Raw genomic sequence first — 112566 nt, forward strand, 5'->3', positions numbered from 1 at the left:
TGCGGTGTCCGGTGCGTGCGATCGCAAGGCGGAGGGTCGCTCCGATACTGGATGTATCGGGGTGACCCCGACAACGCGGCGAGCGTGCGTGCCGGACACCGCACGGCAGGCGGCAGTTTGAAGACAGGTCCTAGCCCCACCTACTCCAACGCGAACGCCAGTGCCGGCTACATCCAGAAGACCATCGACCTGTCCGCCTACAAGGGGCAGACGGTGAAGCTGGAGTTCGCCGGCACCGAGGACGCCTACCTGTCCACCATCTTCCTGCTCGACGACATCGCGATCGGCTGACCGCTCCGGCCCACCACCCGAACTCCCGCGGCCGAAGCCCCTGCTGAGGTGCTCCGGCCGCGGGAGCCGCCGCATGCCGTGGGGAGCAGGGGTTCAGTGGCCGGTGGTCCGGGCTCGGCTGGTGAGGAAGGAGTCGAGAAGGGTGAAGACCGTCTCGGGCTTCTCGCGGATGGGCAGGTGTCCCGCGCCGGGGATGAGTTCGAATCGCGCGTGGGGGAACGCCGCGGTGTAGGCACGGCCGAAGTCGGGGGTGACGACTGCGTCGTCGGCGCCCCAGATCACCAGGACCGGGCAGGTGACGGTGGAAAGGCGGGGCAGCATGCCGACGTCTGCCATGGTCGGCCCGGCGTAGGCGCGCATGGCGGCCATCGCCTGTGCGAGCGGTCCGCCCTGCGGCGCCGCAGCCGGTGGACCGGCGGGCACGGTGATCTGCTGGCCGGGTATGACGGGGCCGATGGCGTCCATGAGGACGAGCCGGGAGATCCGGTCCTCGCGGTCGTCCAGGACGGCCTGGGCGGCGACCCAGCCGCCGAAGGACGTACCGATCACCGTCACGTTGTCCAGCCCGAGGTGGCCGAGCAGATCCAGGTAGGCAGCGGCGAGTGCGGGCACGGAGTCCAGGTTGTCGGGCCGCGGGGTGGCGTTCCAGCCCGGGTGGGTGGGCGCCACCACCCTGTGATCCGAGGCGAGGTGGTCGATCAGGGGCGCGACGCTGGAGGGGCCGGAGCCGCCGTGCAGGACGAGGACCGGGCTGCTGCCCGTGCCGGCCTCGCGCACTTCGAGGTCCAGGCCGGGCCGTAGCGGGATGGTGCGCGGATCGTGTGACGTCATTGTTCTTCCCGGATTGGCTGAGGCGGGTGGGTTCGGTGACTTGAGGGGGTGGTGGCCGTCGGGGCGGGCCTTACCGGGCTGCCGTGCCGGAGGTGAAGAACGCGACCATCTGCTCCAGGCCCCGCTCGCCGAACATCGTGTCCAGGTTGGCGGCGGACTCGGCGGCGCTCGCCTCGCTGCGCGGGAAGAGGGCCTCCTCGTACGCGGTCAGGGCGGCTTCGGTGTCGCCGGGGTGGGCGGCGACGGCCAGGGCGAGTTCGGCGCCGTCGAACATGGCGAGGTTGGCGCCCTCCCCGGCGAAGGGGGACATCACGTGGGCGGCGTCACCGAGCAGCGTCACGCCCGGGACGCGGTCCCAGCGGTGCCCCACGGGCAGGGCGTGGATACGGCGCGGGGTGATCGTCTCCGCGTCGGCGACCAGGCCGCGCAGGTCCTCGTCCCAGCCCTCGAAGTGGGCGAGGACCGCCGCCTTGGCGGCTGCGTGGTCGTTGAAGTCGACCGTGTCCAGCCAGCCCTCGTCGGCCTTGAGTGCCGTGTAGACGTGGAGGCTGCCGTCACTTTCCCGGTGCGCGAGGACGCCGCGTTCTCCCCCCAGGGCGATGAAGAACCCGCCGCCGATCACCGCGGCACTGCGCGGGTGGCGGGTGTCGGCGTCGAACAGGTCGGTCTCGACGAAGGAGATGCCGGTGTAGACGGGCGAGGCGTTCGAGACCAGCGGACGGATCCGGGACCAGGCGCCGTCCGCGCCGATCAGGAGATCGGTGGTGATGGCCGAGCCGTCGGCCAACGTCACCTCGTGACGCCCGTCGCCCAGCGCCCGGGCCCCGGTGACTTTCCGTCCCCAGTGGATGGTGCCATCGGGCAGGGAGCCCAGCAGCAGGTCCCGCAGGTCGCCGCGGTCCACCTCTGGCCGGCCGCCGGTGCCGTCGTCCTCCGCTGCCACGTGCACCGTGCCGTCGGAGCCGAGCAGGCGCATGGCCTGACCGCCCTCGTGGACGATCTTGAGGAAGTCGTTGTGGAGGTCGGCGGCGTGCAGGGCCTTCTGCCCGTTGTTCTCGTGGATGTCGAGCATCCCGCCCTGCGTACGGGCCGCCGCCGACGCCTCCAGCTCGAAGATCGCCGACTCGATGCCGTTGACGTGCAGGACACGGGCGGCCATCAGGCCGCCAAGGCCCGCGCCGACGATTGCGATCGGGAAGTGGCTGGTGCTCATGGGGCCTCCGAAAGCAGTAGGGAACACCTCTGTCCGCCGAGCTGGTCCCGCCGACGCCGCCCAGCTCTGGAGAAAGCCGGCGTACGCGTGATCGGCGGGCAATGACCCGGCCACACAGAAACCGTACCGAACATGTTCGTTACGAACAAGTTCGGTACGGCCATGCCGGGAGGCGGCGAGAAGACTGCGTCCAACCAAGTCAGCCGTCGGCAGGGCGAGCTAACCCGCCCGGAACTCAGCCCTCTGCGCCCGGAACAGGCGTGTGCACGATGCCGTTGATGAGGACGTCGAAGCTCCAGCGGATCCTGTCCGGCACCGAGCCGCCGATCAGAGCGGGCATGTGTGCCGCGATCGCCGGACGCTCGGCGCCGTCCACGGCGTGCAGCGCACGCACCGTAGCGTTCCAGTCGTCCTCAGAGGCGGGATCATGCTCCCGCGTCGAGTGCTCGGCAGCAGTGGCCGTCGCGTCCTGGAGCAGTTTGTCCATCCCCCAGGCGACCTGCTCGCGACCGGCGCCGCTTTGCGAGAGGAGACCGAGGATGCGCTCCACCAGGCGCAGGTAGTTCTCGCCGCTCGGGCGGGCGACGAGCGCCGCCCGCGCCAGCTGCGGGTACTCGAACAGCACCCGGGTGTACGACGTCATGACGGCACGGAGCTGCTCACGCCAGCTCTCACCGCCGTCCCGCCCGGTCAGGTCGACCTCGCCGAGGAGAGAGTCCAGAACGGCCGCGTGCAGCTCGGCGGTGTTGGCGATGTAGACGTACAGAGACGCCGGGCCGGTATCCAGCTCCTGCGCCAGACGGCGCATCGTGACCTTCCCCAGCCCCTCCGCCCGCATGATCCGCACGGCGGTGTCCACAATCCAGCGCCGGGACAGGGAGGGCTTCGCCGGACGCTCCCGGCGGCTGGTCGGCTCTCTTCTCGCAGTCATAAACCTGATCGTAACGAACGTGTTCGTACTACGGACCGGTCTGGCCTGCCGCTCGGCCCGGGCGACCAGGCCGAGGGCGATGATCCGCGCGTACGTCGCCCCGGGACGGCTCGCCGCTGCGGTCGCGTACCGGTCGGTGGCGTTGGGGCGATCGCCGAAGGTCTCGAAGGCCTTCGCCGTGCGGGAGTGGACCGTGGCCACCGGCGGGCCCCACACCGCGCCCAGAGCGGAACGTCGTCCCCAGAGCCCCGGCCCCGGCCGCCAGGGCGGCCTCGGCGAGCCGGGTGGGTACGCGCGTGCCCGGACGGGAACTCCCGTCCGGGCACGTGGTGTTGATGGCGCGGTGGCCGCTTCGTCAGTCGGTGATCTCGATGGGGGTCTCGGCGGCCGGGGCAGGGGCCTGGGCCGGGGTCCCGGGCTTCTTGCCGGACTTGGACTGGAGGTTCTGGAGCAGGGCGCCGAGGTCGACTCCCGTGGTGGAGCTGAGGAGTTCCATGCCCTGGGCGACGTTGTCGGTGACCGTGCGGGACAGCTGGCTCGCGCCGTCCGTGGAGATCACGGTCATCTTGTCGACCGCGCTGAGCGGCTCGGACGCCTTGGCGACGACCTGCGGCAGCACCTCGACGAGCATCTGGAGCACGGCCGCGTCGCCGTACCGCTCGAAGGCGTCGGCCTTCTTGTGCATGGCCTCGGCCTCGGCGGAACCCCTCGCCGCGATGGCCGCGGCCTCCGCCTCGCCCTCGATGCGGACGGCGTCGGCCAGCGCCGAACGGTGCAGCTTCTCACCCTGACCGGTCAGCCGGGCGCGCTCCGCGTCCGCCTCGGCCTCCTTGACCTGGGCGATCCGGCGGGCCTCGGCCTCCTGCTCGGCCTGGTAGCGGGCGGCGTCGGCGGGCTTGCGGATCTTGGTGTCGAGTTCGCGGTCGGTCAGGGCGGCCTGGCGCTCGGCGACCTTCTCCTGCTCCGCGAGGATGTCCTGCTGGCGGGCGGCCTCGGCGAGCGGGCCCGCCGCGTTCGCCTGGGCGGCGGCGGCTTCCGTCTCGGCCTTGATCTCGGCCTGCTTGAGGTAGAAGGTCCGCTCGGCGATGGCGATCTCCTCGGCCGCCTTCAGCCGGGCCTGCTCGGAGGCGCGCTTGGCGATCGCCTCGGCGATGTCGGCCTCCTGCTTGGCGCGGGCGGCCTCCGGGCGGCCGAGGTCCTCCAGGTAGGAGCCCTCGGTGGTGATGTCCTGGATCTGGAAGGCGTCCAGGATCAGGCCCTGGCCGGAGAGGCTGGCCTCGGCCTCCTCCGCGACCTGTCCGGCGAAGGCGGCGCGGTCCCGGATGATGTCCTCGACCGACATCCGGCCGACGATGGCGCGCAGCGCGCCGGAGAGCACTTCCTGGGTGAAGCCGACGATGCCGTCCTGCTGCTGGAGGAAGCGCTGGGCGGCGGCGCGGATCGCTTCCTCGCTGCCACCGACCTTGACGATCGCGACGCCTTCCAGGTTGGACTTGACCCCGCGCAGGGTGACGGCGCCGCGCACCGCGATCGGGATGTGCCGGCTGGAGAGGTCCAGGGTGAACTTCTGCTGGACGAACGGGACGACGAAGACTCCGCCGCCGACCACGACCTTCTGGCCGCTGTTGTCGATGCTGGTCCGGCCGGTCACCGGATCGGTCGACTTCTTGCCCCGGCGGCCGGTGATGATGAACGCCTCGCTGGGCCCGGCGACCTTGTAGCGGGTGATGACGACGAGTGCGAGCAGCACCAGGAGTACGACGACTCCGGCGACCGCGGTCACGACTGGGCTCATGAGGTGTCCCCCCTGTCGCCTCTCGGGGCGGCAGCTAGGTTCGGGCAGTGCGCCGCGCGCGGGCGAGGGTGCGTGCTCGGGCGCGGTGGGTGGTCGGTGCGGTGGCGGTCAGTGTTCGACGGGGCGGACGGCGACCGAGGTGGTCGACAGCGCGGCCTCCACCCAGATCTCGGTGCCCCGGGCGATCGGCGTCGGGCTCTTCGCCGCCAGCTTCACGGGCTGGCCGGCGAGGCTCAGCAGGACCTCTCCGTACCCCTCGGCCGGGATGGCCGTGACGACCGAGCCCGAGGTGCCGACGAGGTCGTCGCCGCGCGGGGTGACGCTGGTCTGGTCGCGCATCAGGGCCCGGCTCAGCTTCCAGGTCAGCCAGGCCGCCACCAGCCCGGCCAGCACTCCGGCGGCGGTCGCCACGACCGTACCGGCGCCGGTGGTACCGAGCACGATCGCGCCCCCGAAGCCGAGCATCGAGAGGAACCCGGCGATGACCGGGAGCGAGAGGAGCCCGTCGAACAGGCCGTCCAGAACACCCCCGAGGAGACCTTCGAGTATCCCGTCGAAGATCAGGGACAGGACGAGCAACACGATCCCGGCAATGCCGAGACCCAGGAACACGTTCATGCGACCATCACCCTCCCCGATCCCCCGGTCGGAATCCATCGAGTGCCGGACATCGGACGCCGGACATCGGAGCCGGACGCCGGACATCGAAACAATTCCGTCGAACTGGCTGGATGGTCCCATACGTACACCCGGCCGTCACTGCCGGGTTCCGGCAATCTTTTACGCGCCCTTTATGCCGGGGTTGCGCGGCCGGAGCACGGCCGGAGCACGGCCGAGCGCACCTCCGGAACACACTGTCCACAGGCTGTGGACAACGCCCGGCCGTGGTGCGCGGGCGGAGGAACGGGCGCACGCTGGTAACGAGGTGAGCGTCATGGTGATGACAACCGTCGGATGGCATGTGGAGCTGGAGTTCGAGGAGGACACCCACCGCACCCGCGCGGCCGCCCTCGTACGACTCCCGGACGGGTCCGAGGTGCGGGCCCATGGTTACGCCAGCCGCCATCCCTCCGACCAGTCCCAGCCACGGGTGGGCGAGGAGATCGCGGGGGCCAGGGCCCTCAACGAGCTGGCGATGAAGATGCTGACGAAGGCGCACGACGAGATCGACGAGGCGTCCGGCCGGACCTCGCACCCGCTGACCTGAACCGGGCAGACGACCCGCACCGGGCCGACGCGGACGACGACCGCCCCGCACCACTCGAACTGGAGGCGCTGGCGGCGCTGCTCGACGGCACCCCGGCGGGGGTGGCCGTCCTGGACGACCAGTTGCGCTACCGCTACGTCAACCCGGCACTCGAACGGATCAACGGCATCCCCGCCTCCGAGCACCTGGGCCGCACCATCGACGAGGCGCTGCCCCGGCTCGACGCGCGCGAGGACCTGATCCGGGCGGTGCTGGCGGACGGGAAGCCCCGGGAGGTCACCGTCAGCGGGTTCACCGCCCGCGACACGCGCGTACGGCGGTACTGGCAGGGGGCGTTCCACCGTCTGGAGTCCCACGGGCGGGTCATCGGCGTGGCCGCGATCGTGCTGGAGGTGATGGCCGCCGACCGCCGCCAGCGGGAGCTGGAGCAGGCCCGGCGCCATCTGGACCTGCTGGACATCGCGACCACCCGGATCGGCACCACCCTCGACATGGACACCACCTGCGCCGAGCTGGCCGGGCTGGTCGTGCCGGGGCTGGCGGACGTCGCGATCGTCGAAGTCTTCCCGCCGGACGTCGCCGCGCCCGTGCGGCGCGCGCCCCCGGGGGTGCTGCGGCTGCGGCGCGCGGCGCTGCAGGCCGGGCCGGAGCTGATGGAGGATCTGGAGAGCTTCGGCTTCGGGATGGCCGGTGAGTACATCGACTACCAGGAGAGCGCGGCCGTCCCGCGCTGCCTGGCGTCCGGCCGGCCGGTGGTGGAGAACTACACCACCGACGCGCAGCTGCTGCGCTCCGCGCCCGGCCCCGAGCGGCTCGCCTCCTACCGGGCCCTGGAACTGCACTCGGCGCTCATCGTGCCCGTCGCGGTGCGGTCCGGTCCGCTCGGCGTCCTCGGGCTGATCCGGTCGGGGGACTCGCCGGTCTTCACCGACGAGGACGTGGTGATAGCCCGGGAGCTGGCCGCGCGGGCCGCCGTCGACATGGACCACGCCCGCCGGTACGCGCACGAGCACACCATCGCCCTGGAACTCCAGCGCTCCCTGCTCTCCGAGCCGCGTCCGCCGCATCCGCACATCGAGATCGCCACCCGCTATCTGCCGGCCGACCGGAGCGTCATGGTGGGCGGCGACTGGTTCGACGTCATCCCGCTGCGGGACGGGCGCCATCTGAAGGCTATGGGCGATGTGATGGGGCACGGGGTGGAGGCGGCGGTGGCCATGAGCCACTACCGCTCCCTGCTGCGGATGTTCGCCGACGACGAGCTGGAGCCGCACCAGATCCTGGAGCAGCTGGACCGGATGGTCGAACGGTCCGGGCTGGACCGGGCCGCGACCTGTCTGCTGGCCGTCGTCGACCGGTACGGCGCGGCCTGCGAGGTGTCGAGCGCCGGGCATCTGCCGCCGGTGCTGATCGACCCGCTCGCGGGGACCCGGGTGTGCGAGGAGATCGCGGTGGGGCCGCCGCTCGGGGCCGGGTTCGGGGGCTACCGGACGACCCGGCTGGAATTCGATCCCCGAACGGTGCTCTTCCTGTACACGGACGGGCTGGTGGAGCGGCGGGGCGAGGACATCGACACCTCGGTCCGCCGGCTGCGGGAGCTGACCATGCCGTCCGACGGCAGCCTCGACGACCTGCTGGACGGGGTCCTGGACCGGTTCGGTCCGGGCGCCGAGGACGACATAGCCGTACTCGCCTCCCGGACCCGGTCCCGGGATCCGGTCCCGCCCCGGCCGGAGACGTACGACGCGACCTGAGCCGGGCCGGTCCGTGCGGCCGGGCCCGGCCCAGGGCCGGTTCAGCCGAGTTCCAGGCTGGTGACGCCGAAGAGGCCGGAGCGGTCGAACTCCGGCACCGGTCCGGTGTACATCCGGGCGGTCTCGAACGACGGGCTCAGGCCCAGCTCCTCGGCGAGCCGCACCGCCGCCGGGTTGACGTCGGGCACGTCGACCGCGACCGGCACCCCGGGATCGGCCGCCGCCAGCGCGCCGACCAGCGCCCCGGCCACCTCCGGCGACTCCGCGTACACCGGGCCGATGCGGGAGGCGGCCCGGCAGGGGCGCGTCACGGCCAGTCCACACAGCTCGCCGTCGCGGACGGCGGCGAGCGAGACCCGGGTGGGGTGGGCGATCCACGGGGCCAGGAAACTGTCGCGCTCGGCCGGGAAGAAGCGGCGGTCGTACGCGGCGAGCCGGTCGAAGGCGACCGCCCGCCCGTCGACCAGCTGCACCCCGTCCGGGACCGGCCGGGCGGGCGGCAGCCCCTCGCAACGCATCGTCGTCCAGGCCGAACGGAAGCCGGACTTGCGGTAGTTGGCCTGCTGGTCCACCACCCCGTCCAGGCCCACGTTGCGGCCCGCCAGCCGCTCCATCCCGGCCCGCCAGGTCCGGATCCCGTACCCCTGTCCGCGCAGGTGCGGCCGGACGAGGTAGAAGCCGAGGAACCCGAAGTCGGGGCCGTAGCGGACGACGGAGACGCAGGAGACGGGCTCGCCGTCCAGCCGTCCGATCAGGAAGCCGCGGGGGTCGGCGGCGTGGAAGGCGTGACGGTCGGTCAGCCCGGGGTTCCAGCTCTCCTCGTGGGCCCACTCGGTGAGCAGGGCGAGGTCGTCGGCGCTGGCGATGGTGATCTCGAAGTTCGGCACGGGGCAAGCCGTACCCCACGGGCCGACCGTTCAGCGGCGGGTTTCGGCCGAGCGGAGGATCCGGGCGGGCCGGAGCCTCGGGCTCCTCCGCCTCATCCGCCTCCTCCGCCTCCTTGGCCTCGGGCTCGGGCTCGGCCTCAGCCGAAGAGGAGCGCGGTCGCGGTGGTGGCCCCCAGCGACGCACCGGCGATCACCTGCGCGACCGTGTGGTACCGGAGCGCCACGCGCGACCAGCAGACCGCGACCGTCATCGTGTAGCCGAGCAGCCACCACGGCGAATGGACCGCGGCGAGCAGCGCGACGACGGCCGAGGCCACCGCCGCGTCCACCGAGATCTTCCACACCGTGTTGACGGCCAGCAGGACCACGGTCATCGCCCACAGGGCCAGCATCGCCAGCAGGATGCCGGTCGGCGCGTGGCCGAGGACCATCACGACCGAACCGGTGCCGATGGAGCCGAGGATGACGAAGAAGATCGGGGCCCGTTTCGTCCGGTCGACGACATGGCGGTCGCCCCAGGTGCCGCGGCCGCGCTCCCACTCGATGTACCCGGCGGGCACCAGTCCCGCGCAGAGGGCCCCGAGGAAGCCCCAGAGCAGTCCGGTCCAGTGGCCGGCGGCGGCCAGCCCGATGCCGAGCATGCCCACGAGCAGGACGTTGCGGGGCTGGAAGACGTCGGTGACGGTGCGGGCGGTGCCGGTGGTGTCGGTGGTGTCTGTGGTGTCGGTGGTGTCTGCAGCGGCTGCGGTGTCCGTGGGTTCTGTGAGTCCCGTGGGTTCCGTGGTGCCGTCGGTGGTGGTCATGCGGTCTCCTCGATGGCGGAAGGGGCGGCGGTGGCGTCCGCCAGTACCCGCGCCGCACGGTCCTGGTCGACGGTCCGGTAGGCGGTGGCCACCCGGACCAGCCAGGCCACCTCGCCCTCCTGGTCGGTGGCGTGCTGGGTCTCCACGGCCGCCGCGGTGGTGGCGGGGGCGCCGTCGTTGCGGGCGGTGAGCGCCGCCTTGATCCAGTACGCCTCGGTGAGCGGGCCCGCCCGGTCCGGGGCGGTGACGCCGTCCGCCGCGGCGGCGGCCTTCGCGGCGGGCAGCAGGGCGTCGGGCACGTAGTGGCGCAGCTTCTCCACCGCGTCCGCGATGTCGGCCGCCCAACGGTCCACGCGCAGGTCGGCGGGGGTGCCGAAGCGGGTGATGTCGCGGACCAGCGAGGCCGGCGGGTCGAAGGGCTGCTCGGGGAAGGCGGTCATCAACTCGCGCCAGAGGCCGTGCAGCCGGACCTGGGCCCGCCAGAGCCTCGCGCGCCGCCGCACCTTGCTGAGGGCCGGGATCGAGGCGCCCACGGCGAAGAAGGCGAACAGCACCAGTTGGGCGGCCTCGGTGATCTCGTCGAAGCGGAGCGCGAAGGACTCGCTCGGGGTGTCGACGACACTGACCCACAGGAACAGGGTCCGGCTGACGGTGTAGCCGACACCGATGACCATCGCGAACGTCATCATCCCCAGGCCGACGCGGAGATGGCGCGTCCCGGCCCCGGCGGTGGCCAGCGCCCACTGGTACGCGCAGACGGCCGACGCGGCGCCGAGGTAGAGGTAGAAGACGCTCATGTACAGCGTGGCGCCCCACTGCCCGGCGTGGTCGGAGACGAAGCGGTCGGAGGGCACGGAGCGGTCGACGACGGTGAAGAACAGCACCGTGAGCAGGATCAGCGTGGCGATCGACGCCTTGGCCGCCACGTGCTGGATGGCGCGGGCGAAGCGCACATGGCGCGGCACGGTCCCGCCGTCCGGGTAGCGGCCGTAGATCGCCACGATGTAGCTGAGGATCGCCAGGATCGCGATCGTCGCCGTGTAGTGCTTGATCAGTACGGCGAGGTCGGTGACGGCGCTGTCGTTGAGCGCGATGCGCACGGCCCGGGTCTTGGTCCACAGGGCGGCGGCGAAGCCCGCGTAGCAGCCCCACAGGGCCCGGCGGCGCTTGTCCTCCTCGTCGCCCCACAGGGCCGAGGGCATGCGCCACAGGGCGACGGCCGTCATCAGGGCGGCTATGAGGTAGCCGGCGAGGTCGAGCGGGGTCACGGCGGGGTCCTTGGGGGTGGGGGACGGGGCGGCGGGGTCAGTCTCGGCGGAACAGGCCGCGGCGGCGGTTGGCGACCGGGCGGGAGAGGGAGTTGGCCAGCCGCCCCACCATGTCGTCGCTCGTCACGTCCAGGGCCATGCGGGGGATGAGCGAGGCGCCGAGCTCGGCCATCCGCTCGTCGTGGGTGTCGTACTGCGCGCGGGCCTGCACGGTGCCGTCCCCCGACCGGATCGCGTCGGCGAGGTCGGTCACCGCGGGCGGGGGCGGGGCGGACGGCGCGGAGGCGGACGGTGCGGGGGCGGTCGCGGGGCCGGTGCCCAGCACCCTGCTGATCAGCGAGGTGTCGAAGACCGGAAGCAGACGGCGCAGCTGCTCCGGGTCGAGCGAGGTGCCGTGGTCGAACCACTCGTGGCACAGCTCGTGCAGGATCACGTGCTGGGTCTGGTACGCGGTCGGCCTGCGGCGGTAGAGCACGAAGCTCGTCCCGCCGGTCTTCAGGCGCAGCCCGCAGGCGGCGTTGACCCGGGCCAGCCGGTCGGGCATCTCGTGCAGCACGATGGTGCGGCCGCGGGCCGCCTCCATGTTCGCCACCAGCGCGCCGATGGAGAAGGGCGCGGGTATCGGCAGGTCGGCCAGCCCGGCCTCGCACTCCTTCCGCAGCTGACGCAAGGACATGGAGGGCTACTTCCCCGACCCGCCGGGGGTGGCCGTACCCGGCGCCCCCGGCAGGTCCTTGCTCTGGCCCGTGGACTCCCGCAGCAGGGAGAGCGCGAACTGCAGCAGCTCCGGCGGGAGTCCGTCCTCGTCGAGACCGCGCCCCGCCACCCCGCTGATCTCCCCGGTGCGGCGCAGCGCGAGGAACTGGAGCCCGGCCACGACGTCGTCGACGACCTCCGACTCCTCCTTGAAGAACCGCCAGTCCACGCCGAAGCCCAGGCCGAGCGCCTTGAGGATGTCCTCGGAGGGCTGAGTGACCTTGCCCGCGAGGATGTTGGAGAAATAGCTGTGCGAGAGCGAGCCGCCGCGCTCCTTGACGAGGTCGGCGAAGAAGCGGCCCGAGATCTTCTGCCCCGGAAAAGTCTTCTCCACCATGTACTCGACCTTCTGCTGCAAGGTCCGCAGTTCCGGTGCGCGTTCCTCGGCGCTGTCCATCGGGCCCCCCACGTATCCGCCGCTTCCGTTCGATCGGTGCTCACGGTCATCGATTCGGTCAACGGGCTCGTACTGTAACGAACGCTGACGCGGCGTACCCGAAGTGGTGGCTGGCACGGGAACGGACTTGCGTAAACACGCTACGTCACTGTTAACTCGAAAAAACACGGGCAGGGGACCACGAGGGGAGTCCCCTGCCCGTGAAAGAACATGGTGCGCGCGAATTCACCCCGGACAAAAAGTGCATTGTGCACGCATCGGCCGGGCGGCCGGCCCCGGAGCATGGGTGTAGCCCTTCACGACGGGGGATGCATGAAGGGCTACACCCGCATTATGGCCGCCGACCAGGCCGATCATCAACCACCCTCCGGCGTGGCGCACCGGGTCGGGCGCACCGGCGCGCGACGGGGGCGGGCGACCGGAGCCGCACGCCGGGGCAGGAAATCGATTCCCCGGACCCAGCCAAAAGCCTTTCACCCTCCCTCCACGGCCTCCGAAAGCGCATTTGCGCATCTTCCCCCTTCATGCGTAATTCGACAGGCAAATGCCGTTAATGGCGAAATTTCGCCATGCTATTATTCGGGGTCGAGTAGCGGTTTGCCGTGAGATACGAGGCCGGTCGGCCGGGACCGGAGGGCTCCGGACGGTCCGCCCGAGCCGCCCCGACAATGTCAGGAAGGGTTCCTCGTCATGGACCGCGACCACGATCACGACCGCATCCCGCATTCGGACCGCGCCGACGGTGCCAATTCCGCCGGTGCTGATTCGACCGGTGCCGATTCGGTCGGCGCCGATTCCGCGAGCGCCGATTCCGGTACCGGGTTCGCCGAAATGGCGTTGCCCGCCGCGCTGTTGCCGGTGCTCGCCGCCGAGGGCGTCACCACCCCGTTCCCGATCCAGGCGGCCACGTTGCCGAGCGCCCTGGCGGGGCGCGACGTCCTGGGGCGGGGCCGGACGGGCTCGGGCAAGACGCTCGCCTTCGGGCTCGCCGTGCTGGCGCGTACCGCGGGCAGCCGGGCCGAGTCCCGCCGGCCGCTGGCCCTGGTCCTGGTGCCCACCCGCGAGCTGGCCCAGCAGGTCACCGAGGCGCTCACCCCGTACGCGCGGGCGCTGCGGCTGCGGATGGCCACGCTGTACGGCGGGGTGCCCGTGGCGCCGCAGGCCGCCGTGTTGCGCGAGGGCGCCGAGGTGGTCGTCGCCACGCCGGGCCGGCTCCGGGATCTCGTCGAGCGCCGGAGCTGCCGGCTGGACCGGGTGGCCGTCACGGTCCTGGACGAGGCCGACCGGATGGCCGACATGGGCTTTTTGCCGCAGGTCACCGACGTACTCGACCTGGTGCGGCCGCAGGGCCAGCGGCTGCTGTTCTCCGCGACCCTGGACGGCGACGTCGACCAGCTCGTCGCCCGCTACCTCCACGACCCGGTGGTCCACGCGGCCGACCCGGTGGCCGGTGCGGTGGCGACGATGGAGCACCATCTGCTCCTGGTCCGGCCCGCCGACAAGTTCGCCGTCGCGACCCGGATCGCGGCCCGGGACGGCCGGGTCATCATGTTCCTGCACACCAAGCACGCCGCGGACCGGTTCACCGCCCATCTGCTCGGCAGCGGCGTACGGGCCGCGGCGCTGCACGGCGGCCGGTCCCAGCAGGAGCGCACCCGCACGCTGGACCGGTTCCGGGCCGGGCAGGTCACGGTGCTGGTCGCCACGGACGTCGCGGCGCGCGGCATCCACGTCGACGAGCTGGACCTGGTCGTCAACGTCGATCCGCCGGGCGACCACAAGGACTATCTGCACCGCGGCGGCCGCACCGCCCGCGCCGGGGCCTCCGGCACCGTCGTCACGCTGGCGCTCCCGGCCGAACGCCGGGAGACGGCACGGCTGATGGCCGAGGCGGGCATCACCCCGCGGACCACCAAGGTCCGCCCCGGGGACGACGAGCTGGGCCGGATCACCGGGGCGCGCGAGCCCTCCGGCGTGCCGGTCGACGGCGCGGCCCCCTCCCGCGAACGGACCGGCAGCGGCGGCAGCGGGGCTGGTGCCGGCGGGGGCGGTGCGCACTTCCGGGGGCTGGGCAGCCGTCCCGCGAAGCCGGGCCGCTCGCGCCGCCCGGACCTGCCCACGGCCCAGGCGCGCGCCGCCGCCAAGCAGCGGCGCGCCAACAAGGGCGGCTGAGCGGGCCGGGCGTTCGCGGGGCCGCCGGGACGGGCCCCGGCGGCCCACGGCCGGGGGCGCGGCGTCCCCGGGCCGCCCCTGGTCCGCCGGAGGTCCTGCCGCTACCGCCCGCCCGAGACCCGCAGCACCGCGCCGGTCACGTACGACGCCTCGGTGGACAGCAGCCAGCTGATCGCGGCGGCGATCTCCGGGGCCGCGCCGATCCGGCCGAGCGGGATGCCGGGGACGGCCGCCACCGCCCGGTCCGGGTCGCCGGCCATGGCGTGCATCTCGGTGTCGATCATCCCCGGGGCGACGGCGTTGACCCGGATGCCGTCGGGGCCCAGCTCCTTGGCGAGGCCCACCGTCAGCGCGTCCGTCGCCGCCTTCGTGGCCGCGTAGTGGACGAAGTCCCCCGGGCTGCCCAGGGTGGCGGCGGCCGACGACAGGTTGACGATGGCGCCGCCGCCGTTCGCGGCCAGGTCCTTGGCGGCCCGGCGGCAGCAGAGCAGATAGCCGAGGAGGTTCACGTCGACGACCCGGCGCAGGGTCTCGGCGGAGGTGTCGGCGAGCCGCCCGAGCGGGCCGGTCACCCCCGCGTTGTTGACCAGGCCGGTGAGCGGGCCGAGCTGCTCGGCGGCGGTGTCGAAGAGCCGTTCCACGTCGGCCTCCTCGGCGGTGTCCGCCCGTACGGTGACACAGCGCGCCCCGGCGGCCCGTACCGCCGCCGCGGTCCGCTCGGCGGCCTCCGCGTCGCGCACATAGCCCAGCGCGAGGTCGTGGCCGTCCGAGGCGAGGCGGACGCAGGTCGCGGCGCCGATGCCCCGGCTGCCGCCGGTGACGAGGGTGACGGGGCGCGGGGTCCCGGGGGCGGGGCGGTCCGGCACGGAAGGTCCTTTCGGTCGACGGACGGAAGGTGTCTGACGTGGCGTCAGGACGCGTTCAGGTAGGCGAGTACGGCGCGGACCCGGCGGTGGGTGTCGTCGTCGTCCACGATGCCGAGCTTGCCGAACAGGGAGGTGGTGTACTTGCCGATCGTGCTCTCGCTGAGGAAGAGTTGACGGCCGATCGCCTGGTTGGACAGCCCCTCGGCCATCAGCGCCAGTACGGAGCGCTCCCGGTCGGTGAGCCGCTCCAGCCGCCCGCCCGGCGCGGTGGAGGCCAGCAGTCTCGCGATGACGGCCGGGTCCATGGCGGTCCCGCCGCCCGCGACCCGCTCCAGGGCGTCGATGAACTGGTCCGCCTCGAAGACGCTCTCCTTGAGGAGGTAGCCGACGCCCCCGGAGCCGTCGGCCAGCAACTCCCGTGCGTAGAGCTGCTCGACGTGCTGGGAGAGGATCAGGACCGGGAGCCCGGGTGTCTCGGCGCGGGCCGCGAGAGCCGCCCGCAGCCCCTCGTCCGACTGGGTGGGCGGCATGCGGACGTCGACGACGGACACGTCCGGGCGCCAGGTCCGCAGCGCGTCGAGCGTCTCGGGCCCGGTCGCCGTGGTCGCCACCACCTCGTGGCCGTACGCCTCGATCAGCCGGACCATGCCGTCGCGCAGCAGGTAGAGATCCTCGGCTACGACGATTCGCACGGCACCGCCATCCTCACTCGGGTCGGGCCCCCCGGCGGGCCGTCGGCCTCCAGTGTGCCGTCGAAGACCGCCAGCCGTCGGCGCAGCCCGTCGAGTCCGCCGCCGGGCCGTTCGTCGAGGCCGCCCCGGCCGTCGTCCGCCACCTCGACGACGACCCCCGGGCGGCCCTCCCCCCTCGGGAGGAAACGGACCCGCGCCCGGGTCGCGCGGGCGTGCTTGACGGTGTTGGCCAGCAGCTCGGCGACGCCGAAGTAGAGGGCGGACTCGATCGGCGGATCCAGGCGCAGCGGGGCGTCGGCGGTGACGGTCACATCGAGGGGGACGTCCAGGGCGAGGGCGCGGACGGCGTCGACCAGGCCCCGCTCGGTCAGAACCGGCGGGCTGATCCCCCGGACCAGTTCACGCAGCTCCGCCAGCGAGGCGGCGGCCCCGCCCCTGGCCTCCCGCAGCAGCGCCCTGGCCTGCTCGGGGCGGCTCTCCAGCAGCTTCTCCGCGGTCGCCAGGGAGAGGCCGAGCGAGACCAGCCGGGCCTGCGCGCCGTCGTGCAGGTCCCGTTCGATCCGGCGGATCTCGGCGGCCTGGGCGAGCGTGGTGTCGGCGCGCTGGGCGGTCAGCTCCGCCACCCGCTCCGCCAGCGCCATCGCGGCCGAGGGCCGCAGGAAGCGCACGGCCACCGGTACGAGGGGCCGCCAGGCGTACGGGGCCGAGCCCCCGGCCACGGCCGCCCCGAACGTCCCGAGGAGCCACCCGGCCGCCCCGGGCCGGCCGAGCCCGTACACCGCCGCCGCCACCCCGGCCGCCGGAACGGCCGCGACGACGCCCGCCGTGAACGGGAGCACCAGGACGAACCGCAGATCGCGCCGGACGGCCGGGTCGCCCCACCGGACCCGCCACCGCTGGTCCATCAGCGCGTCGCGGCGGGTGCGCTCGTAGCCGAAGCCGTTCCACCAGTGGCCGGTGGACAGTTGCGTCACGGGACCGGCCCGCCGGTACCCGGCCGGGATCACCGTCCCCGTCCAGCGCGCGACGAGCAGTCGGACGGTCCGGCACACCGGCCGGGACAGCCCGAGCGTGCCCGCGCACACCAGCACCAGGGGGGCGAGCCAGGACCACGGGTTCCCCGCCCCCCACCGGATGCCCAGCGCCACCGCCGCCGCCCACACGGCCGGCACCGCCAGCGCGACGGCCGCCACGGCGCACGCCCGCGCGAACCCCGCGCCGACCCGCACCGGCCACGCGTCCGGATCCAGCCTCATGTCCCCTCCTCCGTCCGCCGCCAGGGCCTTCGTCCGGATCATGCCGGGCCCGCGCGCCGCCGGGGAGTGGGGCCGGCCCCACTCTTCCGTGGGGCCGGCCCCGTACCGGGGCAATCGTGCGCTCCCTAGCGTCAGGGGCATGGAAACCGACACCTGCTCCACGCCCCGCACCACCCCCGGACTCCGGCACGCCGCCGCCCGGGTGACCGGCTGTGTCACCGCGTACGGCGTGCTCGGCGCCGTCGCGCTGGTGGCCGTCGCGGCGGTGGCGGCCGGCGGCCACCCGGTCAACACGTTCATGTGGGTCCGGGCGGCGCTGCTGCCGCTGGTCGCCGTGGTGATGCACCGGCTGGCCGTCGCCGCGTTCCGGGACGGCCCAGGCGGGCCGGGCGGCCCGGGCTCCCGGCGGGCCTTCGAACGGCTGCGCACCCTGGCCGGGATCATGCCGGTCGCGATCGTCGGCGTCGACCTCGTCCCGGGCGTCTGCCCGCTCTGGTACGCGGCGGTGCAGACCGTCTGCGTCCTGCCCGTCGTCCGGATCGCGTTCCTGGCCCGGGGCGCCGCGGTGCGCACCACGTTCCCCCGGGGACACTGACCGCCGTTGGGGTGGCGCGCGGCCGGGGCGCGGCGTGGTGACGGGGCCGGGGCGCGCGCGGTTGCCTAGCGTCGGCGCCTGACGGACCGCTCCGGCGCGCACCACGGGTTGAATCGCCCGGCGCCCGGTGACGGCTCCTCCCCAACGGCGTTCCCCTGCCACCGCCTCGCATCGCGGTGGCAGGGGACGCCGGCCGCGCTCAGGCCCAGAGGGCGTGGGCCAGCTCCACCCCGGCGAACGCCGCGCCCAGCCCGGCCACCACGCTCCCCGCGACATTGGCCACCGCGTACGACCGGGCCCCGTCCTCCGCCAGCCGCAGCGTCTCGTAGCTGAACGTCGAGTACGTGGTGAGCGCCCCGCACAGTCCCGTGCCGATCAGCAGTTGGACGTGCGAGGAGGCGGCACCGGCCGCCACCGCGCCGGTCAGCAGGCCCAGGATCAGCGACCCGGCCACATTGACCGTGAACGTGCCCCAGGGGAAGACGCTGTCGTGGCGGGACTGCACCGCCCGGTCGGTGAGATAGCGCAGCGGGGCGCCGACCGAGGCCCCGACGATCACCAGCAGCCAGTTCACCGGCCCCGCTCCCCCTCACCGCTACCGCTCTCGCTGCCGTCGCCGTCGCCGTCGCCGTCGCCGTCGAAGCGGACGATCTCGCACGCGTCCAGGACGACCAGTCCGCCGGTCGCCACCAGTTCCCCGATCTGCGGCAGGAACGCGCGGATCCGGTCCTCCCGGTCGACGATCACGACCGCCACCGGCAGGTCCTCGCTCAGCGAGAGCAGCCGTTGGGTGTGGATCATCGAGGAGCCGCCGAACCCCTCGATCCCCCGGAACACACTGGCGCCCCCAAGCCCCGCCCGGTGGGCCCGGTGCACGATCTCGGTGAAGACCGGCCGGTGGTGCCATCCGTCGGACTCGCCGACGAGGACGGTCAGGCGCAGGGCCCGTTCCGTCCGTGGTGTGGTCGTCATGGCCGCCTCCAGGCCAGTACGCGTCGAGTCGCCCACACCGCGCCCGACACCGCGGTGAGCGCCGCGAGCAGGGTGAGCCCCAGATACCCCAGTGCGGCACGGACCCGGCCGCCGTCGACGAGACGCTGGATGTCCACCGCGTACGTGGAGAAGGTGGTGAACCCGCCGAGCACACCCGTGCCGAAGAACGGCCTGACCAGCCGGTGCGCCGACCATGCCTCGCTGATCACCACCATGAACGCGCCGATCACCGCGCATCCGATCACGTTCACGACCAGCGTCGTCCACGGGAAACCGGTGGCGGCGGTGGGCCAGAGCAGCGACGCCCCGTACCGGGCGCAGGCGCCGGTCGCACCGCCGAGCGCGACCACCGCGACGACGGGACCCTGCCGGTTCGGGGCTGTTCCCATGGACACGAGATCTCCTGCCTGCTCCTCCCACCAGGCTATCGCCGCCGTACGCGGCCGTGCGCCGGGGACGGCCGGTACCGTCCCGTCCCCGGCGCGCGGCCCCGGGCCTACACCGCCGGGGCCGGCGGCCGGAAGTTGACGCGTTCGCGGACGACGGGGAAGCCGGCCCGGGCGAAGTTCGCGGCCATCGGGAAGTTGCCCCGGTCCGTCGCCCCGCTGATGAACTCCGCGCCCCGCTCCACGAGGAAGTGGGTGCACTCGGCGAGGAGGTCGTAGGCGTAGCCGCGGCCGCGCTGCCCCGGTACGACGCCGATGAAGCCGATGGTCGGGCCGGACGGGTTGTGCGCGGGGATGTGGATCCCGGCCAGCTCGCCCTCCGGCGTGTACGCGGTCTGCCACCACTCCCTCGGCGAGGGGCACCAGTGGAAGAAGTCGAGCTCCTCCCGGGCCGCCTGGTCGAGGCCGCCCTCCGCGACGGCCTGGAGCGCGTGGGCGTCCAGGGTGGCGGAGTGGATGTCGCGCAGCGCGTCGAAGAACACGGCGTCGTCGGGTTCGGCCCTGAAGCTCAGCCGTCCGGGCCGCTCGGGCAGGCCGTGGTCCGGGGTCCAGCGGTACAGGAAGCGCTCCGCCAGGAGCTCGTACCCGGCGGCCCGGGCCGCGGTGAAGCGGGTGTCGGCGGCGGCGCGCAGGCCGGGATCGTCCTGCCAGCCGCCCGGCAGGTTGAACTCCAGCTCGACCTGCCGGGGAGCGGAGCGCAGGAGCTCGGCGCCCGCCGCCTCCTCGCCCTCGGCCACGTCGAACCAGTTGATGTTGACGGGCTCCTGGTCGTCGGGGCCGCCCCACCACGCACCGCGTGCGACGACCTCGCCGCCGCGCAGGGCGACGCGCATCCACTCGGTGCGGAACCGGGTGCGCCGATGGCTCTCACGGGCGCCGAGCGGGTCGGGGAGTGCGTCGAAAAGATGGGCATCGCTCGTGGAGAGCGTGCGAATGACCGTGTCGGTCATGGATTCCTCCGGGAATAGGGCTGCTCGGAGCGCTCCCGGCCGGAATTCGGAACTCGTCAGAATTCGCGGACCACGCGGGGACAACGGAAAAGGGAGCGCGGGAAAGACGTGAACTGCACGGCACTCGCCTCCTTCCGTCCGTCTCAGGGCGTGGAGCCACAGAGTAGGTGATCAACCCCGGTTCCGTCCAAGGTTTTTCGCGTCCCGCCCCACCCCTGGGACGAGGCACGTCCCCCGCCACCCGTCACCTCCGCGAGCACACCCCCCTGCCCTCCGGGGGACAGCCCCACCAGTCTCCGTCCGGGCTGCCGGATGGGCCGGAGGGCCGCACCCCACCAGGCTGTGGGGCATGAGGAGTCACCGAAAATCCGCCGCGCTCGTCGCCCTGTCCGCCACCGCCGCCGTCACCCTGCTCACCGGGGCCGCGCCCCCGGAGGCCGCCGCCTCCGCCGACTCCGTGCCCGCGCTCTCCTGGCGGCCCTGCGCCCGGGCGGACGGACCGGCCGGGCAGGAGTGCGCCGAGCTGCCCGTACCCCTGGACTACCGGGACCCGGACGGGCCGCTGCTCTCCCTCGCCGTGACCCGGGTCCGCAGCGACCGGCCCGCCGAACGGCGCGGGACACTGCTGGTGATCCCGGGCGGGCCGGGCGGCTCCGGGGTGCGGGAGGTGACGGAGACGGGGGCGGCGTTACGGCGGGAGACCGGGGGGCGGTACGACGTCGTGAGCCTCGACCCGCGCGGGACCGGCGGCAGCACGAAGGCGGGCTGCGGGCTCGGACCGGAGGACCGGGAGCTGGTGAACATCCGGTCCTGGCCCGGCCCCGACGGTTCGATCGACGAGAACGTGGTCCGGGCCCGGCGCACCGCCGAGACCTGCGCCCGCAACGGCGGCGCCCTGTTGCGGAGCCTCACCACGGCCAACGAGGTCCGGGACATCGACCGCTTCCGGCAGGCGCTCGGCGAGGAGCGGCTCTCGGCCTGGGGCGTGTCGTACGGCACCTACGTGGGGGCGGTGTACGCGCAGAAGTACCCGCAGCACACGGACCGTTGGGTCCTGGACAGCAACGACGACCCGGACCCGGCGCTGGTCGAGCAGGGCTGGATGGCCCGTGGGGCGGTGGGGGTCGACGACCGCTTCCCCGACTTCGCGCGCTGGGCCGCCGACCCGGCCCGGGACGCGGCGGGGCTGCGGCTCGCACGGCGGGCCGAGGACGTGCGGCCGCTGGTGCTGGCGCTGGCGGCGCGGCTGGACCGGGAGCCGGTGGAGACCACTACTCCGGGCGTTCCGCTGACCGGCAACCGGCTGCGCCAGGCGCTCCAACTGGCGCTGGCCTCCGACGACTCCTTCACCGGGTTCGCGGAACTGGTCCGGGCGGCCGGGGACGGGAACGGCGGGGACGGGGACAGCGGGAACGGGGACAGCGGGGACGGCGCGGCGAAGCCGGTGCTGCCCGCCGCGCTGAGCGGGCCGCTGCCGGACGCGGACGCGACGGTCGCGATGGGCGTGGTCTGCAACGACGTGCGCTGGCGGGGCACCGTCACCGAGTACCGGCGGGCCGTCGCCGCCGACCGGGTGGCCCATCCGCTGACCGCCGGGGCACCGGCGAACATCAATGCGTGCGCCTTCTGGAAGGACGCCCCCGCCGAGAAGCCGGTCGCGGTCACCGACCGGGGCCCGTCCAACATCCTGATGATCCAGGGCCTGCGCGACCCGTACTCCCCCTACTCCGGCGCCCTGCGGCTGCGCACCGCCCTCGGCGGACGGGCCCGCATGGTCGCCGTCGACCGGGGCGGCCACGGCATGTACCTGGCCAACGGGAACGCCTGCGGCGACCGCGCCGTCACCACCTTCCTGACGACGGGGAAGCGGCCGGAGCGGGACATCCTCTGCACGGGCTGACACACGCCCCGCGGGGCGGTCAGTCGCAGCCCGGTGTGGGGTGGCCGCCGCTGCGGGCGCGGGCCAGGAGGGAGAGCACGTCCTCGTCGGGGGTCTGCGAGAAGTCCCGGTACCACTCGCCGACCGCGTGGAACAGCCGGGGCGCCGACAGGCACACCACCCGGTCCGCGATCCGGCGCAGCCGTTCGAGCGCCTCCGGGGCCGCCACCGGTACGGCCGCCACCAGCAGGGCCGGCCGCTGGGCGCGCACCACCCGGCAGGCGGCCTCGGCGGTGGCGCCGGTCGCGATGCCGTCGTCCACGACGACGACCGTCCGGCCGGCGAGCGGCACCCGGGCCCGGCCCGCCCGGTACACCCGGGCCCGGCGGGCCAGCTCGGCCTGCTCGACGCGTTCGACCGCCGCGAGGTCCGGCCGGCCGGCCCGCAGCGGACCGGCGACGTCCTCGTTGACGACGCGTACCCCGTCCTCGCCGATGGCGCCGAACGCCACCTCCTCGTGGTGCGGCACCCCGAGCTTGCGGACGACGATCACGTCCAGCTCGGCGCCGAGGGTCTGCGCCACCTCGAAGGCCACCGGGACGCCGCCGCGCGGGAGGCCCAGCACGACCGGGTTCTCCCGCTCCAGGTCGCGCAGCTCCTCGGCCAGCTGCTGTCCCGCGTCGGCGCGGTCGACGAACAGCACGGCGGTCAGGAGACCGGGGCGGTCTCGGGCACGGCACCCTCGGTCGTCTCCACGTCGATGAGGGAGAACGCGGCGCCCTGCGGGTCGGTCAGCGCGGCGAACCGGCCGAACGGCATGGTCTGCGGGCCGTGGCGGAGGACGGCGCCGCGCTCGGTGGCCTTCGCGACGGCCGCGTCGCAGTCGGCGACGGCGAAGTAGACGTTCACGTACGACGGGACCTCGGGCGGGGAATCCTCGCCCAACCCCATCCGGCCCATGACGGTCTCGTCACCGAGGTTGAAGAGCCGGAAGTCGATGTGCTCGTCCCGCATCTCGCGCAGGGTGTACGGGAAGACGGCGGGGAAGAAGGCGTCGGCCTTCGCGGGCTCCCGGGTGAAGATCTCCGCCCAGCAGAACGCGCCGGGCACCCCGCGCGCCCCGAAGCCCTCGTGGCTGCCCGCCTGCCACACACCGAAGGCCACGCCGCCGGGGTCGCGGGCCATCAGCATCGTGCCGAAGTCGCCGACCCGCATCGGGTCCATCAGCGTCTCGCCGCCGTTCGCGCGGATCTTCTCGGCGGTGGCGTCGGCGTCGGGCGAGGCCAGATAGAGGCACCAGGCCGACGGGGCGTCCTGCCCGGGCATCGGCGGCATCAGGGCGGCGACGGCCTTCCCGTCGGCGTACGCCTGGGTGTAATGGCCGAACTCCGCCGACGACTCACCGAACGTCCAGCCCAGCACATCCCCGTAGAAGCGCTTCGCGGCCTCCAGGTCGACGAACATCGCGTCGGCCCAGCAGGGAGTGCCCTCCGGCAGTGCGGCCATGGCCTGACTCCTTCCCGATCGGGTGGATGGTCCGGCTCCTCACGCCGAGGGCTGTCCCGCAGACCCCTGGCGGGCGCGCGACGACAGCTCCGGCACCTCGCCGCATTGTCGGAACATCCACATATGTCCAGTATGCGAATACTCCTCCACCTTGCGATGCACCGCATCTGACGCCGCGCGTGCCGGGGCGCTACCCCCGGTCCTGCGGCGGGTCGACCCGGACCAGGCCCGACTGGTAGGCCATGGCGACGAGCTGGGCCCGGTGCCGGGCGCCCAGCTTCGCCATCGCGCGGCCGATGTGCGTCCGCACGGTCAACGGGCTGACGTGCGTCAGCGCGGCGATCTCGTCGTTCGACAGCCCCTCGGCGGCCTGCGCCATCATCTCGCGCTCCCGGGCCGTCAGGACGTCCAGCGACGCCGGGGCGGCGGTCCGGCCCTCCGGGCGGGCGAGGTAGCGGGTGATCAGGGACCGGGTCGCGGTGGGCGACAGCAGCATGTCGCCCGCGGCCACCGTCCGGATGGCGTCCAGCAGCTCCTCGGGGCCGACGTCCTTGCCGAGGAAGCCGCTGGCGCCCGCCCGCAGGGCCCGGGTCACGTACTCGTCGATCTCGAAGGTGGTGAGGATGAGGATGCGGGTGCTCCGCAGCGTCTCGTCGCGGCAGATCTCCTCGGTGGCGGCGAGACCGTCCGTACCCGGCATGCGGATGTCCATGACGACCACGTCCGGGACGGTGGTCCGGGCCAGCTCCGCCGCCTCGCGGCCGTCCGCCGCGACGCCGACGACCTCCATGTCGTCATTCGACTCGATCAGCAGCCGAAACGTTCCGGCCAGCAGCGCCTGGTCGTCGGCCAGCAGCACCCGGATGGTCACGGCGCCGTCCTCCCGTCGTCGTCCCCTTCCCCGGACTCTCCGGGGAGGGCCCCGCCCGGCTCCGCCAGCGGAAGCTCGGTGGACACCTCGAAGCCACCGCCCGGCCGGTGTCCGGCGGCCAGCCGGCCGCCCGCCGAGCGGGCCCGTTCGCGCATGCCGATGAGACCGTAACCCGGGGTTCCGGCGGCCGGTCGCGCGTGACCGTCGTCGACGACGGTCAGGGTGAGCACCCGGTGCCCGTAGACGAGCCGGACCGAGGCGTTCGCGCCGCCCGCGTGCTTGGTGACGTTGGTCAGCGCCTCCTGCACGACCCGGTACGCGGTCAGATCGGCGCCCGGCGGCAGCGGGCGGACCTCGCCCTCCACCCGGACCGACACCGCCAGACCCGCCTGCTCGAACGAGGCGATCAGCTCCGGCAGCCGGGCCAGTCCGGGCGCGGGCTCCAGCGGGGCCTCCGGATCGCCGTCGCTGCGCAGCAGCCCCACGGCCGCCTTCAGCTCGCGCAGCGCGGAGGAGGTGGTGCCCGCCAGTTGGTCGAGGGTCCGCTGCGCCTGGTCCGGCTTGCTGCGCAGCAGGTACGCGGCGGTCGCCGCCTGGGCGTGGGCGAGGGTGATGTGGTGGGCGACGATGTCGTGGAGCTCGCGGGCGATCCGGGTCCGCTCCTCGCCGACCCGGCGCCGGGCCTCCTCCTCGCGGGTGCGTTCGGCCAGTTCGGCGCGGGCCTCCACGGCCGCCAGATGGTCGCGCCGGCTCCGTACCAGCTCACCGAGGGCCCCTGCCAGCAGGACCGAGGAGACCAGGCCGAGCTGGTCGCCCCTGAGCAGCGCCGGTCGGCCCCAGCCGGTGGAGAAAACCAGCAGGGCGAGGGCCGTACCGACGGTGTAGACCGCGGCCGTACGCGGGGTCGTGCGCTGCGCCAGCAGGTAGAGGGCGACCAGGGCGGCGCCCACCACGCTCGTGTTGGGGTCGAAGGACGTCCCGGAGCCGGGGTTGCCCATCAGCCCCAGGGCGCCACCGGTCACGGTGGTCGCCACCACCGTGAGGCGCGGGCAGCGGCGGTGGCCCAGCACCAGGACGGCGGAGGGCACCAGGGCGGCCAGCACGAACCCGGGCGCCGGTGCCCGGACGATCCGGCCCTCGGCCAGGGTGCCGGCGAAGACCGCGAGACCCCACAGCACCACCGCCGCCAGCAGGTCCGCGGTGCGCGGGTGGCGGTGGAGCCACCGGCGCCCTTCGGTGAACACGCGCGCCCTCTCCCTCCTCCCGTACATGCCGGTTCCTCCGTATTCTCCCGGTCCGTCCGGCCGGGCCGCGTACCGGGAGCCCCGGCCGGACGGCGGGCTCATACGGCCACGGGCTCGGTCGCGGGCGTCGCCCCGGGGGCGGTGCGGTTCAGCGCCTCGCCCTCGACGTCCACCTCGGGCAGGATCCTCGCCAGCCACCCGGGCAGCGACCACGCCCGGTCGCCCAGCAGGGCGAGCACGGCCGGGACGAGCGTCATCCGGACCACGAAGGCGTCGAAGAGGACGGCCGCGGCGAGCCCCACCCCCACCATCTTGATCATCGGGTCGGTCATCCCGACGAACCCGGCGAACACCGCGATCATGATGACCGCCGCCGCGCCGACCACCCGGGCGCTGTGCCGGAAGCCGGTGACGACCGCCGCGCCGGGGCGTTCCCCGTGCACGTACGCCTCCCGTATCCGGGTCACAAGGAAGACCTCGTAGTCCATGGCCAGGCCGAAGACCACCCCGATCAGGAAGATCGGCATCAGGCTCACCACGGGGCCGGTCCGCTCGATGCCGAGGAGGTCGGCGCACCAGCCCCACTGGAAGACCGCGACGATCGTGCCGAAGGCCGCCGCCACCGACAGCAGGAAGCCGAGCGCGGCCTTGAGCGGGACCAGCAGCGAGCGGAAGACGATCATCAGGAGCAGGAAGGCCAGGCCGACGACGAGCGCCAGATAGGTGGGCAGGGCGTCGTTCACCTTCTGCGCCAGGTCGATGTTGACGGCGGTGGTGCCGGTGACGAGCATCGTCGCGCCGGTGTCGGCGGCCAGGCCGCGCGCCGTGCGGCGGAGGTCGTGGACCAGTTCGGCGGTGGCCCCGGAGCTGGGCCCGGTGGTGGGCACGACGGTGAGGACCGCGGTGTCACCGGCCCCGTTGAAGGCGGCGGGGGTCACGGCGGCGACGCCCCCGGTGGCGGCGATCCGCTTCCCGGCCCGGTCCGCGGCGCCCTTGGGGTCCGCGGCGTCCTTCGCGTCGACGACGACGGTGAGCGGCCCGTTGAAGCCGGGGCCGAAGCCGTCCGCCAGGGCGTCGTAGGCGCGGCGCTGGGTGGTGGAGGCGGGCTGCGCCTCGTCGCCCGGCATGCCGAGCCGCAGGTCGAGCGCCGGTACGGAGATCAGCCCGAGGCCGAGCACGGCGAGGACCAGGACGGCGAGCGGGCGCCGGACCACCGCACGGGCCCAGCGGACGCCCAGCGCGGGGCGGTCGCCGCGCGGCCGCCTCCGGCCCGGCCGGTCCCCGCGTCCGGCGCGTGCCAGCACGGCCCTCGGGAAGAAGCCGAGCAGCGCGGGCAGCAGGGTCAGCGCGACCAGGACGGCGACCACGACGGTGCTCGCGGCGGCGATCCCCATCTTCGTGAGGATCGGGATGCCGACCACTGACAGGCCGGCCAGGGCGATGACGACGGTGAGCCCGGCGAAGACGACGGCGGAGCCCGCCGTGCCGGTGGCGCGGGCGGCGGCCTCCTCGGCTCCGTGGCCCTCGGCGCGCTCGGTCCGGTAGCGGGAGACGATGAACAGGGCGTAGTCGATGCCGACCGCGATCCCCAGCATCAGGGCGAGGGTGGTCGTCGTGGTGGACATCCCGACGGCCACGATCGAGGCGGCGCCGATGCCGACGCCGACGACCGCGGTGAGCAGCGGGAGTCCCGCCGCGACGAGCGAGCCGAAGGTGACGAGCAGGACGACCGCGGCGGCGGCCAGCCCGACGACCTCGGTGGCGCCGCCCAGCTCGCTCTCCGGGGCCAGGGCGGTGCCGCCCGTCTCCACGGTCAGCCCGGCCCGCCGCCCGGCCGCCGCGGCGTCGTGCAGGGCGTCGGTGGCGGCGTCGGTGAGTTCGGCGGGGACCGCGGTGAAGGCGACGGTGGCGTACGCGGTCGTGCCGTCCGCGCTGACCGCCCCGGCCGACGTGAAGGGGTCGAGGACGGTCCGGACCTGCGGGCCGTCCGCCACGTCGGCGACGACGCGTTCGACGGCGGCCCGGTTCGGGCCCGCGGTGATCTTCCGCCCCTCGGGGGCGACGAAGACGATCCGGGCGTCGGCGGCGTCCGCGTTGCCGCCCGGGAAGCGCCGGTCCAGCAGGTCGAACGCCTTCTGCGACTCGGTCCCGGGCATCGAGAACGCGTCGTCGGGCGCGGTCGGCGCCTTGGCCGCGGCCAGGGCGCAGGCGGCCAGGAGCACGGCCCAGAGCAGGGCGACGAGCCGGCGCCTTCGGAAGGACAGCCGGCCCAGCCGGTGGAGGAAGGTGGCCACGAAGGGGCGCTCCGGTTTCTCTGGATCGGACGGAGGGGCTGCGGCGGGTGCCGCCCTCCGGCCGTGCCGGGACCGCGCCGGGGCGCTGCGGGGCCGGAGGGATGCCTCGATCCTTCGCGAGAACGGATGCCGTGTCGTCGTGCGCCCGCAGGCAGTACGGGCTACGGCCGGTGCAGGCCGCCTCTACGGCCGGTGCAGTACACCCGGACCGGCCCGTACGCCATCCGGCCCGCCCGCGCGCGGTGCGCGATCCGGCCGGCGCGGGCCGGTCCGTACGTACCCGGCGGCGCGGCTCCCGGACGGCGGTGGTGTGCCGTGTCCGGAGCCGCGCGGGCGGCCGGGCATGGACTACCGGCGCCGGGTCGCCGCCGCGACGGTGGCCATGAGCTCCGCGTCCAGCACCGCCGGATCGGCCAGCCGGGTCGGGGCCGCGTACGAGTTGAGCAGGGCCTTCGTGACCCGGAGGGCGGCCTCGGGGCGGCGCACGATGGGCTTGGTCCAGGCGGCGACCGCCGCGTCCAGCCCGTCCTCGGGCACGATCCGCTGGAGGACGGAGAGCTCGTGCGCCTCGGCGGCGTCGAAGGCGCGCCCGGTGAGGATCAGCTCGCGGGCGCGGGCGGCGCCGACCTCGTGGATGAGCCGGGGCAGTACGCCGCCCCAGGCGGTGGGCAGCCCGAGCGCCAGCTCCGGCAGCCGGAAGCCGGAGGTGTCGGCGCCCACCCGCAGGTCGCAGGCGAGGGCCAGGGCGAGCCCGGCGCCGATCGCCCGGCCCTGGATCCGGGCGATGGTGACGGCGTGGCTGGTGGAGATCGCCTCGCAGACCCGGCGGGCCTTCTCACCGGCGATGCGGATGCCCCGGCCGGTCGGGTCCGCGTCCAGCCAGTCGGCGAACTCGCCCCGGTCACCGCCCAGGCAGAAGTCGTCCCCCGCACCGCTGAGCACCAGCACCCGGACGTCCGGATCGGGCACGGCCAGCACCGTCAGCAGGTCGTCCAGCATCGCCTCGGTCACCGCGTTGCCGGTCTCCGGGGAGTCCAGCTCCACCCGGAGCACGGCGCCGTCCCGCTCGGCCCGCAGGGTGCTCGGCCGCGGTGGCGCGGGGGCGTACGCCGGGGGCGGGGGTACGTACGGCGGGGGCGGGAGCGTCATGCCGCCACGCCCAGCGAGACGATCCGGCGGAAGACCAGCCGGGAGGCGTAGTCGGCGGGGGCGACGGTACGCAGGGTGGGGAATCGTTTCAGCAGCTCGGTCAGGAGGGTGCGGGCCTCCAGCCGGGCGAGGGCGGCGCCCAGGCAGTAGTGCACCCCGCCGCCGAAGGTCAGATGCGTGCCGCGACGCCGGATGTCGAAGGCGTCCGGGTCCGGGTTGCGCCGGGGGTCGTGGTTGGCGGCCCCGTACATCACGTGGACCATGCTGTCCTTGGCGATCGGCACGCCCGCCAGCACGGTGTCCTCGGCCGCCACCCGGGTGTTGATGTGGATCGGCGGGTCGTAGCGGAGCACCTCGTCGACGGCGGCGTCGATGTGCCCCGGGTTGGCCGCCAGCCACTCCCAGCGGCTCGGCTCCCTCAGCAGCAGGTCCACCATGGCCGACAGCAGGGTCGCGGTGGTCTCCAGGGAGGCGATGGTGACGAACATGGTGAGCCGGTAGAGGATCTCGTCGGCCGTCGCGCGGTCCGGCTCGCGGGCGTCCCAGTGGTGGATCCAGCCGGTCAGGATGTCGTTGCCGGGGTGGGCGCGGCGGTGTGCGACCAGTTCGGTGAAGTAGGCGCGCAGCTGGAGGGTGGCCTCGGCGGAGACGGCGAGCTGGCTCCTGGTGGGCAGCAGCTCCTGGGCGTGCACCTGGTTGTGGGTGATCTCCAGGATGTGGGCGTGGTCCTCGGGCGGGATGCCCAGCCAGGAGCCGATGGTGCTGATCGGGAGCTGTTCGCTGACGATGCTGACGAAGTCGGCCTCGCCCCAGCGGAGCTTGTCGGCCAGGTCGTCCAGGAGGCGGGTGGCGTGCTCCTCGACCAGGGGGGTCAGCCGCTCGATCGTCGACCGGTCGAAGAGGTTGCCGAGGCTGCGGCGCTGGCAGGTGTGTTCGGGGGCGTTGAGCCGGGAGAGCGTCTTGGTCATCTCCTGCGTGGCGGCGGCCTGCCAGCGCTCGGGGTCCGGCTGCCGCTCCTGCCAGGCGAAGTCGGGGGCCAGCCAGTTCCGGCCCCGCAGCACTTCGCTGCAGGTGTCGTAACCCGTCACGAAGTACGCGTCCCAGGGGGCGCGCACGACATCGCCCATGGCCCGGAGCCGGGCCAGTAGAGGGTAGGGATCAGCCTGCCCCTCGGGCGATTTGAGACGTCTGAGGAGGGAGATGAGGGCACGCCGGTCTTCAGGGTGACTGTCGGTGCCACGTATAGCGCTCACGCAGAGTTCCTTGACCTGGGCTCATGGTTACCGGCAGAACCTACCCCTCCGCATATGCCGCCCAAGCGTGCTTCGCTGTTGGCCGTATCACAACGAAAGTGCCACCCGGCCCCTTGTCAATCACTCACACGGGTACCAACTACCCCTTGCGTCACTCCAGTTACATCAATCATGGGCCGTCATGTACAGACAAGGCCGGTTTACGACTAATTGCGCGTAGCGCGGAATCAGCCAGCCCCAAGGTGACCGATTCCGCGCACTCCATGACCGGTTCCCGGCCGTTCACGCCCGTCTCCGTGTCATCGACGGCCGGTCGCCCCGACCGTCGGTGACAGACCGTCACACCCGGAAGACGTCCAGGAACGAGCTCCACCAGCCCTTGGCCTTCTTCGGCTCCTCGGCCGACCGGTCGTACGGGGCCGACGCGGCCGGATCCGGCGCGGCCTCCCGGAGAGGCACGGCGGCCGACGGCGCCGACGGCACCGCGGCCGAGCGGCGGGGGGCCGGGGTGAAGCGGACCGGGAGCGAGACCAGGGCCCGGTGGAAGGGGCCCGGCCGCCACTCGACCGCGTGCGGCTCCACGGCGAGCGCCAGGTCGGGCACCGAGTTGAGGACCTTCTCGATCGCGGTGAGCGCGATGAGCTGCGCCGGGGACTTCGCCGGGCAGACGTGCGGCCCCGCGCCCCAGGCCAGGTGGGCGCCCTTGCTCAGGGTCTGGCGGGCGTCGGTGAGCGCCGGGTCGCTGTTGGCCGCGGCGAAGCTGATCAGGACCGGGGAGTCGGCCCGCAGCGTCACCCCGCCCAGGTCGATGTCCTGGACCGGGTAGTGCGCCGCGTAGTTGGCGATCGGCGGGTTGTTCCACAGCACGTCGTCGAGGGCGTCCTCGACCAGCATGCCGGTGCCGCGCCGCTGCGGGGCGCCGGTCTCGCGGGACAGCATCAGCAGCAGCGCGTTGGCGATCAGGTTGCGCTCCGGCTCGACGCCCGCGCCCATCAGCATGACGAGCTGGTCCTTCAGCTCCTCGTCCCGCAGCCCGGCCGGGTGCTGGATCAGCCAGGAGGTGATGTCCTCGCCGGGCTGGCGCCGCTTGAGCGCGACCAGCTCCATCAGGCACTCGGTCAGCTCGGTGTTGGCCCGGAGCACGTCCACACCGTCGAAGATCGCGGACATGGAGCGGGTGAGCCGGTCGCCGATGTCGCCGGGGCAGCCGAAGAGCTGGTTGAACAGCAGCAGCGGCAGCAGCTTGGCGTAGTCGCCGAGCAGGTCCGCGCTGCCGCGCTCGACGAACTGGTCGATGAGGTAGTCGGCGATCCGCTCCACGTCCCGGCTGAGCCGGGTGGTGTTGAGCCGGGCCAGGCTCTCGGTGACCGCCTTGCGCAGCCGCAGATGCTCGGTGCCGTCCGTGAACAGGCAGTTGGGCCGGTACATCATCATCGGCAGCACCGGGCTGTCCATCGGCACCCGGCCCTCCCGCAGCGCGGCCCAGCGCCGCGAGTCGCGGGCGAAGTACGACGGGTTCTGCAGCACCCGCAGCGCGGCCTCGTGCTGCACCACGAGGGTGGCCTCCACGCCGGGGGCCAGCTCGATCGGGGCGGCGAGCCCGTGCGCCCGGAACGTGTCGTACACGCGCTGCGGATCGGCGGCGAACTCCGGCCCGTAGAGCGAGGTCTGCCGCCCACCGCCCATCGGGCACCCGCTGGGGGCGCTGTCGGCGGCGCGGTACGGGGTGGATCCCGGCGACGAGTCCATGTGTGATTCCTCGGTGTGAACGCGGGCCGGGGGCGGCCCGTACGGTGGAAGGAGAACGGGCCGGCGGCCCCGGGGGCCCGGTCGGCCGGGGCGGTCCGGGCCCCGGCGCCCGGGCCGGAGGCTGTCGGGGAACCTCCGACCGGGCGGTCGCAGGTCACCCGACAGGCACTCAGGCCACGCGGGTCAGAAGATGCTGGACCAGGGTGATCAGGGCCTGCGCGGACGACTTCTCGTCCCGGGCGTCGCAGTACACCACCGGGGTGTCCGGCAGCAGGTCGAGCGCCTCGCGCAGCTCCGCCTCGCCGTGCCGGCTGTCCGGGTCGAAGCTGTTGACCGCGACCGCGTACTCCAGCCCGTACGTCTCGACCAGGTCGATCACCGGGAAGGTGTCGGCGAGCCGGGCCGGGTCGACCAGGAGCAGGGCGCCCAGCGAACCGCGCGCCATGTCCTCCCACAGCTCGACGAACCGCTGCTGGCCCGGCGTACCGAAGAGGTACAGCACCAGTTCGTCGCTGAGGGTCAGCCGGCCGAAGTCCAGCGCCACGGTCGTGGTCACCTTGTCCGGCGCGCCCCGCAGGTCGTCGACGTGCGCCCCGGCCTGGGTCATCCGCTCCTCGGTACGGAGCGGAGTGATCTCGGAGAGGGTGCCGATGAGCGTGGTCTTGCCCACCGCGAAGTGCCCGACGACCAGGATCTTCGCCGCCCGGCGCACCGCGTCCGACACATAGATGCTGTCAGCCGAACCGGACGTGGAGTCCATGCAACACCTCTTCGAGGATCTTCCTGTCAACGAGCTGGGCCGGCGGGGGCGCCTTCCGGCGCATCAGGTGACCTTGTTCCGCTAAATCGTTCAGCAGCAGCCGCGCCACCCCGACCGGCTGGCCCAGATGGCCCGCCACCTCGGCCACCGACAGATAGCCGCCCGAGCACAGCTCCCAGATCGCCCGGACCTCCGGGCTCGGGTTCGGCGGCGGCTGCCGGTCGGGCGCGATGGTCACCAGGGTGACCAGCGACAGCACCTCCGCGTCGGGCAGACTGCGCCCGCCGGTGACGACGTACGAGCGGACGAAGCCGCTGCTGACCGCCTGCTCGTCGCCCGGCGTCGTCATATGCCGGATCCCGGTGCGCCGACCCCCGCGTCCTGCCGGGGCGGGGTCGTCATCGCCTTCCCCAACGCGGTGACCTGCTGCTGCATCCGGAAGGACATCGCCTCCATGTCCACGTCGGCGGCGGCCGCCGCGGCGAGATAGGCGCCGGTTCCGGCCGCGATCAGGAAGATCCAGCCGTGGTCGTACTCCAGCAGCGTCTGCCGCCAGCGGCCCGGGGCGGCCTGGGCCCCGATGAAGGGCGCCACGGCCCGGCTCAGCGACTGCATGGAGCTCATCGCCGCCGCCACCGTCTCCGCGTCGTCCCGGCCGATCTCACTGGAGTTGGCCAGCAGCAGACCGTCGGCGGAGACCAGGATCGCGTGGCGCGCGCCGGGTACCTGGAGCAGATCGTTGAGTACCCAGGACAGATCGGGGTTCACTGGAACTCGGGTCCTTCCGTCGTCGTCGTGTCTCGCCCGGACCGCGTTCCGCGCTGGAACGCGCCCAGACGGGAAGCGGTCTCCTCATTGCTGCGCACCGGCCCGGTCTCGGCCGGCGGTACCACCGACACCGGGCTCTTGCGACGACGCTTGGGCAGGCCGCCGGCGGTGGTGGCGGACCCGAAGGGCTGCGGTGCGGACCCGAAGGGCTGCGCGGCGGCACCGGAGTGCGCGACCGGAGGGAACAGCGGGGTCGGGGACGGCGGCAGCGGCGCGGGCTCCGGGGCCGGTACGGGGGCGGGCGCCTGGCGCCGGGGCAGCGCCGCGATCTCCGCGTCGGGCCGCTCGACGGCGACCGGGGCGGGCACGGCGGCCGGGGCCGGCAGGTCGTTGGTCAGCAGCTCGTCGGGGAGCAGTACCACCGCGCGCACACCTCCGTACGGGGACACCGAGTCCACCGAGACCTTGAAGCCGTACCGGGCGGCCAGAACCCCGGAGACGGCGAAACCGAACTGCGGGGGGATGCCCAGGCTGGAGACGCTGATCGCGGCCTGCGGGGCGAGCAGGGCCGCCGCGCGGTCCTTCTCCTCCTGGCCCATGCCGAGGCCGGCGTCGTCGACGATCAGGCAGACCCCCGTCGGCACCGCCTGGATGTTGACCTCCACGGGCGTGCCGGGGGCCGAGTAGTTGGTGGCGTTGGCCAGCAGCTCGGCGAGGACCACCGCGACGGGCTCCACGGCCCGGCTGACGACCGAGAAGTTCACCTGGCCGTTGACCCGGACCCGGTCGAAGTGGCGGATGCGGCCCTGGGCGCTGCGGGCCACGTCGTACACGGACGCGACGGTCTCGCGCCGCCCGAGCCAGCCGCCGCAGAGCACCGCGATGCCCTGCGCCCGGCGCCCGAACTGGCTGTTGGCGTGGTCGACGGCCATCAGGTCGGCGAGGATCGCCGGGTCGTCGCCGTACTTGCGCTGGGCGTTCTCGATGACGAGCTGCTGCTCGTCCGCGAGGCTCTGCAGCGTACGGACGGCGGCCTTGAGGACCGCCTTGGTCTCCTCCTCGGCGTCCCTGCGGACCTCGGTCAGCTCGGCGGAGTGCTGGTGCGTCAGGCCGGTGTGAGCGACGTGGAGTTCGTCCCGCTGTCTCTGGAGGAGGTCGCGCTGCTGGTGCAGTTCGGCGTTCTGTCTGCGCAGGCGGATGTTGGTCGTACGAGCCCGCAGAACGGCACCCACGGCGGCCAACGCGACGACGACCAGCGCCCAGAAGAGCAGGCCCTGTGCAAATGTCATGAGACTCACTTCAAGTGCCACGGCTAGGGATACGGCTTGACGATCCTTCGGGTACCACACCTGCCGGGCCGGTCCAGCCACGACCTGCGCCACCCGAGGAAGGCCCCTCCGGGTGTGGAGCCGAGGAATTCATCCCTCCCGGAATGCCCCCATATGCCATCAGCCCACTGGAAGTAAGATGATCTTAACATCGGCCGCTCTGGCAATTGTCAAGACCGACACGCCAGTTGCGATCCGATGCCGAATGTTCACAAGCGCCTCACGAGGCCCGTGCGGCACGGCCCCTCCGGGTTCACGACGCGCGCCGGAGGCTCAGCCCTGGTCCCGGGCACCGGAGTCCGGATCCACGGGCCGCTCGAAGAAGGTCTCCAGGACGACCGTGGCCCTGGTCCCGTTGACCCCCTCGATCGCGTGGATCCGCCGCAGCACGTCCTGCAACCGCTCGGTGGTCGCGGTCCTGACCTTCACCAGCACCGAGGCGTTCCCGGCGATGACGTGCGCCTCCTGGATCTCCGGAATCGCGGCGAAGCGCTCCGCCGAGTCCCCCATCCACGAGGTGGAGTCGACCGTCACGTACGCCAGCACGCCGTACCCCACGGCCGCCGGATCGACCTCCACCGTCGTCCGCCGGATCACCCCGCGCTCCCGCAGCTTGCGCACCCGCTCGTGCGTGGCGCCGGCGGAGAGCCCCACCGCCCGGCCCAGCGCGGCGTACGACTGGGCGGCGTCCCGCTGGAGTTCCGCCAGCAGTTGACGGTCTATGTGATCCACGACTCTCCGTTCGGCAGATTCTTGTCACGGCCATACGACATCTTGCATTCTCTGTCATGCACAGGAAACCATTCGGTCCTGCTGAGAGGGACGAGCGCCATGACCCAGGAACGCCCCGCACTGTACGAGGCCCTCGACGACCGGTTCCGCACCGGGCGGTGCATGTACGGTGACGCGGCCCTCGAAGTCCTGTACACCGGCTGCCGATGGGCCGAGGGGCCGGTCTACGTCCCCGCCTGGCGGCAGGTGGTCTGGAGCGACATCCCCAACGACCGGATGCTGCGCTGGGACGAGGAGACCGGCGCCGTGGGCGTCTTCCGCCGCGCGGCGGGCCACACCAACGGCAACACCCTCGACCGCGAGGGCCGCCTGGTCACCTGCGAGCAGGGGAACCGCCGGGTGACCCGCACCGAGCACGACGGCTCGGTGACGGTGCTGGCCTCCCACTGGCGGGGCAGGCGGCTGAACAGCCCGAACGACGCGGCGGTGCGGTCCGACGGCTCGATCTGGTTCTCCGACCCGGACTTCGGCATCACCAGCGACTACGAGGGCCACCGCGCGGAGAGCGAGATCGGCGGCAACCACGTCTACCGCGTCGACCCCGTCACCGGCGAGGTGCGCCTGGTCGCCGACGGCTTCCGGGCCCCCAACGGCCTGGTCTTCTCGGCGGACGAGCGGCGGCTGTTCGTCTCCGACACCGGGGCGGGCCTCATCCGCGTCCTCGACGTACGGGAGGACGGCACCCTGACGGACGGGGAGGTCTTCGCCGAGGCCGGCGCCCGCGCGGCGGCCCGCTTCGACAACCTCCGCCTCGACGCCGACGGCCGGCTCTGGGCCGCCGCGATGGGCGACGGGGTGCACTGCTACGACCCGGACGGCACCCTGATCGGACGGCTGAACGTGCCCGAGGCGGTGGCCAACATCGCCTGGGGCGGCCCCAAGCGCAACCGCCTCTTCCTCACCGCCGAGACCAGCCTCTACTCGGTGGTCATGAGCGTCACGGGCACCCACCCGACGGGGCCGGGCCCCCGGCCTTGGACGGCCGGCGCGTAGGCCCCGCGCCGTCACGGGGTACGGCGGGCAGGGGCGGCGCCACGGCCACACGGACGGAGAGGGCACGCCCCGCCGCACGCCGTCACCCGGCCTCCCGCGCCCCGTCCTCCGGAGCCGTGAAGACGCGGTCCAGGTGGTGGCGGAGGACGGAGGCGGCCGACTCCGCGGTGCGCTGGCCGACCAGGACGCTGGTCCCCATCCCCGCCGCCATCGCGAGCAGGCCGACCGCCTCCGTACGCGCGTCCGCGCCCGGGTCGGCCGCCCCGGCGTCCTGCGCCTGCCGGATCAGCCCGGCCAGGACGTCCTCGGCGGCGTCCGGCCGGTCGGTGAACGGCTGGGCGGCCAGCGCCTCGTCGGTCACCGACAGCACCGCGTACGAGGTGTAGAGCAGATGGAAGGTGCGGCTCTCCGGATCGGTCGGGAGCGAGGTCAGCAGCAGCGCCTCGGCCGTCGCGCGCGGACCCGGGCCGAGTCCCTGGGCCCGCAGCCGCTCGCCGACCCGGGCGGAGAACCGGTCGGTGAGGTGGCGCAGCCCGTAGAGCAGCAGCTTCTCCTTGGTGCCGAAGTAGTACTGCACCAGCCGCAGCGACACCCCCGCCTCGGCCGCGACGTCGCGCATGCCGACCGCGTGCAGCCCGCGCCGCCCGGCGACCCGGACGAGCGCCTCGGCGATCAGGGCCCGCCGCTCCTCGTGGTCCACGCGCTTCGGCATGCTCCCCGGCCTCCACCTCATCGCTCGCACCGCGCGCCCGGCCGCTGCCCGGACCTCTTCATGGTACCGCCGTACCAACATAATGGTACGGTCGTATCACTACCGGGAGGGGTCGATTCCCCTTCCCGGTGACGTCCCGACCAGCCTCACCGGAGGTGCGCTGTGCCCGAGACCACCGACCGAGCCCGCCGCGACATCGGCCGCTACGTCAACGAGAAGCTGCGCGACCGCTACTTCGCCGCCTGCGACGCCCTGTACGCGCTGGGCGCCCCGGCCCGCGCCGAGACCGACGTCGAGACCAGCTTCGGCACCACGCACGTGTACCGGTACGGCCCCGACGACCCGGCCGCCGCCTCCCGCACCCCGGTCGTCCTGATCCACGGCTCGGGCGGCTGCTCCGCCATGTGGTACCCCAACACCCGGGCGCTCGCCGCCGAACGGCCCGTCTACGCCCTCGACACCCCCGGCGACCCCGGCCGCAGCGTGCACCGCGCGCCCATGTGGCAGCCCGAGCACGCCGCCCAGTGGATGGACGAGGCCCTGGAGGCGCTGGGCCTGGACCGGGTCCACCTCGTCGGCTCCTCCTACGGTGGCTGGCTCGTCATCAACCAGGCCCACCTCCGACCCGGCCGGCTCGCCTCGGTGACCCCGCTGGACCCGGGCGGGCTGGAGAAGGTGGGGCTGCGCTTCTTCGTCTGGATCTTCGCCAGCCTCTTCGCCACCTTCGCCCCGAAGGCGCTGCGCCCCCGGCTGGCCGCCTGGCTGGAACAGCCGGTGCTCGTGGTGCCCGAGCTGCGGGCGATGGTCCGGGCCGGCGTACGGGCGTTCCGGATCCGGCGGCCCGCGCCCCTTCCGCTGACCGACGCTCAGCTCTCCACCATCCGTACGCCGTTCTACCTGGTCATGGGCCGTCGCAGCCTGCTGGTCCACCCCCGGCGCCAGCTGGAGCGGGTGCCCCGGCTGATCCCCGGGGCCCGCGCCGAGATCATCGCCGGGACCGGCCACGGCCCCCAGATCGACCACCCCGACCTGGTCAACGCGGCCATGCTCGCCTTCTTCCGCGCCACGGAGGAGAAGGAGCGGACGGAGAAGACCACCGTTCAATAAGCGCAGGGAAAAGTCTTGGCCAACGCCGTAGGCTCCCGGTGGTCGATCAAGAACTTCACAGGGGGGTTCCATGCGTCACACGAACAGAGCCGGGAACATCGGCGGAGCCGGGCGGGTCGCCCTGATCGGCGCCGGTCTCGCGCTGGCCGCCACCGGCATCGGCACCACCGCCGCCCAGGCCGCGGACGGCGGCTCGGGCGACATCAGGATCGACAAGGTCGTCGTCAACGGCGGCAAGCCGGTCGTGGTCGGGACCACCAACAAGGTGTCCTTCAAGGTCTCGGTGACCGCGTCCGACAACTCGGGCATCGCGAAGACCACGTACTTCAGCGCCTTCGGCCCCAACCCGAACTACGCGCAGATCTGGGACGACGAGATCACCTGCGTCAAGGCGAACGCCACCACGTCGACGTGCTCCGGCACGCTGACGTTCGATCCGACGGCGTCGACCGGCTTCGTCAACAACAAGGCGGCGGCCACCTGGGACCTCGGCGTCCTGGTCTCCGCCAACGACCTCAACTACATCCACCGGGACGCGGCCGCCCGGTTCAAGGTGCAGCGCTACTCGAAGCTGACGGTCAACGCCGCGCCCGAGCCGGTGAAGAAGGGCAAGACCCTCACCATCACCGGCAAGCTCTCCCGGGCCAACTGGGAGGACAACAAGTACCACGGCTACGCGGGCCAGCCGGTGAAGCTCCAGTTCCGCAAGAAGAACAGCAGCACCTACACCACCGTCAAGACCATCAAGACCAGCAGCACCGGCACGCTGAAGACCACGGCCAAGGCCTCGGTCGACGGCTACTGGCGCTACAGCTTCGCCGGCACGTCCACCACCCCGGCCGTCAGCGCCGCCGGTGACTTCGTCGACGTGAAGTAACGCGTGGAGCAACGCGCGAAGCGACTCCTGAAGCAGCCGGCGAAACCGCAGGTGAAGTAGCGGATTCTCCGGTTCCGAGGTCCGGTACGGGCTCCGACTGTCGCCGATCCCCTGCGGAATCGTCCGCGATCGGTAACAGCGGGGCCCGTACGGGCGTTCGTATGGCTTCATTGATGCAGGGCAGCACGGCGGAGACGAAATCAAAAGGGGCGGGGCGGCATGGCGAAGCACAAGGGACGGGGATGGCACGGCCGACTTTTCGGGGCCGCCCTCGGAGTGACGGCGCTGGCCGCCGGCGCCTCGGTGTGGACCGCGCAGGCCGACCCCGCCGGTGCGAGCAAGCCGGAGGCGAGCGTCTCCTCGCCGGCCCATGACGAGGGCAAGGCCGCCAAGGTCGCGGTGGACATCGCGCACGCCTCCGACAAGGGGGCCAAGGGCGTCAACATCACCATCGACGACGGCCCGGACCCCAACTGGACCCCGCAGGTTCTCCAGTTGCTCAAGGAGAACGACGTGAAGGCCACGTTCTGCATGGTCGGCACGCAGGCGCAGGCCTACCCGGACCTGGTCAAGCGGGTCGTGGCGGAAGGCCACCGGCTCTGCAACCACACCGTCTCGCACGACACCTCGATGGACCGCAAGTCCGAGGCGTACCAGTCGCAGCAGATCCTGGACGCCGAGCGCATGATCACCAAGGCGTCCGGCGGTGTCCGCCCGCAGTACTACCGCGCCCCGGGCGGCGCCTTCACCCCGTTCAGCCGCCAGCTCGCCGCCTCGCACGGTATGCGTCCGCTCGGCTGGAACGTCGACACCAAGGACTTCGAGCGCCCCGGCGCGGACGTCATGGTCGCCACCGTCAAGCGCGAGATAGCCAACGGCCCGACGGTCCTCTTCCACGACGCCGGCGGCGACCGCTCCCAGACCCTCACCGCCCTCCGCGAGGTCCTCCCCTGGCTCCGGGAGCAGGGCTACCTCTACGGCTTCCCGGTCCGCTGACCCGGGGCGGTCCCGGGCCGGGCGTTCCCCCGCGCCGCCGCCTCAGCGCCGGGTGATCGAATCGACGGCGCCGAGGTCCTGGCGCATCACCGCCCGGAGCTCCGCCAGCGCCCGGTCGAGCCGGTCCTCCAGCCCACGGTAGGCGGGGCTGCCGGCGACCGGACCGTCCGCGTCCGCCGCCCCCGCCACCAACAGGTCCCGGGTGTCCCGCAGGACCAGGAACGCTGAGCGGGCCGCGTCCACGATCTCCCGCGGCGCGACGATGGCGAGCTGGTGACGGATCTCGTAGGCCCCGGGCGCCAGGAACACCTCACGCACCCGCTGCCGGCGCTCCTCCCCGTGGCCCTCCTCCCGCGCGCACTCGTCGAGCGCCGTCCGCGTCCGGGAGAGCGCGGCGGTGTACTCGGCGTAGAGCTGCCGCCGGACGTCGAGGCTCTGCCCGGCCCGCTCCCTGCGCCATCTGAGCCGGTCGGTGACCAGCGTGGAGCCGATCCCGATCACCGCACCGAGCGCCGTGCTGACCGGCGATATCCACTCCATACCGCCCGAGGGTAGGGGTCGTGCCGCCCGGTGTCAGTGGTGCCAGGGCAGCCGGGCCGGGGTTTCCGGGACCCGCCCGGCCACGAGTCCGGCCACCAGTCCGGCCAGGCCGAAGGGATACACCGTCTCCTCGGTGGCCGCCAGCTCCGCGAGCGTCCACCAGCGGTAACCGGCGTGGTACCTGCGTTCGTCGTCCGCCAGCCCGGAATCGTCGATGCGGCCGCCCGTGACCCGGGTGTGGAAGAACATGTCCCGGAAGACCCCCTCGGCCCATCCGAGATCCGCGTACCCGGAGGTCTCCGCGACCATCGCGCCCAGCGCCTCCGGCCCGATCGACAGCCCGGTCTCCTCCCGGAGTTCGCGGGACGCCGCCTCCGCCGGGCTCTCCCCGTCCTCGACGCCACCGCCCGGGGCGCACCATCCGTGACCGCTCCCGGGGTCGTCCAGGTCGGTCCGGAACCTCAGCAGGAGCAGACGGTCCCGCTCGTCGGTCAGAAGGACGCGGGCGGACTCTCGGCGAAAGCCTTCCGGGGCGGACATCCCGGCAGCGTATCCAGCGGGGCGACGGCCCGGAAGGGCGCGGGAGCCCGCTCCGGCCCGTACCGAGCGGGAGCCCGCTCCGGGCCGTCCCGCACCCCCGCGCAACCCCCCGTACACCGGTCCGTGCGGTCCACGCCCCAAGGCCGGTGGAACCCTCCGGATAAGGTAATGACCGGATAAAGAGATCACCAAGTGCGTCGGAGTCGGCGCACACCCTCTCGGGAGGAAGCCATGGGAACCCACCGCACCACGCTGCCCGGAGTCGGTGTGCAGTACGACTACACGACCGAGTCGGGCCAGCACATCTCCGTCGTCGTCCACCACGACGGGCGCCGGTTCATCGGCTTCTACGACCAGGACGACCCTGATTCGTGCCGACTCTCGGTACCGCTGACGCCCCAGGAGGCCACCGGCCTCGCGCACCTCATCGACGCGGCACCCATCGACGCCGTCCGGACCGAGGGCATCGACCTGGTCACCGAGCACATCCCGCTCGGCACCCGCTCCCCGTACGGCGGGCGGCTGCTCGGGGACACCAAGGCGCGCACCAGGACGGGGGCGTCGATCGTCGCCGTGCTGAGGACCCACAGCGCGCACCCGTCCCCCGGGCCGGACTTCCGGCTGGCCATCGGGGACACGCTTGTCGTCGTAGGAACACGTGAGGGCGTGGACACGCTCTCCGAGATCATCGCGGAGGGCTGACCGTGCACGACACGACCGCACTGCTGGTGGAGCTGGGCTCCGTCATTCTGGGGCTCGGACTGATCGGGAGGTTCGCCGGCCGCATCGGCCTCTCCCCGATCCCGCTCTACCTGCTGGCCGGACTCGCCTTCGGACAGGGCGGGCTCCTGCCGCTGGGGGCCAGTGAGGAATTCACCGCCGTAGGCGCCGAGATCGGCGTCATCCTGCTGCTCCTCCTGCTCGGACTGGAGTACAGCGCGTCGGAACTGGTCACCAGCCTCAAGACCCAGTACCCCTCCGGGGCCGTGGACTTCGTACTCAACGCGACCCCGGGAGCCGTGGCGGCGCTGCTGCTCGGCTGGGGTCCGGTGGGGGCGGTCGCCCTGGCCGGGGTCACCTGGATCTCGTCGTCCGGGGTCATCGCCAAGGTGCTCACCGACCTCGGACGGCTCGGCAACCGGGAGACGCCCGTCATCCTCGGCGTCCTCGTCATCGAGGACCTCTCGATGGCCGTCTACCTGCCGCTGCTCACCGCGATGGTGGCGGGCGTCGGCCTCGCCGGCGGCAGCGTCGCGCTGCTCATCGCGCTCGGCACGGTCGGGCTGGTGCTCTACCTGGCGCTGCGGCACGGCCGGCTGATCAGCCGGGCCGTCTCCTCCGACAACCCGGAGATGCTGCTGCTGGTGGTCCTCGGGCTGACCGTGCTGGTCGCCGGGGTCGCGCAGGAGCTGAAGGTGTCCGCCGCCGTCGGCGCCTTCCTGGTCGGCATCGCGCTCTCCGGGGAGGTCGCCGAGGGCGCCCGCAAGCTGCTGACGCCGCTCCGGGACCTGTTCGCCGCCGTCTTCTTCGTCTTCTTCGGGCTCTCCACCAACCCGGCCGAGATCCCGCCGGTGCTGATCCCCGCCGCGCTGCTCGCGATCACCACCGTCTTCACCAAGATAGCCACCGGCTGGTACGCCGCCCGGCGGGCCGGGATCGGCTCGCGCGGCCGCTGGCGGGCCGGCGGCACACTCGTCGCGCGCGGTGAGTTCTCCATCGTGATCGCCGGTCTCGCGGTGGCCACCGAGCCCCGGATCGGGCCCATCGCCACCGCCTACGTCCTCATCCTGGTCATCGTCGGCCCGCTCACCGCCCGCTGGACCCAGCCGGTCGCGGCCCGGATCGGCGCCTGGCGCGCCGGTAAGGGAACGGACGCCGGGGGTTCCGCCGGCGCCGCCACCCCGGCCGGTGCCGGAGCCGGAGCCGGTACGAAGCGCGAGGACGCACGCACCGAACCCGTCGCCGCGCAGCAGGAGTTCGCGCCCGCCGCCGACCAGCCCTGACGCACCCGCAGCACCCTCGCACCACCCCCGCGACCCCGCCGCGAACCGTCCGCTCCCGTACGGTTCAGAGCGGGGTCGCCGCGTGCAGGATGCCCACCAGCGTCACCGCCGCGCTCAGCGAGGAGAGCGCCGAGGCCGCCGTACCCACCGTCGCGACCAGCGCGGCGAGGGCGACATGGGCGGAGGACGGCGGCCACAGCCGCACCGGCTCCACCGGGGCGAGCAGCGCCTCGACCCGCCGCGGCACCGGGCCCGCCGGGGCCGCGAAGGCGGCGAACCCGGCGGAGACGTCCGGCCCCCGGTGCGTGTACAGCGCCGCCTTGCCCACCGCGATCGCCACCACCCGCCGGTCGCCGACCGCGCGGGCGGCCTCCTCGTCCGCCCACCGCTCGGTGCTGTACGAGACCGCGGTGCGCAGCGGCCGCAGGAACGGGTTGGCGCGGGCCGCGAGGTGGACGGCCAGCAGATAGCGGTGGTGCCGGGCCGCGAGGTGGGCCCGCTCGTGGGCGATCAGGGCGCGCCGCTCCCCGGCGTCCAGGCAGTCGGCCATCGCGGTCGAGACGACGACCCGGCCCGGAGCGCCCGGCAGCGCGTAGGCGTACGGCTCCGGGTCCGGGAGCACCGCGACCCCGTCCTCGACGACCGAGGGCGCGGCGGCCAGCGCCCGGTTCGCCCGTACCCGCAGCCGCACATGGCGCAGCACCGTCCGCCCGCAGGCCGCCAGCACCGCGGCCAGCGCCCCGATCGCGACGATGCCCGCCTTCTCGTCGTACGGCACCGCCTCCCGCACCTCCGGGTCCGCCCAGCTGTCCGGGAGCGGGTTGCCGGGCAGTTGGGCGGTGCCGACCACCATCAGCAGGCCCAGGCAGAGCGTGCTGCACAGGGCGAGCAGCGCGCCGACGACGGCCAGGAGCCGGGTCGCGATGCGCGGGTGCAGATGCTGTTCGGCCAGACGCGCGATCGGCAGCGCGGTCAACGGCAGGATCAGCGGCAGCCAGACGAAGACACCCATCGGCGGGCTACTGGCCTTCCGTCTCGCGGGGGCCGGGGTCCCGGGGCCCGGACCCCGGGGCGTCGGCCTCCTGGGGTCCGGGCGGGTCGTCCGGGGCGGAGGCGTCGGCGAGCAGGGCGCGCAGGCGTTCCTCGTCGCCGGGCGAGAGGGCCGAGACGAAACGGGCGAGGACGGCTCCCCGGTCCCGCTCGCCGTCCAGCACCCGGCGCATCCGCAGGGCCGCGAGCCCGGCCTCGTCGGCGGCGGACGTCCAGGTGTAGGAGCGGCCCTCGCGGGTGCGGGTCACGGCCTTCTTCACGTGGAGACGGGAGAGGATCGTGATGACGGTGGTGTAGGCGAGGTCGCCGTCCAGGCGTTCCTGGACCCAACCGGCCGTCGCGGGGCCGCTCGCGGACCGCAGTACGGCGAGGACCTGGGCCTCCAGTTCGCCCTGGCCGCGCCGGGGCGGCCTGGCCTCCGCGGGGGGCGGACACGCCTCGCCGGGAAGCCGGTGCGGGGTGCCGGGCACTCGGCCGGATCGTGGTTCGTTGTCCTGGGGGTGGCCGGGCCTGGCCGAGTCCATCGGGGGTCCGCCCTTCTGCGCTGCCGCGTCCGCCGCGGTGTCGCAGCATCCTACTGACCGCCGGTCAGGGAGCGCGGCGGGTACTCCTGCTGCTAACTTCTACACGTCTGTAGAGTTGAACTCCCGTCCGGCACCGCGCCGCAAGGCGAGCCGCAACGCAACGTATGGAGACGACATGGCACTGTGGGACCGGATCAAGGAATCCGCTTCGTCGATGCAGTCGCAGCTGGAAGCCAAGAAGAACGACCTGAAGAGCGGGGCGTTCCGTGACGCGAGCATGGCCATGTGTGCCCTTGTCGCCGCGGCCGACGGCTCCGTCGACCCCTCCGAGCGCCAGCGCGTCGCCGCTCTGATCGCGAGCAACGAGGTTCTGCAGAACTTCCCGGCCGACGACCTCCAGCGCCGCTTCAACGAGTACGTCAACAAGCTCACCGCCGACTTCGCCTTCGGCAAGGTCAGCATCCTCCAGGAGATCGGCAAGGCGAAGAAGAAGCCGGCCGAGGCCCGCGCCGTCATCCAGATCGGCATCGTCATCGGCGGCGCCGACGGCGACTTCGACAAGACGGAGCAGGCCGTCGTGCGCGAGGCGTGCTTCGCGCTGGACCTCCCGCCGCACGAGTTCGACCTGTAGTCCCTGGGACTACTCCCTCGTCCTCCGTCCGCCGGAGCGGTCTTCGCCGCTCCGGCCCCGGATCGCCGGACACAGCACGGCCGACTGACCATCGGCGGTGCCCGGCAGGCCGGGGGCGCGCGACTCCCCCCTGCGCGTCCCCGGCCACTTCTCGTTCCGCTTCCCGCGCCGCTTCTTCCGCTTCCCGTTCCGCCGGGGTGCGGGTCAGAGCTCGTTGGCGGGCCAGTCCAGCAGCCGGGCGCCGATGACCGCCGTCTGCAGGGTGTAGCGGTGCATCGGGTCGGACGGGTCGGAGCCGGTCAACTGGTGGATGCGCTCCAGCCGGTACGTCAGCGCCCGCACGCTCAGCGAGAGCCGGCGGGCCGTCTCGGCGGCCACACAGCCCGCCTCGAAGTAGACGTTGAGCGTCCTCAGCAGCGGTTCGGCGCCGCCCCGGGCCTGCTGGAGCGGGCCCAGCTCGCTGCGGACCAGGTCCGCCATCGCCTGCCGGTCGCGGGTCAGCACGGGGTAGACCAGCAGGTCCGCCGCGTAGAGCACCGGGTCGTCCAGGTCCATCCGCTCCGCGAGGTCCAGCGCCTCCAGCGCCTCGTCGTAGGAGTGGACCACCCCGCCGGGGCCGTGGTGCGGGCGGCCCACCGCGACCCGGCCGCCGTCCGTCGCCGCGTGCGACTGCTTGGCGAAGAACCGCAGCACATCGGGCTGGCTGCCCGGCGCGATGCAGACCAGCCGCCCGTCCTTCGTCGTCAGCAGGATCTTGCGGCCGCTGAACCGGGTGAGCATCGCCGTCTCGACCGTGCGCGGCACCGAGTCGGTCTCCGTGTACGCCTCCGGCCCGGTCGCCACCGCGACGGCGTGGGCGCGCGAGAGCCGCAGCCCGAACCGGGTGGCCCGCTCGGCGAGCCGCCCCAGGTCGCTCCGCCCGTACAGCAGGTCGTCGATGAACTCGCGGCGGGCCGCCTCCTCGCGGCGCACCGTCATCCGCTGGGCCCGCTCGAACCCCTCCGCGAAGGCGTCCACCGCCTGCTCGACCGCCGCCAGCACCGAGTCCGTGGACGCGGCGTCCGCGCCGGGGCCGAGCGGCCAGACGGCGCGCGTCTCCACCAGGTGACGGGAGACCAGGGCGCGGAGCTGGAAACCGTCCTCGGCCGCGCTCTTGCCCAGCAGCCGACGGTCCTCCAACTCGTCCCGCGTCAGCCGGCGGCCGGTGGCCGCCACATCGGCCAGGATGCGGGCATAGTCACCCAGGACTCCATCAGGGATCTCCGGCTCCGGCACGCACTCTCCTCCAACCCTGACGGGATATGGACACACTTGTGACGTGGTGATGACACGCCTGTCCCCCGCATATTCGCCGGTGCCGGTACCCGGCATCAAGGCGGGGTGAACATTGCCGGGTTCCGGCAGTGTTTCTCTTCCGCCCCCATGACACGATGCCGTCAGCACCAACGGGGGAAAACACGGGGGAAACGGGGGGAGATCCGGCTGCTGCGGCGCTGTTTCAGGCCGCGCCGCAGCAGCCGGGTCTGCGCCGCCCCAGTCGGCCACAGAGGGGGCGGAGAGATGCGAGAGTTCCTGAACGCGGCAACTTCCTTTCCTGCCGTCCTGTTCGGCGCCGCACTCGCCGTCGTCGTCTTCTTCTGGCTCCTGGTCCTGATCGGCGCGGCCGACCACCATTCCTTCGACGGCGACCTCGACACCGACCTGGCCGGGGCCGGCGGGGTGCCGGTCACCGTCTCGGTCTCCGTGATCACGGTCGTCGGCTGGTTCGCCGCGCTCAGCGGCACCGTCCTGCTGCACCGCTCCACCGTCTCGGGCCTCACCCGGGCCGGGCTGGCCGGCGGGGTGCTCGTCGGGGCGCTGCTGATCGGGCTGATCGTCCTGCGGGTGCTGGTGCGCCTCTTCCGCAGCCGCTTCCCGGACGAGCCCCCACCGTCGCGCCAGGACTTCCTGGGGCGGGTCTGCACCGTACGCACCGGCACGGTCGGTGCCGACTTCGGGCAGGCCGAGGTCACCGCGGACGACGGCTCCACCGCGATCGTCCAGGTCAGGCTGCTCGCCCCGGCGGATCCCGCGGCCCTGACGTCGGGCAGCGCCGGACTGCTGTACGCGTACGACGAGGCCGGCGAGTTCTTCTGGATCTCGCCCTACGACAAGGCGCTGGACCCGGGTCCGCCGTCACCGGCCCGACCACGCGGGGCGAAGCGCCGCACCGGCTGACCGTCCGCGCCACCGCGCGCACCGGACCGGTCCGGGCCGACGACGCTCGCCGCACCGCCACCGCCGTCACCGCCGCACGGGCAGCAGGCCGCTGCCGTCGCCGCCGGGGGCCGTCGCGCCCCTCACCAGTTTCTTCTTCACCAGCCGTCAAGGACTGTCATGGATGCCATCACCCTGGGCTTCGGTGTGCTCGTCGCCGTCGTCCTGCTCATCGCCGTAGCGCTGCTGCTCGTCATCACCCGGCTCTTCCGCAAGGTCGAACAGGGCAAGGCGCTGATCATCTCCAAGACCAAGAAGGTCGACGTCACCTTCACCGGTGCCATCGTCCTGCCGGTGCTGCACAAGGCCGAGACCATGGACATCTCGGTGAAGACCATCGAGATCCGGCGCACCGGGCGCGAGGGGCTGATCTGCCAGGACAACATCCGCGCCGACATCCACATCACGTTCTTCGTCCGGGTCAACAAGACCGTCGAGGACGTCATCAAGGTCGCCCAGTCCATCGGTACGGGCCGGGCCAGCAACGAGGCGGCGATCCAGGAGTTCTTCGGCGCGAAGTTCGCCGAGGCGCTCAAGACGGTCGGCAAGCAGCTCGACTTCGTCGACCTGTACACCAAGCGCGAGGAGTTCCGGGACCGGATCATCCGGGTCATCGGCACCGACCTGAACGGCTACCACCTCGACGACGCGGCGATCGACTTCCTGGAGCAGACGCCGCTGACGCAGCTCGACGGCGCCAACATCCTGGACGCCCAGGGCATCCGCAAGATCACCGAGCTGACCGCGATCGAGCACGTCCGCACCAACGAGTTCCAGCGCACCGAGCAGAAGGAGATCACCCGGCAGGACGTCGACGCCCGGGAGACCATCCTGGAGCTGGAGCGCCGGCAGGCCGAGGCCGAGATCAAGCAGCGCCGCGAGGTCGAGACGCTGCGGGCCCGTGAGGAGGCCGCCACCGCCAAGGTCCAGGAGGAGGAGCGGCTCGGCGCCCAGGCCGCGTTCATCCGCACCGAGGAGCAGCTCGGCATCCAGCGGGAGAACCAGGCCCGGGAGATCGCGGTCGCGCAGAAGAACCGCGAGCGGGTCATCGCCGTGGAGAACGAGCGGATCGAGAAGGACCGGCTGATCGAGGTCATCGGGCGCGAGCGCCAGACCGAGCTGGACCGGATCGCCGCGACCAAGGAGGTCGAGGCCGAGCGCCGCGAGGTCGCCGACGTGATCCGGGAGCGGATCGCGGTCGACCGCACGGTCGCCGAGCAGGAGGAGTCCATCAAGACGCTGCGGGCCGTCGAGGAGTCCGAGCGCACCCGCCGCTCGGTCATCATCGCCGCCGAGGCGGAGGCCCAGGAGAAGCTGGTCAAGGACATCAAGGCGGCCGAGGCCGCCGAGGCCGCCGCCACCCACCTGGCCGCCGAGCAGCTGACGCTCGCCGAGGCCCGGCTGAAGACCGCGGACCTGGACGCGCAGGCCAAGCTGCGCCTCGCCGAGGGCATCCAGGCCGAGTCCGCCGCCCCCGGTCTCGCCGAGGTGCAGGTGCGCGACGCGCAGGCCGACGTCATCGAGAAGCAGGGTCTCGCCGAGGCCGAGGCCACGTCCGCCCGGCTCAAGGCCGAGGCGGAGGGGGCCAGGCTCAAGGCGCTCGCCGAGGCCGAGGGCACCCAGGCACAGGCCACCGCCGACGCGGCGATGATCGGCGAGAAGCTGAAGGCCGAGGCGGCCGGGCTCACCGAGAAGGCGGCCGCGATGGCGGCGCTGGACGACGCCTCGCGCGGTCACGAGGAGTACCGGCTGCGGCTCGCCGCGGAGAAGGAGATCCGGCTGGCCGGGCTCGACGTGCAGCGGCAGGTGGCCGAGGCGCAGGCGACGGTGCTGGCCACCGGCCTGGAGAACGCCGACATCGACATCGTCGGCGGGGAGTCGGTCTTCTTCGACCGGCTGGTCTCCGCGGTCTCGATGGGCAAGAGCTTCGACGGGTTCATGGCGAACTCGGACACCGCGAAGGCCCTCGCCGGGCCGTGGCTGGACGGCTCCTCGTCGTTCACCGAGGACCTGACCCGGATGCTCGGTTCGGTCTCCACCGGCGATGTGCGCAACCTGACGGTCTCCGCGCTGCTGATGCGGATGATGAAGGCGCCGGGCGCCGGGGTCAGCGCCGGGCAGGTCGAGCAGCTGCTGACCGCCGCCCGGGAAGCCGGCCTCGCCGACCTGCCGGTCTCCGCGCTCACCGGCGCCCCGGCCGCCGCCCCGGTCCCCGTCCCCGCGGCGCGGAACGGATCGGCCCCGGCCGTCTGATCCGCGGGTACCGGGCCCGTCCACCGCCGGACGGGCCCGGTACCGGGACGTGACACACCGCCACTTTTCGGTACAGACTTACCTCGCAGAAAGAGCCGTACGTATGGACACCGACACCACGACCGCAGCGCCCACCGGCGGCCCCGTGGACGCGGGTACGTACGACGTACTGCGCCGCCGGCTCGGCGACCGGGCCGCCGAACTGGCCCGCCGGGCCGAGAAGCTGAACGCCCGCCGCACCGAGGAGTTCGGCTCCACCGAGCTCCGCCTCACCGGCACCGAGCAGCTCCGCACCGCCCACCCCGCCGTCGCCCGCGACCTGGTGGCGGCCGGCGGGCGGCTGCTGTTCGGCTTCGAACGCGGACCGGGGGCCGCCGACCCGGCCGAGGTCGCCGAGGTCTTCGCCCGGTACGGGGCGGAGCTGGACGCGCCCGACACCGAAGGCCCCCTCGCCGACGCCGACTTCGTCCGCGAGTTCGCCTCCCTGCACCGCTACTACCGCGACGCCCGGCTGCTGCGGCTGCGCCGGGTCGAGGGCAGGCTGCTCGCCGTCTTCCGCACCGGGGAGAACGCGGACGGGGTGCGGGTACTGCGCTGGGCGCTCGGCCCGGACGGCGCTCCGGGGGCCTTCCTCGACGCGCGCGGCGACCGCGACCACGTCTTCCCGCCCTCGCACGACTTCACCTGGACCGCCGCGGGCCGCGAGGCCCACGTCCTGGGCCGCCACCCGCACATCGCGGTCGGCGGCGACACCCCCGACGACGCCCCGCTCTTCGTCGACACCCTCGGCGGCCACCTCACCGTCAAGACGGTCAACGACACCGACACCGCCGAGGGCATCTACCGCGAGCCGGTCGCCGAACCCCTCCAGTCGCTCGCCGACGCCGAGGTCGAGCACGCCACGATCGGGCCGCTGGTCCTGCTCCGGGTCCGCCCGTACAACGAGGACGCCTGGCGGTACCTGGTCTTCAACTCGCTGCTCTCCACCGTGCGGCGGCTGGACGGCATCGGACCGGCCTGCCACCGCCTCCCCGAGGACCAGGGGATCATCTTCCCCGGCGGCTACTACCTCACCACCGGCACCGCCAAGACCTTCGACATCGCCGAGCCGCTCACCGACCCGGTCTTCGAGGGCACCGTGCGCTCCCCCAACGGCGAGGACGTCCTCTACGTCTTCCGCTCCCCCGACGACGGACGCGCCCTGCTCCTGCCGTACAACCTGATCCGGCAGGAGGTCGCCACCCCGCTCCAGGGCCGGGGCCACGCCCTGCTCGACGACGGCACCCTCGTCCTGCTGCGCACCGGCGACGAACCGGCCCGGGTCCACCCCGTGCAGCGCTGGCGCACCCCGTACGTCTCCGACACCCATGCGGCCTCCCGCCCCGCCGGGACCGGCCCGCTCGCCCGGGTCGGCAACGCCGATCTGGTGCGCGGCATCTCCGACTGCCTGGCCCTCGCGCACAGCGCCGCCGAGACGACACCGACCGCCGCCGTGTACGCCCGGCTGGTCGCCGACTGCACCCGCGCCACCGACCGGTACCACTGGCTCACCGACCCCGAACTCGACGCCCTGGCAGAGCCGTTGGCCGAGCTGAAGGCCACCGCCGAGCAGGTCGTCGTCGAGTTCGAGACGGTACGGGAGCTGACCCGGCAGGCCGCCGAGGCGCTCGACACCGCCGCCGACGACCTCACCGCCCTGGTCCGCCGCATCCGCGGCGAGGCCCCCCGCTCGGCCTCCGCCTGGGTGGACCAGCTCACCGCGCTGCGCCGCGCCCACGGCCATCTCTCCACCCTCGCCGAGATGCGGTACGCCGACACCGACCGCATCGCGGAACTGTCCGCCCAGGCCGCCGCCGACCTCGAATCGGCCGCCCAGCGCGCCGTCGCCTTCCTCGGCCGGGACGACGCCTTCGCCTCCTACCACCAGGACGTCGACCGGCTCACCGCCGAGGCGGCCGCCCTCGCCACCGTCGCCGACGCGGCGGAGCTCGGCGAGCGGCTGGGCGCCATGACGGACGGGCTGAGCACCGTCACGGACGTCGTCGCCGGGCTCGACATCGGCGACACCACCGTCCGCACCGGCATCCTGGAGCGGATCGCGGAGGTCCTCGGCGGGGTCAACCGGGCCCGCGCCACCCTCGACGCGCGCCGCCGCGAACTCCTCGACCACGAGGGCCGGGCCGAGTTCGCCGCCGAGTTCGCGCTGCTCGGGCAGGCCGTCACCGGGGCGATCGCCGCCGCCGACACCCCGGACGCCTGCGACGAGCAGCTGTCCCGGCTGCTGCTCCAGCTGGAGAACCTGGAGTCGCGGTTCGCCGAGTTCGACGACTTCCTGGCCGAGCTGGCCGGGCGCCGCACCGAGGTGTACGAGGCGTTCTCGGCCCGCAAGCAGACCCTCCAGGACGCCCGCGCCCGGCGCGCCGAGCGGCTGGCCCAGTCGGCGGCCCGGGTCCTGGAGACCGTCTCCCGGCGGCTGGCCGCGCTGGACGACACCGACGCGATCCACACCTACTTCGCCTCCGACCCGATGGTCGCCAAGGTCCGCCGCACCGCCGACGAGCTGCGCGAACTGGGCGACCCGGTGCGGGCCGAGGAGCTGGACGGCCGGCTGGTCGCCGCCCGTCAGGAGGCGGGCCGGGCGCTGCGCGACCGGGGTGAGCTGTACGCGGACGGCGGCGCCACGATCCGGCTGGGCCGGCACCGGTTCGCGGTGAACACCCAGCCCTTCGACCTGACGCTCGTCCCGCACGGGGACCGGCTCGCCTTCGCGCTCACCGGCACCGACTACCGCTCCCCGGTCACCGACCCGGAGTTCGAGGCGACCCGCCCGTACTGGGAGCAGACCCTGCCGTCGGAGTCCCCCCGGGTCTACCGGGGCGAGCACCTGGCGGCCCGGCTGCTCGACGAACACGGCGCGCACACCCTGGCCGCCCTGGACCCGGCCGGGCTCGCCGCCCTCGTCCGGGAGGCGGCGGCCGCCGCGTACGACGAGGGGTACCAGCGGGGCGTCCACGACGAGGACGCCACCGCGATCCTCACCGCCCTGCTGCGGCTGCACTCCGGGGCCGGACTGCTGCGCTGCCCGCCCACCGTGCGGGCGGCGGCCCAGCTCTTCTGGGCGTACGGGACCGACGGGGCGCGCCGCGTCTCGTGGACCCGGCGGGCCCGCTCGCTGGCCCGCGCCCGGGAGACCTTCGGGCTCGACACGGCGGTGGACGCGCTGCGGGAGGAATGGGCGGCGGAGATCGGCGGCGCGGACGCGGGGGTGCCGGGCGCGGATCCGGAGGCCGTCGCCGGGTACCTCTTCGAGGAGCTGACCAGCGGCCCGGAGGGCTTCGTCACCAGCGCCCCCGTCCGCACCTTCCTCGACAAGTTCCGCCGCACCACCGGCACGTCGGCCTACGACGACGACCTCGCCGCGCTCGGCGACGACCTGCCGGCCCGCCGCCAGCTCGTGGAGGGCTGGCTCGGCGCGTACGCCGCCGCGAGCGGTGCCGGGCTCGACGCGGGCGACCTCGCGGAGGCCGTCGCCGTGGAGCTCTGCCCGGCCGGGGTCCTCGACCGCTACGACCACGACGCCCCGCTGACCGCCCGGATCGACGGCCTGCTCGGCACCCACCCCCGGATCGAACGCGCCGCCCTGACCGTCCGGATCGACGAACTCCTCGCCCGCACCGCCGAGTTCCGCGCCGTGACCGTCCCCGGCTTCCGCGCCTACCAGCGCCGCCGCACCGCCCTGGTCGACGCCGAGCGGGCCCGGCTGCGGCTGGACGACCACCGGCCGCGCGTCATGTCGGCGTTCGTCCGCAACCGGCTGCTCGACGAGGTCTACCTGCCGCTGATCGGCGACAGCCTGGCCAAGCAGATCGGCACCGCCGACGCCGACCGGCGCACCGACTCCCAGGGCCTGCTCCTGCTGGTGTCGCCGCCCGGCTACGGCAAGACGACGCTGATGGAGTACGTCGCCGACCGGCTCGGCCTGGTCCTCGTCAAGATCAGCGGCCCCAACCTGGGCCACGACGTGACCTCGCTCGATCCGGCCCAGGCCCGCACCGCGACCGCCCGCCAGGAGATCGAGAAGATCAACTTCGCGCTGGAGTCCGGCAACAACACGCTCCTCTACCTCGACGACATCCAGCACACCTCGCCGGAGCTGCTCCAGAAGTTCATCCCGCTCTGCGACGCCACCCGCCGCATCGAGGGCGTCCGGGACGGCGAACCGCGCAGCCACGACCTGCGGGGCAAGCGGTTCGCGGTGTGCATGGCGGGCAACCCGTACACCGAGTCCGGCGAGCGGTTCCGCATCCCCGACATGCTCGCCAACCGGGCCGACGTCTGGAACCTGGGCGAGGTGCTGACCGGCCGGGAGGACGTCTTCGCGCTGAGCTTCGTGGAGAACGCCCTGACCGCCAACCCGGCGCTGGCCCCGCTCGCCGGGCGCTCCCGCGAGGACCTCGCCCTGTTCGTACGGATCGCCTCCGGCGACCCCTCGGCGCGCCCGGACCGGCTGGAGCACCCGTACACGCCCGCCGAGACGGACCGGATCACGGCGGTGCTGCGCCATCTGCTGACCGCCCGGGAGACGGTGCTGGCCGTGAACTCCGCGTACATCGCCTCGGCGGCGCAGACCGACCAGACCCGCACCGAGCCGCCGTTCCGGCTCCAGGGCTCGTACCGCGACATGAACAAGATCGCGGAGCGGATCGTGCCGGTGATGAACGAGGAGGAGCTGTCCGCCGTCGTCGACGACCACTACGCGGGCGAGGCCCAGACGCTGACCAGCGGCGCCGAGTCCAACCTGCTCAAGCTGGCCGCGCTGCGCGGCCGGCTCACCCCGGAACAGTCCGAGCGCTGGTCCGCGATCACCGCCTCCTACGTCCGCACACAGGCCCTGGGCGGCCCGGACGGCGACCCGATGGCCCGTGCCGTCGCCGCGCTCGGGCTGCTCGCGGACCGGATCGCGGCGGTCGAGACGGCGATCGTCCGGGTCACCGACCCCCGCCACACCCTGGCCAACCCGACGGCCCGCCACGCGGCCCCGCCACTGGAGTAACACCTTTCCACCCGCCAACTCCCCATGGAGCGAAGGAGAAAGGCATGCTGGGACTCGTGCCCTCACTTCCCCCACAGCCCCAACGCTCCCCGTTCAGCGGCCACATGGTCGTCTGCGGCGACGACGCGCTGGCCCGGCGGCTCGCCGTCGAGCTGCGTTACGTGTACGGCGAGCGGGTCGCCCTCGTCCTGCCGCCCGGCCGCGACGCCCGCCGCCCCGAACTGCCCCTGGCCGGGCGGGGCCTGGGCTCGCTGTTGGGGCGGGTCTCCTCGGCGATGAACCGCAACGGCGGCAACGGCGCCCGCCGGGGCGGCGTCGACCCGGACGACACGGACTCGCAGAGCGGCGCGTCCCGGCTCGGCGACGACACCAACGCCGGGGTCGACGCGGTCCGCATCCTGGAGGCCGCCGAGCCGTCCGACGAGGCGTTCGAGGAGGCGGGCGTGGAGACGGCCACCGCGCTGGCCCTGGTCTACGACGACGACGAGCGCAACATCCGGGCCGCGCTGACCGCCCGCCGCATGAACCCGCGGATCCGCCTGGTCATCCGGCTCTACAACCGCAAGCTGGGCCAGCATCTGGAGACCCTGCTCGACCAGGCCGCCGCCGTCACCGCGCCCGGCCTGGACCGGGCCGCCCTGGACGCCTCCACCACCGTGCTCTCCGACGCCGACACCGCCGCCCCCGCCCTCGCGGCGACCGTCCTCACCGGCTCCAGCAAGGTCATCCAGGCGGAGGGCCTGCTGCTGCGCGCCGCCGAACGCACCCCGCCCGGCGGCGGCCAGATCGCCGATCCCGGCCTGTGCACCCTTGCCCTCCTCTCCTCCACCACCCACGACCCGGCCGGGGCCGAGGGCTCCGACAGCAGCGGCGACGAGGGGCCCCGGCTGCTGCCCGACGAGCGTCAGGTGGCGGCGGCCACCGGGCGCGGCACGGTCGTCCTGGAGGCGATCAGCCAGGCCGGGCCGAGCGGACCGACGCCCCGGATGGGCGGCCGGGGCGCGCCGCTCAGCCAGGTCTTCTCGCGGCGGCTGCGCTGGTCGGCGCTGGGCGTCGGGCTGGCCGTGCTGGGCCTGGCCGTCGCGTCCACGCTGACCACCGGCGACTCCCCGGTGCACGCGGCGTACCTCACCCTGCTCGACCTGTTCGCGATGGGCGACCCGGCGATCGGCGACCCGACGGCCCGCCAGGTCATCCAGCTCCTGTCCGGTGTGGCCGGGCTGATGCTGCTGCCGCTGCTGGTGGCGGGGGTCCTGGAGGCGTTCGGCTCGATGCGCACCGCGTCCTCGCTGCGCCGCCCGCCGCGCGGCCTCTCCGGCCATGTGGTGCTGCTCGGGCTCGGCAAGATCGGCACCCGGGTGCTGGTCCGGCTGCGCGAACTGGGCGTCCCGGTGGTGTGCGTGGAGGACGACCCGGACGCGCGCGGCATCCCGGTGGCCCGGCGGCTGCACGTACCGGTGGTCATCGGGGACGTCACGCAGGAGGGCGTCCTGGAGGCGGCGAAGATCCAGCGCGCCCGGGCCCTGCTCGCGCTGACCAGCATCGACACCACCAATCTGGAGGCGACGCTCTACGCCCGCTCGGTCAAGCAGGACCTGCGGGTGGCGCTGCGGCTGTACGACGACGAGTTCGCCACCGCCGTCTACCGCACCCTGCGCACCGCCCACCCGCACGCCGTGACCCGGTCCCGATCCGTCTCGCACCTGGCCGCGCCGTCCTTCGCGGTCGCCATGATGGGGCGCCAGATCCTGGGCGCGATCCCGGTCGAGCGGAAGGTGATGCTGTTCGCGGCGATCACCGTGGCGGGCCATCCGCAGCTGGAGGGCCGCACGGTGGAGGAGGCGTTCCGGGCGGGTGCCTGGCGGGTCCTCGCCCTGGACGCCAACCCGCCCGGCAGCCGCCGCCCGGACCTGTCCTTCCCCGACCCGGCCTCCCCGGACCAGCCGTCCGGCCTGCTCTGGGACCTGCACCCCGGGTACGTCCTGCGCGCCGAGGACCGGGTGGTGATCGCCGCGACCCGCCGGGGCCTGGCCGAACTCCTGCGCCGCAGCCGGAGCGGGGCCCCGAGGCGGTGACCGGGGCGCCGCCCGGTCACCGGAAACCCGGATGCCGGGCGCGCCGCCCGCCGCCTACCCTGCGGCCATGGACCCGACCCCCGAACTCCTCAACGTGATCGACATCGAGGCGACCTGCTGGGACGGCCAGCCGCCGCCCGGCGCGGTCAGCGAGATCATCGAGATCGGGCTCACCGTCGTCGACCTGCGCGCGGCCGCGGAGACCGGCCCCGACGACGAGGGGCCGCGCACCCGGGGCTGGGCCGCCCGGGGGAAGGCCGCCCAGGGAAGGGCCTTTCCAGGAAGGGTCGCCCGCCACCGCATCCTGGTCCGGCCCGCCCGCTCCTCGGTCAGCGCCTTCTGCACCGGACTGACCGGCCTCACCCAGGCCGAGGTGGACACCGGGGTCTCCTTCGCCGAGGCCTGCCGGCTGCTGGCGGCCGAGCACCGCGCGGGGATCCGCCCCTGGGCCAGCTGGGGCGACTACGACCGCAACCAGTTCGTCCGCCAGTGCCGGGCGACCGGCACCCCGTACCCCTTCGGCCGCCACCACACCAACGCCAAGATCCCGTTCACCGCCGCCCACGGCCTGCGCAAGCGCCCCGGGATGGCCCGGGCCCTGGAGGTGGCGGGCCTCCCGCTGGAGGGCCGCCACCACAGCGGCGCGGACGACGCCTGGAACATCGCGGCGCTCGTCCTGGACACCGCCGCCCGGGGTGCCTGGCCGACGCCGGACGCCCGCTGACCCGGCCCTCAGACCAGCCCGCCCATCGCCCCGCGCACCTCGGCCAGGGTCTTTGAGGCGATCTCCCGGGCCCGCTCGTTCCCGGCCCGGAGCACCGACCGTACGTACCCGAGGTCGCGGGCGTACGCGGCGCGCCGGGCCCGGATCGGCGCCATCCGGGCGTTGACGGCCTCGGTCACGGTCCGCTTGAGCGCCGCCGCTCCGCCCCCGCCGATCTCCTCGGCCACCGCGTGCGGGTCCCGGTCCAGGCAGAGGGCGGCCAGCAGGACGAGGGAGGACACCCCGGGCCGGTTCTCGGGGTCGTAGGTGATGTGCCGCTCGCCGTCGGTCCGGGCACCCTTGATCAGCCGGGCGGTCTCGTCGGCGTCGGCGCGCAGCGCGATGGAGTTGCCCCGGCTCTTGCTCATCTTGGTGCCGTCGGTGCCCAGGAGCAGCGGCGCGGCGGAGAGCAGCGCGTCCGGCTCCGGGAAGACCTGCCCGTACCGCTCGTTGAAGCGGCGGGCGACGGTCCGGGTGACTTCGAGGTGCGGGAGCTGGTCCTGGCCGACCGGTACCAGGTTGCCCTTGCAGAACAGGATGTCGGCGGCCTGGTGCACAGGGTAGGTGAACATCAGCCCGCTGACGGAGGACTGCCGGGAGTGCGCGATCTCGTCCTTGACGGTGGGGTTGCGGTTCAGCTCGGCGACGGAGACCAGGCTCAGGAACGGCAGCATGAGCTGGTTGAGCTCGGGGACGGCGCTGTGGTTGAAGACCGTCGCCCGCGCGGGGTCGATCCCGGCGGCGAGGTGGTCCAGCAGCAGCCCCTCCATGTTCTCGGTGAGCCGGTCGGCGACGTCCCGGTCGGTGAGCACCTGGTAGTCCGCGACGATCACGAAGACGTCCACCCCGGCGTCCTGGAGCCGGACCCGGTTGTGGAGGGTGCCGAAGTAGTGCCCCAGGTGGAGCGGCCCGGTCGGCCGGTCCCCGGTCATCACCCGGAACCCCTCCGGGGCCTGCCGGATGCGCTCCTCCAGCTCGGCGGTGCGCTGCCGCTCGGACGGTACGGTCGCGGTGCTCATGGCGGGTCTCTCCCTGTGGTCCCGGCCGCGTTGGCGGCGGTGCGGAGGACGGCCCCCATGAGGGCAGCGAAAAGGGCCGTCCGTGAACGAACGGCCCTGTTTCCGTGCGAAGGCTAGGCGGCCGCTCCTAGAAGGAGCGCCACCAGCCACGGCACGGTACGAAGCTCATGCTCCGAGCTTAACGCGCCCGAGTTCCGCCCACCCGGCCTTTCCCGGCCCGCATCGCGCCCCGTCGGAGCGACCGGCATCAACGAAGCGACCCTCTGTCGCATCGAGAAGGCGCGGGCCCGACCACAGAAGCGGACCCTGGTCGCCCTTCTGCATCTCTACTCGGCACCCGAGGAGTACACGGCTTACATCGGCTTCGAGAGCGAAGCGCGCACCCTCGGCCGTAGCGTGGACGCCGAATGAAACATCTCGCCGCTGCCGCCGCATCTAAAGGGTGTAGGCGACGGAGACAAGGGGAGAGTGGCGGATGAGACGGTCCCACGAGACCGCCTTCCGGGAGTTCGCGGCGGCCCGCATGGGGCATCTCTTCCGTTCGGCGTGCTTGCTGACCAGCGGCGATACCCATCTCGCCGAGGATCTGGTGCAGGAGACGCTGGGGCGGATGTACGTGGTGTGGGGGAAGCCGTCGAAGCTCGGCAACCCGGCGGCGTACGCACAGACGGTGCTCGTACGGGTCTTTCTGGCGCACCAGCGGCGGCGTTCGTCGGGCGAGCGGCCGAGCGACGAGCTTCCCGAGGCGCCGGAGACGGCCGCGCAGGGTGACGCCCCGCTGCGGCTCACACTTCTGGACGCGCTGCGGAAGCTGCCGCCGAAGGACCGGGCGGTGGTCGTGCTGCGGTACTGGGAGGACCGGTCCGTCGCGGAGACCGCGGATGTCCTCAACGTCAGCTCCGCGGCGGTACGCACCCGCAGCAGCCGCGCGCTCGCCCGGTTGAGGGCGCAGCTGGGCGACAGCGTGAAAGAGCTCGCGGCGCTCTGAGCCGCTCGACCGACGATGACGAGAAAGGGTGGTGATTCGGCATGTCCGGAACGCAGGAGGACCTGGACGCCTTCGCGGGCGGTCTCGGTGACGCGCTGCGCCGCACCGGGGAGGGCTTCGCGGTGGAGGGGCGCCCGCTGGTGGACGGGGGCGTCACGCTCGGCCGGCGGAGGCAGCGGCGCAGGCGGGTGTCGGCGGTGACCGGCAGTGTGGCGGCGCTCGCGCTGGTGGGCTTCGGGGCGTCGTACGCGACCGGGGCGCTCGGCGGCGGACCGGGGTACGGCGTGGCCTCGGGGCCGAGGTCGCAGGAGACCGTTCCCGCGGCGATGTCGTCGCCGGGCAAGGGGCCGCAGCTCTCGGAGCAGCAGGTGATCGCGACGCTGGAGGGGCTGCTGCCGAAGGGGAAGGTCAGCGAGCGGGCGGGGAGCGGCACGGCAGACAGGGGCGGGCCCGGCGCACGCCTCGTCCTCGACGACGGCGGGGGCGCGGCCGCGATCGCGGTGAGTGTGGGCACCGTGGACCCGGGCGGCATGGAGGCGGAGCAGCGGCTCGCGTGCCCGGACAAGGTCTACACGCCCTACGACTCCTGCCGGACGGAGACGCTGGCCGACGGTTCGCGCCTGACCGTGCTGCGCGGGTACGAGTACCCCGACAAGCGCGTGGACACCAAGTGGTGGAGCGCCTACCTCGTGACGTCCGACGGTTACGCGGTCGACGCCGGCGAGTGGAACGCGCCCGCGGAGAAGGGCGCCGCCACCACCCGGCCCGAACCCCCGCTCACGGGCAGTCAGTTGAAGGCGCTCGTCACTTCCGACGCGTGGCGACCCGTGATGAGCGCGCTGGGCCGGGCGACGCCGGAACCGCCCCGGCAGCCGCCGGCCCCGGGGCAGGACGGCCGGGCGATCCTGAAGAAGCTGAAGGCGCTGCTGCCCGCGTCCGCGAAGGTGACCGCCGAGCGCGGCGACGACGGGTTCGCGTACGTCGTCGTGAACGACGGCAAGGGCGCGAGCATGGTGCAGATCAATGCGCAGTCGGGCATGTCGGACGTGGAGGGGGAGCTGTTCGGGGCCGGGGCCGAGGTGCTGCCGGACGGGACGAAGGTCGTCACGCGCCAGGGTCCGGGCGAGAAGGGCGGCGAGGGCGTGGTGATGTGGACCGCCGACACCATCCGCCCGAACGGCCTGCGGGTCGTGGTGTCCGCGTTCAACTCCGGCTCCCAGCGGACGAAGGCCACCCGGGAGACGCCCGCGCTGACCCTGCGGCAGCTGAAGGAGATCGCCGCGAGCGGCGAGTGGGCCGCGGCGAAGTAGCCGTACGTACAAAGGCACAAAAGCACAAAGACGAAAAAGGCGCGGAAGCGCTGTCACTGTCACGGTTCGTCGGCCGAATCCGCTCGCGCGGGTTCGGCCGACGGCGTTCGCGGGGGCGTTCGCGGGGCGGTCCGGCACGCGCTGCGGGCGCCGTTCCGGCCGTAGCGTGGAGGGGGCGCCCGGCTACTTCTTCGCGTGCTCGCCGACGTAGAAGAGGATCCAGACGAAGCCCGCGAAGAGGTGGGTGGCGAAGACGTAGACGAAGACGCGCAGCATGACACCGCGCTCCTTCCAGCGTTCGCTCCCGCCCGTCCCGCTCATGGGCCCCGCCCTTCCTTCCGGCGGCGGTGCCGGGCGGCCCGCTCGCGTCCCGTCCAGGGTACGGCCGCCCCGTCCGACCCCCGCGGAATAGGTCGGGGGGGCTCCCCGTTGTAGGGTGTGTTCAGATAGTTCAACGTTCAACGAAACTAGGTTTCTGGAGGCGGGCCATGGAATTCGGCATCTTCACCGTCGGAGACGTCACCACCGACCCGACGACCGGCAGGACCCCGAGCGAGAACGAGCGGATCAAGGCCACGCTCGCCATCGCGCAGAAGGCGGAGGAGGTCGGTCTGGACGTCTTCGCGACCGGCGAGCACCACAACCCGCCGTTCGTCCCGTCCTCGCCGACGACCACGCTCGGCTACATCGCGGCCCGCACCGAGAACCTGATCCTGTCCACGTCCACCACGCTGATCACCACCAACGACCCGGTGAAGATCGCCGAGGACTACGCGACGCTCCAGCACCTCGCGGACGGCCGCGTCGACCTGATGATGGGCCGCGGCAACACCGGACCGGTCTACCCCTGGTTCGGCAAGGACATCCGCCAGGGCATCCCGCTCGCCATCGAGAACTACGCCCTGCTGCACAAGCTGTGGCGGGAGGACGTCGTCGACTGGGAGGGCAAGTTCCGCACGCCGCTCCAGTCCTTCACCGCGACCCCGCGCCCGCTGGACGGCGTCCCGCCGTTCGTCTGGCACGGCTCGATCCGCTCCCCGGAGATCGCCGAGCAGGCCGCGTACTACGGCGACGGCTTCTTCCACAACAACATCTTCTGGCCCATGGAGCACACCCGGAAGATGGTCGACCTCTACCGCCGCCGCTACGCCCACTACGGGCACGGCACCGCGGAGCAGGCGATCGTGGGCCTCGGCGGCCAGGTGTTCATGCGGAAGAACTCGCAGGACGCGGTACGGGAGTTCCGCCCGTACTTCGACAACGCGCCGGTCTACGGACACGGGCCGTCCCTGGAGGACTTCACGCGCGAGACGCCGCTGACGGTCGGCTCGCCGCAGGAGGTCATCGAGCGGACCCTGTCGTTCCGTGACGCCGTGGGCGACTACCAGCGCCAGCTCTTCCTGATGGACCACGCGGGACTGCCGCTCAAGACGGTCCTGGAGCAGCTCGACCTCCTCGGCGAGGAAGTCGTGCCGGTGCTGCGCAAGGAGTTCGCCGCGCTGCGCCCGGCCGGGGGCCCGGACTCCGCGCCCGTCCACCCCGCCGTCGCCGCCGCCCGCGCCGCCGCACCGACCACGAAGGAGAGCTGACCACCGTGACCACCGTGTTCGCCACCGAGCCCGTGCGCATCGTCGCCGTGTCGGCCGGGCTGAGCAGCCCGTCCTCGACCCGGCTGCTGGCCGAGCGGCTGGCCGGGGCCGCCCGTGAGCGGCTGCTCGCCGAGCAGGACCGCCCCGTCGAGATCCGGGTGATCGACCTCCGCGACCTGGCCGTGGACATCGCCAACCACCTGGTCACCGGCTTCCCGCCGGCCGCCCTGGACACGGCGATCAAGGAGGTCGTGGAGGCGGACGGGCTGATCGCCGTCTCGCCCGTCTTCACCGCCTCGTACAGCGGGCTGTTCAAGTCGTTCTTCGACCTGGTCGACAACACCGCGCTGACCGGCAAGCCCGTCGTCATCGCGGCGACCGGCGGCACCGCCCGCCACTCGCTGGTCCTGGAACACGCGATGCGTCCGCTCTTCGCCTACCTGCGGGCCACCGTCCTGCCGACGTCCGTGTACGCGGCGTCGGAGGACTGGGGCTCGGGCGGCGACGAGTACACCGACGGGCTGCCCTCCCGCATCCGTCGGGCCGGGGGCGAACTGGCGGCCGCGCTCACCGGCGGGCGGGCGGCCTCCGGGGCGTCCAGGACCCCCGGGCTCGACGACGAGGTGGTGCCGTTCGAGCAGCAGCTCGCCGACCTCCGCCTGGACTGACCCCCCACCCCGCACAACGGCCCGGTTTGATTAGAGTTGCACCGAAAGATGCGCACTGAGCCGAACCGAGCTGGAGGCAGTGATGGGCAGGATCGTGGTGGGCGTTGACGGCTCCGAGTCGTCGGTCAAGGCTCTGCACTGGGCCGTACGCCAGGCGGAGCTGACCGGCGACACGGTGGAGGCCGTCAACAGCTGGGAGTACCCCGCGACGAGCTGGGCGTCGATGATGCCCGGCATGCCGGAGGACTTCGACCCCCAGGCCCTGGCGACCGTGGCGCTCAACGAGACGCTGGAGGAGGCGCTGGGCGCCGAGGGCGCGGCGAAGGTCAGCAAGGTCGTGGTGATCGGCAACCCGGCCCAGTCCCTGCTGGACCGGGCCAGGGGCGCCAATCTCCTGGTCGTCGGGGCGCGCGGCTACAGCGGCTTCAAGGCGACCCTGCTCGGCTCGGTCAGCCTCCACGTCACCCAGCACGCCCCGTGCCCGGTGACGGTGGTCCGCGACTGACACCCCTGACCGCGGAACGCGGAGCGGGCCCGTACGCCGTGGCGTACGGGCCCGCTCCGTCGTCCCGGGGGAGCTACGTCTGTTGCTCGTGGGTGTAGAAGAGGTAGAACGCCGTGATGAACATGCCGAGGCCGACCGAAAGGCCCAGCATCGAGGAGCGCAGGACGCTCGATCCGGTCAGCCCGACCAGCAGCCCGATCGCCGCCGCGGTCAGCAGCCCGTAGGCCAGGCCGCGCAACAGGGGGATCATCCGGTGCTGGACCCGGCCGAGCGCGAAGCAGAGGACGGCCAGCACCACCGCGGTGATCAGTCCGTACCAGAACTGGCGGTAGCCGGTCGCGCCGTGGTTGCGGAGGATGAACGAGGCGTACAGACCATACGCCCCGCCCAGGATGACGGGGATCGCCCAGGAGAGCGCGCTGTGCCCGCGTGTCTGGACCCGCGATCCCGTCCGGCCGCGCGTCGGCATTGCTGCGTGTGTGGACATGCGGAGTTCTCCTTCCGTGACTCCTGTCCCCTCCAGGGCACACCCGACCGGGGCACCCGGCAACTCGGATGGCGTACGGCCCGGGGCGTCCCGGGCGGCCACGCGATTCCCTGGGAGGGTGCGGACGTATCTCTCGGCGGCCTGTTCGGCGGTACTGGTGGTGCTGCTCGCCGTCCTCGTCCCGGTCGGCGCGCTCTCCGCCTGGGTCGACCTGGAGATCGACAACACCGACCGCTACGTCGACGCGGTCGCCCCGCTCGCCGACGACCCCGATGTCCGGAACACCGTCGCCGACCTCATCACCGACGGGGCGATGCGCCAGATCGACGCCGGTCCCCTCCAGGGCGCCGCACGGAACTTCCTCCACCAGGCCGTCCTCTCCTTCACCACCACCGACGCCTTCCGGGACGCCTGGACCACCGCCAACCGCACCGCCCACGAGGCCGTCACCGCCGCCCTGGACGGCAGCACCGGCGAGGCCGTCACCATCGACCTGGCACCCGTGACCGAGCAGGTCAAACGGAACCTGGAGGAGAACGGGGTGCCGTTCGCCGACCGCGTCCCGGTCCAGCACACCGACATCACCCTGATCTCCGCCGACCGGGCCGACCAGCTGCGCCAGACCTTCCGGCTGCTGCGCGGCGGCAGCGTGTGGCCGGCCGTGGCCACCGTGCTGCTGGCCGTCCTGGCGGTGGCCGGGGCCTGGGCGCGGGGCGGCGGTCCGGGGCACCGGCGCTCCCCGACCGCCGCGCTGGCCGCCCTCGCGTGGACCGGGCTGGGCTTCGCGCTGGGGGCGCTGGTGCTGCGCGCGGTGGTGGCGGTCGCCCGGGGCCGGGTGCTGTCCGAGGTGCCGGGCGACGAGACGGCGGGGGCGGCGGCGGTGTACGACGCGCTGACCGGCTCGCTGCGCACGACCGCGTGGACGGTGCTCGCGGTGGGGCTGGTGGTGGCGGTGGTCGGTGCGGTGCTGGTGCGGCGGCGGAGCCGCTCCGGCGGCGGGAAAACCCGGGGCCCCGGCGTCGACATGCGGTGACGGGCGGGCCGGGGAAGAGTGGTTTCCGTGACTGCCGGACCGGGGGCGAGCGAGAGGTCTTCCGCATGCGAGCCATAGCCGTCGGCGCGTTCCGGGCCGACCCCGAACTGGTGCAGCTGCCCAAGCCCGAGCCGCGCGCCGGTGAGGTGCGGGTCAGGGTCCAGTACGCCGCACTCAACCCGTCCGACTGGCAGACGCCCGAGGGCGCATCGGGCGACGGGCCGGTGCCGCAGGTGTTCCCGATGGTGGTGGGCGTGGACTTCGCGGGCCGGGTCGACATGATCGGCAGCGGCCGCAACCGCTTCCGGGTCGGCGACCAGGTCTTCGGCCGGGTCCCCCGCCCGAACCCCACCGGCGGCGGCAGCTACTGCGAGTACCTGTCCGTCCCGCAGGACTCCGCCGTCACCGCCGTCCCGCCCGGCCTCTCCCTGCGGGCCGCCGCCGCGCTGCCGTCCGCCGGGATGGCCGCGGCGCAACTGCTGGAGACGGCGGCGCTGCGGGGCCACGAGACGCTGCTGCTGATCGGGGCGGCGGGCGGTGTCGGCAGCTATCTGACCCAGCTCGCCTCGGCCCGAGGCATCCGGGTGATCGCCGTGGTGCGGGGCGACGAGCGGCGGCGGATGACGGAGCTGGGCGCCGCCGCCACGGTCGACACCACTGCGGGCCCGCTCGACGCGGCGGTACGGGAGAGCTGCCGGGACGGCGTCGACGCCGTGATCGACCTGGTCTCCGACGGCCCGGACGCCTTCGCGGAACGGGCCGCTCCGGTGCGGCGCGGCGGGGTCGCCGTCACGACCCGGGGCGTCGCCGCCGGGGCCGCGCTGCCCGCCGGGGTGACCGGGATCGACTTCCGGCTGGAGCCCAGCCCGGTCCTGCTCGACGTGCTGGCGGCGGGCGCCGCCGAAGGGGTGCTGCGGGTGCCCGTCGACGCCGAACTCCCGCTGGAGAAGGCCCCGCAGGCCCTGGACCGGAACCGGACGGGCGGGGCTCGCGGCAAGACCGTGATCGTGCTCTGAGCCCCGTACGTCCTACTGCCCGGGGCCGGTGCCGGTGCCGCGCAGGCGGTCCATCTCGCGCCGGTCCCGTTTGGTCGGGCGGCCCGCGCCCCGGTCCCGTACCGGGATCTGGAGGGCCGCCTCGCGCGGCGGTGGCGGCGGGCTGTTGTCGACGTAGCACTCCGCCGCCACCGGCGGGCCCACCCGCTTCTTCACGATCTTCGACACGACCACGATCCGGTCGCGGCCCTCGTGCCGGAGCCGTACCTCGTCGCCGACGCGCACCGACTGGGCGGGCTTGGCGCGCTCGCCGGCGACCTTCACATGTCCCGCGCGGCAGGCGGCGGCCGCCTGCGACCGGGTCTTCGTCAGCCGGACCGACCAGATCCAGGCATCGACCCGGACACTGCCCTCCGCCTGCGGCGCCTCACCGGAAACCATGGGTCCGACTCTAGAACGTCGGACCCCCTGGCGGGAGGATCAGCCGAAGTCGCTGATCACCTCGGACATGTTGTAGCTGTACACCTCGCGCTTGCAGGCCCCGCACTTGCTGCTCGGCGCGTGCTCGCTCAGCGACCACAGCTGCGGTGCGAAGCCGTCGCCGCGCCCGTGCGCCAGGTAGAGGTCCTCGGGTCCGAACGACGACGCCAGGGTCTTCGCGTTGCCGACGAGCTGGGACGTTCCGTCGACGGTGCCGGGCGTGGCCTGGAGCAGCCGGCCGTTGCTGTAGCCGTTGCTGCGGTGGAAGTACCACTTGCCCTCGTACCGGTTGACTCCCTGGATCTTGTGCCACAGGGCCTCGCCGTTGAAGGTGCCCCCGGCGGGCAGTCCGTACGCCAGGTCCGCCTCGGCGACGGTGCCGGGCGCGCCCTCGACCGCGGCGGTCAGCGCCGTCATCGGGTACGTGCCGACCCGGCCTGGGCTGGTGCCGCCGTTGTTGGTGTTGCAGTACTCGCCGAGGATCAGGTGGTCGGTACCGGTGCGGTCCAGCGAGATGTACGAGGCCTTGGGGCGGCCGGTCGCGTAGCACTGGTTGCCGCTGGTGGTCCCGCCGTTCTTGGCGGTGCTGAACTTCAGCGTGGCGACCTGCGGCATCACGTAGCGGTAGCCGTAGCCGTACCAGACGTTGTTCTGCCGGCCGATGCGCCGCTTGTCGACGACGTTGCTGGTGAGGCCGTCCGGCGTCTTGTCGTCGACGTCGGCGTTGTTGTCCGGGTTGAGGTCCATGATCTTGCGCAGGTCGAAGACGCGCATGCCGTTGGCGGTGTCGGCGACGTACAGGTAGTTCCCGTACCAGACCATGCCACCGGCGTGGATGCCGTTCTGGGCGGCGCAGGACGGTGTCACCGTGCCGACGCACTTGCCCTCGCGGGCGTGCAGCGCGTCGAAGGAGATGTGGTCCTTGGAGTTCATGTACGGCCAGACCAGCAGGACATGGCGGTACATCTGGGTCGCCTGGTTGAAGAAGCTGACCCGGATGCCCTTCTCGTTGCAGGCGTCCGTCGTCGGGCTCGCCAGGCAGTTGCCGGCGCCCGAGGCGTAGTCGCTGCGGCCCGGGTTCTCCGCGTCGTAGGCGGCCACGGCGATCGGGTCGGAGTTGGACGTGCCCCAGTCCTCGTCCTCCTGCGCGTCCGAGACGCCGGTGATGGCCTGCGGCACCCACTCCGACGAGGTGGCGTCGTCGCTCTTCCAGCAGACGCGGTGGTTGACCGCCAGGTCGGGGCCGTAGATACCGGCGGTTCCGCAGGCGCCCTCCCAGCCGGCGGGGCGGTTGGCCTGCTCCATCAGCTCGGTGAGGCCCTGCTTGGGCAGGGCGGCGTCGAGCTTGGTGACGAGGCCGGAGATGTCGCTGCCGGTGACCAGTTTGAAGTCCCCGGCCCGGCCGGGAACGGGGGCGGCGGCGAGGGCGGCGGCGCTCGGGGCGGGGGTGGCGGTCGCGGCCCCGGCGCCCGTTCCCGTCCCCGCTCCCGCGAAGTCGTCCTGTTCGGACTCCGGTTCGTTCTCGAAGCCGTCGTCCGGCATGCCTTCGGTGGGCGTCGCGGGGTCCTCGGCGGCCCGGATCGAGGACGGCGTTCCGGAGACCGGGGAGGCCACCGCACCGGCGGCGGGGACAAGACCGGAAAGCATCGCTCCGGCCGCTGCGGCACAGACGACAAAACGTGTTCTACGGGTTGGTTTTCCCACGTGGAGGCCCTTCTTGGGGATGCTCTCGAACAACGGACAACGGTGTGCCCGCATTTGGATCGGACACACCGCGCGGTCACGTTAACAACGCATCTCACGACCGGATGAGCAGATTTGACCGACGCACATCAGGCCCGCACGCCATACGCACAGGACTTGTCCAGAGAGCCGCACCACCGAAGGGCCGGATCCGGCCGCTAACCTTACGTATCCGCCCTGGCCAGGGATCAATTCCAGCAGGTCGGACATTTCCCTCACCCAACTGACGCGAAAGGCCTCGCCCATGGGCATTCGGAGCTTGCTGCGCAAGGTGTTCGGCCGTGACCGCGCGGAGCAGGACGCACCGACGGCAACGGTCCCGCCCCAGACCGAACGCACCGCGCCCACGGACTCGGAGCCGAAGGCGGAAGCGAAGGCGGCGGCCGGGCCCGCTGAGGACACGGCTGCCGGCACGACCGCCGATGCGGCTACGGCTACGGCTACGGCCACGGTTGACGAGCCGGCCGCCAAGGTCTCGGTACCGGCCCCGGCGGCACCGCGCTCCGGCGGTGACGACAGCGTCGTCGGCTCCGGCGACGTGGCCTCGGACCTAGTGGCGGCCGCCTTCGACCGGCCGTCCCTCGCCACGGTCCCGGCCCAGGGCTCGGCCCCGGAGCCGGAGTCGACGGAGCCCAAGGCGGAGAAGCCGAAGGCCGAGGAGCCCGAGGCTGAGAAGCCGAAGGCTGAGGAACCGAAGGCTGAGGAGCCCGAGGTCGAAAACCCGAAGGCGGAGGAACCGAAGGCGGACGAGCCCGAGGTCGAGGAGCCCAAGGCTGAAGAGCCCGAGGCCGTGGAACCCGTCGTCGAGCCGGAACCGACCCCCGAGCCGGAGGCCGAGGCCACGCCCGTCGCAGCCGAGCCCGCGCCCGCACCCGTCGAGGCCGAGGCCGCCCCGGAACCGACCCCCGAGCCGGAGGCCGTCCCGACCCCGGAACCGGCCTCCGCACCCGTCGAGGCCGGAACCGAGCCCGTGAAGGAGCCCGCCCCCGAGCCCACCCCCGAAACCCCGGCCCCGGCAGCCACCCCGGCACCCACCACCCCCGCAGCCGTCCCCGCCCCCGCCGCCTCCACCAAGCCCGCACTCACCCTCGCCAAGGTGAAGTCGCGCGCTCCCGGGCTGGCCGACGCGTACAAGGCCGCCCAGTCCGGGCTGAAGACGCACGGGCTGACCGGGCTGCGCGCCACCGTCTACCTGGTCCTCGACCGCTCCGGCTCCATGCGGCCGTTCTACAAGGACGGCAGCGCCCAGCACCTGGGCGACCGGACGGTGGCGCTCGCCGCGCACCTGGACGAGGAGGCGACCGTCCCCGTCGTCTTCTTCTCCACCGACATCGACGGCACCGCCACCGTCGGCCTCGCCGACCACGAGGGCCGGATCGACGAGCTGAACGCGGGCCTCGGCCGCCTCGGCCGTACGAACTACCAGGCGGCCGTCGAGGCGGTCGTCGCGCACTACGAGGGCTCCGGGGCCACCGGTCCCGCCCTGGTGGTCTTCCAGACGGACGGGCCGCCGGACGCCAAGCAGGCCGCCCGGCAGGCGCTGGCCGACGCGGCGCGGCTGCCGCTGTTCTTCCAGTTCGTCGCGTTCGGCGAGGAGGACGGCAAGGGCTTCGACTTCCTGCGGAAGCTGGACGCCCCGAACGCCGGGTTCTTCCACGCCGGCCACGCCCCCCGCGAGGTCCCGGACGCCAGGTTCTACCGGGAGGTACTGGCCGCGTTCCCCGCCTGGCTCGCGGCCCGCGACGCCGACGCCGACACCGAGAGCGACGCCGGGACCGGCTCCGCCGCCGGGTCGGGCGAGACCGGCGCCTGATCCACCGGCAGCCGTACGGTCACGGCGAGCCCGCCCTCCGGGCCCGGCGCCGCCGTGACCGTACCGCCGTGCGCGACCGCGATGGAGCGCACGATCGAGAGGCCCAGCCCCGAACCGCGCCCCATCCGGTCCTTGCCCTCGCCCCGCCGGAACGGCTCGAACAGCCCCGGGATGTCCGCCGCGCCGACCACCGGCCCGGTGTTGCGCACGTCCAGCAGCGCCCCGCCCCCGGCCGTCACCAGGGACACGTCCACCGTCCCGCCCGGCACGTTGTACGTGACGGCGTTGGCCAGCAGGTTCCCCACCAGCTGGGCGAGCAGCATCCGGTTGCCGCGCACCACGCAGAAGTGCGTGTCGGCCCGCACGTCCGGGCGCCCCGGGCGACCCGGATGCCGGGCGGCCTCCTCCTCCACGACGCCCGCCAGGTCCACCACCTCCCGCTCGCCGTCCGCGAGCCCGCGCTCACTGCGCGCCAGCACCAGCAGTCCCTCGATCAGCCGCTCGCTGCGCCGGTTGTTGTCCAGGAGCGTCTGCCGGGTCCGTACGAGGTCCTCCGGGGTCGGGTCGTCCAGGCCGATCTGGATCGCGGCGCGCTGGGTGGCCAGCGGGGTACGCAGCTCGTGGGAGGCGTTGGCGATGAACCGCCGCTGGCTGTCGAACGCCTTCTCCAGCCGGGCCAGCAGCGCGTCCAGCGTGTCGCCCAGCTCCTTCAGCTCGTCGTCCGGGCCGCTGGACGCGATCCGCTCGTGCAGATTGTGCTCGGAGAGCCGGCGCGCCTTCGCCGTCATGGCGTGGACGGGGCGCAGCACCCGCCCCGCCGTCCACCAGCCCACGCAGACCGCGCAGGCCGTCATCACCAGCAGCGCCGCCACGGACCAGATCATCAGCTGGTGGCCGGCCGCGTCGCTGACGTTGTCGGTGAGGTCGTAGACGGTGGGCGGGCCGAGGCTGCGTCGGGTGATCAGCGGGCCGTTCACCGCGTAGCCGGGCTGGACCACGGCCGCGGTACGGGCGATGTCCCGCGCCCGGGAGTCCGTACCGGCGCGGGAGGCGAGGTTGACGGTGGTCAGCAGGGCCGTGCCGAGGATCAGGAAGACCCCGCCGTACACCAGGGCGATCCGGGCCCGGATCCGGGAGTGCTCCACCCCGGACAGCCGGTGGGCCAACCGTTCGGCCAGCCGCTTCACAGGGCGTACCCCACGCCCTGCACGGTACGGATCAGGGCCGGTTCCCCGAGCTTTCCGCGCAGCTTGCTCATGCAGACCCGGACCGCGCCGGTGAAGGGGTCGGCGTTGGCGTCCCAGGCCCGTTCCAGCAGCTCCTCGGCGCTGACGGTGGCGCCGTCCGCCTCCAGCAGCAGCTGGAGCACCGAGAACTCCTTCGGCGACAGGTCCAGCTCCCGCCCGTCCCGCGCGGCGGTGCGGCGCACGGTGTCGAGCTGGATGCCGTGCCGCTCCAGCTGCGGCGGGACCGGCCGGGCGCTGCGGCGGCGCAGCGCCCGGACCCGCGACACCAGCTCGGGGAACTCGAACGGCTTGCCCAGGTAGTCGTCGGCGCCGAGGTCGAGCCCGGCGACCCGGTCCTCCATGGAGACGGCGGCGGTCAGCATCAGGATCCTGGTCCGGGAGCCGGAGGCGACCAGTCCGCGCGCCACGTCGTCGCCGTGCACCCGCGGCAGGTCGCGGTCGAGGACGACCACGTCGTAGTCGTGCAGCCCCAGGTAGGCGACGGCGGCGTCACCGCTGTACACCGTGTCGACGGCGAAGCCGGCCCGGCGGAGCCCGGTGGCGACCAGCTCCGCCAGTATCTCCTCGTCCTCGGCGACCAGTACCCGCATCGTGATGTCCCCTGCCTCGTGCATGCGTGTCCACTCCCTCCCAGGATGCGTCTTTGCTACGGGAAGGGTTGTTTCGCAAAGGTCTCCGTGCCCCCGGGAGGGTTTATCGGTGTGATCCGGTCTCCCGGGGGCCGTTAGGATTTCGACCATGGCGGCCACTGGATCCGAGAAGCAAGGGGGCGACGACGTGAAGAGTTTCTACGTCTCGACCCCCATCTACTACGTCAACGACGCTCCTCACCTGGGCCACGCCTACACGACCGTCGCAGGCGACGTGCTCACCCGCTGGCACCGCCAGCGCGGCGAGAAGGTGTGGTACCTCACCGGCACGGACGAGCACGGTCAGAAGATCATGCGCACGGCCGAGGCGAACGGCGTCACCCCGCAGGAGTGGTGCGACAAGCTCGTCGAGGAGGCGTGGAAGCCCCTCTGGGAGCACCTGAACGTCGCGAACGACGACTTCATCCGCACGACGGAGAAGCGCCACACCGACCGGGTGCAGGAGTTCGTGCAGGACCTGTACGACAAGGGCGACATCTACAAGGGCGGGTACGAGGGCCCGTACTGCGTGGGCTGCGAGGAGTACAAGCTCCCCGGCGACCTCATCGAGGACGAGAACGGCGTCAAGCTGTGCCCGGTGCACAAGAAGCCGGTGGAGATCCTCAAGGAGGAGAACTACTTCTTCAAGCTGAGCGCCTACGGCCCGAAGCTGATGGAGTTCTACGCCGAGAACCCGGGCTTCATCCAGCCCGAGTCCGCCCGCAACGAGGTCGTGAACTTCGTCAAGCAGGGCCTCCAGGACCTCTCGATCTCCCGCTCGACCTTCGACTGGGGCGTCCCGGTGCCGTGGGACGACAAGCACGTGATCTACGTGTGGGTCGACGCACTGCTGAACTACGCGACGGCGGTCGGCTACGGCGCCAACCAGGAGAAGTTCGACGCGACGTTCCCCGCCGACGTGCATCTGATCGGCAAGGACATCCTCCGCTTCCACTCGGTGATCTGGCCCGCCATGCTGATGGCGCAGGGGCTGCCGCTGCCCGGCAAGGTCGTCGCCAACGGCTGGCTGATGGTCGGTGGCGAGAAGATGTCGAAGTCGAACCTGACCGGCATCAAGCCGCAGGACCTGACCTCGCACTTCGGCGTGGACGCGTACCGCTGGTACTTCCTGCGCGCCATCGCGTACGGCAACGACGGCTCGTTCTCCTGGGAGGACTTCGCCGCCCGCTACACCTCCGAGCTGGCCAACGACTACGGCAACCTCGCCTCGCGCGTCGCCGCCATGGTCGGCAAGTACTTCGGCGGGGAGCTGCCGGAGGCCACCGCCCCGGGCGATGCCGAGAAGGCCGTCCAGGAGGGTCTGGCGAAGGCCGTCGCCACCGCCGACGAGAAGATCGGCGAGGAGCTGGACTTCCAGGCGGGCATCCTGGCGATCTTCGACTTCGTGAAGCAGGTCAACGGCTACATCACGGAGCAGGAGCCCTGGAAGGTCGCCAAGGACGACTCGGCCGAGGGCCGGGCCCGTCTCGCGACGATCCTCTACACGGCCGCCGAGTCGCTGCGCGGTGTCGCGGTGCTGCTGAACGCGGTGATGCCGGAGACCTCGCAGAAGCTGTGGGACTCGCTGGGCGCCGAGGCGTCCCTGGGCGCCCTGGCCGACCAGCGCGTGCAGGACGCCGGCACCTGGGGCCGTCTCCCGGCGGGCGCCACGGTGACGAAGGGCGCGGTGCTGTTCCCGCGCCTGGAGGAGAAGCCCGCGTAGGGCCGCTCACCCCCGTGGAAGCACGGCGAAGGGCCGGACCCGGCAGAGGGTCCGGCCCTTCGGCGTGGGTCAGCGGACCCAGTTCTTCAGCGGCTCGGTGTCCAGCTCGATGCCCACCGGGTCGGGCAGTTCGACGGTCTTCCCGTACGGCACCGTCACCACGCACTCGTACCGCACCCCGTCGGGCTGCGAGTGCACCTTGACCTCGCAGGTCTCGCGGTCGATGAGCAGGTAGACGGGGATGCGGGTCTCGGCGTACGCGCGCGGTTTCTCGACCCGGTCCCGGCGGTCGGTGTCCTCGTCGTACGACGTCACCTCGACGACCATCAGGACGCCGTCGGGGTCGGCCCATTCGCCCTGGCCGACGAAGGTGTCGAGCGGGGCGAGCGAGCCGTCCGGGCGGGCGTTGCCCCTGCGGTACGTCTCAATGCGCAGGCCCTGTTCGGCGAAGAGCCAGTTGCCGGGCCCCGACTGCATACAGATCTGCGTCAGCCAGGCGATGATCCGCCCGTGGTCCCCGTCCGGCACTGCCTTGACCCCCATTTTCCCGTTCACGAACTCCAGACGCAGTGCCTCCTCGGCGCGTATGGCGTGGCGGGCGAGGTCCTCGAAGACCTCCTGGGTCAGCACATTCTCCTCAACCACGGTCATCACAGCCTCCTGGTACGGAAACGGGCTGCCATCAGCGTACGGGCCCGGTCCGTGACCCGTTGTTGGTTCAGCGTTCCAGGCCCTCGGCGTCGCCCATGACGACGATGGGCTTCTTCGCCGGGTCCAGGGCGGTCAGGAGTTCCCGCATGCGGTCGGCGGGGAGGGAGACGCAGCCCTGGGTGGGGCCGCCGTGGTCGACGTGGAGCCAGATGCCGCCGCCGCGTTCCTCGCCGAGCGGGCGGGTGCGGTCGAGGGGGGAGGTGCGCGGGGCGCGGTTGTAGTCGATGGCCACGACGTAGTCGAAGGCGCCTTCGAGGGGTTCGCCGTCGAAACCCTCGCCGTCGACCGTGAACAGCGGGTTGTGGTCGTAGGGGAAGGCGGTGCGGGGCGGGGCGAGGAGGCCGCCCGCGTAGGTGAGGCCGTAGACGCCGACCGGGGAGCGGAGGTCGCCCTGCTCATGGCGGTCGGTCCAGCCGTCCAGGGCGTTGTGGGCGGGCCAGGGGCCGGCGACGGGGCGCCAGCCCCGGGCCGGGTCGTCGCGGGTGTAGAGCACCGCGGTGGAGAGGCTGGAGTCGTAGTCGTCGCCGGTGACGACGAGGGCCTGCCGGGAGTCCGCCGGTATCCCGGCCCGGGTCCTGGGGCCCAGGTCGGGTATCTCGCGCGGGTGGGCGCGCGGTGCGTGCGGTACGGGGGCGGCCCGTACGCGGGCCCGGCCGGGTGGGCCGCCGACGCCTGGGGAGGCCGCGGTTCCGGGCCGTACGGCGGGGCGGGTGGCGGCGGGGCTGTCGGGCGGAGTGGTGCCGCAGCCGGTGAGGAGGAGCAGGGCGGTGGCACAGGTGCCCATGCCTATGCCCAGACCTGTGCGGGCGGGGGGCGGGGTGCGCCGGTGGACCGGCGGGCGGGACGGGGACACGGGGCCTCCTCGGCGTTCGCAAAGTGGCGGCGGGTCCGGGCGGGCGATCACCGTCGCCGCCCTGTGCCGCCACCGTCAGTCAACGCCGCGCCCCGCCGGGGCGAACCCGCACGAGGGCCATCCGGCGGTATCGCCCCGCCCTCCCCGGTGACGGCCTCTCACGCCGACCCGCTCCCCGCCGTCGTCACCTACCCGCCGTCGTCACCTCCCCGCCGTCGTCACCTCCCCAGGAACTCCGCGCATCCCAGCGGCCCCAGCGGATCGCCCTCGGTCGGGCGGAAGGTGACCCGGACGTCGTCGGCCCGCACCCTCGGGTCGAGCACCGACTGGGCACGGGCCAGGGTGCACACCAGTTGCCCGGTCGCCTGGTCGCGCCCCGACCCTCCGTACGGCCCCTCCGTCCGCACCGTGACCCGCTCGCCCGAGCCGGTCGCCGAGTAGCCGCCGAGGCGGACGAGGGAGACCAGCCCCTGGCCCGGGGGCGGTTCCGTCGCCCCGAGCAGCTTCAGCGCCCCGTTCAGGTCGTCGACCCGCCGGTCGATCAGCGGCACCGCGGTCAGCCCGCTCGGCGAGGCGAAGTACAGCCGCACTCCCCGGGTGAGCCCGGAGGCCGGCTCGCCCGCCGTCACCACCCCGGTCGGTTGGACCCCGCAGCCGGTCAGAGCGGCCGCGCCCAGCACGGCGGCCGCCACCGCTCGCCGCGTCCTCATTCCGTCCCCTCCTCTTCCGGCCCGGAGTGCCGCAGCGGCAGCCGGAGCGTGAACACCGCCCCGCGCGGCGGTTCCCCGGCCGCGTCCGCCACCTCGATCGTCCCGCCGTGCAGCCGGGCGTTCTCCAGCGCTATCGCCGTGCCGAGACCGCTGCCCTGGCCGCCGTCACCGGCACTGACACCCGCAGCGGCGTCGTTGCCGGCGCCGTCACTGTCGGTGGAACGGGTACGGGCCTCGTCCGCCTTGTAGAACCGGTCGAAGACCCGCCGTCCCGCGCCCGGCGGCAGCCCGGGGCCCCGGTCGGCGACCGACAGCACCGCCCACGGCGCATCGTCCGCCGCGCGGCACGTCCGCAGGGTGACCGTGACCGGCGGGGCGCCGTGCCGGAGCGCGTTGCCGACCAGGTTGGCGACGATCACGTCGACGCGGCGCCGGTCGACGACCGCCCGTACGCCCGGGGCCAGCTCCGTGCGGACCCGGTCCGTCCAGCCGCGCAGCGCCAGCGACGCCCGTACGGTGTCGGCGAGGTCGGTCTCCGCCGCGTTCAGCCGGGCCGCTCCGGCGTCGAAGCGGGAGATCTCCATCAGCTCCTCGACCAGCCGGGCCAGCCGGGCCGTCTCGGCGCCGACGGTCCGGGCGGCGCGGGCCGCGTCCGGGGGCAGCTGGTCGGCGTCCTCCTCCAGGACGGTCGCCACCATCGTCATCGCGGCGAGCGGGGTGCGCAGTTCGTGGGAGACGTCCGCCACGAAGCGGCGCGCCTTCGCCTCCTGTTCGCGCAGATCGGCGTCGGACGCCTGGAGCGCGTCGGCGGTCTCGTTGAACGTCCGGGCCAGATCGGCGAGTTCGTCGTGCCCGGTGACGGCGACCCGGCTGCCGAGGTCCCCGGCGGCCAGCTCACGGGTGGCCCGGCCCAGTCTGCGCACCGGCCGCAGCACCGTCCCCGCGGCCAGCAGCGCCAGCACGGCGGCCAGCACCACCACCGGCACGATGCCCGCCCGCACCGAGTCCAGCAGGGCGGCGGTGTCGTCGCGCTCGGCGCGCAGATCGGTGATCGCGTAGACCTCCAGGCCGGAGGCGCCGCGGTCCCCGTCCGCGTACGTCACCGGCATGCCGACCACCAGATACGGCTCGTCCCGCCACCGCACCCGCTGGAACACCGCGTCGTCGCCGGTGCGGACGGCGGCGCGCAGCCCCGCGCCGATCCGGGACGCGGTGTCGGCGTACGGGTCGGAGGTGGCGGCCAGATCCCGGTAGCGGACGGCCACGATCCGGCCGCCGATGCCCTCGGAGACCCGGGCCGCGAACCGGTCCAGCGAGCGCTGGTCGGGCGGCAGGTCGAAGTCGACGGCCACCGCCCCGACCCGCGCCCGGACATCGTTCACGGCCGTGTTCTGGGTGCGCTGGAGGACGGCGGTGCGGGCCTCCCGGTAGGCGAGCGCGGTCGCGGTGACGGCGCTGATCAGCGCGACGGCGACGAAGGTGGCGACCAGCCGGGTGCGCAGCCCGCCGACCGGATGCCGGGCACGTGTCCCGGTCCGCTTCCGGTCCGGCCCCCGGGTCCGCTTCCGGGCTCGTTCCCGGTTCACAGCGGGCCGAAGCGGTAGCCGAAGCCGCGTACGGTCTGGACGTAGCGGGGCTTGGCCGGTACGTCCTCCAGCTTGGCGCGGAGCCGGCCGACCGCCGCGTCCACCAGCCGGGAATCGCCCAGGAAGGTGTGGTCCCAGACGGATTCGAGGAGCTGCTCCCGGCTGAGGACCCGCCCCGGGGAGGCCGACAGCTCCAGCAGCAGCCGCAGTTCGGTGGGCGGCAGCGGGACCGGTACGCCGTGCTTGGTGACGGTCAGCCCGAGCCGGTCGATCACCAGCCCGGCGAGGTCACCGGGCCGGTGCGCCGGTGCCGAGGGCTCGGCGCGGCGCAGCGCGGCCCGGATGCGGGCCTCCAGGACGGGGGCGGTGACGGGTTTGACGACGTAGTCGTCGGCGCCCGCCTCAAGGCCCGCCACGATGTCGTGGTCGTCGCCGCGCGCGGTCAGCATGATGACCGGCAGGGTCGCCGAGCGGGCGCGGATGCGGCGGCACACCTCGAAGCCGTCCATGCCGGGCAGCATCAGGTCGAGCACGGCCAGTTCGATCCGGGCGCCTTCCTCGCCGGTGAGGGCGGCCAGGGCCTGTTCGCCGGTGGCGGCGGTCGACACCCCGTACCCGTGCCGGCGCAGCACCAGCTCCATCCCGTCCCGTACGGACGCGTCGTCCTCGATGAGCAACACATGCGGCATGGGGCCGATTATGTGCATGCCCGGGGCCGTTCCGTCCGGGGTCCAGGGGGACGAACGCGCAGGCCGGGGGCATTGTTACGTTCCCATCATGTGGCCATGGACCGGTCATCATCCGCGACGGTCAACGTGCCGTGCATGAACCTTTCCCACCGGAAGACCACCCGGAGCCCCCGGACCACCGCCCGGCTCCGGGTCGCCGCGCTCGTGGCGCTGCCCGTGCTCGCCCTCTCCGTCGGCTGCGGCGGCGGGGACGACGGAGCGGACGGCACACGGAGCGATGCGATCGCCGACGTGCCGGACGGCCCGAAGACCTCCTCCCCGCAGGAGACCGACAAGGCGAGCACCCCGCCCGCCGGCAAGAGCGCGTTCTACGACGCCCAGGTCAAGTACGTCCAGTGCATGCGCGCCAAGGGCGGTTACAAGGACTTCCCCGACCCCAAGCTCAGCGGGCACCTCGACTGGGACAAGGTCAACGAGATCGGTTCCCAGCCCGGCCGCAACGAGGGCATCAAGGGCGGCAAGGACGGTGCCTGCGTGCCCGAGCTCAGGGCTGCCCTGGACGCCGAACCCAAGCGCGACCAGCAGAAGTCCTACGAATCGATGCTGGCGCACGCGACGTGCATGCGGGACCACGGCGTCTCCCGGTTCACCAACCCGACGATGAACGGCGGCATCGCCCAGCCCGGCGGCGACCCCAACCCGGCGTCCCCGAGCATCGACTGGGATTCACCGACGTACAAGAAGGCCCGCGAGGCGTGCCGGACGAAGCTGCTCGACGGCCTGGACGGCATGCAGTGAGGCGCTCCACCCTGCTGCTCGCGCTCGGCGCGGTGGCGGTGGCCGCCGCCGTCACCGGGGGGTGGCTGTTCCTCGGCGACGGTGACGGCGGTGCCCCCGGCCGGGCCGGCGACCTGCCGCCCGCCACCGCGACCGTGAGCCGCGCGGACCTCGTACGGTCCACCACGGTGGACGGCACCCTCGGCTTCGCCCGGCGCCGTGCGGTCAAGTCCGCCGTCGAGGGCACCGTGACCGTGGCCGCCGCCGAGGGCCGCACCCTGACCAGGGGGCAGGCGCTGTACGAGCTGAACGACAAGCCCGTCACCCTGCTCTACGGACCGGTCCCGATGTTCCGCGAGATGAAGCTCGGCGACCGGGGCAGCGATGTGCTCCAGCTGGAGCGCAACCTGCGCGACCTGGGGTACGGGGCCGGGCTGTACGTCGACGTCCGGTACGACGCGGCCACCGAGGCCGCCGTCGAGCGGTGGCAGAAGTCGCTGAACCGGGAGCCCACCGGCCGGGTCGGCCAGGGGGACGTGGTCTTCCAGCCCGGCCCGGTCAAGGTGGTCTCCGCCGACGCGGCGCTCGCCGACCGGGTCGGCCCGGACGGGGCGGTCCTGACGATCGCCTCCACCGACCCGGTCGTCCGGGCCGAGCTCGACCGGAGCGAGGCCGCGCTCGCCGCACGCGGCGCCCGGGTCGAGGTCACCCTGCCCAGCGGGAAGACCGAGGGCGGCCGGGTCACCGGGACGGCACGCCCCGGGGAGTCCGGGGAGGCCGAGGACCAGGGCGCCGGCGACGGCGTCGTCGTCGAGATCTCCCTGGACGGCGGGGCGCGCGCGGTCAAGGGCGAGGAGCCCAGGGCCCCGGCGAGCGTGAAGTTCGTCAGCGAGGAGCACAAGGGCGTGCTCGCGGTCCCGGTCGAGGCGGTCGTGGCGCTGCGCGGCGAGAACGGCGGCTACGGGCTCCAGGTCGTCGAGGGCGCCACGTCACGGATGGTGCGGGTGGAGACGGGCATGACCGCCGACGGGCTGATCGAGGTCAGCGGGCCGGACGTGCGCGCGGGCCTGAAGGTCGGTGTGGCCGCCTCATGAGCCGCGTACCGACAAGCGGGCCGGTCCCCCCGTCCCCACCGGTCCCCGTGCCCCCGCCCGTCGACGCGTCGTCCGCCCCGGTCGTCGAACTGCGCGGCGCCACCCGGACGTACCCCGGCGGCGTCCACGCCCTGCGCGGGGTGGACCTCACCGTCGAGCGGGGCGAGCTGCTCGCCGTCGTCGGCCCGTCCGGCTCCGGCAAGTCCACCGTGCTCAACCTCATGGGCACCCTCGACCGGCCCACCACGGGCACGGTCCGGATCACCGGCCACGACGTGTCCCGGCTCGCCGACTCCCGGCTCTCCGCCCTGCGCTCCCGCCACATCGGCTTCGTCTTCCAGCACTTCCACCTGGCGGCGGGGCGCGACGCGGTGGAGAACGTCGCGGACGGGCTGCTCTACGCGGGCGTCCCGCCCCGGGAACGCCGGGCACGGGCCCGGGAGGCGCTGGCCCGGGTGCGGCTGGACCACCGCCGCTCGCACACCCCCGACCAGCTGTCCGGCGGCGAGAAGCAGCGGGTGGCCATCGCCCGCGCCGTGGTGGGGGCGCCCACCCTGCTGCTGGCGGACGAGCCGACCGGGGCCCTGGACACCGCGTCCGGCGCCATCGTCATGGAGCTGCTGCACGAGCTGAACGCGGCGGGCACCACGGTCTGCGTGATCACCCACGACAACGAGATCGCCGACGCGCTGCCGCGCCGGGTCCGCTTCAGGGACGGCCGGATCGTCTCGGACCAGCGCTCGGCGGCCGTGCCCGCGCCGCCCCCACTCCAGAACCCGACCCCACTCCAGAACCCGCCCCCGCGCCCCAGCCCGCACCCAAGCCCGTCCCCGAGCCCGGAGGAGGCCGCTCCATGAGCCAGAATCCGCGCCCCCTCATGAGGCAGGACCTCCGGCCCGCCCGCCTCGCTCCGGGCGACGTGCTCCGGGTCGGCGCGGTAGGACTGCGCGCCCGACGGGCCCGGGTGGTGCTCTCGGCGCTCGGAATCGCCATCGGGATCGCCACGATGGTCGCGGTGATCGGGCTCTCCGAGTCGAGCCGCGCGGACCTGATGGCCCGGCTCGACCGGCTCGGCACCAATCTCCTCACCGCCGAGGCCGGCAAGGACGCGCAGGGCGGCCGGCTCAAGCTGCCCAAGAACGCGGTCGCGATGGTCGAGCGGATCGGCCCGGTGCGCCAGGCCACCGCCTCCGCCGACGTGGACGCCCGTATCCGCCGCAGCGACGTGGTCCCCGAGGAGCGCACCGCGGGCGTCACCACCCAGGCGGTCCGGACCGATCTGCTGGCCGCGCTCGGTGGCGAGGTGCGCACGGGCCGCTGGCTCGACCGGGCCGGAGAACGGCTCCCGGTGACGGTGCTCGGCGCGGTGGCCGCGGAACGCCTCGGGGTCACCCGGCCCGGCGAGACGATCATGATGAACGACGTCCGGGTGGTCGTCGTCGGCGTCCTCGAACCGCTGGACCTCGTCCCCACCCTGGACCGGGTGGCCATGGTCGGGTTCCCCGCAGCCGAGCGCTGGTTCGGCTTCGACGGCCACCCCACCACCGTCTTCGAGCGCTCCACCGACGAATCCGTGGCGGACGTGCGGGCGGTCCTGGGCCGCACGCTCAACCCCGGCGACGGGGCGGGCGTCCAGGTTTCCCGCCCCTCGGACGCGCTGGCCGCCAAGGCCGCCACCGACGCGGGGCTGACCCGGCTGATGCTCGCCCTGGGGGCGGTGGCGCTGCTGGTCGGCGGGGTCGGCGTGGCCAACACGATGGTCGTCTCCGTGCTGGAGCGCCGCCGGGAGATCGGCCTGCGCCGGGCGCTGGGCGCGACCCGGGGTGCGATCCGGCTCCAGTTCGTCACGGAGTCGCTGCTGCTGTCGGCGCTGGGCGGGACGGCGGGCGCGCTGCTGGGCTCGGCGGCCACCTTCGGTTTCGCCCGGGTCCAGGGGTGGACGCCGGTGGTCCCGCCCTGGGCCCTGGCGGGCGGGCTGGCCGCCACCCTGGTGATCGGTGTGGTCGCCGGGCTGTACCCGGCGGTCCGGGCCGCCCGGCTCGACCCGACGACCGCACTGAACGCGGCGTAGCACCCCGGCACGGAGCGGCACAGCGGCACAGCGGCACCCAATGAGCACCCGGCACCCGATACGCGAACAGCCCCCGGCCGACCCCGGCCGGGGGCTGTTTCACGTGAAACAGCGGGGCGACAGAGACCGGACTACTTCTCCGTCTTGGCCTCGTCCTTGCCCTTCGCCGCCGCCACCGGCTTGCGGAGCTGGATGTTCAGCTCGCGCAGCCGCGACTCGTCCAGTTCGGTCGGCGCGCCCATCATCAGGTCCTGGGCGTTGCCGTTGAGCGGGAAGGCGATCGTCTCGCGGATGTTGGGCTCGTCGGCGAGCAGCATCACGATGCGGTCGACGCCCGGGGCGATGCCGCCGTGCGGCGGGGCGCCGAGCCGGAAGGCGCGGAGCATGCCCGCGAACTCGTGCTCGACGGTCTCGCGGTCGTAACCGGCGATCTCGAACGCCTTGAGCATGACGTCGGGCTCGTGGTTCCGGATGGCGCCGGAGGACAGCTCGATGCCGTTGCAGACGATGTCGTACTGCCAGGCAAGAATGTCCAGCGGGTCCTTCTCCTCCAGGTCCTTCATGCCGCCCTGGGGCATCGAGAAGGGGTTGTGGGAGAAGTCGATCTTGCCGGTCTCCTCGTCCTTCTCGTACATCGGGAAGTCGACGATCCAGCAGAACCGGAAGACGTCCTCCTCGAAGTGACCGGCCCGCTTGGCGGCCTCGACGCGGACGACGGACATGATCTTGGAGACCTCGTCGAACTCGCCCGCACCGAAGAAGACGGCGTGGCCCGGCACCAGCGAGAGGCGCTCGGTGAGGGTCTTGACGTCCGTCTCGGTGAGGAACTTGGCGATCGGTCCGGCCAGCGTGCCGTCCTCGCCGACGCGGACCCAGGCCAGGCCCTTGGCGCCGTGCTGGACGGCGTAGTCGCCCAGACCGTCGAAGAACTTCCGGGACTGGCCCGCGGTGTCCGGGACCGGGAGGGCGCGGACGTGCTTGCCGGCGAAGGCCTTGAACTCCGAGTCGGCGAAGACGTCGGAGATGTCGACCAGCTCCAGCTTGGCGCGCAGGTCGGGCTTGTCGTTGCCGTACTTCAGCATCGACTCGCGGAACGGGATGCGCGGGAACGGCGAGGTGACGTGGCGGCCGTTGCCGAACTCCTCGAAGAGCTCGGTCATCAGCTTCTCGATCGGCTGGAAGACGTCCTCCTGCTCGACGAACGACATCTCGACGTCGAGCTGGTAGAACTCGCCGGGCGAACGGTCGGCGCGGGCGTCCTCGTCGCGGAAGCAGGGCGCGATCTGGAAGTAGCGGTCGAAGCCGGAGATCATCAGCAGCTGCTTGAACTGCTGCGGCGCCTGGGGCAGGGCGTAGAACTTGCCCGGGTTGAGGCGGGACGGCACGACAAAGTCACGGGCACCCTCGGGGGAGGTCGCGGTGAGGATCGGCGTCGCCATCTCGTTGAAGCCGAGGGCCACCATCTTGGCGCGGATCGCGGCGATGACCGCCGAGCGCAGCATGATGTTGCGGTGCATGCGCTCGCGGCGCAGGTCGAGGAAGCGGTACTCCAGGCGCCGCTCCTCGTTGACCCCGTCCTCGGTGTTGATCGTGAAGGGCAGCGGGGCGGCCTCGCCCAGCACCTCGACCTCGGTGACCTCGATCTCGATCTCGCCGGTGGGGAGCTCCGGGTTGACGTTGTCGGCGCCGCGCGCCGAGACCTTGCCGTCGATCCGGACGACGGTCTCCTTGGTGAGCTTCGCCAGCGCCTCGTTGCCGGGGGTGCCCGGGCGGGCGACGAGCTGCACCAGACCGTAGTGGTCGCGCAGATCGATGAAGAGGATGCCGCCCAGGTCTCGGCGATTGTGCAGCCAGCCGCTGAGTCGGACGTCGGTGCCGACGTCAGAGGCGCGGAGCTCGCCGCAGGTGTGGGACCTGTACCGATGCATCGTCGTTCATCCAGTCTTCGCGGTTCGGGGTGGATTACAGCCATCCCAGGCTACCGCCCGCACCGGAACCGAATCATTGACATTGACACTTCAAGATCCTGCGGCGGCCCCCGCACGGGCACCCACGGTGGCACCCGGAGCGCAAATATTCTTAAAGTAGGGCAATGCGCACCGAGGATGTCCTGGCCACGACCGGTACCGGCCTGTGGAGCTGGGACAACGGCGCCGGGACCGTCACGCTCGACGCGGAGGCCGCCCGGCTGCTGGCGCTGCCCGCCGCGGCCGGTGTCTTCCGCGAGTCCGCGGTGCGCGCCCGTTTCCACCCCGTCGACTGGAACGAGATCTACGGCGTGGTCAGCCTCGCCCGCGCCGAGGGCACCCTCGCCGAGGCCCGGCTGCGGATCGTGGACGCCGAGGGCCGGGTGCTGCGTACGGTACGCAGCCGCTCCCGGCCGCTGCCCGCGGCCGACCGGGACTACGTGCTGGTCGGCACCCTCCAGGAGGTGCCCGAGCCGCAGTCCGGCACCACCGGCGCGCCCGTCCCCATCACCGGCGACTGGCGCCGTTCCCGCGAGGCGTTCCTGCTGGACGCCGGGCGGGCGCTGGCCGAGGCAAGGTCGACCGAGGAGGTGCTGCGGGTCGCCTCCTCGCTCTCCATGCCGGGCTTCTCGCCGGACGGGCTCGCGGTCTTCGGCATCGCGGGCGACCGGCTGACGATCGTCGGGCACCACGGACACGGCATCGGCGACGAGGGACCGTTCACCGACATGCCGCTGGAGACCGACTATCCGGCCGCCGAGGTCGTACGGACCGGGCGGGCGATCTATCTGCCCTCGCCCGAGGAGTACAGCCGCCGCTATCCGGTCACCTGGCCGCTCGCCAGCCGGTTCGGCCGCCGCTCCTGGGCCTTTCTGCCACTGATCGTCGCGGGGCGCACGATGGGCGCCTGGATGGCCGGGTTCAAGCACCCGGTGTCGTTCTCGCCGGACGAGCGCTCGGTGCTCACGACCGTGGCACGGATGCTCGCGCAGGCGCTGGCCCGGGCCGGGGTCGCCGAGACGGAGCGGGAGCTGTCGCTGGGGCTCCAGCGCTCGATGATGCCGAGGCTCGGCCCGGACATCCCCGGGATGACGGTCGCCGCCCGCTACATCCCGACCGGCGGCGGGCTCCAGGTCGGCGGCGACTGGTACGACATGATCCCGCTCCCCAACGGCCGCGTCGCCCTGGTCATCGGCGACGTCCAGGGCCACGACGTACGGGCCGCCGGGCTGATGGGCCAGTTGCGGATCGCCCTGCGCGCGTACGCCTCCGAGGGGCACCGCCCGGACGCGGTGCTGGCCCGCGCCTCGCGCTTCCTCTCCGGGCTCACGGACGCCTACGAGGACGGCACGGCGCCCGGCCCCCGCTTCGCCACCTGCCTGTACGCGGAGGTGGACCCGGCGACCGGCACCCTCGACATCGCCCGCGCCGGCCACCCCGACCCGGTGGTGACCACCGCCGACGGGACCGCGATGATCCGGCAGACCGAGGGCGGGCTGCCGCTCGGCGTCGAGGAGGACGCCGACTACCCGACGAGCCGGATCACCCTGGGGACCGGCGAGACGATCATGCTCTGCACGGACGGGCTGATCGAGACCGGCGGCCACGACATGTTCTCCGGCTGGGACCGGCTGCGTCCGGTCCTGGAGGAGCACCCGGCCGATCTGGAGAAGCTGGCGGACGCCCTGGTCCAGACGGTGCACGGCCCCACCTCGCACTACACCACGGGCCCGCTCTCGGACCGCCGGGAGGACGATGTCGCGCTGCTGCTGCTGCGGCGGGACGGCGGCGGCACCGGTCGCCGGGCAGCGGCCCGGCGCACCGCGCTGACCATCGCGCAGGCCCAGCCGGAACGGATCGCCGCGGCCCGGCAGCAGCTGCGGGACCTGCTGCACGACTGGGCCGATCCGGAACAGGTCGACTCGGCGGTGCTGATGATCTCCGAGATGGCCACCAACGTCCTGGTCCACACGGACGGCGACGCGCTGATGCTCGCCCAGGCGACGGGGGAGCACGGCGGGCGGCTACTGCGCGTGGAGGTGTCCGACGGCAGCGACGAGCTGCCGCACAAGCGGCGCCCGGGGGAGATGGCCTCCAGCGGCCGGGGGCTGGTGCTGATGGAGATGCTCGCCGACGCGTGGGGAGTGGACCCGCGAGGGGCGGGCAAGTCGATCTGGTTCGAACTGCAGGAGTCGCCCCCGAGCACCGGACCGGCCGAACCGGAGGCCCAGGAGGCACCCGAGGCCCAGGGGACCCCGGGGGCCTGACCCGTCACTCCTCCTCCGGCGCGGCCGCCCCCCGGAACCCGTCGCGCAGCTCCCCGAGGATGCCGAAGGCCGCCGCGCAGAGCGGCACCGCGAGCAGCATGCCCAGCAGCCCGGCCACACTGGCCCCCGCGGTGAGCGCGATCATGATCATGGCGGGGTGCATCTGCACCGTACGGCTCTGGATCACCGGCTGGAGCACATGCCCCTCCAGCACCTGGACCGCGAGCACCACCCCCAGCGCCCAGAGCGCGATCACGAAGCCCCGGTCGGCGAGCGCGACCAGCACCGCGACGGTCCCCGAGACGAAGGCCCCGAGGTACGGGATGTAGGCCCCGACGAAGACCAGCGCCCCGAGCCCCACCGCACCGGGCACCCGCAGGACCAGCAGGCCCACGGTGATGCAGACGGCGTCGATCAGCGCGATGAACGTGGTGCCCCGCATGAAGCCCTGAACGGCCTCGAAGGCCCGCCGCCCCATCGCCTCCACCAGCTCGCCGGTGCCGCGCGGGGCGATCGCGTGGGCGAGGCCGGGGGCCCGGTCGGAGTCGCGCAGGAAGAAGAAGGTCAGCAGCAGGGCCAGGACGCTGGTGGCGGCGAGGGTGCCGATCAGGCTGATCCCGGAGAGCAGCCCGCCCGCGGCGCTCGCGCCGAACTTCTCGAAGAGCTTCTGCCCGCCCGCCGCGAGGTCGTCCACGTCGGTCTTCTTCCCGATCCCGAAGTGGTCGACGACCCAGTGGGCGGCGTCCTTCAGCGAACGGACGATCTGGTCGCCGCTGTCGATGAGCGCGGTGACGACGATGTACCCGGCGCCGCCGACCACCGCGACGAGCAGGACGCAGGTGAGCCCGGCGGCGAGCGAGCGCTGTACCCCCCGGTCGGTCAGCCGGCGGTGCACCGGTCCGAGCAGCGCCGTCCCGAGCAGGGCGAGCAGCACCGGGGTGACCGCCGTCTTCAGCGTCACGCACAGCCAGACGGCCACCGCGGCGACCCCGGCGACCAGGAGCACCACACCGCACCAGGCGGCCGTGCGGCGCGCGGCATCGGGCAGGAGGGGCTTGTCGTTCCGCACCCTCCCACCCGATCACGGCGCGGGCACTCTGTCCCGCCCGCGCCGCCGTACGAGTGACGTACCGTCACCCGCCCTCCGGCTCACATCCCGTGGACCGCGGGCACGGTGCCGAGGCGGCCGGCCTGGAAGTCCTCGAAGGCCTGCTTCAGCTCGGCCTGGCTGTTCATCACGAACGGCCCGTAGTGCGCCATCGGCTCCCGGATCGGACGGCCGCCGAGGAGCACGACCTCCAGGTCCGGGGTGTGGCCGTCCTGCTTCTCGTCCGCCCGGACGGTCAGGGCGGAACCGGCGCCGAAGACGGCGGTCTGACCCAGGTGGACCGGGCGGCGCTCCGCGCCGACGGTGCCGCGTCCGGCCAGCACGTAGGCGAGGCCGTTGAAGTCCTCGCGCCACGGCAGGGTCACCTCGGCGCCGGGGCGCACGGTGGCGTGGATCATCGTGATCGGCGTGTGGGTGATGCCGGGGCCCTCGTGCCCGTCGAGCTCACCGGCGATGACGCGGAGCAGCGCGCCGCCGTCCGGGGAGGCGAGCAGCTGGACCTGGCCGCCGCGGATGTCCTGGTAGCGCGGGTTCATCATCTTGTCGGCCTTGGGCAGGTTCACCCAGAGCTGGAGGCCGTGGAAGAGGCCGCCCGACATGACCAGCGACTCCGGCGGGGCCTCGATGTGCAGCAGGCCCGAGCCCGCGGTCATCCACTGGGTGTCACCGTTCTGGATGGTGCCGCCGCCCCCGTTGGAGTCCTGGTGGATGAAGCTGCCGTCGATCAGGTACGTCACGGTCTCGAAGCCGCGGTGCGGGTGCCAGGGCGTGCCCTTCGGCTCGCCGGCCGCGTACTCCACCTCACCCATCTGGTCCATCATGATGAACGGGTCGAGGTACTTGTAGTTGATGCCGGCGAACGCCCGGCGCACCGGGAAGCCCTCGCCCTCGAATCCGCTCGGCGCCGTGGTGACGGCGAGTACGGGACGGTCCGTCGCGTCGCCCGGGGCGGCGACCTTGGGCAGGGTCAGCGGGTTTTCGACAGTCACTGCGGGCATGGGGGCCACCTCCGGGGGAGTGTTCTGCCTTCAATTTAGTTGAATGGTGAACATCTTGCAAGACCCGTTCCATTCCCGGCCCCGTCGCGCCGGCTCCCGACACCCGTCCCTCACCGGCCCCTCACCCGCCCGGAGCAACGCGAAGGGGCCCGCACCATCGGGTGCGGGCCCCTTCCTGAGCCGGGGAGGCCGGGGGCTCAGCCGTACATGCGACGCATCGCGAAGTCGACCATCTGCTCCACGGCCTTCGCGTCGAAGACCATGCGGTGCTCGCCCTCCATGTCGAGGACGAAGCCGTAGCCGGTCGGCAGCAGGTCGATCACCTCGGCCCCGGTGATCACGAAGTACTTGGACTCCTTGCCCGCGTACCGCCGCAGCTCCTTGAGCGTGGTGAACATCGGGATCACCGGCTGCTGCGTGTTGTGCAGCGCCAGGAAGCCCGGATTGTCGCCGCGCGGGCAGTAGACCTTCGACGTCGCGAAGATCTGCTGGAAGTCCTCGGCGGAGAGCGAGCCGGTGGTGAAGGCCCGGACCGCGTCGCCCAGGGACGGCGGCGAGGGCTCGGGATACAGCGGCTGCTCGCCGTAGCCGCCACCCATCTGCTGCTGTGCACCAGGGTTCTGGTCGTAGCCGTACATGCCGCAAAGAGTAATCGGACACATCGGGGGCTTGAGGGGTTGCGCCTTATTACTGACGGGTAGCATCATCGTAGAGGTCAGCTGATATGCGCCTCGCCAGCTTGTCGCCAGCTCGTCGCCCGCCCGGCCCGCACCCCCTTCCCCGGGGGCCCCGCGCGCCACTGCTATTGATTACGGAGCCTTCCATGGGGCACTACAAGTCGAATCTCCGCGACATCGAGTTCAACCTCTTCGAGGTCCTCGGTCGCGACAAGACGTACGGCACCGGCCCGTTCGCCGAGATGGACGTCGAGACGGCGAAGAGCATCCTCGACGAGGTCACCCGTCTCGCGGAGAACGAGCTGGCCGAGTCCTTCGCGGACGCCGACCGCAACCCGCCGGTCTTCGACCCGGAGACCAACACGGCCCCGGTCCCGGACACCTTCAAGAAGTCGTACCAGGCGTTCATGGACTCCGAGTACTGGCGTCTGGGCCTGCCCGAGGAGATCGGCGGCACCACCTCGCCGCGCTCCCTGATCTGGGGCTACGCGGAGCTGCTGCTCGGCGCGAACCCGGCCGTGTGGATGTACTCCTCCGGTCCGGCGTTCGCCGGCATCCTCTTCGAGGAGGGCAACGACGCGCAGAAGAAGATCGCCGAGATCGCCGTCGAGAAGCAGTGGGGCTCGACGATGGTGCTGACCGAGCCGGACGCCGGTTCGGACGTCGGCGCGGGCCGCACGAAGGCCGTCGAGCAGGAGGACGGCTCCTGGCACATCGAGGGTGTGAAGCGCTTCATCACCTCGGGCGAGCACGACATGTCCGAGAACATCATCCACTACGTGCTGGCCCGCCCCGAGGGCGCCGGACCCGGCACGAAGGGCCTCTCGCTCTTCATGGTCCCGAAGTTCCACTTCGACTGGACCACCGGCGAGCTGGGCGAGCGCAACGGCGTGTACGCGACCAACGTCGAGCACAAGATGGGCCTCAAGGCGTCCAACACGTGCGAGATGACCTTCGGCGACAAGCACCCCGCCAAGGGCTGGCTGATCGGCGACAAGCACGACGGCATCCGCCAGATGTTCCGCATCATCGAGTTCGCACGCATGATGGTCGGCACGAAGGCCATCGCCACCCTGTCGACCGGCTACCTGAACGCGCTGGAGTACGCCAAGGAGCGCGTCCAGGGTTCGGACCTGTCGCAGTTCATGGACAAGACCGCCCCCAAGGTCACCATCACGCACCACCCCGACGTGCGCCGCTCCCTCATGACGCAGAAGGCGTACGCGGAGGGCATGCGCTCCCTGGTGCTGTACACCGCCACCGTCCAGGACGCGATCCAGGAGAAGGAGGCCGCGGGCGAGGACGCCAAGGCGCTGCACGGCCTCAACGACCTGCTGCTCCCGATCGTGAAGGGCTACGGCTCCGAGAAGTCCTACGAGCAGCTGGCGCAGTCGCTCCAGACCTTCGGCGGCTCCGGGTACCTCCAGGAGTACCCGATCGAGCAGTACATCCGCGACGCCAAGATCGACACCCTCTACGAGGGCACCACGGCGATCCAGGGCCAGGACTTCTTCTTCCGGAAGATCGTCCGCGACCAGGGCGCCTCGCTGAACACCCTCTCCGAGGAGATCAAGAAGTTCCTCGCCGACGCCCAGGGCAACGAGGAGCTGGCCGGTGCCCTGGACTCGCTCGCCAAGGCCGCCGTCGACCTGGAGGCGATCGTCGGCACGATGATCACCGACCTCACCGCGACCGGTGAGGACGTCAAGAACATCTACAAGGTGGGCCTCAACACCACCCGCCTGCTGATGGCCTCCGGCGACGTCGTCGTCGGCTACCTGCTCCTCAAGGGCGCGGCCGTCGCCAGCGAGAGGCTGCGCGACGCCTCCCCGAAGGACGTGGCCTTCTACCAGGGCAAGATCGCCGCCGCGAAGTTCTTCGCCGCGAACGTCCTGCCGGGTCTCGCGACCGAGCGCGCGCTCGCCGAGTCCGTCGACAACTCCCTGATGGAGCTGGACGAGGCCGCGTTCTAGGACCTGGACCGCGCCCCGCCCGCGTACGTGTCGCCCCCGGAGACGTCTCCGGGGGCGACACGCGTTTCGGGTGCGCGGTGTGCCTCTTGCGACGGCGGTGAAGGCGGGCGGGCCGGTCTCGTTACAGTGAGGAACATGAGTTCCTCCCTCCGCTTCGACCGCGGGCACACCGACGACCTGATGGCCTTCCTGATGGCCTCCCCCTCCCCGTACCACGCCGTGGCCACCGCTGCCGCCCGGCTGGAGGCGGCCGGGTTCCGGCAGGTCGAGGAGACCGCGGCCTGGGACGGGAGCAGCGGCGGCAAGTACGTCCTGCGCGGCGGCGCGATCGTGGCCTGGTACGTGCCGGAGGGCGCGGCGGCGCACACCCCGTTCCGGATCGTCGGGGCGCACACCGACTCGCCGAACCTGCGGGTCAAGCCGCTCCCCGACCTCGGGGCGCACGGCTGGCGGCAGGTCGCCGTGGAGGTCTACGGCGGAACGCTCCTCAACACCTGGCTCGACCGCGACCTCGGCCTCGCCGGCCGGATCTCCCTGAGCGACGGCACGCACCGGCTGGTCAACGTCGACCGCCCGCTGCTGCGCGTACCGCAGCTGGCCGTGCACCTGGACCGGTCGGCCAACTCGGACGGGCTCAAGCTCGACCGGCAGAAGCACATGCAGCCGATCTGGGGGCTCGGGGACGTCGAGGAGGGCGACCTCATCCGCTTCGTCGCCGCCGAGGCCGGTGTCGACGCCGCGGACGTGACCGGCTGGGACCTCATGCCGCACGCCGTCGAGGCCCCCGCCTACCTGGGCCGGGACCGCGAGCTGCTGGCCGGGCCCCGGATGGACAACCTGCTCTCCGTGCACGCCGCGACCGCCGCGCTCGGCGCCGTCGCCGGACAGCCGGACGAGTCGCTGCCGTACATCCCGGTGATGGCCGCCTTCGACCACGAGGAGACCGGCTCGCAGTCCGACACCGGCGCGGACGGCCCGCTGCTCGGCACGGTGCTGGAACGCTCCGTCCTGGCCCGCGGCGGTACGTACGAGGACCGGGCCCGCGCCTTCGCCGGGACCGTCTGCCTCTCCTCCGACACCGGCCACGCGATCCACCCCAACTACGCCGAGCGCCACGACCCGACCCACCACCCGGTCGTCAACGGCGGACCGATCCTCAAGGTCAACGTCAACCAGCGGTACGCGACCGACGGCAGCGGCCGGGCCGTGTTCGCCGAGGCGTGCCGGAAGGCGGGCGTGCCGTGGCAGAACTTCGTCTCCAACAACTCGATGCCCTGCGGCACCACGATCGGTCCGATCACCGCCGCCCGGCACGGGATCCAGACCGTGGACATCGGCGTCGCGATCCTGTCGATGCACAGCGCCCGTGAGCTGTGCGGGGTGGACGACCCGTACCTGCTGGCCAACGCGGTGGCGGCGTTCATGGCGGGCTGATCCGCCCTCCCCCGGGCAGTCCGGTGGGGCGCCGTCCGCCGTGGCGGCCGAGCGCCCCGCCGACCGGGTTCGACCCTTCGTCGGCCCCCCGGCACCCCCGATATCCTGGGACTTTCGCCGTGCCCGGCCCCGGGCGCATCCCGCCCGGAAGGGAATCCGCCCGTGGAGTTCCGGCTGCTCGGCACCGTCTCGGTCGACACGTTCACCGGACCGCTGCCGCTCGGCCCCGCCAAGCGCCGCAGCCTGCTCGCCGCGCTGCTGCTGTCGGCGAACACCCCCGTCTCCATCGCCAGGCTGATGGACTCGCTCTGGGACGACACCCCGCCCCTGCACGCCCGCAGCGTCATCCAGGGCCATGTGTCCCGGCTGCGCGCCCTGCTGGTCGGCGCGGACGCGGAGGCGTACGGGGTGGAGCTGGTCACGCTCGGCGACGCGTACGTGCTGCGGCTCCCGGAGACCCTGCTGGACGCGCAGCGCTTCGAGGAGCTGCTGACCCTGGCCCGGGAGCAGCGCAGCCCGGCCGACGCGGTGCTGATGCTGAAGGAGGCGCTGTCCCTGTGGCAGGGCCCGGCGCTCAGCGGCGCGTTCACCGGCCGCCCGCTCCAGGCCGCCGCGCACTCCCTGGAGGAGTCCCGGCTCGCGACGGTCGAGCAGCTGGCGAGCGCCTACGGCGAGCTGGGGGAGAACAACCGGGCGGCGGCGGTGCTGCGGGCGGAGGCCGTCGCGCACCCGATGCGGGAGTCGCTGGCCGCGGCCCTGATGACGGCGCTCTACCGGGCGGGGCGCCAGTCGGAGGCGCTGGACTGGTTCCACCGTACGCGGCGGCTGCTCGCCGACGAGCTGGGCATCGACCCCGGGCACGAGCTGGCCGACGCGTACGCGCTGATCCTGCGCGGCGACCCCGGTCCGGACACCGGCGCGGGGAGCGGCCGGAACGCGCCCACCGGGCAGGGCGCTCCGGCGCACGGACCGGTCCGGGGCGGCGGCCTCGCGAACGGCTCAGCGAACGGCTCTGCCGGGAACGGGGCCCGGGGGGCCGGCGGGCCCGGGAACGGGAGCGCCCGGAACGGGTCCGTGCCCGCCGCCCGTCCGGACGCCTCGGCCCGCCCGGGCGCGGGGCGCCCGGTGCCCGACCGCTCGGCCGCCGACCGGCCGGGCACGGCGGGCCCGGCCCCCGGCTCCGGACCGGCACCCGCGGCGGCTCCGCCCCCGCCCCCCGCCGGGTCGGCGATCCGGCCGCTCCCCGTGCCGGGCCTGGTCGGCGATCCGCACCCCACGGACCTGATGCCCCGCTCCCCCCGCGGCTTCCAGGGGCGGACCGCCGAGCTGGCCGCGCTCACCCGGGCCGCGGCGGGCGAGGCCCCGGTCTGTCTGATCACCGGCCCGGCCGGGGTCGGCAAGACCGCGCTGGCCCTCCAGTGGGCGCACCGCAACGCGGCCGCCTTCCCGGACGGGCGGCTCTTCGCCGATCTGCGCGGCTTCAGCGACACCGGCGAACCCGCGCTCGTCGAGGTGCTCCGCGAGTTCCTGCTGGCGCTCGGTGTCCCGCCGCGCCGCGTCCCGGAGTCGGCGGCGGCCGCCGCGGCCCTGTTCCGTTCGCTGACCGACCGGCGGCGGCTGCTCGTCGTCCTCGACAACGCCCGCCACTCCGCCATCGTCCGGCCGCTGCTGCCGGGCGGCACCGACTGCGTCACGCTGGTGACCAGCCGGAACCGGCTGGAGGGCCTCATCGCCTCGGACGCGGCCCGCCCCGTCCCGCTCGACGTGCTCGAACCCTCCGACAGCACCGCCCTGCTGGCCGGTGTCCTCGGCGAGGACCGGGTGCTGGCCGAACCGGTCGCGGCCCGGCGGCTCGCCGAGCTCTGCGGCGGGCTGCCGCTCGCCCTGCGGGTCACCGCGGCCCGGCTGGCCGGGCGTCCGAACCGGACGCTGGCCGGGATCGCCGACGAACTGGCCGACGAGCGCAGCCGGCTGGCCTATCTCGACGTGGACGACACCGGCGTCTCGGCCGCGCTCCGGCTGACCGTGCAGCAGCTCCCGCAGGACGCCGTCCACCAGCTCGCCCGGCTCGGCCACCACCCCGGCGGCCACTTCGACCCGTACACGGCCGCCGCGCTCGCCGGTACCGATCCGGTCGTCGCGGCGGCGGTGCTGGAGCGGCTCGCCACCGCCCATCTGGTCGCCGAGGTGGCGCCCGGCCGCTGGGTGCTGCACGACCTGATACGGCTCTACGCCCGCGCCCTGGACCCGGAGGGCGGGGCCGCCTCGCTGATCGGCGTGCTCGACCACTACATCGCCACCGCGCTCGCCGCCGCCGACACCGCCGAGCCGGGCGGCGAACCCTGCTTCGTGCTGCCGGAGGACTTCCGCCGTCCGCGCGCCGTGCGGGACTTCGTCGACCGGGCGGAGGCCATGGGCTGGCTGGCGGCCGAGCGCGACGAACTGGCCCTGGCCGCCGTCGCCGCCCGGACCGCCGGGTTCCACGACCGGGCGTGGCGGATCATCCTGCTCCAGTGGCCGCAGGTGGTGTGGCGGGTGCGGGACGGCTGGTCCCCGCTGCTGGAGCTGGCGCTGGACTCCGCCCGTACCGAGCGGGACACGTACGCCGAGTCGCGGGTGCTGAACCTGCTGGGCTGGGTGCTGACCGAGGAGGGCCGGACCTCCGAGGCCGTCGCCCTGCTGGAGCGTTCGCCCGGTCTGGCCCGGCAGGCCGGTGACCGGCTCGGCGAGGCGACCGCGCTGATCAACCTGGCCGTCGTGCAGGCGGAGCTGGGGGAGCTGGGTCCGGCCCTGGAGGGGTGCGAACAGGCCGTCGAGCTGGCCCGCGCGGAGCGGGACGCGCACACCGAGATGCTGGCCCTCCAGCACCTCGCCCGGATGCAGCTGACCGCGAACCTGCCGCGCGAGGCACTCGCGTCCGCCCGGACCGCGCTCGACCTGGGGCCGGAGCAGGAGGAGGTCGCCCGCCGGGTGCTGCTGCTGGCCACCAGCGGCGAGGCCCGGCTGGCGCTCGGCGAGGAGGACGAGGGCATACGGCTGCTGGACACGGCGGCGGCGGAGGCGGAGCGGACCGGTTACGACGAGGGCGCGGTACGGGCCCTCGAGGCGCTGCTGCGGGTCACGGCGGAGCCGGGGTACCGCAAGCGGCACGAGGAAGCGGTGCAGCGCCTCACCGAAAGCGGCTGACCGCCCGACGCCGCGACCGGCCGGCCCGTCCTCCGGGCCCGGCCGGTCGGTCGCGGGTGGCGTGGCTCCGGTCCCGGGTCGGCCGGAAGGAGCGCGGGCCCGGGCCGGACCGCCTCAGCCCTGCTCGTCCATGCCCGCCAGTACGAGCGGGAGCCGGGAGACCCCCGCCGCCTCCACCGTGACCGGCACGCCCCAGTCCTGCTGGTGGACGTGGCAGGCCGGGTACTCGTTCGCCGGGTCGTCGTCGCAGGAGGCGGCCATCGCCGACACGTGCAGGACGCCCTCGGTGACGCCGTCGGCGAGGACCAGGTCGCGGAAGAGGTCACTGCCCGCGCCCGCGCCCTCGGCGAGCAGCTCCGGCGGGGTCGACGAGACCAGGAGCCGGGTCGAGGGCCCGTACCGGGTGTCGAGCTTCTGCCCGGCCGGCGCCTGGAAGACCACGTCGAGCCGGAGCGTGCCCGGGGCGATCCCGGTGGCCGCGCGCTGGGTGCGGTGGGCCCGGTCGGCGACGCGCACCGCCTCCTCGGGCAGCCGCAGCCGGGTCAGCCGGTGCCGGGCGGACTCGACGACGACGAGATCGCCGTCGACCAGCACGGCGCCGCTGGGCTCGCGCAGATCCGTGGCGAGGGTGGTGACCTCGTCGCCCACCGGGTCGTAGCGGCGCAGCGCGTGGTTGTACGTGTCGCAGACGGCGACCGAGCCGTCCGGCAGCGCGGTGACGCCCAGCGGGTGCTGGAGCAGGGCCTGACCGGCGGCGCCGTCGCGGTGCCCGAAGTCGAAGAGGCCGGTGCCGACGGCGGTACGGACGGCGAAGCCGTCTCCGTCCCGTTCGACGTACCGCAGCGCGGAGGTCTCCGAGTCGGCGACCCAGAGCCGCTCGCCGTCGGCGGAGGCGGCGAGCCCGGACGGCTGGGCGAACCACGCCTCGGCGGCCGGTCCGTCGACCAGGCCCTCGTTGGTCGTGCCCGCCGCCACCTCGACGCGCCCGGTCCCCGGGTCGTACGTCCACAGCTGGTGGACGCCCGCCATGGCGATCCAGAGCCGGTCCGCGAACCAGGCCAGGTCCCAGGGCGAGGAGAGGTCCACCTCGCGGGCGGGCCCGGCGGTCGGCGAGCCCTGCCACCACTGGCGGCCGGTGCCGGCGAGCGTCGTGGCCTCCCCGGTGGCGGGGTCGAGGGCGCGGACGGCGTGGTTGACCGTGTCGGCGACCGCGATCCGGCCGTCCGGCAGCACGGCCAGCCCCTGCGGCTCGGAGAACCGGGCCTCGTCGGGGCCTCCGTCGGTGAACCCGCGGTCCCCCGTTCCGAGGTGGCGGCGGACCGTCTCACCGTCCCGTTCGATCTCGACCAGGCGGTGGCGGGTGGTGTCGGAGACCAGGAAACCGCCGTCCGGCAGGGACAGCGCCTTGCCGGGGAAGCGCAGATGGGTGGCGACCGGCTCGGGCGGCACGTAGGGGCCGTCGCCGCGCCGCAGCGTGCCCTTCGCCTCGTGCTCCGCCTCCAGCTCCTCGACCAGCTTCTCGATGGCGTGCGCATGGCCCTCGCCCGCGTGCTGGGCGACGACATAGCCCTCGGGGTCGATGACGACCAGCGTCGGCCAGGCCCGTACGGCGTACTGCTTCCAGGTGGCCAGCTCCGGGTCGTCGAGGACGGGGTGGTGGACCCCGTACCGCTCGACGGCGTCGACGACCGCCCGGTGGTCGGCCTCGTGGACGAACTTCGGCGAGTGCACCCCGATGATCACCAGGGTGTCGCGGTGTTTCTCCTCCAGCTCGCGGAGCTCGTCGAGAACATGCAGACAGTTCACACAGCAGAAGGTCCAGAAATCCAGGACCACGATGCGTCCTCGCAGGTCGGCGAGGGTGTACTGCTGGTCGCCTGTGTTGAGCCAGCCGCCCTTGCCGACCAGCTCGGGGGCCCTGACGCGCGCACGTGTTGCCATGTGAACAGTCAACATCACCGTGGCATCCACGCATTCCGCGACCGGCTCGGGGAACCTGTGAGCCATGAGATTCCTGGTGCGTGAACGGCTCTTCGCCGTGGGTGACGACTACTGGATCGAGGACACGGACGGCCGCAAGGTGTTCCTCGTCGACGGCAAGGCCCTGCGGGTGCGGGACACCTTCGAGCTGAAGGACGCGCAGGGCCGCATCCTCGTCGAGATCAAGCAGAAGCTGCTCAGTCTGCGCGACACCATGCTCATCGAGCGGGACGGCGAACGGCTCGCCACGATCCGGCGCAAGCGGCTCTCCCTGCTGCGCAACCACTACCGGGTCGACCTGGTCGACGGCACCGAACTCGACGTCAGCGGCAAGATCCTGGACCGGGAGTTCGCCGTCGAGTACGACGGCGAACTACTGGCCCAGGTCTCCCGGCGCTGGCTGACCGTCCGGGAGACCTACGGCATCGACGTCGTACGGGAGGACGCGGACGCGGCGCTGATGATCGCCGTGGCGGTCTGTGTCATCGTCCTGGCCGACAAGGAACGCGAACACGGCTGACCGCCGCCCGAGGCGGGAACGGCCCGCCCGGTTTCACGTGAAACAGCCGCGTCCGGAGACCGGATCAGGGGTGCGGATCAGGAGTGCGGCTCGACGCCGGGCTCCGGAGAGGACCGGAGCGGCCCCGGGACCGACCGCGGCTCAGCGCCCCGGCGCGGCCAGGCCCAGCCGCCGGTCCTTGAGGGCCGGGAACTGCTCCCGGGTCTCGGCCACCTTCGCCGGGTCGAACTCCACGTCGAGCACCTCCTCGCCCGCGCCCGCCTCCGCCAGGACCTCGCCCCAGGGGTCGATGACGATGCTGTGCCCGGCCTGCTCGACCCCGGCGTGGGTGCCCGCGCAGCCGACCGCCAGGACGTACGACTGGTTCTCCACCGCGCGGGCGCGGGCCAGCAGCGTCCAGTGGGCGCGGCGCCGCTCGGGCCAGCCCGCCGCAACGACCAGCGTCCCGGCGCCCGCGTCGACCAGGCCCCGGAACATCTCCGGGAAACGCAGGTCGTAGCAGGTGGCGAGGCCGAGCGTGGTCTCCGGCAGGGCGACCGTCACCAGCTTCTCACCGGCGCCCATCATGACCGCCTCGCCCTGGTCGAAGCCGAAGCGGTGGATCTTCCGGTACGAGGCGGCCAACTCCCCGGCCGGGGTGAAGACCAGCGAGGTGTTGTAGAGGGTGCCGTCGTCGGCGCGCTCCACGAAGGAACCGGCGTGCAGCCACACCCCGGCGTCGGCCGCCGCCTTCGCCATGGCGTCGTGGGTGGGCCCCCGGAACGGCTCGGCCTCGGCCTCGAACGCCGTGTAGGCGAAGGCCCCGACCGGCCAGAGCTCGGGAAGCACCACCAGATCCGCGCCGCGCCGGTCCATGACCAGCGAGACCGCCCGCTCCCTGCGCGCTCCGGCGGATTCGTCCGGGTCTACTGCGATCTGGATGAGAGAGGCGCGCACACTACCACCGTCCTGGCATTCGGGCCCGTCAACACGGGCCTACGATCGTCACACGAAAGCACTGCCGGGGTGCCTGATCGCAGCGTAACTTAGCGATTGAACCTCCCACGCAGACCGCCGCCCGCGCCCAGCTTCTCCAGCCCATGCACCGCAGAACCGCACGAGGGGTCCAGTGACCGTCCATCCCAGCCTTCAGACCTACGCCGATGCCTGGACCCACTCCATCGAGTCGATAGCCGAGCTGGTGAAGCCGCTCGCCGAGGCGGAATGGAACCGCCGGACGCCCTGCCCCGCCTGGTCGGTGCGCGACATCGTCTCGCACATCATCGGCATGGAGTCCGAGCAGCTCGGCGACCCGCGCCCGATCCACTCGCTGCCGCGCGACCTCTACCACGTACAGAACGACTTCGCCCGGTACATGGAGATGCAGGTCGATGTGCGGCGCCACCACACCGCACCGGAGATGACCTCCGAGCTGGAGTACACGATCATCCGGCGCGCCCGTCAGCTGCGCAACGAGTCGCGCGCCCCCGAGACCATGGTCAGGGCACCGCTGGGCGCCGAGCAGACCCTCGAACTGGCCCTGCGGATGCGGGCCTTCGACGTCTGGGTGCACGAGCAGGATCTGCGCGCGACGCTGGGGCGGCCCGGCAATCTGGACTCCCCCGGCGCCACGGTCGTCCGGGACACCCTGCTGGAGGCGCTGCCGAAGGTGGTGGCCGAGGACGCGGGGGCACCGGCCGGTTCGGCGGTGGTCCTCGACGTGCACGGGCCGCTGGAGTTCCTGCGCACCGTCAGGGTCGACGCGGAGGGGCGCGGTTCGGTGGACGGCTCGCCCTCGCTCGGGCCCGTGGTGACGCTGGCGATGGACTGGGAGACGTACTTCCTGCTCGCCTGCGGCCGGGTGCGCGCGGCCTCGGTCGCCGAGCGGATCAAGATCGAGGGCGACGAGGACCTGGCCGGGGCGATCCTGCGCAACTTCGCCGTGACGCCCTGACCTCCTTCCCCCTGACGCCGCGACACCCCGGACCCTGACGCCCCGGGACCGGCGGCGCCCGTCGCAGGTTCGAGGGACGGGCGCGCCGCCGGTCCGGCGCGGCGGAGGGACCCGGACGGGTCACGCACGGCTCACACCGGTACGTGCACGGCCTCCACCCGGCTGACCACGTGGTGGTCCCGTTCGCGGTGGGCCGCCCTGGAGCGCAGCCGCAGGATCTGGACGATCCCGAGCGCCTCCAGCACGAAGACCGACGAGAACGCGATCCGGTAGTTGTCGCCGGTCGCGTCCAGCAGCACCCCGACGGCGAACAGCGTGGTCATCGAGGCGATGAAGCCGCCCATGTTGACGATCCCCGACGCGGTGCCCTGGCGCTCCGGCGGGTTGGCCGGACGGGCGAAGTCGAAGCCGATCATCGAGGCCGGGCCGCAGGCGCCGAGCACCACGCACAACACGATCAGCAGCCACATCGGCGCATGGCCGGGGTGGAAGACGGCCGAGGCCCAGAGGAGCGCCGTCGCCGCGACGGTACCGAGGGCCAGCGGGGCGCGGGCCGTGTGGCGGCGGGCGATGACCTGCCCGTAGACCAGCCCGACGACCATGTTGGAGAGCACCACCAGGGTGAGCAGCTCACCGGCGGTGGACCGGCTGAGCCCCTGCGCCTCCACCAGGAACGGCAGCCCCCACAGCAGCAGGAACACCATGGCGGGGAACTGGGTGGTGAAGTGGACCCACATGCCGAGCCGGGTGCCCGGTTCGGCCCAGGAGGCGGCGATCTGCCGACGTACGTAGGCGGCGCCCGCGTGCTCCGCGGGCGGCGGCTCGTGGCCCTCGGGGTGGTCCTTCAGGAAGAGCAGCAGCAGGACGAGGACGACGACCCCGGCCAGGGAGCTGCCGACGAAGGTGGTGGTCCAGCCGAAGCCGTGCAGGGCCCGGGCGATGAACAGCGTCGAGACGAGGTTGCCCGCCATCCCGAAGAGCGCCGCGATCTGGCCGATCAGCGGGCCGCGCCGGGCCGGGAACCAGCGGGCACCGAGCCGCAGCACGCTGATGAACGTCATCGCGTCACCGCAGCCGAGCAGCGCCCTGGACGCCAGCGCCATGCCGTACGAGGGCGAGAGCGCGAAGCCGAGCTGGCCCAGGGTGAACAGGACGGCCCCGAGGGTGAGGACCTTCTTGGTGCCGAGCCGGTCGACCATCAGGCCGACGGGTATCTGCATGCCCGCGTAGACGAGCAGCTGGAGTATGGAGAACGTGGAGAGCGCGGAGGCGTTGACGTGGAACCGGTCGGCGGCGTCCAGCCCGGCGACGCCCAGGCTGGTACGGAAGATGATCGCGACGAAGTAGACGGCGACCCCGATGCCCCAGACCCACGCGGCACGCCGGCCGCCGGGCGGATCACCGGGCAGGGAGAGGGTGGGGGCGGCGGCGGAACTCACCGGTCCTCACCCCTGACCAGCACCTTGACCCGGCCGACATGGCGCCGCACGACCTGCGCGGCCCCCTCCGCGTCACCGGATCTGATGGCCTCCAGCAGCTCGGCGTGCTCGGTGATGTTGGCGGCGATCCGGCCGGGGTGCGCCTCCATCACGGCGACGCCCATCCGCAACTGCCGGTCGCGCAACTGGTCGTAGAGGCGGGAGAGGATCTCGTTGCCCGCGTTGCGCACGATCTCGGCGTGGAAGCAGCGGTCCTTCACGGAGACGGCGGCCAGATCCCCGGCCTCGGCCAGCTCCCGCTGTTCGGCGAGGAGCTCTTCGAGCCGGCCGATCAGCCGCTCGGAGGCGGGCACCGCCTTGCGGGCCGCGAACTCCTCGACCAGCAGCCGGGTCTCCACCACGTCCGCGATCTCCTGCGCGGAGACGGCGAGGACCAGGGCGCCCTTCTTCGGGTAGAGCTTGATCAGCCCCTCGACCTCCAGCCGCAGCAGCGCCTCGCGCACCGGCGTCCGGGACACCCCGACGGCCTCGGCGAGATCGCCCTCGGTGAGGAGCGTGCCGCCCTCGTAGCTGCGGTCCAGGACCGCCTCCTTGATGTGGGTGTACACCCGCTCGGCGGCGGGGGGCCGCTTGGCGGCCGACTTCGACGGCTTCACGGCCGAGGGCTTCACTACGGGGGGAGCGGCAGGCATGCACACAGCATAGATACAAGATGCGTGCATGACGAACCCGTTTCGCCATCCGGACGCGCCGGACCAGCGCCGTTGCCCCCACTCCCACCCCACCCGTGGCAGGAATCACCCACATACCTGAAATTGCCTCGGAATTCGGCGCATCCATTCACCGCCACCATGAGTCTCATCACCGAGCGGCACCTTCATGTGGCCGCATTCCAGGGGCATTTGGAGCATTCAAGTTGAAAATCGGCATTAAGGGCATAAGCCGCGCCACTGCCACGGCCACCGTGGCCCTCACGACCGGTGCCGTCATCGCGGGCAGCGTTTTCGCCTCCACCGCGCAGGCCGCCACGCCCGCCACCCCCAAGATCACCGCCGCCGGCGGTTTCACGATGAACAACGGCACCGCGAAGACCCTGTTCTCCAAGGCCGCGGACACCCGTCGTTCCACCGGCTCCACCACCAAGATCATGACGGCCAAGGTGGTGCTGTCGCAGAAGAACCTGAACCTGGATTCGAAGGTCACGATCCAGAAGGCGTACAGCGACTACATAGTCTCCAAGGGCGCTTCCTCGGCCCGCCTGATCGTGGGCGACAAGGTCACCGTCCGCCAGCTGCTCTACGGCCTGATGCTGCCGTCCGGCTGCGACGCCGCCTACGCGCTGGCCGACAAGTTCGGCTCCGGTACCACCCGCGCGGCCCGCGTGAAGTCGTTCGTCGGCAAGATGAACGCCCAGGCCAAGTCCCTCGGGCTGAAGAACACGCACTTCGACTCGTTCGACGGCATCGGGAACGGCTCGAACTACTCGACGCCGCGCGACCTCACCAAGCTCGCCAGCAGCGCCATGAAGAACTCGACCTTCCGCTCGGTCGTCAAGACCAAGTCGACCAAGCAGAAGGTCACCACGAAGTCCGGCGGCTACCGCTACATGTCGTGGACGAACACCAACACCATGCTCAGCAGCTACAGCGGCGCGATCGGCATCAAGACCGGTTCCGGCCCGACCGCCAAGTACTGCCTGGTCTTCGCCGCGACCCGTGGCAGCAAGACCATCGTCGGCACGGTGCTCGCCTCCACGAACGCGACGAACCGCACCGCCGACATGAAGAAGATCATGGACTACTCCTTCAAGAAGTAGCCCACCCGATCACGGCGACGCCCGGTCCCGGAAACGCCCGATCACGGCGGCATCCGACCGACGGCGAAGCCCTGGTCGGCGCAGCGCATCGAGGGCCCCGCAGCCAACGCGGGGCCCTCCCGCGTTTCCGCGCAACCCGGTCCGCTAACCGACCAGCTCCAGCCAGGCGTGGAACCGGCTGCCGAAGGGCTCCGCCCCCTCCCGCAGCGCCCCCGCGAGCCACTCCGCCGCCCCGGTGGCCCGCGCCACGACCTCCGGCGGATACCCGTACAGGACCCGGTGCGAGGCGAACTCGTCCTCGTCGTCGATGAACACGGCCCCCGACCCCCGCAGCCGGCACACGTCGAGATCCAGGTCGACCATGGTGACCTCCGCCGGGCTCGGCCATTCGGACGGCGTGGTCACGTCGCAGTAGAACTCCAGCCGCGCGGGGGCCGCCAGGAAGAGCGCGGTCCACCAGGCGTCGCGGGGGAAGAGCATGACCCGCGCCTCCTCGGTCACGTAGGCCGCCTCGGCGTCCCCCGTACCGATGACCGTGCCGGCCGGCGCTCCCAGCCACACCCCGTACACGTCCTCCCCGAGCCGGACGAACGGCTGCTTCTTGTGCGGCCTTCCGTCGAACTTCCTTACATCCAGAAGCACTTCAGAGCCTGTCATGCACAGAAAGTTACCCCGCCGGTTCCTCCGGCCACCGGACCGGACCGCGGATCGGGTGCCTTCCCGCCCTGGGTACCGGGGCCGACTCCACCGCGTCGTACGGTTGCCGACGGCACCGCGTACCGCTCCGAGTACATGCGCCAGCGCCAGGACGCCGGGTAGTCCGCCGGAAGCATGATGTCGTGGACCCGGACGAGGACCCCCGGCTGGAGACGGGCAGCAGCTCGAAGAAGAACACCATGACGTCGGAGCCCGTCTGGAGCCGGTGCGAGCCGTCGACGCGGGGACGACGCCCCGGACGCCGGTGATCCATTCCCGGACCCGGTCTCCGGTATCCGGGAAGTCAGCCGCGCGGGGACGGTTTCACGGAGACTTCGGTGACGGAACGCGTGCGGGTGGCGAACCGGGCCGTCCCGGGGACGGCGAGCACACCGTACGTCGACACCAGCAGCACCACGGCCGCCAGCACCGCGAAGGACGCCACGCCCACGAACCGGACGAGCACCGGCGTCACGGCGAGCGCGATGGGCTGGAGCCCGAAGCTGGCCAGCCCCTCCAGGGCGAAGACCCGGCCCTGCACCCGCTCCGGGAACTCCTTCTGGAGCGAGCTGTACCAGAGGACCATGAAGCAGCCGACCCCGGCCGAACCGGCCGCACCGGCCAGGCAGAACATCCACAGCGGCACGTCGACGGCGAGGCACACCGGTGTCAGCACGCACGGAGCCAGCGCGTTCATCGCCCACAGCCCCGGCCGGGACGAGGAGACCCGGCCGCCGAGCAGCGAACCGACCACCGAGCCCGCGAGCGTGGCGGCACTGACCCAGCCGAAGGCGTTGAGCCCGTAGCGGGTCTGACTGACCATCGGAACCAGGATGTAGTTCGGCGCGAAGAGGAAGAACACCTGCACCGTGCCCTGGAGCATCAGCACCGACACCCAGGGCCTGCGACGTACCTCGACCAGCCCTTCCCGCGCCTCGGTCAGCATTCCCCGCAGCCCGCCCGGCTCGCCCTCCCGCATGCCCCCGGCGTCCCCCGCCTCTCCCGCGTCCACGGCGGCGCGGACCGGGGGAAGCCGCAGCCAGACCAGTGTGATCAGGCTGACCACGAACGTGGCGACGTCCACCAGCAACGTCTTCGGCGGCGAGATCCCGGCGAGCATGAGGCCCGCCAGCAGGGCCCCGGCCATCGAACCGATCCGCTTCGTGGACACGTCCAGCGCGTACGCCTGCTGCCGCAGCTCCTCCGGCACCACCTGCGTGAGGGCCGCCCGGTGGGCCGGCTCGTACAGCGCCGCGCCCGCACCGGTGACCGCCGCGGCGACCAGCAACGGCGCGAGCGGCCCCTCCGAGGCGAAGAGGAGGAAGCCCACGATCCCGGCCAGCCGGAGCACGTCCGCGACGGCCATCACCGTGCTGCGGGAGTACCGGTCGGCAACCACTCCGCCGGCCAGCAGCAGCACCCCCATGAAGGCGGACTCCACGGCCAGCACCAGGCCGAAGACGCCGGGGCCGCGATCCGGGACGACCAGGGCGGCCAGCACCACGACGGTGAGCTGGTTGCCCACCGTGCTGGTCACCTGCCCCAGCCAGAAGGCCAGGTAGCGCCGGCTGCCTAACAGGGCGCGCATGTCAGGTCGCACGACGTCTTCTCCCACCGTTCCCGATCCCGATCCCGACCCCGACCCCAGAGAGGAGCAGGGCGTCGGCCACCGCTCCCACGATCTCAACTCGCCTACGTCCGAATCGACTTCGGCGGGGCGGGAGTCTTCCGCACTTCCCACCAAGGGCACAACGTCTTTACGCTCCCGTCCCCGACGCCCGTGGCGCGGAGGCGACGGCGTCCCTACGATGGGGCGAAACGCATCAACGCCCTTCCCCGGACATGAGCCGGACGGGCCGAGCGGGGGAAGAAAGGTGCGTGCCCGGTGTCCATCGGGCTCCTGTCCACGATCGCCTCCACGGTTGTCGCCGCGTTCTACGGCGGCACGGTCTCCGTACTCGCCCTGACCGCGACCTTCGCCCGCCGCCGCACCCTGCGCCGCGAGGCCCGCAGCACCCTCGCCCTGCTCGTACCGGGAAGGCCTGAGGAATTCCGGGAACCGTCCGGTACCCGGGGGAGGTTCACCGGAGCGGGCCCCACGGAATGATCCCGTCATGACTGAGATCGTGCTGATGTCGGACCCGAAGGTCGCCGCCATACCCGTGGCCGAATGCGGTGAACGTCTTGTGGACGTCCGCCGGGACGGCTCCCTCCTGATCGATACGCGCGAGCAGGGGCCGACGGATGCCTTCGCGTACCTGCGGGAGGGCGTGCTGGAACGGCTGGTCAGGGCCCAGACCTCGCTGCCCCGGGACGTACGGCTGCTGTTCGTCGAGGGCTACCGGCCGCCCTCTCTTCAGCGGGAGTACTTCGACGAGTACGCCGGTCAGCTGCGCGCCGCCCACCCCGGATGGTCCCCGGAAGAGATCCACTCGGCCGCGAGCCGGTATGTGTCACCACCTGGCATCGCCCCGCACAGTGCCGGGGCGGCCGTCGACCTCACCCTGGCCGATCCCGAGGGGCGCGAACTGGACCTGGGTACCCGTATGAACGCGGATCCCGAGGAGAGCGAGGGCGCCTGCTACACCCACGCGGCCAACATCGGTGAGGAGGCCCGCGCCAACCGGAGACTCCTGTGCACCGTGCTCACGGCAGCGGGGCTGGTGAACTACCCCACGGAGTGGTGGCACTGGTCGTTCGGGGACCGTTACTGGGCGCTGGCCACGGGAAAGACCGCTGCCCTGTACGGTCCGACGGAGGTTGTTCCCTCCGTCGGACCGCCCCCACCGCTCGTCTAACCTCGCACCATGAACAGCCCTGCGGCGTCGGAGCGGGCGAGGAAGCCCTGGCCGTCCACCCACCGGATGCGCCCGTGAACCCCCGACAGGGCGCACGGGCGCACGGACACCGACCGGGTCAGTCGAGGCAGAACTCGTTGCCCTCGATGTCCTGCATCGTGATGCAGGACTCGTTCTCCTCGTCGGCGTGCTGCACCAGCAGGCAGACCGCACCGAGCTCCATCAGCCGGTCCCGCTCGGCCTCCAGCACGGCCAGGCGCTCCGCGCCGACGAGCCCGGCACCGGCCCGTACGTCGAGGTGCACCCTGTTCTTGACGACCTTGCCCTCGGGAATGCGCTGGAAGTACAGGCGCGGGCCCTCACCGTTCGGGTCGGAGCAGGCGAACCAGGCGCCCCGCTCCTCCTGCGGCAGCGAGGCGTTGTACTCGTCCCACGTCCCGAAGCCCTCCGGCGGCGACGGCGGCACGTACCCCAGCACCTCGCACCAGAAACGGCCGACGCGCTCGGGGTCCGCGCAGTCGAACGTGACCTGAATCTTCCTCACCGATGCCATCCGGTCACCCTAACAGCGCCTATCCACAGGTCACTTTCTCTTTACCCGCCGCGGCGAGCACGGGGGTCTCGCGGGTGCGCACGGGGGTGGCGAACCGGTCCGTGCCGGGGACGGCGAGCACGCCGTACGTGGACACGAACAGCACGACGGCGGCGACGGTCGCGAAGGGCGCCATCCCGATGAACCGGACGATCAGCGGCGTCACGGCGAGCGCGACGGGCTGGAGGGCGAAGCCGGCCATCCCCTCCAGGGCGAAGACCCGGCCCTGCACCTGCTCCGGGAACTCGCGCTGGAGCGAGCTGTACCAGAGGACCATGAAACAGCTGATGCCCGCGGAGCCCGCCGCACCGGCCGCGCAGAACACCGACAGCGGCACGTCGACGGCGAGGCACACCGGCGTCAGCACACAGGGAGCCAGCGCGTGCATCGCCCACAGCCCCGGGCGGGCCACGGAGACCCGGGCGGCCAGCAACGAACCGACCACCGAGCCCGCCAGGGTCGCCGCGCTGACCCAGCCGAAGGCGGCCACGCCGTACCGGGACTGGCTGACGATCGGCACCAGGATGTAGTTCGGAGCGAAGAAGAAGAACACCTGCACGGTGCCCTGGAGCATCAGGGCCGACACCCAGGGCCGCCGCCGCACCTCGACGAGCCCCTCCCGCGCCTCGGCCAGCATCGCCCGCAGCCCGCCCGGCCCCGCGTCCCGCGCTCCCCCGGCGTCCACGGCGTCCGCGGCGTCCAGAGCGGTGCGGACCGGCGGCAGACGCAGCCACACCAGCGTGGCCAGGCTGATCGCGAAGGTGGCGACGTCCACCAGGAGCGCCTTCGGGGGCGCGATCCCGGCGAGCAGGACCCCCGCCAGCAGGGCCCCGCCCATCGAGCCGAGCCGCTTGGTGGACGCGTCCAGGGCGTACGCCTGCTGCCGCAGTTCCTCCGGCACCACCTGCGCCAGGGCCGCGCGGTGGGCGGGATCGTACAGCGCCGCCCCCGCTCCGGTGAGCGCCGCGGCGACGAGCAGCGGCCCGAGCGGCCCGTGCGAGGCGAAGAGGAGGAAGCCGACGATCCCGACCAGGCGGAGCACGTCCGCGACGGCCATCACGGCGCTGCGGGAGTACCGGTCGGCGAACACCCCGCCGACCAGCAGCAGGACGCCTATGACGGCCGACTCCACGGCCAGCACCAGCCCGAAGGTTCCCGGGCCGCGGTCCGGCACCACCATGGCGGCGAGCACCACGACGGTGAGCTGGTTGCCCACCGTGCTGGTCACCTGCCCGAGCCAGAAAGCCAGGTACTGCCGACTGCGCAGCAGCGCACGTATCTCGGGTTGCGACATGGTCCTTCTCGCGGGAGCGCAGGAGGCCGGAGATCTTCACGGCGACGCGGGATCTTCACGGCGACGCCGGGGATCTTCACGGCGCCGCCCGGATTCTGTCGCACCGTCCGATAGCGCACCGCCAATTTTCGACAGCACGAAAAGGCCCGTTCGGCACCGGTTTTCGACGGCTCCGAAGAGGCGCGGTCAGCCCGTGTGGCGCCACCAGAACGAGGCTGGTCGGAAGTGGTCGGTCACGCCGGTCCGGCGCCAGAGCGGGGCGAGAATTCGCCGTAGTTCCGGGTCGGCGTGCACGAAGGCGTTCGGCAGTTGGACGTCGAAGCGCTGCGGGGCGGCGGTGAGCAGCGCGGCCAGGAGGTACTGCTCCGAGTACATGCGCCAGCGCCAGGACGCCGGATAGTCCGCCGGGAGCATGATGTCGTGGACCTGGACGAGCACCCCCGGCTTGAGGCGGGGCAGCAGCTCGAAGAAGAACACCATGACGTCGGAGCCCATCTGGAGCCGGTGCGAGCCGTCGACGAAGAGGATGTCGCCCGGCTCCAGTTCGGCGAAGACGCCGAGGTCGGCGTCCTGGAGCGGTAAGCGGACCACCTCGTCGCAGAGGTGGTCGATGTGGGCCCGGGGCTCCGGGTCGATGGACGTGATGCGGGTGCTCAGGCCGAGGTCCTGGATGGCCCGACGGGCGAACTTGGTGGAGTTCCCGGAGCCGATCTCGAGGTAGCGGGCCGGTTTCCCGGCGGCGAGGAAGCCGTAGAGCGAGGCGGCGTCCAACGGGGGCAGCCAGGTGTTGCCCCAGTAGGCGGTGGCCCCCTTCTCCACTCCGTCGAGGGGAATCCCGGCCAGGTGGTCGGCGTATCCCAGCAGCTCGGTGAGGTGCGAGGCGTACTGCTCCCGGTTCTTCTCCAGGAGTTCGCGTACGGCGCCGAGTTCACCGCGCGGCTCGGGCCTCACCACATGGTCCAGGAACACCGGCTTGGCCAGCCCGAAGGCCCACATGACCAGGCCGAACGCGGTGGGCCTGCGCTCCAGGCGGTCGAGCCCGCGGCGCAGTGCGGGGAGCCGTTCCAGCAGGGTGGGAGTGGGTTCGGGCATGGTGCTCGGGGGCTGCGTGCGCACGGCGGGAGAGCCTTTCGATCGGTGGGACGGCCGAGAAGGGCGAGCCATGGTTTCCACAAGCGCTGTTCGGCCGGAGCTGTCGGAGCTGTCGGAGCCGGTGGATCGTCGGACGCGGACGGGCGCCGGACGCCGGTGATCCTTTCCCGGATCTGGGCTCCGGTATCTGCGGAAACCGCCGGGCGGGGACAAAAGGCCGGTATTCGCCGTGGGGCGAGGCGGGGACCCGGGATCCACGCCGAAGCCGTCCCCCGCCGACCGGCAGGGCAGTCCAGTGCGACGCGCGGCATCCGGCCCGGGCTCCGCCGCACGCTTCGTCCTCATGCTCCTTGCTCGTCACGCCCGCCTCCCCGGATCGCGCCACGTGCCTTGGCGGCCTTGCTCCGTCCGGGCAGCCCTCAAGGAATCTCCTCGCTGGCGAAGCCCCCTCCCCTGTGCTCGGATCTATGCATATAAGGATTTTCCGGTATCAACCCATCTGCCGCTCATGCCTGATGTGCGGAAATGGGCCCGGAGACCGAGCAACCCGAGGAGGACAGCTTGAGACGGAAACACACGGCTGCGCTACGGAGTGCGGCCCTGCCGGTGCTGGTCGCCGCTCTGTTGACGGGAGTGATGTCGACCCAGGCCGCGGCCAGTGGTGAGGACGGCGACGGAGGCGGCGGCGACTGCCCGAAGACCTGTCCGCACGGTAAGCCTGGACCTCCTGGACCTCCTGGCCCCCCCTGGACCTCCCGGGCCTGCCGGACCTGCCGGACCTGCCGGACCTGCTGGGCCTCCCGGACCGACCCTGCCGACCCAGATCGTTCAGACGACCTACACCTTGGCGTCGGGGCTCAACACGGGGACCGCGACCTGCCCGCCGGGAACCGCCATCACGGGCGGTGGCATGAAGACGCCCCTCGGCGGCAACAACCTCACGGTCCAGACGTACGAGTCGTACCCGTCCGCCGACAACGCCTGGACGGTGTCCTTCAACAACTCGTCCGGCACCACAGGTTCCTACGTGGTCTACGCCGTCTGCCTCCCCGTGACCCCGACGGGCTGACCGCCGGTCGGGTGGCGCACGCTTCGCTCCGGCCGCGGCGGCATCGCCCGCGGCCGGAGCAAAGTCCGGAGCCACGGGGAATCCCCGCCACGCTGGACGCAGGCGTCGGACGCAGGCGTCGGCACGGACACTCACGCGCCCGACCGGGAACGCTCGGCCGGCACGACCGGGGCCCCCGAAGCGTCCGACCGGGACACGAAGGGCTCCCGGGCACTGTGATGGCAGCAGGGGAGGACGTCACCGGCCCTGGGGTTCGGTCCCGCGCGTCCGGGCGGCAGGCCGTCGCACCTCGTAGAAGAAGCACCCGTACTCCAGCGCCCGTACGTGCACGAGCACCACGTCCGGGTCGCCGAACGCGTCGTCGAAGGCCGCGTCGAAGCCGTCCGTGGCGTCGGCCGGGATCTCCAGGAACCGGCCACCGGCGATATGGCCCCGGGCGTCGTAGCGGCGCACGGTGCGCAGCGCGCCCACCCGGTCGAAGGGGTACCCGGCGCCCGGGGTGAACCCGGGGCACTCCTCGGCGTGGACGAAGACCGGGCCCTGCTCGTCGTACGCCCCCGGACGCGCGCCAGTCGCGGCGGCCCAGCGCCGCAGCGGGGCGTACGAGACGAGGGCGATCCGCTCACCGGTGGCGACGGGACGCAGACAGCAGCGCAGCGGGGAGCCCGCGTCGTCGTCGGTCGCGGTGTACGGGGCGCAGGGGCGTCCCGCGTCGTCGACGACCTGGAGTTCCTTGAGGACGGCGGGGCCGAGGGGGAGCACGGTGTACTTGGTCATGCCTCCATGCTGGTCCGGCACACCTGCCCGTACTGGCGGAAATCGGACGTCGCGTTGGCGCGTACCGACGTGGGGCCGCAGCACCGGTCCGCCCTGCCCGCGCGGTGCTCCCAAGTAGGCCCGTACCGCGCCCCTTCGGGCCTTGTTCCGGACACCGCGCG

102 protein-coding genes and 1 pseudogene are annotated in these 112566 nt (G+C 72.9%); 41 read left to right on the forward strand and 62 right to left on the reverse strand.

Translation table 11 applies throughout. From position 1 onward, the window contains the following. Window positions 1-117 precede the first annotated feature (117 nt). A complete protein-coding gene (locus ACF08W_RS17075; RefSeq protein WP_392279716.1) occupies window positions 118-291 on the forward strand; it encodes a hypothetical protein in 174 nt (57 codons plus the stop codon). Window positions 292-384: 93 nt separating this feature from the next. Here ACF08W_RS17075 and ACF08W_RS17080 read toward each other — a convergent pair whose 3' ends face one another. The 5 genes from ACF08W_RS17080 to ACF08W_RS17100 all read right to left on the reverse strand — a co-directional run bounded on the left by ACF08W_RS17080 (window position 385) and on the right by ACF08W_RS17100 (window position 5679). Continuing rightward, entirely contained in the window at window positions 385-1122 is a 738-nt protein-coding gene (locus tag ACF08W_RS17080) for an alpha/beta fold hydrolase (protein WP_392279717.1), read from the reverse strand. A gap of 70 nt (window positions 1123-1192) precedes the next feature. After that, the gene (locus ACF08W_RS17085) at window positions 1193-2335 is read right to left on the reverse strand and encodes an FAD-dependent oxidoreductase (protein WP_392279718.1); all 1143 of its coding nucleotides are present in this window, start codon (window positions 2333-2335) and stop codon (window positions 1193-1195) included. A gap of 235 nt (window positions 2336-2570) precedes the next feature. Then, a complete protein-coding gene (locus ACF08W_RS17090) occupies window positions 2571-3266 on the reverse strand; it encodes a TetR/AcrR family transcriptional regulator (RefSeq protein ID WP_392279719.1) in 696 nt (231 codons plus the stop codon). A gap of 355 nt (window positions 3267-3621) precedes the next feature. Next, window positions 3622-5061 carry an SPFH domain-containing protein gene (locus tag ACF08W_RS17095; protein ID WP_352274217.1) on the reverse strand — a complete coding sequence of 480 codons (1440 nt, stop codon included), beginning with the start codon at window positions 5059-5061 and terminating at the stop codon, window positions 3622-3624. Window positions 5062-5169: 108 nt separating this feature from the next. Next, complete coding sequence (locus ACF08W_RS17100; protein WP_352274216.1) at window positions 5170-5679, reverse strand: hypothetical protein; 510 nt, start codon at window positions 5677-5679, stop codon at window positions 5170-5172. Window positions 5680-5995: 316 nt separating this feature from the next. Here ACF08W_RS17100 and ACF08W_RS17105 point away from each other — a divergent pair, with 316 nt between their 5' ends. Beyond that, window positions 5996-6268 carry a DUF1876 domain-containing protein gene (locus tag ACF08W_RS17105; protein WP_352274215.1) on the forward strand — a complete coding sequence of 91 codons (273 nt, stop codon included), beginning with the start codon at window positions 5996-5998 and terminating at the stop codon, window positions 6266-6268. Between the two features lie 59 nt (window positions 6269-6327). Continuing rightward, a complete protein-coding gene (locus tag ACF08W_RS17110) occupies window positions 6328-8022 on the forward strand; it encodes a SpoIIE family protein phosphatase (RefSeq protein WP_385203923.1) in 1695 nt (564 codons plus the stop codon). Between the two features lie 41 nt (window positions 8023-8063). On the opposite strand, the gene ACF08W_RS17115 is transcribed toward ACF08W_RS17110, so the two are convergent. From ACF08W_RS17115 to ACF08W_RS17135, 5 genes are all read right to left on the reverse strand, one after another. Next, the gene (locus ACF08W_RS17115; RefSeq protein ID WP_392279720.1) at window positions 8064-8909 is read right to left on the reverse strand and encodes a GNAT family N-acetyltransferase; all 846 of its coding nucleotides are present in this window, start codon (window positions 8907-8909) and stop codon (window positions 8064-8066) included. A gap of 137 nt (window positions 8910-9046) precedes the next feature. Then, window positions 9047-9712: a hypothetical protein gene (locus ACF08W_RS17120; protein WP_392279721.1), complete on the reverse strand. Its 666-nt coding sequence runs from the start codon at window positions 9710-9712 to the stop codon at window positions 9047-9049. Beyond that, entirely contained in the window at window positions 9709-10980 is a 1272-nt protein-coding gene (locus ACF08W_RS17125; protein ID WP_385203140.1) for an MAB_1171c family putative transporter, read from the reverse strand. Before ACF08W_RS17125 ends, ACF08W_RS17120 begins: the two co-directional genes overlap by 4 nt. A gap of 37 nt (window positions 10981-11017) precedes the next feature. Next, window positions 11018-11656 (reverse strand): toxin, encoded by a 639-nt coding sequence (locus tag ACF08W_RS17130; RefSeq protein ID WP_392279722.1) that lies wholly within the window; start codon window positions 11654-11656, stop codon window positions 11018-11020. Window positions 11657-11662: 6 nt separating this feature from the next. Further along, window positions 11663-12133 carry a hypothetical protein gene (locus ACF08W_RS17135; protein ID WP_352274210.1) on the reverse strand — a complete coding sequence of 157 codons (471 nt, stop codon included), beginning with the start codon at window positions 12131-12133 and terminating at the stop codon, window positions 11663-11665. 690 nt (window positions 12134-12823) lie between these two features. Between ACF08W_RS17135 and ACF08W_RS17140 the strand changes: the two genes are divergently transcribed. Then, the gene (locus tag ACF08W_RS17140) at window positions 12824-14305 is read left to right on the forward strand and encodes a DEAD/DEAH box helicase (RefSeq protein ID WP_392279723.1); all 1482 of its coding nucleotides are present in this window, start codon (window positions 12824-12826) and stop codon (window positions 14303-14305) included. Window positions 14306-14406: 101 nt separating this feature from the next. On the opposite strand, the gene ACF08W_RS17145 is transcribed toward ACF08W_RS17140, so the two are convergent. The 3 genes from ACF08W_RS17145 to ACF08W_RS17155 are packed head-to-tail and all read right to left on the reverse strand — an operon-like array spanning window position 14407 to window position 17119. Continuing rightward, on the reverse strand, window positions 14407-15171 hold the full coding sequence (locus ACF08W_RS17145; protein ID WP_385203129.1) for an SDR family oxidoreductase: 765 nt from the start codon (window positions 15169-15171) through the stop codon (window positions 14407-14409). Between the two features lie 44 nt (window positions 15172-15215). Further along, on the reverse strand, window positions 15216-15863 hold the full coding sequence (locus tag ACF08W_RS17150; protein ID WP_392279724.1) for a LuxR C-terminal-related transcriptional regulator: 648 nt from the start codon (window positions 15861-15863) through the stop codon (window positions 15216-15218). Next, complete coding sequence (locus ACF08W_RS17155; RefSeq protein WP_385203125.1) at window positions 15848-17119, reverse strand: sensor histidine kinase; 1272 nt, start codon at window positions 17117-17119, stop codon at window positions 15848-15850. The genes ACF08W_RS17150 and ACF08W_RS17155 overlap by 16 nt, the downstream gene beginning before the upstream one ends. 139 nt (window positions 17120-17258) lie before the next feature. Between ACF08W_RS17155 and ACF08W_RS17160 the strand changes: the two genes are divergently transcribed. Further along, window positions 17259-17714 (forward strand): hypothetical protein, encoded by a 456-nt coding sequence (locus tag ACF08W_RS17160; RefSeq protein ID WP_392279725.1) that lies wholly within the window; start codon window positions 17259-17261, stop codon window positions 17712-17714. A gap of 199 nt (window positions 17715-17913) precedes the next feature. On the opposite strand, the gene crcB (ACF08W_RS17165) is transcribed toward ACF08W_RS17160, so the two are convergent. The 4 genes from crcB (ACF08W_RS17165) to ACF08W_RS17180 all read right to left on the reverse strand — a co-directional run bounded on the left by crcB (ACF08W_RS17165) (window position 17914) and on the right by ACF08W_RS17180 (window position 20103). After that, the gene (crcB, locus tag ACF08W_RS17165) at window positions 17914-18288 is read right to left on the reverse strand and encodes a fluoride efflux transporter CrcB (RefSeq protein ID WP_385203119.1); all 375 of its coding nucleotides are present in this window, start codon (window positions 18286-18288) and stop codon (window positions 17914-17916) included. After that, window positions 18285-18686, reverse strand: coding sequence for a DUF190 domain-containing protein (locus tag ACF08W_RS17170; RefSeq protein WP_392279726.1), 402 nt, complete (start codon window positions 18684-18686; stop codon window positions 18285-18287). Before ACF08W_RS17170 ends, crcB (ACF08W_RS17165) begins: the two co-directional genes overlap by 4 nt. Beyond that, window positions 18683-19096, reverse strand: a complete 414-nt coding sequence (gene crcB / locus ACF08W_RS17175) for a fluoride efflux transporter CrcB (RefSeq protein WP_385203113.1) — start codon at window positions 19094-19096, stop codon at window positions 18683-18685. The genes ACF08W_RS17170 and crcB (ACF08W_RS17175) overlap by 4 nt, the downstream gene beginning before the upstream one ends. A gap of 107 nt (window positions 19097-19203) precedes the next feature. Further along, complete coding sequence (locus ACF08W_RS17180) at window positions 19204-20103, reverse strand: GNAT family N-acetyltransferase (protein WP_385203111.1); 900 nt, start codon at window positions 20101-20103, stop codon at window positions 19204-19206. Between the two features lie 349 nt (window positions 20104-20452). On the opposite strand from ACF08W_RS17180, the gene ACF08W_RS17185 reads away from it, so the two are divergent. After that, on the forward strand, window positions 20453-22003 hold the full coding sequence (locus ACF08W_RS17185; protein WP_392279727.1) for an alpha/beta hydrolase: 1551 nt from the start codon (window positions 20453-20455) through the stop codon (window positions 22001-22003). A 46-nt stretch (window positions 22004-22049) separates the two neighbouring features. On the opposite strand, the pseudogene ACF08W_RS17190 reads toward ACF08W_RS17185, so the two are convergent. From ACF08W_RS17190 to ACF08W_RS17250, 13 genes and pseudogenes are all read right to left on the reverse strand, one after another. Then, window positions 22050-22685, reverse strand: a pseudogene (locus ACF08W_RS17190) (phosphoribosyltransferase); the annotation flags it as partial. A gap of 5 nt (window positions 22686-22690) precedes the next feature. Beyond that, complete coding sequence (locus tag ACF08W_RS17195; protein WP_352274199.1) at window positions 22691-23488, reverse strand: VOC family protein; 798 nt, start codon at window positions 23486-23488, stop codon at window positions 22691-22693. Window positions 23489-23678: 190 nt separating this feature from the next. Next, entirely contained in the window at window positions 23679-24359 is a 681-nt protein-coding gene (locus ACF08W_RS17200; RefSeq protein WP_352274198.1) for a response regulator transcription factor, read from the reverse strand. Beyond that, window positions 24356-25603 (reverse strand): sensor histidine kinase, encoded by a 1248-nt coding sequence (locus ACF08W_RS17205; RefSeq protein WP_392279728.1) that lies wholly within the window; start codon window positions 25601-25603, stop codon window positions 24356-24358. The genes ACF08W_RS17200 and ACF08W_RS17205 overlap by 4 nt, the downstream gene beginning before the upstream one ends. Window positions 25604-25701: 98 nt before the next feature. Further along, window positions 25702-27897 (reverse strand): MMPL family transporter, encoded by a 2196-nt coding sequence (locus ACF08W_RS17210; protein WP_392279729.1) that lies wholly within the window; start codon window positions 27895-27897, stop codon window positions 25702-25704. Between the two features lie 348 nt (window positions 27898-28245). After that, window positions 28246-29046 carry an enoyl-CoA hydratase/isomerase family protein gene (locus ACF08W_RS17215; RefSeq protein WP_385203096.1) on the reverse strand — a complete coding sequence of 267 codons (801 nt, stop codon included), beginning with the start codon at window positions 29044-29046 and terminating at the stop codon, window positions 28246-28248. Next, entirely contained in the window at window positions 29043-30173 is a 1131-nt protein-coding gene (locus ACF08W_RS17220) for a cytochrome P450 (protein WP_392279730.1), read from the reverse strand. The genes ACF08W_RS17215 and ACF08W_RS17220 overlap by 4 nt, the downstream gene beginning before the upstream one ends. Window positions 30174-30638: 465 nt before the next feature. Continuing rightward, window positions 30639-32048, reverse strand: coding sequence for a cytochrome P450 (locus tag ACF08W_RS17225; protein ID WP_392279731.1), 1410 nt, complete (start codon window positions 32046-32048; stop codon window positions 30639-30641). Window positions 32049-32217: 169 nt separating this feature from the next. Then, window positions 32218-32808 carry an ATP/GTP-binding protein gene (locus tag ACF08W_RS17230; RefSeq protein ID WP_385203089.1) on the reverse strand — a complete coding sequence of 197 codons (591 nt, stop codon included), beginning with the start codon at window positions 32806-32808 and terminating at the stop codon, window positions 32218-32220. Next, window positions 32783-33157: a DUF742 domain-containing protein gene (locus tag ACF08W_RS17235; protein ID WP_352274191.1), complete on the reverse strand. Its 375-nt coding sequence runs from the start codon at window positions 33155-33157 to the stop codon at window positions 32783-32785. The genes ACF08W_RS17230 and ACF08W_RS17235 overlap by 26 nt, the downstream gene beginning before the upstream one ends. Further along, window positions 33154-33576: a roadblock/LC7 domain-containing protein gene (locus tag ACF08W_RS17240; RefSeq protein WP_352274190.1), complete on the reverse strand. Its 423-nt coding sequence runs from the start codon at window positions 33574-33576 to the stop codon at window positions 33154-33156. The genes ACF08W_RS17235 and ACF08W_RS17240 overlap by 4 nt, the downstream gene beginning before the upstream one ends. Next, entirely contained in the window at window positions 33573-34865 is a 1293-nt protein-coding gene (locus ACF08W_RS17245) for an ATP-binding protein (RefSeq protein WP_352274189.1), read from the reverse strand. The genes ACF08W_RS17240 and ACF08W_RS17245 overlap by 4 nt, the downstream gene beginning before the upstream one ends. 312 nt (window positions 34866-35177) lie before the next feature. Further along, complete coding sequence (locus ACF08W_RS17250; protein WP_385203083.1) at window positions 35178-35636, reverse strand: Lrp/AsnC family transcriptional regulator; 459 nt, start codon at window positions 35634-35636, stop codon at window positions 35178-35180. A gap of 99 nt (window positions 35637-35735) precedes the next feature. Here ACF08W_RS17250 and ACF08W_RS17255 point away from each other — a divergent pair, with 99 nt between their 5' ends. Further along, window positions 35736-36689 (forward strand): SMP-30/gluconolactonase/LRE family protein, encoded by a 954-nt coding sequence (locus tag ACF08W_RS17255; protein WP_392279732.1) that lies wholly within the window; start codon window positions 35736-35738, stop codon window positions 36687-36689. An 82-nt stretch (window positions 36690-36771) separates the two neighbouring features. Here the strand turns inward: ACF08W_RS17255 and ACF08W_RS17260 are convergent, their stop codons facing one another. After that, window positions 36772-37401: a TetR/AcrR family transcriptional regulator gene (locus ACF08W_RS17260; RefSeq protein WP_392279733.1), complete on the reverse strand. Its 630-nt coding sequence runs from the start codon at window positions 37399-37401 to the stop codon at window positions 36772-36774. A gap of 162 nt (window positions 37402-37563) precedes the next feature. On the opposite strand from ACF08W_RS17260, the gene ACF08W_RS17265 reads away from it, so the two are divergent. The 3 genes from ACF08W_RS17265 to ACF08W_RS17275 all read left to right on the forward strand — a co-directional run bounded on the left by ACF08W_RS17265 (window position 37564) and on the right by ACF08W_RS17275 (window position 40381). After that, complete coding sequence (locus ACF08W_RS17265) at window positions 37564-38508, forward strand: alpha/beta fold hydrolase (protein WP_385203074.1); 945 nt, start codon at window positions 37564-37566, stop codon at window positions 38506-38508. 70 nt (window positions 38509-38578) lie between these two features. Further along, the gene (locus ACF08W_RS17270; protein ID WP_385203072.1) at window positions 38579-39385 is read left to right on the forward strand and encodes a calcium-binding protein; all 807 of its coding nucleotides are present in this window, start codon (window positions 38579-38581) and stop codon (window positions 39383-39385) included. A gap of 219 nt (window positions 39386-39604) precedes the next feature. Further along, window positions 39605-40381, forward strand: a complete 777-nt coding sequence (locus tag ACF08W_RS17275; protein WP_385203069.1) for a polysaccharide deacetylase family protein — start codon at window positions 39605-39607, stop codon at window positions 40379-40381. A 42-nt stretch (window positions 40382-40423) separates the two neighbouring features. Here ACF08W_RS17275 and ACF08W_RS17280 read toward each other — a convergent pair whose 3' ends face one another. Continuing rightward, a complete protein-coding gene (locus tag ACF08W_RS17280) occupies window positions 40424-40921 on the reverse strand; it encodes a hypothetical protein (RefSeq protein WP_385203066.1) in 498 nt (165 codons plus the stop codon). A gap of 33 nt (window positions 40922-40954) precedes the next feature. Further along, window positions 40955-41461 carry an NUDIX hydrolase gene (locus ACF08W_RS17285; protein WP_392279734.1) on the reverse strand — a complete coding sequence of 169 codons (507 nt, stop codon included), beginning with the start codon at window positions 41459-41461 and terminating at the stop codon, window positions 40955-40957. Window positions 41462-41692: 231 nt separating this feature from the next. Between ACF08W_RS17285 and ACF08W_RS17290 the strand changes: the two genes are divergently transcribed. Together ACF08W_RS17290 and ACF08W_RS17295 are read left to right on the forward strand one after the other, a co-directional pair. Then, window positions 41693-42163, forward strand: coding sequence for a TrkA C-terminal domain-containing protein (locus ACF08W_RS17290; RefSeq protein WP_352274180.1), 471 nt, complete (start codon window positions 41693-41695; stop codon window positions 42161-42163). A gap of 2 nt (window positions 42164-42165) precedes the next feature. Beyond that, complete coding sequence (locus tag ACF08W_RS17295) at window positions 42166-43464, forward strand: cation:proton antiporter (RefSeq protein ID WP_392279735.1); 1299 nt, start codon at window positions 42166-42168, stop codon at window positions 43462-43464. A gap of 64 nt (window positions 43465-43528) precedes the next feature. Here ACF08W_RS17295 and ACF08W_RS17300 read toward each other — a convergent pair whose 3' ends face one another. Beyond that, window positions 43529-44476 (reverse strand): M56 family metallopeptidase, encoded by a 948-nt coding sequence (locus ACF08W_RS17300; protein WP_392279736.1) that lies wholly within the window; start codon window positions 44474-44476, stop codon window positions 43529-43531. A 7-nt stretch (window positions 44477-44483) separates the two neighbouring features. Next, entirely contained in the window at window positions 44484-45038 is a 555-nt protein-coding gene (locus ACF08W_RS17305; protein WP_392279737.1) for a BlaI/MecI/CopY family transcriptional regulator, read from the reverse strand. Window positions 45039-45213: 175 nt separating this feature from the next. Here ACF08W_RS17305 and ACF08W_RS17310 point away from each other — a divergent pair, with 175 nt between their 5' ends. Beyond that, on the forward strand, window positions 45214-45669 hold the full coding sequence (locus ACF08W_RS17310; RefSeq protein WP_352274177.1) for a TerB family tellurite resistance protein: 456 nt from the start codon (window positions 45214-45216) through the stop codon (window positions 45667-45669). A 204-nt stretch (window positions 45670-45873) separates the two neighbouring features. On the opposite strand, the gene ACF08W_RS17315 is transcribed toward ACF08W_RS17310, so the two are convergent. Beyond that, window positions 45874-46944, reverse strand: coding sequence for a helix-turn-helix domain-containing protein (locus ACF08W_RS17315; protein ID WP_352274176.1), 1071 nt, complete (start codon window positions 46942-46944; stop codon window positions 45874-45876). Window positions 46945-47229: 285 nt separating this feature from the next. Between ACF08W_RS17315 and ACF08W_RS17320 the strand changes: the two genes are divergently transcribed. The 5 genes from ACF08W_RS17320 (at window position 47230) to ACF08W_RS17340 (ending at window position 58030) form a co-directional block, all read left to right on the forward strand. Beyond that, window positions 47230-47886, forward strand: a complete 657-nt coding sequence (locus ACF08W_RS17320; RefSeq protein ID WP_385203048.1) for a hypothetical protein — start codon at window positions 47230-47232, stop codon at window positions 47884-47886. 159 nt (window positions 47887-48045) lie between these two features. Continuing rightward, window positions 48046-50178 carry a flotillin family protein gene (locus ACF08W_RS17325; RefSeq protein WP_392279738.1) on the forward strand — a complete coding sequence of 711 codons (2133 nt, stop codon included), beginning with the start codon at window positions 48046-48048 and terminating at the stop codon, window positions 50176-50178. A 103-nt stretch (window positions 50179-50281) separates the two neighbouring features. Beyond that, window positions 50282-55231, forward strand: coding sequence for a DNA repair ATPase (locus tag ACF08W_RS17330; RefSeq protein ID WP_392279739.1), 4950 nt, complete (start codon window positions 50282-50284; stop codon window positions 55229-55231). A 44-nt stretch (window positions 55232-55275) separates the two neighbouring features. Next, on the forward strand, window positions 55276-57306 hold the full coding sequence (locus tag ACF08W_RS17335) for an NAD-binding protein (RefSeq protein WP_385203039.1): 2031 nt from the start codon (window positions 55276-55278) through the stop codon (window positions 57304-57306). 67 nt (window positions 57307-57373) lie between these two features. Next, window positions 57374-58030 carry an exonuclease domain-containing protein gene (locus ACF08W_RS17340; RefSeq protein ID WP_392279740.1) on the forward strand — a complete coding sequence of 219 codons (657 nt, stop codon included), beginning with the start codon at window positions 57374-57376 and terminating at the stop codon, window positions 58028-58030. Between the two features lie 8 nt (window positions 58031-58038). Here the strand turns inward: ACF08W_RS17340 and trpS are convergent, their stop codons facing one another. Beyond that, the gene (trpS, locus tag ACF08W_RS17345; RefSeq protein WP_385203033.1) at window positions 58039-59088 is read right to left on the reverse strand and encodes a tryptophan--tRNA ligase; all 1050 of its coding nucleotides are present in this window, start codon (window positions 59086-59088) and stop codon (window positions 58039-58041) included. Window positions 59089-59563: 475 nt separating this feature from the next. Between trpS and ACF08W_RS17350 the strand changes: the two genes are divergently transcribed. Both ACF08W_RS17350 and ACF08W_RS17355 read left to right on the forward strand, forming a co-directional pair. Beyond that, on the forward strand, window positions 59564-60076 hold the full coding sequence (locus ACF08W_RS17350) for a SigE family RNA polymerase sigma factor (protein ID WP_385203027.1): 513 nt from the start codon (window positions 59564-59566) through the stop codon (window positions 60074-60076). 41 nt (window positions 60077-60117) lie between these two features. Next, a complete protein-coding gene (locus ACF08W_RS17355; RefSeq protein WP_392279741.1) occupies window positions 60118-61386 on the forward strand; it encodes a hypothetical protein in 1269 nt (422 codons plus the stop codon). 183 nt (window positions 61387-61569) lie between these two features. On the opposite strand, the gene ACF08W_RS17360 is transcribed toward ACF08W_RS17355, so the two are convergent. Further along, complete coding sequence (locus ACF08W_RS17360; RefSeq protein WP_366288753.1) at window positions 61570-61707, reverse strand: DUF6126 family protein; 138 nt, start codon at window positions 61705-61707, stop codon at window positions 61570-61572. 167 nt (window positions 61708-61874) lie between these two features. Between ACF08W_RS17360 and ACF08W_RS17365 the strand changes: the two genes are divergently transcribed. The 3 genes from ACF08W_RS17365 to ACF08W_RS17375 all read left to right on the forward strand — a co-directional run bounded on the left by ACF08W_RS17365 (window position 61875) and on the right by ACF08W_RS17375 (window position 64148). Next, a complete protein-coding gene (locus ACF08W_RS17365) occupies window positions 61875-62975 on the forward strand; it encodes an LLM class flavin-dependent oxidoreductase (protein WP_392279742.1) in 1101 nt (366 codons plus the stop codon). Between the two features lie 14 nt (window positions 62976-62989). Then, the gene (locus ACF08W_RS17370; protein ID WP_392279836.1) at window positions 62990-63643 is read left to right on the forward strand and encodes an FMN reductase; all 654 of its coding nucleotides are present in this window, start codon (window positions 62990-62992) and stop codon (window positions 63641-63643) included. 82 nt (window positions 63644-63725) lie between these two features. Further along, a complete protein-coding gene (locus ACF08W_RS17375) occupies window positions 63726-64148 on the forward strand; it encodes a universal stress protein (RefSeq protein ID WP_352274165.1) in 423 nt (140 codons plus the stop codon). A 73-nt stretch (window positions 64149-64221) separates the two neighbouring features. Here the strand turns inward: ACF08W_RS17375 and ACF08W_RS17380 are convergent, their stop codons facing one another. After that, window positions 64222-64635: a hypothetical protein gene (locus ACF08W_RS17380; protein WP_385203016.1), complete on the reverse strand. Its 414-nt coding sequence runs from the start codon at window positions 64633-64635 to the stop codon at window positions 64222-64224. A gap of 118 nt (window positions 64636-64753) precedes the next feature. Between ACF08W_RS17380 and ACF08W_RS17385 the strand changes: the two genes are divergently transcribed. Together ACF08W_RS17385 and ACF08W_RS17390 are read left to right on the forward strand one after the other, a co-directional pair. Next, window positions 64754-65668 (forward strand): hypothetical protein, encoded by a 915-nt coding sequence (locus ACF08W_RS17385; protein WP_392279743.1) that lies wholly within the window; start codon window positions 64754-64756, stop codon window positions 65666-65668. Between the two features lie 65 nt (window positions 65669-65733). After that, window positions 65734-66684 (forward strand): NADP-dependent oxidoreductase, encoded by a 951-nt coding sequence (locus tag ACF08W_RS17390; protein WP_352274162.1) that lies wholly within the window; start codon window positions 65734-65736, stop codon window positions 66682-66684. Window positions 66685-66696: 12 nt separating this feature from the next. On the opposite strand, the gene ACF08W_RS17395 is transcribed toward ACF08W_RS17390, so the two are convergent. Together ACF08W_RS17395 and ACF08W_RS17400 are read right to left on the reverse strand one after the other, a co-directional pair. Then, window positions 66697-67104 carry an RNA-binding S4 domain-containing protein gene (locus ACF08W_RS17395; RefSeq protein WP_385203010.1) on the reverse strand — a complete coding sequence of 136 codons (408 nt, stop codon included), beginning with the start codon at window positions 67102-67104 and terminating at the stop codon, window positions 66697-66699. A 39-nt stretch (window positions 67105-67143) separates the two neighbouring features. Next, window positions 67144-68790 (reverse strand): hypothetical protein, encoded by a 1647-nt coding sequence (locus ACF08W_RS17400; RefSeq protein ID WP_392279744.1) that lies wholly within the window; start codon window positions 68788-68790, stop codon window positions 67144-67146. Window positions 68791-69130: 340 nt separating this feature from the next. Here ACF08W_RS17400 and ACF08W_RS17405 point away from each other — a divergent pair, with 340 nt between their 5' ends. Next, a complete protein-coding gene (locus tag ACF08W_RS17405) occupies window positions 69131-70699 on the forward strand; it encodes a VWA domain-containing protein (protein WP_392279745.1) in 1569 nt (522 codons plus the stop codon). Here the strand turns inward: ACF08W_RS17405 and ACF08W_RS17410 are convergent. Together ACF08W_RS17410 and ACF08W_RS17415 are read right to left on the reverse strand one after the other, a co-directional pair. After that, the gene (locus tag ACF08W_RS17410; protein WP_392279746.1) at window positions 70582-71886 is read right to left on the reverse strand and encodes a sensor histidine kinase; all 1305 of its coding nucleotides are present in this window, start codon (window positions 71884-71886) and stop codon (window positions 70582-70584) included. The genes ACF08W_RS17405 and ACF08W_RS17410 overlap by 118 nt on opposite strands. Further along, a complete protein-coding gene (locus ACF08W_RS17415; protein ID WP_352274235.1) occupies window positions 71883-72536 on the reverse strand; it encodes a response regulator transcription factor in 654 nt (217 codons plus the stop codon). Before ACF08W_RS17415 ends, ACF08W_RS17410 begins: the two co-directional genes overlap by 4 nt. 148 nt (window positions 72537-72684) lie before the next feature. Here ACF08W_RS17415 and metG point away from each other — a divergent pair, with 148 nt between their 5' ends. Next, a complete protein-coding gene (gene metG, locus ACF08W_RS17420; RefSeq protein WP_352274157.1) occupies window positions 72685-74298 on the forward strand; it encodes a methionine--tRNA ligase in 1614 nt (537 codons plus the stop codon). 69 nt (window positions 74299-74367) lie between these two features. On the opposite strand, the gene ACF08W_RS17425 is transcribed toward metG, so the two are convergent. The 5 genes from ACF08W_RS17425 to ACF08W_RS17445 all read right to left on the reverse strand — a co-directional run bounded on the left by ACF08W_RS17425 (window position 74368) and on the right by ACF08W_RS17445 (window position 78847). Continuing rightward, window positions 74368-74949 (reverse strand): Uma2 family endonuclease, encoded by a 582-nt coding sequence (locus tag ACF08W_RS17425; protein WP_385202996.1) that lies wholly within the window; start codon window positions 74947-74949, stop codon window positions 74368-74370. Window positions 74950-75016: 67 nt separating this feature from the next. Further along, on the reverse strand, window positions 75017-75793 hold the full coding sequence (locus ACF08W_RS17430; protein ID WP_392279837.1) for a hypothetical protein: 777 nt from the start codon (window positions 75791-75793) through the stop codon (window positions 75017-75019). A gap of 287 nt (window positions 75794-76080) precedes the next feature. Beyond that, the gene (locus ACF08W_RS17435; RefSeq protein WP_385202993.1) at window positions 76081-76572 is read right to left on the reverse strand and encodes a hypothetical protein; all 492 of its coding nucleotides are present in this window, start codon (window positions 76570-76572) and stop codon (window positions 76081-76083) included. Beyond that, window positions 76569-78074 carry an ATP-binding protein gene (locus ACF08W_RS17440; RefSeq protein WP_392279838.1) on the reverse strand — a complete coding sequence of 502 codons (1506 nt, stop codon included), beginning with the start codon at window positions 78072-78074 and terminating at the stop codon, window positions 76569-76571. The genes ACF08W_RS17435 and ACF08W_RS17440 overlap by 4 nt, the downstream gene beginning before the upstream one ends. 80 nt (window positions 78075-78154) lie before the next feature. Further along, window positions 78155-78847, reverse strand: coding sequence for a response regulator (locus ACF08W_RS17445; RefSeq protein WP_392279747.1), 693 nt, complete (start codon window positions 78845-78847; stop codon window positions 78155-78157). A 135-nt stretch (window positions 78848-78982) separates the two neighbouring features. Here ACF08W_RS17445 and ACF08W_RS17450 point away from each other — a divergent pair, with 135 nt between their 5' ends. From ACF08W_RS17450 to ACF08W_RS17465, 4 genes are read left to right on the forward strand one after another with little or no spacing between them, the layout of a single operon-like run. Continuing rightward, entirely contained in the window at window positions 78983-79645 is a 663-nt protein-coding gene (locus ACF08W_RS17450; protein WP_392279748.1) for a hypothetical protein, read from the forward strand. Beyond that, window positions 79642-80718, forward strand: a complete 1077-nt coding sequence (locus ACF08W_RS17455) for a peptidoglycan-binding protein (RefSeq protein ID WP_392279749.1) — start codon at window positions 79642-79644, stop codon at window positions 80716-80718. Before ACF08W_RS17450 ends, ACF08W_RS17455 begins: the two co-directional genes overlap by 4 nt. Further along, window positions 80715-81575 (forward strand): ABC transporter ATP-binding protein, encoded by an 861-nt coding sequence (locus ACF08W_RS17460; RefSeq protein ID WP_392279750.1) that lies wholly within the window; start codon window positions 80715-80717, stop codon window positions 81573-81575. The genes ACF08W_RS17455 and ACF08W_RS17460 overlap by 4 nt, the downstream gene beginning before the upstream one ends. Next, on the forward strand, window positions 81572-82789 hold the full coding sequence (locus ACF08W_RS17465) for an ABC transporter permease (protein ID WP_392279751.1): 1218 nt from the start codon (window positions 81572-81574) through the stop codon (window positions 82787-82789). The genes ACF08W_RS17460 and ACF08W_RS17465 overlap by 4 nt, the downstream gene beginning before the upstream one ends. A gap of 131 nt (window positions 82790-82920) precedes the next feature. On the opposite strand, the gene aspS is transcribed toward ACF08W_RS17465, so the two are convergent. Beyond that, window positions 82921-84717, reverse strand: coding sequence for an aspartate--tRNA ligase (aspS, locus tag ACF08W_RS17470; protein WP_352274149.1), 1797 nt, complete (start codon window positions 84715-84717; stop codon window positions 82921-82923). Between the two features lie 164 nt (window positions 84718-84881). On the opposite strand from aspS, the gene ACF08W_RS17475 reads away from it, so the two are divergent. After that, complete coding sequence (locus ACF08W_RS17475) at window positions 84882-87023, forward strand: SpoIIE family protein phosphatase (RefSeq protein ID WP_392279752.1); 2142 nt, start codon at window positions 84882-84884, stop codon at window positions 87021-87023. A gap of 4 nt (window positions 87024-87027) precedes the next feature. Here ACF08W_RS17475 and ACF08W_RS17480 read toward each other — a convergent pair whose 3' ends face one another. From ACF08W_RS17480 to ACF08W_RS17490, 3 genes are all read right to left on the reverse strand, one after another. Beyond that, the gene (locus ACF08W_RS17480; RefSeq protein WP_385202972.1) at window positions 87028-88092 is read right to left on the reverse strand and encodes an AI-2E family transporter; all 1065 of its coding nucleotides are present in this window, start codon (window positions 88090-88092) and stop codon (window positions 87028-87030) included. An 80-nt stretch (window positions 88093-88172) separates the two neighbouring features. Beyond that, entirely contained in the window at window positions 88173-89129 is a 957-nt protein-coding gene (locus tag ACF08W_RS17485; protein WP_352274146.1) for a pirin family protein, read from the reverse strand. Between the two features lie 197 nt (window positions 89130-89326). Then, on the reverse strand, window positions 89327-89767 hold the full coding sequence (locus ACF08W_RS17490; protein WP_148836880.1) for an SseB family protein: 441 nt from the start codon (window positions 89765-89767) through the stop codon (window positions 89327-89329). A 185-nt stretch (window positions 89768-89952) separates the two neighbouring features. Between ACF08W_RS17490 and ACF08W_RS17495 the strand changes: the two genes are divergently transcribed. The 3 genes from ACF08W_RS17495 to ACF08W_RS17505 all read left to right on the forward strand — a co-directional run bounded on the left by ACF08W_RS17495 (window position 89953) and on the right by ACF08W_RS17505 (window position 96399). Next, complete coding sequence (locus ACF08W_RS17495; protein ID WP_385202966.1) at window positions 89953-91779, forward strand: acyl-CoA dehydrogenase; 1827 nt, start codon at window positions 89953-89955, stop codon at window positions 91777-91779. 135 nt (window positions 91780-91914) lie between these two features. Continuing rightward, the gene (locus ACF08W_RS17500; RefSeq protein ID WP_352274144.1) at window positions 91915-93213 is read left to right on the forward strand and encodes a M18 family aminopeptidase; all 1299 of its coding nucleotides are present in this window, start codon (window positions 91915-91917) and stop codon (window positions 93211-93213) included. A gap of 162 nt (window positions 93214-93375) precedes the next feature. Beyond that, the gene (locus ACF08W_RS17505; protein ID WP_392279753.1) at window positions 93376-96399 is read left to right on the forward strand and encodes a BTAD domain-containing putative transcriptional regulator; all 3024 of its coding nucleotides are present in this window, start codon (window positions 93376-93378) and stop codon (window positions 96397-96399) included. Window positions 96400-96513: 114 nt separating this feature from the next. Here ACF08W_RS17505 and ACF08W_RS17510 read toward each other — a convergent pair whose 3' ends face one another. Continuing rightward, window positions 96514-98340, reverse strand: coding sequence for an NHL domain-containing thioredoxin family protein (locus tag ACF08W_RS17510; protein WP_392279754.1), 1827 nt, complete (start codon window positions 98338-98340; stop codon window positions 96514-96516). Window positions 98341-98404: 64 nt separating this feature from the next. On the opposite strand from ACF08W_RS17510, the gene ACF08W_RS17515 reads away from it, so the two are divergent. Further along, window positions 98405-98899, forward strand: coding sequence for an LURP-one-related/scramblase family protein (locus ACF08W_RS17515; protein WP_385202955.1), 495 nt, complete (start codon window positions 98405-98407; stop codon window positions 98897-98899). Window positions 98900-99040: 141 nt separating this feature from the next. Here the strand turns inward: ACF08W_RS17515 and ACF08W_RS17520 are convergent, their stop codons facing one another. After that, entirely contained in the window at window positions 99041-99835 is a 795-nt protein-coding gene (locus ACF08W_RS17520) for a carbon-nitrogen family hydrolase (protein ID WP_392279755.1), read from the reverse strand. Window positions 99836-100007: 172 nt separating this feature from the next. Here ACF08W_RS17520 and ACF08W_RS17525 point away from each other — a divergent pair, with 172 nt between their 5' ends. Further along, window positions 100008-100832 carry a maleylpyruvate isomerase family mycothiol-dependent enzyme gene (locus ACF08W_RS17525; protein ID WP_385202950.1) on the forward strand — a complete coding sequence of 275 codons (825 nt, stop codon included), beginning with the start codon at window positions 100008-100010 and terminating at the stop codon, window positions 100830-100832. Window positions 100833-100963: 131 nt separating this feature from the next. Here the strand turns inward: ACF08W_RS17525 and ACF08W_RS17530 are convergent, their stop codons facing one another. Together ACF08W_RS17530 and ACF08W_RS17535 are read right to left on the reverse strand one after the other, a co-directional pair. Continuing rightward, on the reverse strand, window positions 100964-102271 hold the full coding sequence (locus ACF08W_RS17530) for an MFS transporter (protein WP_352274138.1): 1308 nt from the start codon (window positions 102269-102271) through the stop codon (window positions 100964-100966). Beyond that, on the reverse strand, window positions 102268-102963 hold the full coding sequence (locus ACF08W_RS17535) for a GntR family transcriptional regulator (RefSeq protein ID WP_352274137.1): 696 nt from the start codon (window positions 102961-102963) through the stop codon (window positions 102268-102270). Before ACF08W_RS17535 ends, ACF08W_RS17530 begins: the two co-directional genes overlap by 4 nt. 224 nt (window positions 102964-103187) lie before the next feature. On the opposite strand from ACF08W_RS17535, the gene ACF08W_RS17540 reads away from it, so the two are divergent. Then, entirely contained in the window at window positions 103188-104087 is a 900-nt protein-coding gene (locus ACF08W_RS17540; protein WP_385202941.1) for a D-alanyl-D-alanine carboxypeptidase family protein, read from the forward strand. A 144-nt stretch (window positions 104088-104231) separates the two neighbouring features. On the opposite strand, the gene ACF08W_RS17545 is transcribed toward ACF08W_RS17540, so the two are convergent. Both ACF08W_RS17545 and ACF08W_RS17550 read right to left on the reverse strand, forming a co-directional pair. After that, on the reverse strand, window positions 104232-104744 hold the full coding sequence (locus tag ACF08W_RS17545; RefSeq protein WP_392279756.1) for a DUF402 domain-containing protein: 513 nt from the start codon (window positions 104742-104744) through the stop codon (window positions 104232-104234). A gap of 343 nt (window positions 104745-105087) precedes the next feature. Further along, a complete protein-coding gene (locus tag ACF08W_RS17550; protein ID WP_392279757.1) occupies window positions 105088-106383 on the reverse strand; it encodes an MFS transporter in 1296 nt (431 codons plus the stop codon). A 285-nt stretch (window positions 106384-106668) separates the two neighbouring features. Here ACF08W_RS17550 and ACF08W_RS17555 point away from each other — a divergent pair, with 285 nt between their 5' ends. Continuing rightward, window positions 106669-106890 (forward strand): hypothetical protein, encoded by a 222-nt coding sequence (locus ACF08W_RS17555; RefSeq protein WP_392279758.1) that lies wholly within the window; start codon window positions 106669-106671, stop codon window positions 106888-106890. 7 nt (window positions 106891-106897) lie between these two features. Next, complete coding sequence (locus ACF08W_RS17560) at window positions 106898-107581, forward strand: M15 family metallopeptidase (protein ID WP_392279759.1); 684 nt, start codon at window positions 106898-106900, stop codon at window positions 107579-107581. Window positions 107582-107699: 118 nt separating this feature from the next. Here ACF08W_RS17560 and ACF08W_RS17565 read toward each other — a convergent pair whose 3' ends face one another. The 3 genes from ACF08W_RS17565 to ACF08W_RS17575 form a co-directional block, all read right to left on the reverse strand. Next, the gene (locus tag ACF08W_RS17565; protein WP_385202927.1) at window positions 107700-108134 is read right to left on the reverse strand and encodes a VOC family protein; all 435 of its coding nucleotides are present in this window, start codon (window positions 108132-108134) and stop codon (window positions 107700-107702) included. A 19-nt stretch (window positions 108135-108153) separates the two neighbouring features. After that, a complete protein-coding gene (locus ACF08W_RS17570; RefSeq protein WP_392279760.1) occupies window positions 108154-109467 on the reverse strand; it encodes an MFS transporter in 1314 nt (437 codons plus the stop codon). Window positions 109468-109653: 186 nt separating this feature from the next. After that, window positions 109654-110583 (reverse strand): class I SAM-dependent methyltransferase, encoded by a 930-nt coding sequence (locus ACF08W_RS17575; RefSeq protein ID WP_392279761.1) that lies wholly within the window; start codon window positions 110581-110583, stop codon window positions 109654-109656. Between the two features lie 886 nt (window positions 110584-111469). On the opposite strand from ACF08W_RS17575, the gene ACF08W_RS17580 reads away from it, so the two are divergent. Then, entirely contained in the window at window positions 111470-111628 is a 159-nt protein-coding gene (locus tag ACF08W_RS17580; protein WP_385202918.1) for a hypothetical protein, read from the forward strand. A 237-nt stretch (window positions 111629-111865) separates the two neighbouring features. Here ACF08W_RS17580 and ACF08W_RS17585 read toward each other — a convergent pair whose 3' ends face one another. Next, window positions 111866-112405 (reverse strand): DUF1203 domain-containing protein, encoded by a 540-nt coding sequence (locus ACF08W_RS17585; protein ID WP_392279762.1) that lies wholly within the window; start codon window positions 112403-112405, stop codon window positions 111866-111868. Between the last annotated feature and the right edge of the window lie 161 nt (window positions 112406-112566).

The organism is Streptomyces sp. NPDC015144 (assembly GCF_043079735.1).
Classification (GTDB): domain Bacteria; phylum Actinomycetota; class Actinomycetes; order Streptomycetales; family Streptomycetaceae; genus Streptomyces.

What these genes read in the sequence shown, in the direction of transcription:
- ACF08W_RS17080 (WP_392279717.1), bottom strand. Translation starts at nt 1,122, where the DNA reads ATGACGTCACACGATCCGCGCACCATCCCGCTACGGCCCGGCCTGGAC.
- ACF08W_RS17085 (WP_392279718.1), bottom strand. Translation starts at nt 2,335, where the DNA reads ATGAGCACCAGCCACTTCCCGATCGCAATCGTCGGCGCGGGCCTTGGC.
- ACF08W_RS17090 (WP_392279719.1), bottom strand. Translation starts at nt 3,266, where the DNA reads ATGACTGCGAGAAGAGAGCCGACCAGCCGCCGGGAGCGTCCGGCGAAG.
- ACF08W_RS17095 (WP_352274217.1), bottom strand. Translation starts at nt 5,061, where the DNA reads ATGAGCCCAGTCGTGACCGCGGTCGCCGGAGTCGTCGTACTCCTGGTG.
- ACF08W_RS17100 (WP_352274216.1), bottom strand. Translation starts at nt 5,679, where the DNA reads ATGAACGTGTTCCTGGGTCTCGGCATTGCCGGGATCGTGTTGCTCGTC.
- ACF08W_RS17105 (WP_352274215.1), top strand. Translation starts at nt 5,996, where the DNA reads ATGGTGATGACAACCGTCGGATGGCATGTGGAGCTGGAGTTCGAGGAG.
- ACF08W_RS17120 (WP_392279721.1), bottom strand. Translation starts at nt 9,712, where the DNA reads ATGACCACCACCGACGGCACCACGGAACCCACGGGACTCACAGAACCC.
- ACF08W_RS17130 (WP_392279722.1), bottom strand. Translation starts at nt 11,656, where the DNA reads ATGTCCTTGCGTCAGCTGCGGAAGGAGTGCGAGGCCGGGCTGGCCGAC.
- ACF08W_RS17135 (WP_352274210.1), bottom strand. Translation starts at nt 12,133, where the DNA reads ATGGACAGCGCCGAGGAACGCGCACCGGAACTGCGGACCTTGCAGCAG.
- ACF08W_RS17140 (WP_392279723.1), top strand. Translation starts at nt 12,824, where the DNA reads ATGGACCGCGACCACGATCACGACCGCATCCCGCATTCGGACCGCGCC.
- ACF08W_RS17155 (WP_385203125.1), bottom strand. Translation starts at nt 17,119, where the DNA reads ATGAGGCTGGATCCGGACGCGTGGCCGGTGCGGGTCGGCGCGGGGTTC.
- ACF08W_RS17160 (WP_392279725.1), top strand. Translation starts at nt 17,259, where the DNA reads ATGGAAACCGACACCTGCTCCACGCCCCGCACCACCCCCGGACTCCGG.
- ACF08W_RS17170 (WP_392279726.1), bottom strand. Translation starts at nt 18,686, where the DNA reads ATGACGACCACACCACGGACGGAACGGGCCCTGCGCCTGACCGTCCTC.
- crcB (WP_385203113.1), bottom strand. Translation starts at nt 19,096, where the DNA reads ATGGGAACAGCCCCGAACCGGCAGGGTCCCGTCGTCGCGGTGGTCGCG.
- ACF08W_RS17180 (WP_385203111.1), bottom strand. Translation starts at nt 20,103, where the DNA reads ATGACCGACACGGTCATTCGCACGCTCTCCACGAGCGATGCCCATCTT.
- ACF08W_RS17185 (WP_392279727.1), top strand. Translation starts at nt 20,453, where the DNA reads ATGAGGAGTCACCGAAAATCCGCCGCGCTCGTCGCCCTGTCCGCCACC.
- ACF08W_RS17195 (WP_352274199.1), bottom strand. Translation starts at nt 23,488, where the DNA reads ATGGCCGCACTGCCGGAGGGCACTCCCTGCTGGGCCGACGCGATGTTC.
- ACF08W_RS17215 (WP_385203096.1), bottom strand. Translation starts at nt 29,046, where the DNA reads ATGACGCTCCCGCCCCCGCCGTACGTACCCCCGCCCCCGGCGTACGCC.
- ACF08W_RS17220 (WP_392279730.1), bottom strand. Translation starts at nt 30,173, where the DNA reads ATGGGCGATGTCGTGCGCGCCCCCTGGGACGCGTACTTCGTGACGGGT.
- ACF08W_RS17225 (WP_392279731.1), bottom strand. Translation starts at nt 32,048, where the DNA reads ATGGACTCGTCGCCGGGATCCACCCCGTACCGCGCCGCCGACAGCGCC.
- ACF08W_RS17230 (WP_385203089.1), bottom strand. Translation starts at nt 32,808, where the DNA reads ATGGACTCCACGTCCGGTTCGGCTGACAGCATCTATGTGTCGGACGCG.
- ACF08W_RS17235 (WP_352274191.1), bottom strand. Translation starts at nt 33,157, where the DNA reads ATGACGACGCCGGGCGACGAGCAGGCGGTCAGCAGCGGCTTCGTCCGC.
- ACF08W_RS17245 (WP_352274189.1), bottom strand. Translation starts at nt 34,865, where the DNA reads ATGACATTTGCACAGGGCCTGCTCTTCTGGGCGCTGGTCGTCGTCGCG.
- ACF08W_RS17255 (WP_392279732.1), top strand. Translation starts at nt 35,736, where the DNA reads ATGACCCAGGAACGCCCCGCACTGTACGAGGCCCTCGACGACCGGTTC.
- ACF08W_RS17260 (WP_392279733.1), bottom strand. Translation starts at nt 37,401, where the DNA reads ATGCCGAAGCGCGTGGACCACGAGGAGCGGCGGGCCCTGATCGCCGAG.
- ACF08W_RS17270 (WP_385203072.1), top strand. Translation starts at nt 38,579, where the DNA reads ATGCGTCACACGAACAGAGCCGGGAACATCGGCGGAGCCGGGCGGGTC.
- ACF08W_RS17275 (WP_385203069.1), top strand. Translation starts at nt 39,605, where the DNA reads ATGGCGAAGCACAAGGGACGGGGATGGCACGGCCGACTTTTCGGGGCC.
- ACF08W_RS17280 (WP_385203066.1), bottom strand. Translation starts at nt 40,921, where the DNA reads ATGGAGTGGATATCGCCGGTCAGCACGGCGCTCGGTGCGGTGATCGGG.
- ACF08W_RS17285 (WP_392279734.1), bottom strand. Translation starts at nt 41,461, where the DNA reads ATGTCCGCCCCGGAAGGCTTTCGCCGAGAGTCCGCCCGCGTCCTTCTG.
- ACF08W_RS17290 (WP_352274180.1), top strand. Translation starts at nt 41,693, where the DNA reads ATGGGAACCCACCGCACCACGCTGCCCGGAGTCGGTGTGCAGTACGAC.
- ACF08W_RS17300 (WP_392279736.1), bottom strand. Translation starts at nt 44,476, where the DNA reads ATGGGTGTCTTCGTCTGGCTGCCGCTGATCCTGCCGTTGACCGCGCTG.
- ACF08W_RS17305 (WP_392279737.1), bottom strand. Translation starts at nt 45,038, where the DNA reads ATGGACTCGGCCAGGCCCGGCCACCCCCAGGACAACGAACCACGATCC.
- ACF08W_RS17310 (WP_352274177.1), top strand. Translation starts at nt 45,214, where the DNA reads ATGGCACTGTGGGACCGGATCAAGGAATCCGCTTCGTCGATGCAGTCG.
- ACF08W_RS17320 (WP_385203048.1), top strand. Translation starts at nt 47,230, where the DNA reads ATGCGAGAGTTCCTGAACGCGGCAACTTCCTTTCCTGCCGTCCTGTTC.
- ACF08W_RS17325 (WP_392279738.1), top strand. Translation starts at nt 48,046, where the DNA reads ATGGATGCCATCACCCTGGGCTTCGGTGTGCTCGTCGCCGTCGTCCTG.
- ACF08W_RS17330 (WP_392279739.1), top strand. Translation starts at nt 50,282, where the DNA reads ATGGACACCGACACCACGACCGCAGCGCCCACCGGCGGCCCCGTGGAC.
- ACF08W_RS17335 (WP_385203039.1), top strand. Translation starts at nt 55,276, where the DNA reads ATGCTGGGACTCGTGCCCTCACTTCCCCCACAGCCCCAACGCTCCCCG.
- ACF08W_RS17340 (WP_392279740.1), top strand. Translation starts at nt 57,374, where the DNA reads ATGGACCCGACCCCCGAACTCCTCAACGTGATCGACATCGAGGCGACC.
- trpS (WP_385203033.1), bottom strand. Translation starts at nt 59,088, where the DNA reads ATGAGCACCGCGACCGTACCGTCCGAGCGGCAGCGCACCGCCGAGCTG.
- ACF08W_RS17350 (WP_385203027.1), top strand. Translation starts at nt 59,564, where the DNA reads ATGAGACGGTCCCACGAGACCGCCTTCCGGGAGTTCGCGGCGGCCCGC.
- ACF08W_RS17355 (WP_392279741.1), top strand. Translation starts at nt 60,118, where the DNA reads ATGTCCGGAACGCAGGAGGACCTGGACGCCTTCGCGGGCGGTCTCGGT.
- ACF08W_RS17360 (WP_366288753.1), bottom strand. Translation starts at nt 61,707, where the DNA reads ATGAGCGGGACGGGCGGGAGCGAACGCTGGAAGGAGCGCGGTGTCATG.
- ACF08W_RS17365 (WP_392279742.1), top strand. Translation starts at nt 61,875, where the DNA reads ATGGAATTCGGCATCTTCACCGTCGGAGACGTCACCACCGACCCGACG.
- ACF08W_RS17375 (WP_352274165.1), top strand. Translation starts at nt 63,726, where the DNA reads ATGGGCAGGATCGTGGTGGGCGTTGACGGCTCCGAGTCGTCGGTCAAG.
- ACF08W_RS17380 (WP_385203016.1), bottom strand. Translation starts at nt 64,635, where the DNA reads ATGTCCACACACGCAGCAATGCCGACGCGCGGCCGGACGGGATCGCGG.
- ACF08W_RS17390 (WP_352274162.1), top strand. Translation starts at nt 65,734, where the DNA reads ATGCGAGCCATAGCCGTCGGCGCGTTCCGGGCCGACCCCGAACTGGTG.
- ACF08W_RS17395 (WP_385203010.1), bottom strand. Translation starts at nt 67,104, where the DNA reads ATGGTTTCCGGTGAGGCGCCGCAGGCGGAGGGCAGTGTCCGGGTCGAT.
- ACF08W_RS17400 (WP_392279744.1), bottom strand. Translation starts at nt 68,790, where the DNA reads ATGCTTTCCGGTCTTGTCCCCGCCGCCGGTGCGGTGGCCTCCCCGGTC.
- ACF08W_RS17405 (WP_392279745.1), top strand. Translation starts at nt 69,131, where the DNA reads ATGGGCATTCGGAGCTTGCTGCGCAAGGTGTTCGGCCGTGACCGCGCG.
- ACF08W_RS17415 (WP_352274235.1), bottom strand. Translation starts at nt 72,536, where the DNA reads ATGCGGGTACTGGTCGCCGAGGACGAGGAGATACTGGCGGAGCTGGTC.
- metG (WP_352274157.1), top strand. Translation starts at nt 72,685, where the DNA reads ATGGCGGCCACTGGATCCGAGAAGCAAGGGGGCGACGACGTGAAGAGT.
- ACF08W_RS17425 (WP_385202996.1), bottom strand. Translation starts at nt 74,949, where the DNA reads ATGACCGTGGTTGAGGAGAATGTGCTGACCCAGGAGGTCTTCGAGGAC.
- ACF08W_RS17430 (WP_392279837.1), bottom strand. Translation starts at nt 75,793, where the DNA reads ATGGGCACCTGTGCCACCGCCCTGCTCCTCCTCACCGGCTGCGGCACC.
- ACF08W_RS17435 (WP_385202993.1), bottom strand. Translation starts at nt 76,572, where the DNA reads ATGAGGACGCGGCGAGCGGTGGCGGCCGCCGTGCTGGGCGCGGCCGCT.
- ACF08W_RS17445 (WP_392279747.1), bottom strand. Translation starts at nt 78,847, where the DNA reads ATGCCGCATGTGTTGCTCATCGAGGACGACGCGTCCGTACGGGACGGG.
- ACF08W_RS17450 (WP_392279748.1), top strand. Translation starts at nt 78,983, where the DNA reads ATGAACCTTTCCCACCGGAAGACCACCCGGAGCCCCCGGACCACCGCC.
- ACF08W_RS17460 (WP_392279750.1), top strand. Translation starts at nt 80,715, where the DNA reads ATGAGCCGCGTACCGACAAGCGGGCCGGTCCCCCCGTCCCCACCGGTC.
- ACF08W_RS17465 (WP_392279751.1), top strand. Translation starts at nt 81,572, where the DNA reads ATGAGCCAGAATCCGCGCCCCCTCATGAGGCAGGACCTCCGGCCCGCC.
- aspS (WP_352274149.1), bottom strand. Translation starts at nt 84,717, where the DNA reads ATGCATCGGTACAGGTCCCACACCTGCGGCGAGCTCCGCGCCTCTGAC.
- ACF08W_RS17475 (WP_392279752.1), top strand. Translation starts at nt 84,882, where the DNA reads ATGCGCACCGAGGATGTCCTGGCCACGACCGGTACCGGCCTGTGGAGC.
- ACF08W_RS17485 (WP_352274146.1), bottom strand. Translation starts at nt 89,129, where the DNA reads ATGCCCGCAGTGACTGTCGAAAACCCGCTGACCCTGCCCAAGGTCGCC.
- ACF08W_RS17490 (WP_148836880.1), bottom strand. Translation starts at nt 89,767, where the DNA reads ATGTACGGCTACGACCAGAACCCTGGTGCACAGCAGCAGATGGGTGGC.
- ACF08W_RS17495 (WP_385202966.1), top strand. Translation starts at nt 89,953, where the DNA reads ATGGGGCACTACAAGTCGAATCTCCGCGACATCGAGTTCAACCTCTTC.
- ACF08W_RS17500 (WP_352274144.1), top strand. Translation starts at nt 91,915, where the DNA reads ATGAGTTCCTCCCTCCGCTTCGACCGCGGGCACACCGACGACCTGATG.
- ACF08W_RS17510 (WP_392279754.1), bottom strand. Translation starts at nt 98,340, where the DNA reads ATGGCAACACGTGCGCGCGTCAGGGCCCCCGAGCTGGTCGGCAAGGGC.
- ACF08W_RS17515 (WP_385202955.1), top strand. Translation starts at nt 98,405, where the DNA reads ATGAGATTCCTGGTGCGTGAACGGCTCTTCGCCGTGGGTGACGACTAC.
- ACF08W_RS17535 (WP_352274137.1), bottom strand. Translation starts at nt 102,963, where the DNA reads ATGCCTGCCGCTCCCCCCGTAGTGAAGCCCTCGGCCGTGAAGCCGTCG.
- ACF08W_RS17545 (WP_392279756.1), bottom strand. Translation starts at nt 104,744, where the DNA reads ATGACAGGCTCTGAAGTGCTTCTGGATGTAAGGAAGTTCGACGGAAGG.
- ACF08W_RS17560 (WP_392279759.1), top strand. Translation starts at nt 106,898, where the DNA reads ATGACTGAGATCGTGCTGATGTCGGACCCGAAGGTCGCCGCCATACCC.
- ACF08W_RS17565 (WP_385202927.1), bottom strand. Translation starts at nt 108,134, where the DNA reads ATGGCATCGGTGAGGAAGATTCAGGTCACGTTCGACTGCGCGGACCCC.
- ACF08W_RS17570 (WP_392279760.1), bottom strand. Translation starts at nt 109,467, where the DNA reads ATGTCGCAACCCGAGATACGTGCGCTGCTGCGCAGTCGGCAGTACCTG.
- ACF08W_RS17580 (WP_385202918.1), top strand. Translation starts at nt 111,470, where the DNA reads ATGAAGACGCCCCTCGGCGGCAACAACCTCACGGTCCAGACGTACGAG.
- ACF08W_RS17585 (WP_392279762.1), bottom strand. Translation starts at nt 112,405, where the DNA reads ATGACCAAGTACACCGTGCTCCCCCTCGGCCCCGCCGTCCTCAAGGAA.